The organism is Priestia koreensis, assembly GCF_001274935.1.
Lineage (GTDB): Bacteria > Bacillota > Bacilli > Bacillales > Bacillaceae_H > Bacillus_AG > Bacillus_AG koreensis.
The window spans coordinates 1-86709 of record NZ_LILC01000032.1; the positions used below are offsets into that span (position 1 = coordinate 1).

Here is an 86709-nt window from a genome sequence, read left to right on the forward strand (position 1 = left end):
TCTCTGTTCCAAGTAGCGATAGACAAGCAAGTTTTAGTTTTTTTAAAAGGAAAACTCCTCTACTAGTTCGGATCTCCATTTCAGATTACTTCGGTCCTCTTGTTGTTGGAGTAGGGACTACTTGCTGCCCTTCTTTTCTAGATACGTAATTCTCATGAGCTTTGTTCCTTTCACATGAAACACTTTCGACTAGTTCGGATCTCCGTTTCAGATTACTTCGCTTTCCGCGGGGCGAGCGCTGAGCTTCCTCGTCGTTTCTCTCCTGCGGGATCTCAACTGACTCGCTATCCCCGCAGGAGTCTTCGCATCTTTCACTCCGATCCTAGTGCGTTGAAAGAGTGAATTGTAAATGATCACCCTTGATGAGTATTTTGTTTCAAAAAGGACTTTTGCTTTTGACGAGAGCGTGCATTCGTTTCAGGCTGCTTCACTTTTCTACTGGGAGTTCTATACTTCCTTGTTCACATAGCTAAAAAGCACCCCTTTTGAAAAGAGGTGCTTTTGATTAGGCAGCTTGTTTCGCATCGCCGCGAATTTCTGCGACGGTTTTAATGTTGTAGTTTTTGAATACGATCGATCCTATGTATCCGACAAGTGCACTGACGATCGCACAGAGAGCAGCGCAAATGGTCACACGGATGGGATCGTTGAAGCCGTACATGACGGCTAATCCAGCAATTGGTGTTGCGGTTCCGGCAGCGTTGTTGACTAATCCGAATAAAGATACAACGACTCCTGCTGCCGCTCCGCCTACAAAATTGGTCACATAGACTGGAATAGGGTTAGCTGAAATAATATCTGACTGAGTAAGTGGTTCAATTGCAACTGAAATGGTGGTACGTCGATCTCCGAATTTCATACGATCAAACAGCACGTAATTCATAAATGAAGATCCCATCACAGCCAAAGCCCCAATAGCCATTGGCAATCCTGTTAATCCTAACATAGCCGTCAAGGCCATTGAACTGAGCGGAGCAGTTGCAACAACGGTAATCACGCCACCCAAGATGATCCCCATGACAACTGGGCTACTCGTTGCCGTTTGCTTAATCACACCGCCAATATTTAAGAGCGTAGCGTTGACAACCGGATCTACTCCTACCGCGATTAAACGGGCAATTGGTGCAATGATAAGCACGTTTCCAAGTAAATCCAATCCTGCTGGGAATTTGTTTTCCACCCATTTGGATAAATAAGCGACTAAATAACCAGCGACAAACCCAGGTAATAACCCTAGTCCACTACATGCGACTCCAATCATGAGCGAATAAACGGGTGAAACGCCGAGCGCGAGTGCCACAAGAGCGGCGGCTGCCACGCCTCCCATTCCTCCGGCTGCGGTCCCAACTTCACCGAGAAATTTAATTCCGAGCAAATCTCCGCCTACATAGTGCTGAAACGCTTCAACTAAAAAAGCGGCAACAGCTGCGTTTGCCAATGCTCCCATCGCTTTCATCCCATGTGGAGCTTTGTAGCTAAATAACGAAAATAGACATAGAACGACTAATAGTAATACAGTTCCTTTTAAAATGTCCACGTAGTCTCTCTCCTCTTCTGATGTTTTTACACTCTAGAAGTTTCTCCCACCGTTCAAAACTATCATTAAACGAACATTTTTGAAAGAATTTTCGGTTTATAATTCGGATTTTAGTCTAAAAATACTATATTTTTCGTTTTTTCAAATTAATTGTATGCCTTTTCACATTTAAACAACAAATGCATGACAAAAAAAGTCCCGACCATATTCGATCGGAACTTATCGTGCATTATTCAATCGCAAAAATATATGCGTATAGTGGCTGTTCGCCGCTATGAACTTCTACTTCAACATCTTCGAACGAGGACTCAATGAATTCAACAAGTGATGCTGTTTCTTCATCAGATGCGTCCTCTCCTTGTAGAATCGTCACAATCTCTGCATCTTCATCGATTAAATGATCAACTAGCTTTTTTGCTGCTTCTAATTGATTTTTGTCTTTGACAGAGATTTTCCCATCAGCGATTCCCATAAAATCACCTTTGTTTAGTTCTAGGCCATCAATGCTCGTGTCGCGTACAGCATACGTAATTTGCCCTGTCTTTACGTGACTGAGCGCTTCTGTCATAGCTGCTTCATTCGCTTCTACGTCCACCTCAGGGTTAAACGCTAGAATAGCAGACATTCCTTGAGGAACGGTTTTAGATGGGATAACTAGTACCGTTTGATCGACCACATCTGCTGCTTGGCGAGCTGCCATCACGATATTGCTGTTATTTGGCAGAATAATCACCGTTTCTGCATTTGCTTCTTCGATCGCTTTTACGATATCCTCCGTGCTCGGATTCATCGTTTGTCCGCCTTCAATCACAACGGATGCACCGATGCTTCTGAAGAGGTCTGCAATACCTGAACCCATTGTCACGGAAATAATGCCATATTTTGATTTTGCTTGTGCTTTTGCTGGAGCACTTGGCATACTTGGCGCATCGTGTGATACGATGCTGCTGTGCTGTTCACGCATGTTTTCAATTTTCATGTTGATTAAGCTACCAAATGTTTGAGCATACGTAAGCACTTCACCTGGATATTCAGCGTGAATATGTACTTTTACGATCTCTTCATCAGACACCACTAGCAATGAGTCACCTTTTTTGCTTAGCTCATTACGGAAGGCTTCCTCTGAGAAAGAAGTTTTTGTTGCGTTATCAGCTTCTAACTTCACCATAAATTCCGTGCAATAACCAAACTCAATATCTTCTGTGTTCATATGACTTTGGGCACTTTTATGGTGCTCTGCGTTAACAAGCTCGTCCAATGAAGGAGCAGCAATTGTAACACTAGGAAGCTTCTCACCTTTTAATTCAGCAAGAAATCCTTCGTAAATAATAACAAGACCTTGTCCACCGCTATCTACCACTCCTACTTCTTTTAGTACAGGAAGTAGATCCGGTGTACGGTTTAAGGAAGCCTTCGCTTCTTTTAGGGTTTCTTCTAAAAGAGCAATAATATCTCGTTCTTGCTTCGCAACCGTTGCAGCATGCTTGGCAGCGTCTTTAGCTACTGTTAAAATCGTTCCTTCTACAGGCTTCATAACTGCTTTGTAAGCTGTTTCAACGCCTGCTTCAAGACCTTCCGCAAAATCAGCAGCTGTAATCGTCGCTTTTGATTCAATCTTTTTTGCGAATCCTCTGAAAAGCTGAGACAGAATAACACCTGAGTTACCGCGCGCTCCCATTAACAAACCTTTTGCAAGCGACTGCGCAACTTTCCCAGCATGATCTGAAGGGTTATTTTTAACTTCTTTAGCACCAGAAGTAATTGATAAGTTCATATTTGTTCCCGTATCACCGTCTGGAACTGGAAATACGTTGAGAGCGTCTACCATTTGGGCATTATTCGTTAAGTGCTGCGCACCTTGAATAATCATTTCCCTCAAACGCTTTCCATCTAATACTGTAATTGACACAAATCTTCCTCCTTACTACAAGTTCGTGACGCGAACACCCTGCACGTATATATTGACTGAGTCTACAGTTAGTCCTACCGTTTGTTCTAATGTATACTTAACTTTCGTTTGAACGTTATGTGCAATCTCGGAAATTTTCGTACCGTAGCTAACGATGATGTACATATCAATGTGTACGTCATCTTCCTCTTGGCGAACGATAATCCCACGAGTAAAGTTTTCTTTTCGAAGAATTTCTGTAATACCGTCTTTAATTTGATTTTTGGATGCCATTCCTACTATGCCGTAGCAGTCAATTGCTGCTCCTCCTGCTATAGTAGCAACTACATCTGTTGCAATATCAATCTGACCGTATTGATTTTTCATTTCGATGGACATACACTTTCCCCTTTCCATATTCATAGGTTACTCACATTTTACTATAAGACCATACTTTTTGAAAGCACATTCAGATTGCTAACATGGGAGGTTCTCTTATTATACAACAATGGATTCATTTATATGTCAAGGGAAATTTCTTGAAAGCATTGCAAACTCCTATTGCATTAATACTCAGCGTGTGATAAATTAATATAGTATTTCTCGACAGTAGAAGTCATTTAGTTTCTTGTGAGTGAGGAGGGAATTAATAATGGCACGTAAATGTGTAATCACTGGTAAAAAAACTAGTTCAGGTAACGCACGTTCACACGCTATGAACGCTAACAAGCGTAAATGGGGTGCAAACGTTCAAAAAGTACGTATTTTAGTTGACGGTAAACCTAAACGTGTATACGTATCTGCTCGCGCTCTTAAGTCTGGTAAAGTTGAACGCGTATAAGCATATAAAAAAAGCACCATGTCCGCATGGTGCTTCTTTTTTAATCTTTTTTTAGCGTATTCAGCATTGCTCTTACGATCCCACCCAAGAACTTTGGAAGTTTAATTGTATAGAATTTCATACTTTCCCTCCTAATCATCTCTCCGCTTTCATCATTTATCAGCATATTCAATGTTTGTAAAATTAGTACCTCGAAGTAAACGTAGGTCGTGCTCAATCATTACTTCTTATCATCATTAATATGCCTTTAGTAAACGAAAAAGTACCCGTTTCATGAAGAAGTTCATTACTTACGCAAAGAGTTGATCCCCACTTGATGGTTTGATTTGTCAAAGGGTATTTAAAGTCCATAAGCGTGATATTTTCCACCGTATCGGAAAATGGCAAGAATGATACATATTGATAATCCTCGTTTCGTTGAATCGTGTAACGACCAGCTTCATGCATTGAAATAATGTTTGTTTGATCCACTATTTCACTCGAAATCCCCTTCAAAAGCGCTCGGTATAACAGCTGAATAGTCGCATAGCCATGGTCCATACGCCCCCCTGTCCCACCGAAAATCCGTATATTTGTTGGTTTTTGATCTATCGCCCATTCTAGGGCAAGCTCTAGATCTGTTTTATCCTTTTCAGCGGGATAAACTTCAAGTTCGCTCAGCTGCTGTTGAATGTAGTAAAGTTCCTCCTCTGATACAGAATCAAAATCGCCAAATGCCTTCACTGGTCTAATGCCCTCGTTCAATAAATGAAATACCCCTCGATCAATCCCAACCCACTTATCACATGTCCATTTAGTATCTGAAAGAGACGGTACCAGTTCCTTTGGTCCTCCTGCCAATAAGTTAATAATCATGATTTGTCCTTCTTTCTTTTAGCAATCTGCAAAAAAAGGATAACAAAAAGCGGGTGCGCTTCTTATTATCCTTCTCCCTCATTATTTGTTCTCTTATAGCGTTGAACGAATGGCTTTAATAGCAGCTCCTCGATCTTCTTTATCATAAATCGCTGAACCAGCAACAAGCACGTTTGCCCCCGCTTCTACGCATAATCGAGCTGTTTCTTCATTCACGCCTCCATCAACTTCTACATCGATTGAAAGATGACGAATTTGAATCAGTTGTGAAATTTGTTCAATCTTTGGCAGCACGCTCTTAATGAACTTTTGTCCGCCAAATCCAGGGTTCACCGTCATGAGAAGCACAAGGTCAATGTCTTCTAAAATATGCTTCACGTGATCGATAGGTGTAGCAGGATTTAGGGCAACACCCGCCTTCACACCATGCTCCTTAATGAGCTGAATTGTACGGTGAAGGTGAGGACAAGCTTCTGCATGAACCGTAATAATATCAGCACCAGCCTTTGCGAAGGTTGGAATGTATTGATCAGGGTTCTCCATCATCAGATGAACATCTAATGGTAAACTTGTGGTTGGACGAATCGCTTCAACAATTAATGGGCCAATCGTCAGATTCGGTACAAAATGACCATCCATTACGTCAACATGAATATAGTCAGCACCCCCTGCTTCAACATCTTTGATTTCAGCAGCTAGATTGGCAAAATTGGCAGATAATATGGAAGGTGCGATTTTTATCATAATTTAATACCTCGGCTTTCTTTGCTTTATTTCTTCAACAAATTGTAAATAGTGTTCATAACGATAAGAAGGAATTTCTCCGCTTTCAACGGCTTGTTTGACAGCACATTTCGGTTCTTTAAGGTGCATACATCCTCGGAATTTACATTCTTCACTTAAACGAGCCATTTCGGGGAAGCAAAATGGAAGGTTTTCGAGTTCGAGATCCATGAATTCAAGCGAGCTGAATCCTGGTGTATCAGCTACTAAACCTTCTTGAACAAAGATAAGTTCTACGTGTCTTGTCGTATGCTTCCCTCGTCCCAAAGCACTCGAAATATCATTCGTCTTCAGCTCTAACTCTGGCTTCATTGCATTTAAAAGCGATGACTTTCCGACCCCTGACTGCCCAGCAATAACCGTAACCTTATGATTTAAATAGTCATAAAGACTTTCTACGCCGTCTAATGTAGCCGCAGAAGTCAATAAAACGTCATATCCCATTTTCTCATAATCGGACGCAAATTGCTCAATTTCGGCTCTTTTTTCATCTGAAAGAAGATCGATTTTTGTAATGCAAATAACGGGCTCAATATCATTTGATTCAACGAGAACAAGAAAACGATCTAACAACGTTGTACTAAATTCAGGCTCAATGGCGGAAAACACAAGGAGCGCTTGATCAACGTTCGCGATCGGTGGTCGTACGAGTTCATTTTGTCGTTCTTTAATTTCAAGAATATAGCCCTCGCGCTCATTTTCTGCTTGAAACACCACATGATCTCCAACAAGAGGTGTGACCTTTTTTTTACGGAAAACGCCTCTTCCACGGCATTGTGTTATTTGATGATCATGAAGCACGTAGTAAAAACCACTAAGCGCTTTAATAATTGTGCCTTCTGGCATATACTCACTCCTTGTATAGCTTCTATTGCTCTGGATAATTCACTTGTTTCTCTTCGATAACTTGTTCATCACGTATAATTCTATACGTTGCAGTTTCACCTTGTGGAATAATCAGGTCTATTTTTTTCGTCATAGGAGCCGTAATCGGAAATTCTTGAACAGGCATATCCATATCATGATCTTTGTCGTCCACAAAAATTTTGACCTGCTGAGGCTCTCCCGGCGTCACCGTTTCGTAAGGAATAGTCACATCTACGGTGACTTTTTTCGGCGGCTTCGGCTTCTCACCTTCCGAAATCTTCACATGAATGGTTTGTCCTTTTTGAATATTCGTCCCTTTTGAAGGAGACTGCTTAATGACAAGACCTTTTTCTTCGTCCTTTGAATATTCTTTTTGAATATCTAAGTTTGCCCCAACATCATTTGCATAATCACGAACGCTCTTTTCCGTCCACCCCATCAAATCTTTTACAGGAATTTCTGGAGGCCCAGTACTTACCCAAAAGGTAATATCCGTTTCGTCTGGAATGACTTCTTCGTCTGGACGAGGGTCTTGATCAACGATCGTGCCAGGACTTTCTTCACCGGAAACTTCGAATGTTTTCATTGAACGAAACTCTGACAACAGCGGCTTAATTCCTTCAATGTCACGCCCCTTGTAGTCACCGATAGTGAATTTTTTCTTTCCTGTACTTTGATAAATGGTTACTTTACTGCCTTCTTTGGCAACTTCGCCGCTTTCGGGGTCCGTTCGCACGACCTTGCCTTCTTCCACCTTATCGTCCGTGACGAGCTTTGGATCTCCTACGGAAAATCCGAGCGAGCTCAGCTGATTGACCGCATCTTCATACTCGGTATCCGCTAAGTTCGGAACTTGTATGTCCTTTGGAAGTAGTAAGGACGGGACGAGCGTCACCGCTGCCACACCTGCTCCAATAAGTAAAACGAACAAAATGATTAGCGTTGGCAAAAGTCTGCTTTTTTTCTTTTTCTTTCGCTTCTTTTCTTTTACAGGCGGGGTCTTTGAAATACTTGCTGCTTTTTTACCCTTTTTAGGTGGCGTAACGATTGTTTCATCGCTTTCCTCCTGTATAACGGTATCTTTAATAACCGGAATGGCTTTTGTCGCATCCTCGTCAACCGGAATACGAAATTTTTGCTCATTCAAACGCTCTGGATATAGAGCCGATTTCAAATCTTCTAACATTTCAGCAGCCGTTTCATAACGATAAAACGGATCTTTTGCGGTTGCTTTTAAAACAATATTTTCAACGCTCTGTGGAATAGAAGGATTCCAGCGTTTTGGAGAAGGTGTTTCTGTTTGCAGATGCTTGAGTGCGATTGCGACCGCTGACTCTCCTGAGAATGGAACGCGCCCTGTAAGTAGTTCAAACAGCACAATACCTAATGAGTAAATATCAGAGCGCTTATTTGCCATTCCTCCGCGCGCCTGCTCAGGTGATAGATAGTGCACTGAACCAAGCACAGAGCTTGTTTGCGTAATCGTCGTTGAGCTCAGTGCAAGCGCAATACCAAAGTCCGCCACCTTTGCCGTGCCGTGGTCATCAATTAAGATATTTTGCGGTTTAATATCGCGGTGAACGATACTAAACTCATGTGCATGATTAATGGCTTCTGTAATCTGTGCCATAATATTTAAGGCTGTATCAATGGGGACCGGCGCTTCCCGCTGTATGTATTGCTTTAATGTTTGCCCTGGTACATATTCCATGACGATATAATAAATATCTTCTTGTTCCCCAACATCATAAATACTCACAATATTTGGGTGTGCAATACTGGTCGCTGATTGTGCTTCGCGATGAAACCGCTTAATAAAAGACTCATCGTTTGAAAAATCTAGACGCAGAACTTTTATGGCTACGTCTCGCTCCAAAATAATATCTCGAGCAAGGTAAACGTTCGCCATTCCTCCACCACCGATGACTTTTACAATCTTATAACGGTCATTCAATCGTCTGCCAATTAGCATTACACTCACCCACTTCCATTTGTGAAATCAACAATTACTAGTGTAATATTATCTTCCCCGCCTGAATCATTTGCCTGTTGAATTAAAGACGCTGCTTTTTCTTCTAGCGTTAAGGAAGAGGCAAGCGTTTCTTTTAACTGCTCTGTGGACACTTTATTTGACAATCCATCTGAGCAAAGAAGCAATTGATCTTCAGCTTCAATTTCAATTGTTTTAATATCCACATAAACTCTTTCTTCGGTTCCAAGAGCCCGCATTAAAATGTTTTTACGCGGATGGTGCTCCGCATCTTCTCGTGAAATTTGCCCGCTTTTTACGAGTTCATTAACGAGTGAATGATCTTCTGTTAGCTGTGAAAAGCCGTTCTCATTCAGAATATAACAGCGGCTGTCACCAATATTGCCTACTGTACAAAAGGAATCTGTACAAACAGCCATTACGACCGTTGTTCCCATCCCACGGCATTCTTCATGCTCTTGTGAATATTGAAACAAATGTTGATTGACTTGTGTAATTTTTTCCTTCATCCACCTAGATGCAACATCAGGAGAAGAAAGCTTTTCGCTTTCTTCCCAATATTGCTTTAATTCCTTTATGGCCAAGCTGCTTGCTACATCACCGGCACGGTGTCCTCCCATGCCGTCTGCCACTACAGCTAAAGACTGACCATAACGGTTAACAAATACCCCTCCAGAATCTTCGTTATGCTGACGAACCTTCCCACGGTCGGTCATAAAAACTACTCCCATTTGCTTCACCTCGTCTCTTCTTGACGCTCCTTCGCGCGTAGCTGACCACAAGCTGCATCAATGTCATGACCTTGTTCGCGACGAATCGTCACATTGACACCACGATCTTTCAATACGCGTTCAAACGCAAAGATTTGCTCGCGCGGCGTGCGTACGTAATCACGTTCTGGTACATAGTTTACTGGAATTAAGTTAATGTGGCATTTGATCCCTTTTACAAGCTTCGCTAATTCTTCCGCATGCTCTACTTGATCGTTGACGCCTCCGAACAACCCGTACTCAAAGCTAATGCGGCGGCCCGTTTTATCCACATAATAACGAACAGCTTCCATTAAGTCTGGCAGTTTGTATGCACGGTTAATTGGCATTAAACGTGAACGAGTTTCTGTATTCGCTGAATGTAGAGAAATAGCAAAGTTGATTTGCATGTTCTCATCCGCAAAATCGTAAATTTTAGGAATGATTCCACTCGTCGATACCGTAATATGACGAGCACCGATGTTTAAGCCCTCATCAGAGTTGATAATTTTAAGGAACCCTAACATGTGATCGTAGTTGTCGAATGGTTCACCTATCCCCATAATTACGACGTGGCTTACGCGTTCTCCTTGTTCATCTAGTGCCTTTTGTACTTTTACTACTTGAGCAACGATTTCTCCCGCTTCAAGGTTTCGTTTTAATCCGCCTAAAGTCGACGCACAGAACGTACAACCGATGCGGCAACCAACTTGTGTTGTTACACAAATAGAATTTCCGTATTCATGGCGCATTAGAACTGTTTCAATCGTATACCCATCATGAAGTTCAAATAAGAACTTCATTGTTCCGTCAGAAGACGTTTGTTGAACAGCTGTTTCAAGCGTTGTAAGCACGAAATGTGCTGCTAGCTTGTCGCGTAGCTCCTTCGATAAGTTGCTCATATCTTCAAATGACGTTACGCGTTTTGTGTATAACCAATCATAAATTTGCTTTCCACGGAACTTCTTTTCTCCATTTTCTACTAACCAATTCTCTAATTCGTGTAATTGGTAAGAATAGATGGAAGGGTTTCGATCAAGCTCTTTGCTTTTTTTCTTAGCTGATAATACTTTTTCCATTCCTACACCTTCTTTCTTAAACTAGCAATATAAAAACCATCGCTTTGAAAATCATCTGGGAGTAATTGAATTTGACTTTCCGTCACGTGTGGATGCAGCACAGACGGCATACGTTCCTTGAACGTTGTATCAAATTGAAAATCCTTTTGCTCTTGTAAAAATTGATACACAACCTCTTGGTTTTCATCTTGATCAATTGTACAAGTGCTATATACAAGTGTTCCACCTTTTTTCAAAAGTGGTGCCACAGCACGTAAAATATCCGCTTGGATGCGCGCTAATTGTTTCACATCCTGCTCCGTTTTCGTATACTTCACATCTGGCTTGCGTTTCATTACGCCAAATCCTGTACAAGGAGCATCTACTAATATTCTATCGAAGGTTTCGTCTTTAAACAATTCCTGAACCTTACGACTATCTGACACCTTTGTGTCAATGTTGTCTAATCCAAGACGTTTTGCTTGGTCTTCAATTAGCTTAACTTTATGAGCGTGAATGTCCAATGAAACGACTTGACCCGTATGTTGAAGACGTTCTGCAATATGTGTCGATTTTCCTCCAGGGGCCGCACAGCTATCTAAAATCGTCTCGTTCGGTTCCACGTCTAACGCATGTGCAACAAGCATAGAGCTTTCATCTTGAACGGTGAACATGCCCTGTTTAAATGCTTCTGTATACACTGCATTGCCTTTTTGTGTTTCAAGGGCTTCCTCAAGAAACAATCCATCTTTTACTTGAATTCCTTCTTCAGCAAGCTGTGCTTTTACTTCTTCCTTCGTAAATTTAGATGTATTTACGCGAAGGGATTGTTTTGGAGCCCGAAGATTAGCTTCACATATTCCCTGTGTTTTTTCAACCCCATATTGCTCCGCCCATCTCTCAACAAGCCATAGCGGGTGGCTTGTCTCAATGGAAATACGCTCTAACGGTTTTTTTATTTCATCTAAGCTTTTTAACCCATTACGCTGAATGGTACGAAGCACACCGTTGACCATTGACGAAATGCCTTTATGACCACGTTTTTTCGCAATTTCGACCGCTTCGTAAAAAACCGCTCGCTCAGGAATACGATCAAGGTACACCATTTGATAAAGCGACAGGCGAAGAAGCACGCGTACCCAATCCTGAAGTTTTTTCGGATTCTTAATAAATGGCTCCAAATAATAATCGAGCGTAAGCTTACGTTGAATCGTTCCGTAAACTATTTCCGTTAATAGTCCCGTATCTTTTCCTTGAATGCCATGCTTTTCAATGCTTTTGTTTAGCAACAGGTTACTAAACGCTTGATTCTTTTCAATGGAAAGCAAAATATCTAAAGCGACTTCACGAACGTTGTACTTACTCATTCGCTTCTCCTAGCTTTGTCCCTACTTGTAGTTGCCCACCGCGTAAAAATTGCGCCGCATCCATTCGTTTTTTACCTGCTGGCTGTAAATCGGTAATTTTAATCGACGTTTCATTTCCTGTTGAAACAACAAACCCGTCTTTTTCGATCGCCGTAACGGTACCAGCAGGCTCTGTAGAAGACGACGTCACTTTTTCTCCCCACCATACTTTCATAACTTGTCCTTCTAAAGTCGTGTAAGCAACTGGCCAAGGATGAAGTCCTCTAATATGATTATAAATTTCTTCGCCCGTTTTGCTCCAATTAATTTTTTCCTGCTCGCGTTTAATGTTGGAAGCAAAGGTAGCTTCTTCATCATTTTGCTTAATCGGCGTTAGCTTTCCTTCTAATAAAGCTGGAATCGTTTCAGAAAGAAGCTTTGCTCCTGCTTCACTTAACTTATCGTGAAGTGTACCGACATGATCACGCTCCTCAATCGGCACTTCTACTTTTGTTAAAATGTCACCCGCATCCAATTTTTCCACCATATACATAATGGTTACGCCTGTTTTAGGTTTTCCTTGTAAAATCGAGTAGTGAATTGGCGCACCTCCGCGAAGCTCAGGAAGCAATGAAGCATGAACGTTAATACAGCCTAAGCGCGGTGCATCTAAAATAGCCTTTGGTAGGATTTGCCCAAACGCAGCCGTGACAATAAGGTCTGGCTCATAGGCTAGCACCTCGCTGTACGCTTCCTCTAAGCGAATCTTTTCTGGTTGCAGAACCGGAATACCATGTTTTTCTGCCTCTACTTTAACGGGAGGCGGTGTTAGGACCTTTTTACGGCCCTTCGGACGATCTGGCTGTGTCACAACTGCCGATACGTTATAGCCATCTTGTAGTAATTGTTGTAAAACAGGAACCGAAAAATCCGGTGTTCCCATGAATACGATATTAATGCTCATCGTTTATTCCTCTCCTTCTAATTCGCCGTCTTCATAATAACGATCTACTTTTGTCGTAAATAATACGCCGTGAAGATGATCGATTTCATGAACGAGTGCTCGTGCTAAAAATCCTCTTGCTTCAATAATAAATGGTTTACCGCGGCGATTTTGCGCTCGAACTTTCACAAATTCTGGTCGCTTTACTTCACCAAAAAGGTCCGGAAAACTTAGACAGCCTTCAGGACCTACTTGTTCACCGCGTTCTTCTAGAATAACGGGATTAATAAGGTCGATGCGACCGTGCTTATCATCAACATCTACTACTGCCACTTGTTTTAATACACCCACTTGTGGTGCAGCTAGTCCAACCCCATCTGAATCCAGCATTAGTTCATACATTTGGTTTAATAATTTGGTTAGCTTACTATCAAAGACCGTGACAGGCTCACACTCTGCCTCAAGTCGCTCATCTGGATAATAAACTAATGATAGCTTTGACACTTTTTTTCCTCCTAAAACTTGCGCATATTGCAATTTATCACATCATTGAGTATGGATGTAAATCGATCGTAATGGTTAAATTTTGCTGTTGAATATCCCCCTGATACTGCTCCGTTACGAACTGTAAAAGCGGTATAAGGCTTGGTTCCAGCTTGTATTTTATCATGCATTGATAGCGATATCTATCTTTTATCTTAGCAATCGGAGATGCAACAGGCCCTAAAACCACTGCCTGAGACGATAATTTTTGCCTCATGAATTGACTGATCTTATCCGTTACGTCCACTACCTTCGCCAAATTCTCGTGCGAAACCGTAACTAGCGTTAAGTAAAAGAACGGCGGATATTTGTGCAGCTTTCGGATTTGCATTTCCTGCTCATAAAAAGCTCCGTAATCATGCTGACTAGCAAGCTCGATGCTGTAATGTTCTGGTGTGTATGTTTGAATAACCACTTCCCCTGGGAGCTTGTGACGTCCTGCACGCCCGCTAACTTGGGTGAGTAGCTGAAACGTTTTTTCAGACGCCCGGAAATCAGGAAGATGAAGCATCGTATCTGCTGATAGTACCCCAACGAGCGTAACGTTAGGAAAATCGAGCCCTTTTGCAATCATTTGTGTTCCCAACAAAATTTGTGCTTCTTGATTCGCAAATTTCGTAAGCAGCGTTTCATGAGCCCCTTTACGGCTCGTTGTATCCACGTCCATTCGTATGACTTTTGCTTGCGGAAGAACTTTTGTCAGCTCCTCTTCCACTTTCTGCGTTCCGGTTCCAAAAAAGCGGATATGATCGCTATTGCACTCCGGACAAAGCGTCGTCGTTGGCTGTTCATGACCACAGTAATGACATTTCAATACGTTCTGATAGCGATGATACGTTAGCGAAATTTCACAGTGCGGACACGAATGGACAAAGCCACAATCACGACACATCACAAACGATGAATGACCACGCTTGTTTAAAAATAATACCATTTGCTCGCCTTTAGCCAAGCGGTCTTCAATTTTTTCTAACAGCAGCCGCGAAAACATCGAGCGATTTCCCTCGCGAAGCTCTTCTCTCATGTCGATAATGTCAACAGGAGGCAGTGAGGCGTCATTCATTCGCTTCGTCAACGTTAACAGCTCATAGACCCCTTTTTGCGCTCGAGCAAATGATTCAAGCGTCGGTGTGGCACTTCCAAGAATGATTGGACAGTTATGCTGCTCTCCCCGGTAAATAGCAATATCTCGTGCATGATAACGAGGATTTTCCTCTTGTTTGTAGCTTGTTTCATGCTCTTCATCAATAATGATAATACCTAAATTCGTAAACGGTGCAAAAATCGCCGAGCGAGCGCCAACCACTACGGATACTTCCTGACGCTGAATTTTGCGCCACTCATCATACTTCTCGCCTGTTGATAATCCACTGTGCAAAACGGCAACCTTTGACCCAAATCGTTCTTTAAATCGGGTCACCATTTGCGGCGTAAGCGAAATTTCCGGCACAAGCACGATCGCCTCTTGACCTTTTTTTAGCACGCGGTCAATTGATTGAAGATACACTTCCGTTTTCCCGCTTCCTGTCACTCCGTACATAAGAAATACGCGATGCAACTCGTCTTCGATGTGAGCTAGGATCGGGGAAATCACCTTCGTTTGTTCATCTGTTAATGGAAACGGCTCGCTTGGTGTGAACGTTCGGTTCTCATATGGATCGCGGTAAATCTCCATGTTCACTTCTGCAAGCGCCCCCTTTTCCACAAGAGCCTTAACAGGTGCCTGCGTCGTTTGCAGAAAATCCGTCAGATCTTTCATGAAAATCTCTTCGGTGTTCTCTGTAAAATAACGGAGCACGTCTTTTTGCTTTTCCGCTTGCTTCGGAAGGGAATCAGCTAGGTCCATCAGCTCTTGAGGTGATAACAGCGGACGAACACCCTTTAACGTTTTTTTATTTCCGCGGTTTTTTACGACATACGTAACATCTAGCAAGCCTTTTTGAATATCGCGGTAAAAGGGCGATGTGAGACCGCCCTTTTCAACGTCTTTCCAGAGTACAGATGATTCCTTTTCAAAGAAGGGCTTTACAGCTTCATGGAGCTGTTTCGTCTCTACATGACGAGCCATCGTAATTTCCTTCTCATATTTCGCTTTCATTGCGGCTGGTAGCATCGCCTGAAAAGCCGAAATCGCGTAGCAAAGTGTATGTGTCGTCAGCCAATGCCCTAAGTTTAATAACTCTTCGGTTAACACAGGCGTAATATCAAGCAGCTCTTCAATTGGTTTTGTTCGCTTTACTTCGGTAGAATGTTTGACGTCAATAACAAAACCCTGAACTTTTCGCGGACCGAACGGAACGATCACCCTCATACCTGGGGCAATCATTTCTTCCCATTTGCTTGGAACGGAATAATCAAACGCTCGGTCTGTCTGTTTTGCTGCAACATCCACAATGACACTTGCAAATTTCATCGGCTACGCTCCTTTAACTCCTTAATCACTTCGTCGAGAATTTCCTTTGCTACCTCATGTTTTGATAAAACAGGTAGTGACTTTGGTTCTGCCTCACGTTGATAGATCGTCACAATGTTTGTGTCTGTTCCAAAACCCGCTCCTTCTGTTGATACGTTGTTGGCCACAACAAAATCAAGATTTTTCTCACGAAGCTTTTTCATCGCATATTCGTCTACATTGTTCGTTTCTGCTGCAAACCCTACTAGCAGCTGATGCTCCTTCTGCTCACCGAGTGTGCGAAGAATGTCAGTCGTTCTTTCAAGCTCTACAGACACAGCACCTGGCTGTTTCTTTACTTTTTGATCATAGGTGACTTTTGGTCGGTAATCCGCAACTGCCGCAGTTTTAATAACCACATCTGTCATTGGATACACGTTCATGACGGCTTCAAACATTTCTTGTGCGCTCTCCACATTAATACGGGTTACCCCAGGAGGCGTAGGAAGATTTGTCGGCCCTGATACGAGCGTCACAGCAGCGCCAAGTCGTGCTGCCTCTTCAGCTACAGCATAGCCCATTTTTCCTGTTGAATGATTGGACATGAAGCGAACCGGATCAATTTTTTCACGCGTTGGGCCTGCCGTAATTAAAACGTGCTTACCTTTTAGTGGTAGTGAACGCGCGTCGTTAAAATAATGTTGAAGATTTTCCACGATTTTCTCCGGCTCTTCTAAGCGTCCTTTTCCTACATATCCACAGGCTAAGTACCCCTCGCTTGGCTCAACGAATTGATAGCCGAACGAATGGAGAATATCAATATTACGAATGACAGCCGGATGATCATACATGTGCACATTCATCGCTGGTGCTACCCATACAGGAGCTGTTGTCGCAAGTAGCGTTGTTGAAATCATATCGTCCGCAATTCCATTTGCGAGCTTGCCGATCATGTTCGCTGTTGCTGGTGCAACGAGCACTAAATGGGGCCAATCGGCTAAATCAATGTGTGCGATGACCGCTGGATCTTTTTCATCGAACGTATCCGTATATACAGGATTTCTAGACAACGCCTGAAACGTTAATGGACTGACAAATTCGCGGGCAGACTCTGTCATCATTACTTTCACTTCCGCTCCTGCTTGTACTAATTTACTAGTTAAGGCTGCTGCTTTATAAACAGCAATACCACCGCTTACACATAATAAAATGCGTTTTCCCTTCACGATCTTCTTCCCCCATCTTGTAAATTGGTAAGATGAAAAAAATAACAACCTTCAACAGGTTGTTATTTTTTTCATCTTTGTTTATCAGCTCCACACGCTGCTACTTAGTCTTCTTGACGAGTTTCGTAGCGAAGTGCTTCTGCGTTAATTTCCTCTAGCGCTTTTCCTACAAATTTGTGGGAAACCGTGTTGTCAATTAACACACTTTCAGTTGTTTGTAATTGACGTGCACGTTTTGCAGCTACTGTTACAAGCGTGTATTTAGAGTCTAGTTTTGTCATTAAAGAATCGATAGATGGATATAACATGGATTATTCAACCTCCAACATTTTTTTATAGCGAGCAGAAATACGATCACGGCGACAGTGCTCTGCCGTAATAATAGAACGGATGCGGCTGCATGCATTCTCTACTTTGTCGTTTTCTACTACGTAATCGTAGGCGTCCATAAGTTCAATTTCTTCCTTCGCGACGCGCATACGGTTGTTAATAAGATCTTCCGTCTCTGTACCGCGATTTACAATGCGGCTTTTAAGCTCTGAAAGGCTTGGTGGTGCTAGGAAAATGAATAGTCCTTCTGAGAAGGCTTTTTTCACTTGTAGCGCTCCCTGCACTTCGATTTCAAGGAAAACGTCCTTACCTTCAGACAGACATTTTTCTACGTAGTCTACGGGCGTTCCGTAATAGTTCCCTACATATTCCGCCCATTCTAAAAGCTTGTTGTTTTCGATCATGTTCTCAAAATCTTCACGTTCCTTGAACAGGTAATCGATGCCGTCTACTTCACCTTCACGCGGCTTTCTCGTTGTCGCTGAGATGGAATAGTATAAATTGTTGTTCTCCTCTGAAAAAAGTGCTTTACGTACCGTTCCTTTTCCAACTCCTGAAGGACCTGATAGCACAATTAATAATCCTCTTTCGACATTCATTTTTCTATGAAAACCTACCCTTCATTATTCATGATGGCCTATCGTTCAACTAGATATAGCACTATTGTAGCCTGATCGTTGAAAGATTAACCTATCTTTATTCAATGTTTTGTACTTGCTCCTTCATTCGTTCAAGATGAGCTTTCATCTCAACGACGCACTGAGCAATGTCACCGTTATTGGCTTTCGCGCCAATCGTGTTAATTTCACGATTTAGTTCCTGAGTCAGAAAGTCAAGCTTTCTTCCCACCAGGGTTTCTGTTTCCACCGTTTGAATCACTTGCTGCAGATGACTTTGTATGCGTGTAAGCTCTTCATTAATATCCGCTTTATCAGCAAAAATCGCAATCTCTGTTAAGACACGCTGTTGTTCAAAAGCTTCTCCTGTATACTCAGAAAGTTTTTTTTGAATGCGCTCCTTATAGTGATCAACGACTTTCGGCGCCAGTTGAACAATCTTCTCTCGTACATCATGTAGCTGATTTACTTGCGCAACAATATCTGAAAGTAGCTGCGCACCTTCTTGTTTACGCATAAGAAGGAGTTGATTAACGGCCTGCTCGCAGGCTTCTAGTACTAACCCGTGCAAAACGGTACGGTCCTGCTGTTTTTCATTCAACAGAAATACGTCCTCCATTTTTAACACATCTGAAATGCGTACAGCGTCCGTTAACTGATACGTTTGTTGAATTTTTTTCAACTCGTCCATGTAATGACCTAACAGCTTCCAGTCTACTTCTACATCTTTTTGCGCAATGTTTTCTCCAGAGATGGTCACAAATATCTCTATTCTACCACGCTTTACTTGTTTTTGAACTAGCTTTTTGATTTTATCTTCTATTTCCATTAACTGCCTGGGCATTCTAATAATCGTTTCGCAAAAACGGTGATTGACAGATTTCATTTCCACCGTTACTGAATATTGTTCAGACTCGGCTTTTCCTCGTCCAAATCCTGTCATACTAGTAATCATTATTATCACATCCACTATGTACATATATTACAAAAATTAATGAGTAAATAAAAGGAATCTTGCTTTAAAAAGCTATCTCAATATGTAGGAAAGAATTTGTTTCCTCAAAAAGACATCGCCCTCTGTCTTTCTATCAAGGAATTCACCAGATAAAGAGACATTGGACGACGTCAACCTTTGTATGAAATTATAACACAGTTTAGGCTTTTTTTCTTGTTAAAAGTGAACCCGCTAGTAAAAAAGTTGGGATGCTCGCTAGTCCGACAATGACCATCCAGTCTCTTGGAACGATCGGAATCGTGTGGAATATCGGTTGAAGCGGCGGATAATAAATAACGACTAGCATGAGTAGAACAGATGAAATAACAGCTCCAACTAAATAAAGATTCTGGAACGGATTACGATCAAACACTGATTTTTCACTACGACAGTCGAACACGTGGATCAGCTGTGCAAGCACAAGCGTCGCAAACGCAACCGTCTGGGCATACGCTAAATTGTCAGGATTGTTTTTATAAATAACCATAAAGGCAATTAAGGTCATCGCCCCAATTAAGAAGCCACGGCTTACAACCTTCCATCCTAGTCCTCTAGCAAATACGCCTTCTTTCGGGTGACGCGGTTTCCGTCTCATTACATCATCTTCAGGCTGATCAAGCCCTAGAGCCATTGCCGGAAGTCCGTCTGTAACAAGGTTCACCCACAGTATTTGAATAGGGATCAGAGGAAGCGGAAGCCCTAAAATCATCGCAAACAGCATCACGAGTATTTCCCCTACGTTTGATGCTAGCAGGTAGCGAATAAATTTACGAATATTTTCATAGATGTTTCGCCCTTCTTTAATAGCAGACTTAATGGTCGCAAAGTTATCATCAAGCAACACAAGTGCAGACGCTTCCTTCGCAACATCCGTTCCCGTAATTCCCATGGAGATTCCAATATCCGCTGCTTTAATTGCAGGCGCATCGTTTACTCCGTCTCCCGTCATCGCTACGATATGGCCTTTTGCTTGGAGAGCTTTGACGATTTTCAACTTATGTTCTGGTGATACGCGAGCATATACGTACACATCATCAACAACGTTCTCAAGCTCTTCTTGACTCATTTTTGATAACGCTGCACCGTCTAGTACTTTACCGCCCATTTTTAAAATGCCAAGCTGGGTAGCGATCGCCTTTGCGGTAATAACGTGGTCACCGGTAATCATGACGGTTTTAATGCCGGCATCCCGACATTCTCTTACCGCTTGCTTCACTTCTGGACGAGGTGGATCAATCATTCCTTGAAGTCCAATAAACGTTAGCCCTTGCTCCATCTCCTGCTCGTTTCCAATCTGCTCATGTACCTCTAGCGGACGGTAAGCAATCGCAATATTTCGAAGCGCCTGACCTGCTAGGTGATCAATGGCCGCTTGAATTTCATTTTCAATGGATGATGATAGTGGCGCAATTTTTTGATCCCAAAGAGCTTTTGTGCTTTTCGTTAACAGCACATCTGGTGCTCCTTTTGTGATCACATAGCGCTTTCCTTCGTGATCCTCTACTACAACACTCATCATCTTTCGTGTGGAATCAAACGGATATTCTTCTACTATTTTATACTGCTTGTGCGCATTATCTCGTCCAAGCCCTGCTTTCATGGCAGCAACTAAAAGGGCAGCTTCTGTCGGATCACCGTCAATCACGTAGTCATCCTCATTCTTCATAACGCTCGTACCGTTGCATAATAGCCCAAATAAAAGGAGCTGATGTAATGCTTTATGCTTTGCCGGCTGCACTTCTTGTTCATTCAAGTAAAAGCTTCCTTCAGGGCGATACCCTGTTCCAGAAACGGTCCACGTCGTCTTATTTGACCAAATGTGTGTAACCGTCATTTTATTTTGCGTCATCGTTCCGGTTTTGTCAGAGCAGATTACGGACGCACAGCCTAACGTTTCGACCGCCGGTAGCTTACGAACGATGGAGCGTTGCTTGATCATTCGCTGAACGCCAAGCGATAGCGCAACCGTTACGATGGCAGGAAGACCTTCTGGAATCGCAGCAACAGCTAGTGAAACACCTGCTAGGAACATGTTGTAGAGATTATGACCTTGAAGAACGCCAATTCCTACTACAAGCATCGTTAAAATTAATGCCACAACGATTAAGATTTTACCTAGTTGTTCGAGGCGGCGCTGTAATGGTGTCACCATCACCTCTGCTGTTTGCAGTAGGTTCGCGATTTGTCCCATTGCGGTGTTCATCCCCGTGCCTACAACGATTCCAATGCCGCTCCCTCTTGTAATGAGCGTCCCCATAAAGCCCATATTTTCTTGATCACCAAGCGGCACTTCTTCACCCAAAATTGCATCTGTACGCTTTGTTACAGGAAGTGACTCACCTGTCAGGGCAGATTCTTCAATTTCGAGACCCTTTGCTTCTATAATTCGCACATCGGCACCAATGCGGTCACCGCTCGTGAATTTAATGACGTCGCCTAAGACGAGTTCACGTGACGGAACTTTTCGCCATTCCCCTTCACGCAGTACCATCACCTGAGGGGCAGAGAGTTCTTTGAGCGCACTCAGTGACTTTTCAGCGCGTCTTTCTTGAAAGAAACCGAGGAAACTGTTTATAATCACAATTGCAATAATGGCAATCGCATCAATATATTCTCCCAACAACCCAGAAATGAGCGTTGCTGCTAGAAGGACGATTACCATAAAATCTTTAAATTGCTCTAAAAATGCTAGGATTGCCGATTTCTTCTCGCCCTCTTGAAGCTCGTTAAAACCATGTTCTTTTTGCTTTTCTACGACTTGCTTTTCCGTTAAACCTTCTGCTTTATTTGCATGTGTCACTTGCAAAACAGCTTTTTCACTCAGCTCATACCACTTCATTCCATTCCTTCACACCCTTTTGTTATGAAATCGAACAGCTTGTTTTGTTCTTGTACTGTATGCTTATTCAGACTCGTCCTAAAACATGCTATACTTTTAACAATGCTCGTTCGAAAAACAAGAAAGAGCGTACTGAAGGTCTGAAGAAGTAAGGCTTGCTTTTCCTTTCGCTTCAAGCGCATACTGTGTTTATTGTTTAACGCACGATCACGTTATACATCACAAATGATCGTTCCGTTTCAATCATGTTTACTAAAATACATTCACGTTTATTAGATAGAAGGAAGTGAAGAAAATGTCATTCGACGGTATTTTTACATATGCCATTACAAAAGAATTACAAGATGAACTCGTAAGCGCACGAATCTCAAAAATTTATCAGCCATTTTCAAACGAGCTTGTGCTCCAAATCAGAGGACGAAATGGAAATAAGCGCCTGCTTTTATCCGCTCACCCAAGCTATGCGCGCATTCATTTCACAAATGAAGCGTATGAAAACCCATCAGAACCACCAATGTTTTGTATGCTGCTTCGCAAGCACCTAGAAGGTAGTATTATTGAAAACGTCTACCAGCCGGGCTTGGAGCGCATGATTGTTATTGAAGCAAAGAGCCGAAATGAAATTGGCGACATTACCCATAAGAAGCTAATCATTGAAATTATGGGCCGACATAGCAACATCATCCTTGTCGATAAGGACCGTGAGACGATTATTGACAGCATTAAGCACATTTCGATGGCCGTTAACCGTCATCGTACGATTTTACCTGGTCAGCTCTACGTTGAACCTCCTGCACAGGAAAAGATCAATCCATTTGATGCTACAGAAGAAACGATTCTTCAGCAGCTCGATTTTTATGGAGGAAAACTTCACGAACAAATCGTTCAACGTTTTGAAGGGATCTCGCCCCTCTTAGCTAAAGAGATTGTTCATCGCGCTGGGCTTGCTAATCGTTCAACGCTTCCGAAAACGTTTGTAGATGTTTTCAACGAAATTAAAGAAGATCGTTTTGTACCGAACTTAACGACAGTAGATGGGAAAGATTACTTCTACGTGCTCTCTCTCTCACACCTTGACGGAGAGGCAAAGACATACGAAGACATTAGCACGCTTCTAGACCGCTTTTATTATAGAAAAGCAGAACGTGACCGTGTAAAACAACAGGCGAATGATTTGCTTCAATTCATCCGAAGCGAACGAAATAAAAATGAAAAGAAAATTAAAAAGCTTGAGCGAACGCTAAAGAGCGCTGAAGAAGCGGATCAATTGCAGCTTCAAGGGGAGCTATTAACCGCTCACATGCATATGTTCAAACAAGGAGACAAATCGGTTGAGGTTGTAAATTACTATGATGAAAATGGGGCTACCATTACCATTGAGTTAGATCCACAAAAATCACCGTCTAGAAATGCTCAAAGCTACTTCTCGAAATATCAAAAGGCGAAAAATTCCGTAGAAGTAGTAAAAGAACAAATCGCTAAAGCGGAAACAGAAATCTCATATTTCGATTCCATTATGCAACAAATGGAGTCTGCTTCTCACAAGGATATTTCTGAAATTCGCGAAGAGCTGATGGAAGAAGGCTATTTAAAAAATCGACGCGGCAAGCAAAAACAGAAAAAACCGCAAAAACCAACGCTTGAACAGTACATCGCAAGCGATGGCACAGAAATACTTGTCGGAAAAAACAACAAGCAAAACGAATACCTAACAAATCGTGTGGCGGCTCGTGATGATGTCTGGTTCCATACAAAAGATATACCAGGATCACACGTTGTTATTAGGTCGACTTCACCATCTGATGACACGATTCTAGAAGCTGCAAAGCTTGCTGCGTATTTTAGTAAGGCAAAGCTTTCAAGTTCTGTACCGGTGGACTTCACAAAAATTCGCCATGTAAAAAAACCAAGCGGATCAAAGCCTGGCTTTGTGATTTATGACAATCAGCAAACCGTCTTTGTAACGCCTGATGAAGAATTAGTATTAAAGCTTCGAAAATAACCAAAAGGCTCTGGAATGCTCCAGAGCCTTTTACAATGGAACAGAAAACTAACCAATTCCTCAAGCTTTACTGTTAGCACCTAGGTCTATTAAAAGCCTCTATCTAAAGTTCATTCTTACTCGCATTCATTTTAAATAGCTGGTTTTATTTATTTGGAATAGAAAGCTTTTTCCCTTGAGAATACGCAACCATTTGAAAATTTCGTTCATTTTTTTGCCTTTCTAATTCTTTTTGAGTGTAACGAATGGAATATACAGTACCAAACCGAACACTATACAAATAGCCGTTTTCTCGTTTTTCTTCTAGCATTAATCTCGTAACTAGTTGTATAGGAACCTCTCGTCTTTTCATTTGGGGGTCGTCTTCAATCTCAAATTCAAACGACCTTACCTCTTTGGGTGAAAGTTTTTTATCAGTATATAATAAAATTTTATACTCAACGGCCCTCATTAGTTTATGATCCACGTGATCACGATAAGACACTATTTGACTATTGATAGATTTTACTATAAATGGTGACGTGCGATTGTTGCTTTCATTCTTTGTTTTCATTTCATTGCCCTCTAGACGGTCTTCATTTCTTTTCTTCTGACCTTCTTTTAGGTTTTCGCTAACAGATGAATTCGTATTCACACATCCCACTAAAGTAACAGTCACCAAGATTAACAAGGCTAACACTTTTCTCATTTTATACCCCCAAAATTAATAACTCTTTTTCATTAGTAATTACACAGAAAGAAATAATAACCTCCGAAAACTAACTAAAATATTACCAAAACGTACTCATTCAGATCAGAAATAAAAGAGGCGACCCACATGAGGATACGTCTTTTAACAAGATTAGTATGTCTATCTCACTGCTTCAAAATGCTGGTTCCAGGTGTATTTTTTAAGTCTAGTAAACCATTTAAATACTTCCTGTCCATATAAAAAAGGCTCTGGTATGCTCCAGAGCCTTTTCTTATGATAAAACAAGCCAGCTTTCAGATGACGGATCCTCACGCCATTTTAATAACTTTTCCAAGTCTGCTTCTTCAATGGTTCCTTTTTCAACCGCGACCTGAACAAGAGTCGAGTAATCTGTTAAGGAGTACGAGATTAGTCCTTCTTTTTTAAACAACTCCCGTGCTGCTTCCATTTCGTATGTAAAAATTGAGACGACGCCTAGTACGTCACAGCCTTGTTCTTTTAGGGCATTTACGGCCGTCATGACGCTACCGCCTGTGGAAATTAAATCTTCCACCACGACAACGCGCTGTCCTTTTTCCACTTTTCCTTCAATTTGATTCCCGCGACCGTGCCCTTTTGCTTTGCTGCGCACGTAGCACATTGGTAGCTCTAACCCTTCACTAATCCATGCGGCATGGGGAATGCCAGCTGTTGCAGTACCAGCAATCACTTCAACATTGTTAAAGTACGTTTTAATAAGATGCTGTAATCCTTTTGCGATTTCTTTTCGTACGTGTGGATACGACAAAGTCAGTCTGTTGTCACAATAAATCGGTGATTTGATTCCTGATGCCCATGTAAATGGGTTATTTGGCTCCAAGCATACGGCTTCAATAGTAATTAAATGCTGTGCAATTTCTTTTTTCATACGGTTACGCCCTCCCACTGTTGTTTCATCTTTTGATAGGCTAGTACTGGATTCTTCGCTTTTGTAATAGAGCGTCCAACAACGATCGCACTCGATCCGTTTTCTCTCGCCTGCTGCGGTGTTACGATACGAACTTGGTCATCAACGGAGTCCTCTGCCATTCGAATTCCTGGCGTCACCGTTAAAAAGCTTGGTCGAAGGTGCGCGCGTAGCAGCGGTACTTCAAGGCTTGAACAAACGACACCATCTAAGCCGCTCTCGTCTGCTTGCTTCGCATAATGAAGCACCACATCGTTTAACGATTCCTTAATGAGCAACTCTCGCTCCATCATGCCCTGTGATGTGCTCGTAAGCTGTGTTACGGCAATGCAAAGCGGCCGCTGCTTTCCTGCTTGTGTACCTGCAATTAACCCTTCAACGGCTGCTTCCATCATGCGCGTTCCACCTGCTGCGTGGACGTTCACCATATCAACGCCGTAGTTTGCTAAGGACTTCATTCCTTGCTTTACGGTGTTCGGAATGTCATGAAGCTTTAGATCCAAAAAGATGCGATGATTGTGCTCGTTTAAATAAGCCAAAATAGCAGGTCCCTCTTTGTAAAAGAGCTCCATTCCTACTTTAAGAAACAGAGATTCTCCTTCAAATGGCTGTAAAAACTGCTCCACTTCCTGCTTTGAGGAAAAATCAAGCGCGATAACCAGCGACTGATTCATGCTTCTTCCAGCTCCTTCCGATACATTCTGATACGTGATCATAGCCATATCTCTGCAGTACTTCAGGTAATTCCTCAATAATCGTTGGACATACAAACGGATCAACAAAGTTTGCCGTTCCAACCGCAACGGCGCTCGCTCCTGCATACAAAAACTCAAGCACATCCTCTGCGTTTGTGACACCGCCCATGCCGATAATCGGAATGTTCACCTGCTGACTAACCTCATAAATCATTCGAATAGCGACAGGCTTAATGGCTGGCCCTGACAACCCCCCCGTCTTATTCGCTAATACCGGTGTCCCTGTTTTTAGGTCCAGACGCATGCCCATAAGCGTATTGATCATCGTTAAGCCATCTGCTCCTGCTTGTTCAATTGCTTTTGCCATTTCTACAATGTTGGAGACGTTTGGTGAGAGCTTTACATAGACAGGTACTTCGGATACTTCTTTTACCTTTTTCGTAAGATCTGCTGCTACGACAGGATCTACTCCGAACGCAATACCGCCATGTTTTACGTTTGGACAGGAGATATTCAGCTCAAGCGCTCCGACATTTTTGACGGTTGATAGCTCTTTTGCAACTTGCACATAATCTTCTGCACCCCCCCCGGCTACATTCGCAATAATAGGTAATTTATATGTCTCTAAAAAAGGAAGCTCTTCTTCCATGACTTTTTTTAGCCCTGGGTTTTGGAGGCCGATCGCATTTAGCATGCCTGCTGATGTTTCCGCAACACGAGGTGTTGCGTTTCCAAATCGCGGCTCAGGAGTCGTTGCCTTCACCATAATGGAGCCAAGCACGCTTAAGTCATAAAAGGAGGCATACTCTCGTCCAAACCCAAAGCATCCTGATGCGGGCATGATTGGGTTTTTCATCTCTAACCCTGGCAATCTCGTTTCGAGCATGCTCATAGCAATACCTCCCCTGCTTTAAATACCGGACCATCACTGCACACTTTTTTGTAAGCCGTACTGCCTTCTTCAACCGGACAGACACATGCAAAGCATGCTCCTACTCCGCATCCCATACGCTGCTCAAGTGAAAGATATAGAGGTGCTCGGTCATGGTAATTTCCTTCTAATGCACGGAGCATCGGCACAGGGCCACACGCGTACATCTGATCGAACGATAGCTGCTTTTGCTCAATAATATCCGTCACAAATCCCTTTGTACCGTAAGTGCCATCAACTGTTGCGACGTACGTCTCCCCAAGCTTCATAAATTTTTCTTCATAAAATACATCCGGAGCACTTTGAAAGCCTAATACGTGAACAACTTTTACCCCTTTTGCCACAAGCTGCTGTGAAAGCTCATAAAGTGGGGGAACACCAATCCCACCTCCTACTAAAATAGCCGTTTCCCCTTCACTCGAGGCTTCTACGGGAAAACCATTTCCAAGCGGACCGAGGACGTCTACATGCTCCCCTACTGCCTTTTCAGATAACAGCTTCGTTCCGAGTCCTTCTGCACGATAAATCATCGTAAACTGCTCACGAATTTGATCAATATTCGCAATGCTAATCGGGCGACGCAAAACTGGATTATACTGGTCGTTTACACGAAGATGGACGAACTGGCCAGGTTCGTTCATCTCGGTAACAAGTGCACCTTCAAGGGTGAGCGCATAAATATGTCTTGCGATCGGCTCATGGCTGATCACCCTCATCATTTCTTTTTGTATCATGAATACGTCACCTCACGCGTTTTCACCGCTTGGCGCATCGGCTGTGTATTAAACCCTACTGTTTCTAGGACGCGTAAGATGGCATTAGCTGTATCAAGTGACGTTAAGCATGGAATGCCGTTTTCGACGGATTCTCGGCGAATTTTAAAGCCATCGCGCGCTGGCTGCTTTCCTTTTGTAAGGGTGTTAATGACAAGCTGTGCCTCGCCCGTACGAATCACATCCACAAGCGTATTTTCTTCACTGCCAATTTTGTTGACGATTTTCGCTTTAATGCCTGCCTGAGCAAAGAACGAAGCAGTGCCTTCTGTCGCTAAAATTTGATAGCCAATGTTATAAAAGCGCTTCGCAATTTCTAATGCCTCTTCTTTATCTTTATCCGCAACCGTCATGAGAACAGATCCGTATGTTTTAATCGACATTCCTGACGCGATTAACCCCTTGTAAAGAGCCTTTTCATACGTCGTATCTTGCCCCATGACTTCACCAGTTGATTTCATTTCTGGTCCAAGCGTAATGTCGACGCGACGTAATTTCGCAAACGAGAAGACCGGTACCTTTACGTACACCCCTTCTTCTTCTGGATGAATGCCTATTTCATAGCCTGCGTCTTTTAACGTTTGACCAAGCATCGCTTTTGTTGCGAGGTTTGCCATTGGGATACGCGTAATTTTACTTAAAAACGGTACCGTACGGCTTGAGCGCGGATTCACCTCTAGTACGTAAATCTCATTTTTTGATAGAACAAATTGAATGTTTAACAGTCCGACAATGTTTAAGCCTTTGGCAATTCGAATCGTGTAATCAACAATCTTTTGCTTGATTTCCTCTGATAATGTTTGTGCTGGGTACACCGCAATGGAATCGCCTGAGTGAACGCCTGCACGCTCAACGTGTTCCATAATTCCAGGAATATAAACCGTTTCTCCGTCTGCAATCGCATCGACTTCAATTTCTTTTCCCGTTAGATAGCGGTCAATGAGTACCGGATGATCTGCGTGCACCTTCACCGCATTTTTCATATAATGAAGCAGATCTTCTTTGTGATACACGATTTCCATCGCTCTTCCACCAAGTACGTAAGATGGACGAACGAGTACCGGATAGCCAATTTCCTCTGCAATTTCCACGGCCTCTTCAACAGATGTGGCCGTTTTTCCAAGTGGTTGTGGAATGTCTAAACGAGAAAGCACGCGTTCAAATTTCTTGCGATCCTCTGCAGCATCTAGGCTTTCAAGTGATGTTCCTAAAATGCGTACACCACGTTTTCCAAGCTCTTCTGCCAAATTAATCGCTGTTTGGCCACCGAACTGTACGACCACTCCGTACGGCTTTTCAAGATCAATAATATGCATCACATCTTCAATCGTTAGCGGCTCAAAATACAGCTTATCGGAAATACTAAAGTCTGTTGATACCGTTTCTGGGTTGCTGTTCACGATAATAGCTTCGTAGCCTGCTTGTTTAATAGCCCATACGCTATGAACCGTTGCATAATCAAACTCAATTCCTTGCCCAATGCGAATCGGCCCAGATCCTAATACGATCACACTTTTACGATCCGTTACGATTGATTCGTTTTCATCTTCGTACGTTCCGTAAAAATACGGTGTGGATGATTCAAATTCTGCTGCACACGTATCCACCGTTTTATACACAGGGACAATGTGATTCTCTTTACGCAGCTCATAAAGCTCCTGCTCCGACATGCCCCAAAGCTCGGCAATTTTCGGATCTGAGAATCCTGCTCTCTTCGCTTTTTGAAGTAGAGATAAGTCTCCCTTGCTCTCTTTTAGCGTCATTTCTAACTGAACTACCTTTTGCAATTTATACAGGAAGAAAAGATCAATCATACTCCACTCATGAATCGTCTCAATTGTCACTCCACGTCTGAGCGCTTCTGATACGTAGAAGATGCGCTCATCACCAGCATTACGAATTCTTTTTTCAAGCAGGACGTTGTCAATTTCGTCTGCATCCTTTAATTCTAGATGACAAAGTCCTGTTTCAAGTGAACGTACGGCTTTTAACAGTGATTCTTCAAACGTACGACCGATCGCCATTACTTCTCCTGTGGCTTTCATTTGTGTGCCAAGATTACGCTTCGCTGATTCGAACTTATCAAACGGGAAGCGTGGAATTTTGGATACGACATAATCAAGTGCTGGCTCAAAGCACGCATATGTTTTTCCTGTTACAGGATTAATCATCTCGTCTAGCGTTAACCCGACCGCAATTTTCGCCGCAAGCTTCGCAATTGGATATCCTGTTGCTTTAGATGCAAGCGCTGATGAGCGACTTACGCGTGGATTTACTTCAATAATAAAGTACTGAAAGCTATCTGGATCAAGCGCAAGCTGTACGTTACATCCACCTTCTATGTGGAGGGCACGAATGATTTTTAGCGATGCGTTTCGAAGCAGCTGGTACTCACGATCACTAAGCGTCTGACTCGGCGCTACGACAATGGAATCTCCTGTATGAATACCGACAGGATCGATGTTTTCCATGTTACAAACAACGATGGCATTATCGTTTGAATCGCGCATCACTTCATATTCAACCTCTTTGAATCCTGCAATGCTCTTTTCTAGTAAACATTGTGTAACCGGGCTATTTTTAAGACCGCTTGATACGATTTCAATGAGTTCTTTTTCATTGTGACAGATTCCTCCGCCCGTTCCTCCTAGCGTGTAAGCAGGTCTGACGATAACCGGATAATCCACTTGATCGACAAAGGAGTAGGCTTCCTCTAGCGTATGAATGATCTCACTCGCTGGAACAGGTTCGTTCAGTTCATTCATTAAACTACGAAACAGTTCACGATCCTCCGCTTGCTCAATGGCGCTTAGCTTTGTTCCGAGAATTTCCACGTTCATTTCATCTAGTACACCTGATTTTGATAGCTCAACTGCCATATTTAAACCCGTTTGTCCGCCTAGCGTTGGTAACAGCGCATCAGGTCGCTCTTTGCGAATAATGGATGTTAAGAACTCCAATGTTAATGGCTCAATGTATACCTTATCTGCGATTTCAGCATCCGTCATAATCGTCGCTGGATTTGAGTTCACGAGGATGACGCGATATCCTTCTTCTTTTAGTGCTAGACACGCTTGTGTGCCGGCATAATCAAACTCTGCTGCTTGCCCGATGATGATTGGTCCTGATCCGATTACTAAAATAGTTTCAATGTCTACGCGTTTAGGCATGCTTCATTCCCCGCTTTCTTATTTGTTTCCATTAAGTTTACGAACTGATCAAATAGTAGGTTGGCATCGTCTGGTCCTGGTGAAGCTTCTGGATGATACTGCACAGTAAAGGCAAGATGGAACTTATGTTTTAACCCTTCTACTGTTCCATCGTTTAGTGCTCGATGCGTAACGACAATATCCGTCCCTGTAAGTGAAGCCTCTTCTACCGTGTATCCGTGGTTTTGAGACGTGATCATCACTCGGTTATGTTCTAAATCTTTTACTGGATGATTGGAGCCACGATGACCGAATCTCATTTTTTCCGTGTTTGCTCCGCACGCTAAGGCAAAAAGCTGGTGTCCCAAACAAATTCCAAACAGCGGAATTTTCCCTAATACACCTTGAATCATTTGAATTGCTTCAGGTACATCCTTTGGATCCCCAGGTCCGTTACTTAGCATAATGCCATCAGGCTCTAGACGAAGAATTTCTTCCGCCGTTACGTTATGCGGTACGACGAGTACATCACATTGACGCTTCGTTAATTCACGTAAAATGCCGTGCTTCATTCCAAAATCAACGAGAACAACTTTATTTCCGCGACCTGGACTTGGATACGCACGCTTTGTTGATACTTGCTGTACTTGGTTTGTCGGTAGAACGGCTGTTTTTAAGCTATGAACCACCTCATCTACGTTCACATCCATACTGCACATTTTCCCTTTTAATGTTCCAAATTCACGAATTTTCTTTGTCAGCTTTCTCGTATCGATTTCCGCTAATCCTGGAATGCCCTTCGCTTTTAAAAAGGCATCGATGGAAAATTGACTGCGGAAGTTGGACGGAAAATCGCACATTTCCTTCACGATAATCCCGTGTACCGCTGGCTCAATTGATTCAAAATCGTCGCGGTTCACGCCGTAATTTCCGATAAGTGGATATGTAAACGTAACGATCTGACCACAGTAAGAAGGATCAGATAAAATTTCCTGGTAGCCTGTCATTCCTGTATTAAAGACTACTTCACCTGTTTTTTCTTGTTCACTTCCAAATGCTTCTCCTACAAATACTGTGCCATCTTCTAAAATTAGTTGACGTTTCATACTTCAACACTCCCTTTCTCCCATACACAAGTTCCCGCTACAAACGTCGCGACAGGCCATCCTTTACATGCCCATCCTGCAAACGGCGTATTTTTCCCTTTTGAGACGAATTTCGTTGGATCAATTGCTTCTTCTGCTGCTATATCGATAAGAGTAATATCAGCCGGTGCGCCTTCTACTAGTCTTCCATAAGGAAGCTTGAACGTTGAAGCAGGCTTTTCGGTTAACCATCCAATAAGCTGTGTGAGCGTTATTTTGTTCGTTAATACCAGGTTTGTATACAAAAGTGGAAAAGCTGTTTCTAATCCGACAATTCCAAACGGTGCAAGCTCCATTCCCTCTGCTTTTTCTTCTGCCATGTGCGGGGCATGATCAGTTGCGATAAAATCAATCGTCCCGTCTAGCAAGCCCTCTAAAAGTGCTTCTTGATCTGCTTTTGCACGCAGTGGAGGATTCATTTTATAATTCCCATCATTTCCTGGGATGTCCTCTTCACATAGAAGAAGATGATGAGGCGTTACTTCTGCTGTTACACGAATTCCAGCACGCTTCGCATCGCGAATCACTCGTACGGATTCTTTCGTACTGACGTGACAGACATGGTAGTGACAGCCTGCAGCTTCTGCAAGTAAGACGTCACGTGCGATTTGCAGCGATTCACAGATGGACGGAATTCCTTTTAAGCCATGATTCTTTGCAAATGCTCCGTCGTGAACACAACCACCGTAGATTAACTCATTGTCTTCACAGTGAGCGACAATCGTCATATCTAGTGATGCCGCTTTTTTCATCGCTTCTAGCATCATATGAGAGGATTGTACGCCGACGCCATCGTCTGTGAAGGCAAAAGCTCCTGCTTGTTTAAGCCCGTCAAAATCTGTGAGCTCTTTTCCTAGCTGTCGTGTTGTAATAGAAGCGTATGGAAGCACTCGAACGATCGCCGTTTCTTTAATCTTTTGCTGTAGCCATTCCATTTGCTCTTTCGTATCAGGGACCGGTCTTGTATTTGGCATCGCTGCAATCGTTGTAAAACCACCTCTTGCCGCAGCATGCGATCCGGTTGCAATTGTCTCTTTCTTTTCACCTCCTGGCTCACGTAAATGGACGTGAACATCCACAAACCCTGGAGTAAGTAATTTTTCGTGAGCATCTATAACCTCAGCAGCTTCCTCATGAAGATCTGCACCAACCTTTTCGATGACACCATTTTTAATAAAGACATCTACCTTTTCTGCTTCATTTTGTTCATTTAGCCATAAGCCATTCTTGATTAAAAGCGACATTATTCATTCCTCCTTTATGTAATTGCAAAGCTCGGGCTAAGACAGCCATGCGAACGTAAACGCCGTTTTGCATTTGCTTGAAGATTCGGGATCTTTCGCATTCTACTAATTCATCTGCAATTTCTACTCCCCTGTTAACAGGCGCAGGATGCATAATGATGCTCGATTTCTTCATAAGACGCTCGCGTTTTACCGTTAATCCGTAGCGTTCATGATAATGATCGACTGCGTGTTGCCCTCGATCGTGACGCTCTAATTGAATACGGAGAAGCATCACGACATCTGAATACTTCACTGCTTCGTCTAACTCAACATACTCCCCTGGAAGTGAATCATCTCTCCATTCTTTTGGTCCTGAGAAGTAGACCGTTGCTCCCAGTTTCGTCAGCATTTCTGCGTTCGATCTTGCTACGCGACTGTGACGGAGATCACCGACAATCGTTACTTTTAACCCTTCAAATCCTCCAAACTCTTGCTGAATGGTGAGGAGGTCGAGCAAGCACTGTGTTGGGTGCTGTCCGCATCCATCTCCGGCATTGATGAGTGGGATAGATACTTTATTCAGCAGTTCTTCGTAGTAACGATCCTGTGGATGGCGAATCACCACTGCGTTCACGCCCACTGCTGCAAGCGTCTCAATCGTATCGTAGAGCGTCTCTCCTTTTTGAACGCTTGATGCACTCACTTCAAATGGAATAACATCTAGTCCAAGCTTTCGCTCCGCTACCTCGAAGCTACATTTTGTTCTCGTACTTGCTTCAAAGAATAAGTTCGCAACAAACGTTTGAGTAGTCGGACGAATATGCTGATCACCGAATCGTAATTGCTCCGCTGCTTGTAACAGCTCTTTCACTTCATCAACCGTTAGATCTGAAACCGATACTAAATGCTCCATTTCATTTCCTCCTTCGTTTTCATAAAAAATACCCTCTCCGTTAGGCGGAAAGGGTATGACAAAACAGCGCTACAGCAAGCGGTGTTTCACCCTTCCAAGCCTCTCTGGACTTTTCTTAAAAGGTGCTTATGAAATTTTCACCTGTGATGGCTGCTCACCTTGTGTTTCGACATCTTCTTCAACTTTATCCTGTGGTAGTACCAGGTTGAGTAAAACGCCCACGATAGCTGATAACGCCATTCCATCTAGCTTTATTTCGTCCGTAATTTGCAGCATCGCGCCCCCGACTCCTAGTACTAAGATGACCGATGAGATAACGAGGTTACGCTTCGATGATAAATCCACTTTGGACTCAACCATCGTACGAAGACCTGATGAAGCGATAATTCCAAAGAGTAGGATTGACACACCGCCCATGACCGGAGATGGAATGCTTGAGATCAGCGCTGAAATTTTCCCAATGAAGCCAAACAGAATCGCAATGACCGCTGCGCCTCCGATGACAAACACGCTGAATACTTTCGTAATCGCCATAACGCCAATGTTTTCTCCGTAAGTTGTGCTTGGAGGTCCACCAATGATTGCTGCAATCATCGTCGCCACTCCGTCTCCCATAATGGAGCGATGCAGACCAGGCTCTTCTAAAAAGTTTTTGTTTACGACTTTATTAAGTACTAAAATATGACCAATGTGTTCGGCTAGTGTGACCACCGCAATCGGCACCATGATGGCAACGATTCCCCATGTCAGATGTGGTGTATATGATACAAACGGTACCGTAAAATCAGGTGCTGCAATCCAGTCTGCTTTTTTCACATCAGAGAAGTTGACAAGTCCTTGTGTCCACGCAAAGGCGTAGCCACCTACAATTCCGAATAAGATTGGTACGAGACCAAGAAAACCTTTGAAGAACACTGAAGCAATGATCGTAATGGCTAGTGTGACAAGTGCCACAACAAAGTATTTCGTATCGTACTCTCCGCCTTTTTTCATCGCCATATCAACGGCTGTTCCCGAAAGTCCTAAGCCAATGACGATAATCACTGGACCGACTACGATCGGTGGCAACATTTTCATTAGCCATTTTGTACCCGAACCTTTGATAATGAGGGCGACGACCGCGTATACGACTCCCGCAAGAAAACTTCCTACAAGAGCTGCTCCTGGCCCCCCTCCTGCTTTAACGACAATAATCGGCGAAATAAATGCGAACGATGATCCTAAGTATGACGGCAAGCGCCCTTTTGTAATTGCGATATATGTGAGTGTTCCGATCCCACTTGAGATTAATGCGATCCCTGGATTTAATCCGACTAGTACAGGAACTAAAATGGTTGCGCCAAACATGGCGAATAAGTGCTGTAAGCTCAGTAATAACATTTTATGCGGTTTTGGGATTTCACGAATTCCTAACCCTTGGTTTTCCATATTCATCACCTCATCAAATAAAAAAGCTCTTTATGCCAGGAGCGCATAAAGAGCTTTTTTAGTATAACAAAACAGACGAACTCCACCTGTTCTATTATCATAAGCCCCTTAGCAGTCTCACTGAACTACATTTAAAAGGGAAACATTTTTTTAATTTTCGTAAATGCTTACTTGGTCGGTTTGATCAATCTCTGTTAATCGTACCGCTATTTTTTCTTCTGCTGACGTTGGGATATTCTTTCCAACGTAGTCGGCTCGAATCGGAAGTTCACGATGTCCTCTATCTACGAGAACAGCAAGCTGGATTTGCGACGGTCGTCCAATATCGACTAACGCGTCTAATGCTGCTCGAACCGTGCGTCCTGTGTATAACACATCATCAACAAGGATGACCGTTTTATTGTTTAGATCAAACGTGATGTCTGATCCTTTCACAAGCGGTTCTTCGTTATCCGTTACTTTCGTTAAATCATCACGGTAGAGCGTAATATCTAGCTCACCTACTTCGATCGGCTTTCCTTCAATTTGCTCGATTCGCTCCGCTAAGCGTTTTGCTAAATAAATGCCTCTAGTTCGGATCCCGACAAGTACGCTATGTTCAATCCCTTTGTTTCGTTCAATAATTTCATGTGCGATTCGTGTTAAAGCACGACGAATGGCTTGTTGATCTAGTACAGTTGCTTTTACATTCATTACTTTCACCTCACAAAAAAATCCTCTCACCGATTGGCGAGAGGATTTTTAGACATACGTCTGCTAGTTAAAAAGGTATATACCTCTTCCTAGGGATCAAGCGTCCGTTTCCTTCTCAGCCTCACGGGACTGTTCTTAAAGGTTCATTATTTAACTATAGCAAGTATAGTACGAGACTCTTAAAAATGTCAACTTCTTTTTGCGACTAAATCCAACATCTCTTCAAATTCTTTCGGTAATGGTGCTTCAAACTCAACGTATTTACCTGTACGTGGATGTTCAAAGCCTAATACTCCCGCATGAAGAGCCTGTCCGTCAATCGGAAGCGTTTTTCTTGGTCCATACTTCGGATCTCCAGCTAGTGGATGACCGATATACTTCATGTGAACACGAATTTGGTGCGTACGTCCTGTTTCAAGCTGACACTCGACATACGTAAATTCACGGAATCTCTCAAGCACGTTAAAATGCGTAACAGCATCGCGGCTATTTTCTTCCGTTACCGTCATGCTTTGACGATCAATTTTGTCGCGTCCAATCGGGGCATCGATCGTTCCATGATCATGGGGAATAATTCCGTGTACAAGCGCTCGGTAGCGTCTTGTTACGGTTTTGGCTACAAGTTGATTTACTAATGATTCATGAGCCATATCATTTTTTGCGACCATTAAAAGACCTGACGTGTCCTTATCAATACGATGTACGATCCCAGGACGCATGACACCATTAATGCCTGATAAGTCCTTACAATGAGCCATAAGACCATTTACAAGCGTTCCGCTCGTATGACCAGGTGCAGGATGTACGACCATCCCACGCGGCTTATTCACGACAAGTACGTCTTCATCCTCATAATAAATATCCAAATCCATCTCTTCTGCTTCCACGTTTGATTCTTCAAGCTCAGGAATCGTCAGAACGATTTGGTCATTTACCTTTACTTTATAATTCACTTTTGACGGTTGATTATTAACTGTTACATCTCCATTTTTAATCCATTGCTGAACTTGTGTACGAGACCAATCTTGATTATGGGATGTAAGCACCTTATCAAGGCGTTCAAATTGATGTACATCCTCTACTTTTACTTCAATAACTTCCATTCAACTACTCCTTTTTTCGTTTTCCCTCAAAAATTGTGGCAATGAACATGATTGCAACACCGACAACTAGTGAGGAATCGGCTACGTTAAAAATCGGAAAATCATAACTAAAGATGTATGTATGAATAAAGTCTACTACTTCTTTACGAATGACACGATCAATAAAGTTCCCTATCGCTCCACCAAGCATAAGCGCTAATGCTACCTTAAGCCATACCTCGCGCTTTGGTAGACGGTTTAAAAAGACGATAATACCTATAATAACTAATACCGTAATCAAATAAAAGAACCACATCTTACCTTGTAGAATTCCCCACGCTGCACCTTGATTACGGTGAGAAGTAATATAGAGAACGTTGTCAATGATCGTAATGCTTTGTCCGTACTCCATTTCTTTTACAATGATCCATTTAGATACTTGATCTAACACGATAACAAATAAAGCAATCACATAATAGAACACAATCGTTCCCCCTAACTGAAATGACGCAACTACATTCTAATGAATTTTAGCACAGTTTGGCCATTTTTTTAAGTACATCCCTCTGTTTTAAAAAAATAGCAAATCATTTTCAGTTCGAGCGGTTGGCAAAATACGGAGTTTATCAATCGGAAGACGATCTCCCGTTTGCTCATCAATGCCAAAAATACCGTACTCAAGCTTTAATAAAGCTCGTTCTACATCCTGTAAATCTGCTTTCACGCTTTGAATAACGTACTGCTCTTGAGGCGTTACTAAATGAGGAAGATAGTCTAATCCTTCAGCATAATATTTTAACAATCGATCTTGTAATTCCATTCGTGTCATCTCAAGTTCTTCTTTGATTGAAAAATATGTCCCATCCATGCTTATTCCTCCTTATGTGATTGCGACTGTAATTGTAGTGTAACCGCAACAAAATAACAGTCTGCACCACAACTTTTTCCTTTCAATAAAAAGGGCACGGGAATGGGACTTGGTAATATCCAAACAAAAAGAGAAATCTTGGCTATGCAAGATTTCTCTTCTTGTTCTTAACCTTCGTAATTCTCTTTTACAACTTGTGCACAGCGAGCACATAGCGTAGGATGATCGCTATCTTGACCAACTGTTGGCGTTACGATCCAGCAGCGATCACATGTTTCACCTTCTGCTGCCGTTACAACTATTGCTGCACCGTCAAATGTTTGCGCAGATTTAGGAGCATCCGCAATGTCACCGTCAAGCTCAAAGCCTGATACGATGAACAGCTGTTTGAAGTCTTCAGAAATAGACTCTAACAATGCTTTTGTTTCTTCATTTGCATAAAGAGACACGTGAGCTGTTAGCGATTTTCCGATGACTTTTTCATTACGAGCTGTTTCTAATGCTTTTAGCACGTTGTCGCGAAGATCCATAAACGCATCCCATTTTGCAACAAGAGCATCAGCATTTTCATACGTCGTTGCTTCTGGCATATCCACTAACTGAACGCTTTCTTCCGTTACGTGTGGCATATGTGCCCATACTTCTTCTGCTGTGTGAGCAAGAATTGGCGCAACAAGCTTCGTTAATGATAATAACGTTTCATATAGAACTGTTTGAATCGCACGACGATCTGCTTGATCTGGTGCTTCAATGTACAGAATGTCTTTTGCAAAGTCTAAGTAGAATGAGCTTAAGTCAATTGTACAGAAGTTATGAACCGCGTGATAAATCGCCGCAAACTCGTATTGATCATACGATTTTGTTACTTTCTCAACGAGGCTATTTAATTTCACAAGCATGTACTGATCCACTTCACGAAGATTTTCGTAAGAGACCGTATGCGTTGCTGGATCAAAATCAGCTAGGTTTCCAAGCAAGAAGCGGAACGTATTACGGATTTTGCGATATACTTCAGCAACTTGTTTTAAAATGTTATCAGAAACACGTACGTCTGCCTGATAGTCAACAGAAGCAACCCATAGACGTAAAATGTCTCCGCCAAGTTGATTCATGACTTTCGAAGGAACAACGACGTTTCCAAGTGACTTACTCATTTTGCGGCCATCTCCGTCAAGCGCAAATCCGTGGCTTAATACGGCTTTATAAGGAGCTTTTCCTGTTACAGCTACGCCTGTGGAAAGAGATGAGTTGAACCAGCCGCGGTATTGGTCAGACCCTTCAAGATATAGATCTGCTGGACGCTGTAAATCATCGCGCTCTTCAAGAACTGCTTGGTGAGATGAACCTGAGTCAAACCATACGTCCATGATGTCTGTTTCTTTTGTGAATTGACCGTTCGGGCTACCTTCATGCGTGAAGCCTTCTGGTAATAGATCTGCCGTTTCACGTTCAAACCATACGTTTGATCCATGTTCTCTGAATAGATTTGATACGTGTGCAATTGTTTCATCTGTGATGATTGGCTCACCGTTTTCAGCATAAAATACTGGAATTGGAACACCCCATGCACGCTGACGAGAAATACACCAGTCACCACGGTCACGAACCATGTTAAATAAGCGTGTTTCTCCCCATGTTGGAACCCATTTTGTTTCTTTGATTGCATCTAATAGCTCACTGCGGAAGTCTTTGATCGACGCAAACCACTGTGCTGTTGCACGGAAGATTGTCGGTTTTTTCGTACGCCAGTCATGTGGATATGAATGCGTAATGAAGCTTAATTTTACTAATGCGCCAACTTCTTCAAGCTTTTGTGTAATTGGCTTGTTTGCCTCATCGTAGAATAATCCTGCGAATTCGCCTGCTTCTTCCGTCATATACCCTTTCTCATCAACTGGGCAAAGAACGTCTAAACCGTATTTTTGGCCGATGATAAAGTCATCTTCCCCGTGACCTGGAGCCGTATGAACACAGCCAGTACCTGCGTCCGTTGTAACGTGGTCACCAAGCATCACAAGAGAATCACGTCCGTATAAAGGATGTGTGGCAACAACGCGATCAAGTTCAGCACCTTTAACTGTGCGAACGACTTCGTAGTTTTCCCACTCAATTTCTTTTGCCACTGTTTCAAGAAGCTCGGATGCAACGATGTATTTTTCACCGTTTACAGCTACTACACTATAGTCTAAATCAGCGTTGACAGAAATCCCTAAGTTCGCTGGCATTGTCCAAGGAGTTGTCGTCCAGATGATGAATTTTTCATCGTTTTCTAATACGCCTTTTCCGTCTTTTACAGGGAACGCCACATAAATAGACGCTGAGCGCTTGTCGTAGTACTCAATTTCTGCTTCTGCTAGTGCGGATTCACTTGAAGGAGACCAGTACACTGGCTTTTTCCCTTTGTAGATATAGCCTTTTTTCGCCATTTCACCGAATACTTTAATTTGCTGTGCTTCGTATTCTGGTTGTAGCGTTACGTATGGGTTTTCCCAATCTCCGCGTACACCTAGACGTTTGAACTGCTCGCGCTGATTGTTAATTTGCTGCCACGCGTATTCTTCACAAAGCTTGCGGAATTCCGCTACGCTCATTTCTTTGCGCTTTACTTTTTTATTTTTTGTTAGCGCTGTTTCAATCGGAAGACCGTGCGTATCCCATCCTGGAACGTACGGCGCTTGAAAACCAGTCATGGATTTAAAGCGAACGATAAAGTCCTTTAAAACTTTATTCAGAGCATGTCCCATGTGAATATCACCGTTTGCATATGGAGGACCATCATGAAGAACGAAAAGCGGACGACCTTCTGTGCGCTCTTGTACTTTTTCATAGATGTTCATTTCTTCCCATTTCTGTTGAATTTCAGGCTCGCGGTTCGGCAGATTTCCACGCATCGGAAATTCTGTTTTCGGCATTAATAACGTATCTTTATAATTCATCGTCAAACCTCCACAAATAATAATCGATTGTTTATACAAATCCAAAATAAAAAAGACCTTCTCATCCCAAAAAGGGACGAGAAGGTCTCTCGCGGTACCACCCTTGTAGACTTTACAACTTTTATATAATAAAAGGAAAGGGTAAAGTCCTCTCAAGCATTCTTAACGCGAATGAGACGCCAATGCTTACTCGTTACTTTCAGCACGGAACTCCAGGGTGATGTTCATTTCTTCAACTGCCACCGAGCTTTCACTACCCCCGATTCGCTTTCTCACAGTTTCGACGAAGAAATTACTGTCCCTTTCCTTGTTTGATGTTGTATAAAAAGAACTCGTTACAAAATTATATGATATTTAGAAGAAAGAAGTCAAGAACCTTCGTTCTTATTCTGAACGAGCTGTTTTTTGAAGCTGCTCTTCAAAAGATGTTTGATATTCTAATAGATGATCCCAGTCATCACTTTCAAGCATTTCAAGCTGTGCTTCAACAAGCATTTTGAAGCGCGTACGGAATACCTTTGACTGCTTTTTCAATTCCTCGATGTCAAACGCAATACGACGTGATTTTGATAACGCTTCGTTAATAATACGATCTGCGTTTTTCTCTGATTCTTTAATGATCAGCTTTGCTTCTTTTTGAGCGTTACGCTTCACTTCTTCTGCCGCCTCTTGAGCAATTAAAATTGACTTATTCAGCGTTTCTTCAATGTTTGTAAAATGACCTAGTCGTTGTGTTAATTCTTCTGTTTTTGTTTCAAGCTCTTTCTTTTCACGAATCAGCATCTCATAATCTTTGATCACCTGATCCAAGAACTCGTTTACTTCGTCCTCATCATACCCGCGAAATCCTCTATTAAATTCTTTGTTATGAATATCTAAAGGGGTTAAAGGCATAGTCGCCACCTCCGTGTTGTCTCTTTGTCCATTTCCAATAATGATTGATTATTCGACAATTTGTTTATATATCCTTCTTTATGACTAAATTATTTTTGCTTTCCGACGCTTATACGCCATTTATCTTTCTTTGTTTTGCCATCGATCGTCAAAATTTTACTTCTTCCGTGACCACGAAGTGAAAGAACGTCTCCCTCTTGGCACTCAAAAGAGGGCTGTTCAATTACCTTCCAATTTACTTTTACATGACCGGAGGAAATGAATGGCTGCACTTTTTGACGAGATAGATTATGAATGGCTGCTAGTACCACATCGATACGCAATGATGATACCGTTGCAGACCGTTCAATGTATGCTTCTTCTACATGAATAAGATCAGCCGCTGTAATAGGTCGAAGGCTTACCTTAGCTCGTCCTATAGATTCTAGGTTCATTTCGATGTAAGAGGCGATTTCTTTCGCAACGACTAGCTGTACGTTCTCACCAACTGTTATGTCCCCAAACTTTGAACGTCTTAAGCCTAATGACATGAGCGAGCCTAATATTTGTGGGTGCTCAATTGTGACGAACTTCTGCGGATACTCAATCTCATAGCACGCTACTCCGTAATCCTCTTCAGTAGGCGTGTAATAATCAGGGTATAAAAGAGCACGCTTTCTCTCCGTCCAGTCCACTCCACCAAAGAAAGAAACAAGCACATCATTTCCTTTTCCAATAATGGCACTTACCATTTCCTGTTCTCTCGGGTCGAGAAAATCAGTCAGCTTGGGGCTGTATTGATTCTGAACCTCTTCTTTCCATTCCAGCACATGATCGATAAACTCATGCTCTTCTTTACGAAAATGTTGATAAATACTCATAAAATCTCTCCATCTATTGATACCAGCATGTAAAAAAAGGAATCTGATGGATTCCTTTTTTTGGTTTATGTTAAAAACAGCTTCACTTAAGCTAAAAAATGAATGTTACACGATTCCAAATAGGGTTCTGACACCTGCTTTAGCAAAATTCAACAAGAAAATTGCCACGATTGGAGAAATATCTAACATGCCTCCAATTGGTGGGATAATTCTTCGAAACGGCGCCAAATAAGGTTCACAAATGGCACCTAAAAAGCGACCAAATACTGATTCCTGAATGGATGGAACCCATGACATCAGAATATAAATGATCAGCGCCCAAGAATAAATCTCCAATAGCTGAAGAACAATTTGCTCAAATAGAATCATATACGGCTACCACCTCTTCACATTTTGCTCTTGCTCTGCCATAAGCGTCGAAATTGTTCCTGATACGTCTACATTATCAGGCGTGCAGAGAAAAATATTTTCACCCACTTTTTGAATATCTCCACCTAGGGCATACACCGTTCCACTTAAAAAGTCTACAATACGAACGGCTTGATCACGCGCGACACGATGTAGATTTACAACGACTACCTTTTTTGCTTTTAAGTGGTCCGTAATTTCCTGTGCCTCAGAATAGGCACGCGGCTCTGTTAAAATCATCTTTGTTGGATGCTTTTGAATACTTTGCAAGCTGATGACATTTTGTTGTTTGCTTTGGTTCTGCTGTGCAGGAAGCTGTTGCTGTGGCACAGGATGCTGCGCCTCACGCTGTGCTTCTCTTTGTGCGGGTTGTCTTTCTTGTTCTACTTCCTCATACTCTGTTTCGTCATCGAGCGCAAAAAAGCTTTGAAATCTTCTTTTAATACTCATAACATGCACCTCCTAAATTTCATTACCAACTAATGTGGTTCCTAAACGAATGTACGTCGCGCCTTCTTCAACGGCAATTTCGTAATCGTTTGACATCCCCATAGAAAGCTCAGTACATGGTGCGTACGCTAGCTGAAGAGCTTGTACATCCTTTTGAAGCTGTTTTAATGTATGAAAGCAATGACGCAGCAGTGCTTGATCATCAGTATGTGGAGCCATCGTCATTAAGCCTACTATCTGGATATGTGAAAAGTCGTGGAGCGATTCAATGAACGGAATGACCTCATCTAAGGACAGGCCATGCTTTGACTGCTCTTCTGCTACATTCACCTGAATAAAGCATTTGACGGTGTCGCTCGCCCGCTTTTGAACTTCCTCTGCAAGGGATAGGCGATCGAGTGAATGAAGATAGTCTATATCATGAATAACGCTTTTCACTTTTCGCGTTTGTAAGCTGCCAATAAAGTGCCAATTTACAGGATCTGTGATTACTTCCTGCTTCGCATGCAAGCCTTGATCACGGTTTTCACCGAGATGTTGAACGCCTGCATCAATCGCTTCTTTTGCACGTTCGACAGATACATATTTTGTAACGGCGATAATATTAACCTCATTTGGGTTTCTGCCTGCTCGCTTACACGCTTCGGCAATGTTTTGTTTAATTTGTTCTAAATTATGCAATACGGTCAATATGTACTTAAACCTCCTTGTATCCAATAAAGCTAAGCATGCGACCTGTTTTTCCACGATCACGGCGATGAGAAAAAAACAGCTCTTCTTCACATGATGTGCAACGGGACGTCGAGCGAATGTTTGCCGTTTTCACACCGGCTTGCTCAAGTAGAAAAGCATTCAAAGCCTGTAAGTTAAGAGCACACTGCCCCTTGCTTACCTCTTCATAAACGTCTACTTTATTATTCCCAATTGCCTCATCCACAAACTTAATGACATAATCATCTACATGATAGCAGCAAGCTCCGATAGAAGGTCCAATAACAGCTCGTATATTCTCAACCGAAACGCCTTCATTCTTCACCCAAGCATTCACCATTTCGCCCGCAATATTTTTCACGGTGCCTTTCCAGCCTGCGTGGGCTAATCCAATAAGTCCACGAGTTGGTTCATAGAAATAAAGAGGCACACAATCTGCAAAACAGAGTGCTAATAATAGATTCGATTGATCTGTGTAAATAGCGTCGGTTTGAGGCATACCTTTTTCGTAATCGCCCATTCCTTTGCCTGCATCGTGTGATGATACTTTCATTACCTTGTTGTGATGAACCTGCTCAGCAAACGTCCATTGTTCTAAAGGTACATCAACGGCTTCAGCTAGAATACGACGATTTTGAAGCACGTCTTCTTTTTTATCGTCTACATGTAGACCTAAGTTAAGGCTCTCAAACTCGTTTTGGCTCACGCCGCCATTCTTCGTTGAAAACCCCACAATTAGGTTTGAATCATGTTGATTCCATTGGGGTACATCAAGAAAAGAATCATGATGTGATGGTTGAAACGGTTCTTTATGCATACAAGATACACGTTCCTTTCTATAATCTACTATATCTCCCTCCATTGTACCATACAAGAAAAAACGATTGACAATAGAAAATTATTTGTTTTCATCTTCTTCGGTTTGTTTGTGACGAACTAAGATCACATCTTCCCCAATCTTTACAATATTTCGCCATGGAATGACAATATCCTCGTCCTTTCCAAAGAAACCTAACATTCGAGAGGAATGGTTGATAATGACCGACTCGATTTTTCCCGTCCCCAAATTAATATCGATATCTCCTACATTTCCTAATTTCTTTCCGTTTGCTACATTCACAACGTCCTTCATTTGAAAGTCCGAAATCTTAATCATACTAACGCTCCCCCTTTTTAAACGAACACTCGATGATTCAGAGACGTCTCCTCTTTTTGAAGCACTCGCCACTTTATGCGTTTATACTATGTATATTAAGACTGCTGCTTGTTCATGTATGTTTTGTCAAAGTTAAAGACCGAGCTTTCGCCCGGCCTTTAACTTTGAATATTTTTATTCATTTGTTTGATGGCTGCCTTCTCAAGCCTTGATACCTGAGCCTGTGAAATTCCAATTTCATCTGCTACTTCCATCTGCGTTTTGCCTTGGAAGAAGCGCTTTCTCAGGATCAGCTTTTCGCGTTCATTAAGTCTTCGCATACCTTCTTTTAGCGCAATTTCTTCAATCCAATGCGAGTCACGATTTCGCTCGTCGCTCAGCTGATCCATCACATAGATTGGATCTCCACCGTCATTGTAAATCGGCTCGAATAATGATACTGGATCTTGAATGGCATCAAGAGCAAAGACAATCTCTTCATGTGGTACATCTAGTACTTTTGAAATATCTTCTGCTGTTGGTTCTTTGGAGGTTTCACTCATGAGACGTTCTCTTACTTGTAGCGCTTTGTAAGCGATATCTCGAAGGGAACGCGACACACGAATTGGGTTGTTATCGCGCAGATAACGACGAATTTCTCCAATGATCATAGGAACAGCATAGGTTGAGAACTTCACGTTTTGACCGAGATCAAAATTATCGATTGATTTCATAAGTCCAATACAGCCTACCTGGAAGAGATCATCCACAAACTCTCCTCGGTTGTTAAATCGCTGAATCACACTTAAGACTAAACGTAAATTCCCGTTAACTAACTTTTCCCGTGCTGTAATGTCACCACTCTGCATTTGCTGAAACAGCTTACGCATTTCCTCATTTTTCAGTACAGGAAGTTTTGAAGTATCTACACCGCAGATTTCTACTTTGTTCCTTGACAACTTTTTCCCTCCTAACAGGAGATGAGATGATGTACAAAACTCATTATCTCCTTCGAAGGAAAAAATATGCATTTGATAATTCCGACTATTGTCACACCATTTTATTAAACTCTTTTCGCAGTCGTTTAATAATTCGTTTTTCCAGACGAGAGATGTAAGACTGTGAAATTCCCAACATATCCGCTACGTCTTTTTGCGTTTTTTCTTCGCCACCTTGCAACCCGAAGCGCAGCTCCATAATTTGTTTTTCACGGTCGTTGAGCTGATGCAGCGCCTTTAACAGCAATTTACGATCTACGTTTGCTTCTAAGTCTTTTGTAATAATATCTTCTTCTGTTCCTAATACGTCAGAAAGCAATAGTTCATTTCCATCCCAATCGATGTTGAGGGGCTCATCAAATGACACTTCAGAACGGATTTTGTTGTTCCGACGCAAATACATGAGAATTTCATTTTCAATACACCGCGAGGCATATGTAGCAAGCTTAATTTTCTTTTCCGGATTAAATGTATTAACGGCTTTGATGAGTCCAATGGTTCCAATGCTAATCAAATCTTCAATATTGATCCCCGTATTTTCAAATTTCCGTGCAATGTATACAACAAGCCGTAAATTCCGCTCAATTAACAAGGAGCGAGCTGCTTCATCTCCAGACGGGAGGCGATTTAATAGTACTTCTTCTTCTTCTTTGCTTAAAGGCGGCGGCAGCGCTTCACTTCCACCAATATAATATACTTCATCCGATTTAAACCCTAACTTCATTAATAATTTGTACCACCATAATTGCAGGCGAATTCTAAGAGCAGCCATGTTCGATCTCCCTTCTAATTTTGAAATGTCGTGCGTATGATAATAGTGGGTTTCATAAGAGCGCTCATCATTGGCGTTCGTGTCTAAGAAGCTGAGGAAATTTTTCCACTTACGAGCAGTTTAGGATGAACCACACATTGATACAAATTCTCCGGTGAAAGCTGAGTATGACTAATTCCAATTAAGCATTGCTTTGCTACGATGCGCTCCCCTTGCTGAATAATCGTCACGTAGTCTGGTTTAACTGCCATCAAAAACTGGCCTGATTGTCCAACACTTCGATACGGTACGAGACGAATACGGTTATACCATTCTGGTTCAATTGAAAAATTAAAGTCTTTTAAATTAGCACTGCTTTCGATGATGGAAGCAGGAAGTAAATCTGTTAGTTGATCTGCTTGGACAATCATGACAGGTGTTTTTGTGAGTGGATCGTATAGCTGGTTTCCGCTATCCAACAAACCATCTACTGTTAGCGCGGTGTCATTCATCATGATTTCTACCTGAACAAGCTGATCAAAGGTAATGGTTTTCATATTGACATCTTCGATACGCTTTTTCGAAAAGTAAAAAAGGAGCGGACTTCCTAATAGTACTAATAACCAGCTCACTGGGTCTCCGTAAGCATTTGATGAAGTAAAAACTTCTCCTCCTGATGAAATAAACATATCTGTAAATAAAAAATGCATTCCCATTAACCCACCGCCAACTACAAATGTTGCAAAATAAAATGTTAGTAAATTCTCTAGCAAATACCGCAAACGTTTATATCCAAAAGCGGTTAAAATCATCACAACAGATGTCGCAATTTTAGTGGCTGGGTGTAGCATAATTTGGGACAAGGGCGTAAACATAAAAATGACGATGAGCGAACCGAACAATCCTCCGATCATCATCCTCCACCATTTAAACCTTCGTTTTAAAATGATGGCACAAAGCACCAGAAGCATCGTATCAAGTCCAAAATTCAGTAACCAAATCACATCTAAATAGACAGACAACCGGCTTCGACTCCCCTATCATTTTTATTTTTTCTGTTAAAAAATAGTATATAGTACATCCTATTAGGAAGTCTGTCAGTTCATGCTGATAATTTTCAAGAAGTTTTGAAGAATAACCGCTTTTCTTGTCACTTTCTGTTTTCACTAAAAAAAGGACACAAAAAAAGCGATGGGCTTGGCCCATCGCTTTTCGCTTTTCCATCTTATCGTCTACGGTTACGGTTACGTAAGAACGTTGGAATGTCTAACGCTTCTTCTTGTTGTGCTGGACGATTGTAGTCCGTTTGTGGCTGTACAGGCTCTTCACGCTTCGTTTCACGCTTTGGTTGAGCAGAAGAAGGAGCTACAGGCTTAGAAGCGCCTAGTCCTGGACGTGCACCTGGTTTTACTTGAGCAAGATCTTGCTCTGTAAATCCTGTTGCAATCACTGTCACAACAATTTCGTCTTTTAGATTTTCGTTAATAACCGAACCGAAAATCATGTTTACTTCTTGATCAGAAGCAGATGCTACGATATCTGCTGCTTCTTGAACTTCATACAGGCTTAAGTTTGTTCCGCCCGTAATATTCATTAACACACCTTGAGCACCGTCGATAGATGTTTCAAGAAGTGGACTTGAAATAGCTTTTTTCGCTGCCTCTGCTGCACGATTTTCACCTGTCGCGATCCCGATTCCCATTAACGCAGAACCTTTGTTTGACATAATTGTTTTAACATCGGCAAAGTCAAGGTTAATTAACCCCGGTACAGCGATTAAGTCAGAGATACCTTGTACACCTTGACGGAGTACGTTATCTGCTTCACGGAACGCTTCAAGCATTGGTGTATTTTTATCCACGATCTCTAATAGACGATCATTTGGAATGACGATTAGCGTATCAACCGCTTCTTTCATTGCCGAAATTCCGCCTGCAGCTTGTGTTGCACGCTTACGACCTTCAAATGTGAATGGACGCGTTACAACCCCTACTGTTAATGCTCCTAATTCACGGGCAATTTGAGCGATTACAGGAGCTGCACCAGTACCAGTACCGCCTCCCATACCAGCTGTTACGAATACCATATCTGCACCTTTTAGTGCTTCTTGGATTTGCTCTTTGCTTTCTTCTGCCGCTTTTTTCCCAACTTCAGGGTTTGCTCCGGCACCTAAACCTCTTGTTAACTTCGCACCAATCTGCATTTTAATTTCTGCTTTTGATAGATTTAAAGCCTGTGCGTCTGTATTGACTGCAATAAATTCTACCCCTTGTACACCATGTTCAATCATTCGGTTTACGGCATTATTACCGCCGCCGCCGACTCCAATTACTTTAATCGTTGCTAACTGATCTACACTTGTATCAAACTCCAACATTGTAGCTCCTCCTAATTCCTTAAAGTTGCTCTGATCTAATCAAAAAAGTATCCGAAGATTTTTTTCATCTTCTTAGAGAAATTTTCATCATTTTTCGGCTTTTGTTTTTGAGTTGGTGCAGGCTGTGGCTCAAACGATTGTTGAGGCTGCTGATGCTGCACCGGTACTTTTTCTACTACTGTGTTTTCAACGGGAGCTCCGATGTTACGTCCTTGAATCTTCGCATTTTTGTATGCAAACTTAATCAAGCCAACTCCTGTTGTATAGTTTGGTTCACGCACACCAATGTAATCCGGGACTGCGATACGCACGTTGTTTTTGAAAACAACCTGTGATAATTCTAAAATCCCCGGCATGGATACCATTCCACCAGTTAGTACATAACCACCTGGAAGATCTGAATACCCTAAACGTTGGAGCTCGTGTGAAACCATCTCTAAAATCTCTTCTAATCTAGCTTCTATAATATCAGAGATTTCGAGTTGACTAAACTGCTGATGCTGATCGCTCCCAATAATAGGAACACTAAACACTTCTTCTTCTGACGCGTGGTCATAAAAAGCATGTCCGTGCTTAATTTTAATTTTTTCAGCATCTTCTGTTGTCGTACGAAGACCAATAGATAAATCCTTCGTAATGCTTTCTCCACCGATTGGTAAAACAGTCGTGCCAACTAAGTAGCCTTGGTCGTATACTGCAATGGTAGTTGAACCGCCCCCAACGTCAACAAGGGCTACACCAAGATTTTTTTCATCCGTTGACAGCGCAATTGATCCTGCAGCCAAAGGTTGCAAACAAATATCAGTGATTTCTAACCCAGCTCGTTCTACACAGCGCAATAAGTTATGTAATACGGTTTTAGATCCTGTAATGATGGTTCCTTCCATCTCAAGCCTAACCCCTAACATACCTCGTGGATCTGTAATGCCTTCTAACCCATCAACGATAAATTGTTGTGGAATGACATCAATAATTTCTCGGTCTGGAGGAATTGACATGACTTGAGCAGCATCAATTACTCGCTGTACATCTTCATTCGCTATTTCACGGTTGTCGCTTGAAACAGCTACTACCCCATGACAATGTTGAAGTTGCACATGATTGCCACCTACTCCAACAACGACGCGAGTAATCTGAATTCCTACCATTCTTTCTGCCTGCTCGACTGCTTTTTTTATCGATTGAACAGTTTCATCTATATCAACGATAGAGCCTTTTTTTAGCCCTTGTGACTTCACATTACCTACACCAATGATATTTAATGAATCATTAGTCATTTCACCAATGATTACTTTCACACTGGATGTACCGATGTCTAGACTAACAAAAATTTCATTGCTGTTCATTCTTTGGCACCTCCTTTAACGGCTTTCCTTGTCTATTTTAATTTGATAGAAGAACAACAATTATCTATAATTGTCTACTATTTCATGTATCATTGAAAATATTCAACAAATAACGTGTTATTCCCTTTTGGAATTTTACTTTTTTTCAATTTTTTGTCTGGAATCCGACCATTTGGTCAACAAAATGCGCCGAATGACGGCTATATTCTGAAACAGACGAACGCCGAATGCAAAAACGGCTACTAAATACAAGTCTACACCAATATGTACGCCGAGAAAAGCTAAACTTGCTGCCAGTATTATGTTAAAAAAGAAACCAGAGACAAATACTTTTTCGTCGTAAATATTTTGCAAATGCGCTCGAATCCCTCCAAACAATGTGTCAAGTGCAGCCAACACAGAAATTGACAAATAATTCATGTATTCTACCGGTATTCGTAGCTCTGAGAGTAGACCTAATACAATGCCCACCACCAAACCCATTAAAGGCAACCACATTGTTTTCTCTTCTCCTTCCTACTCTGCTTCGTCAACCGTAAGCCCCTTAAGAGGAATTTCCTGGTCGTACGCAGGAACTGTAAGCTGGCGGTGTGGATTTGAAATTTCCAAACTCAAATCTTCAATCGCAAACTCATCGGCAATATTCGAAGCTTTCAACCGGTTGTACATTTTTTCGGGATCTTTTGTTAAAACCGTCACTTGAAAAGGCGCATCACCAAGCCAATAATTGTTCACCTTCGTGCGCCCATTGATATCTCGAATCACAGTGGTTGCTACAATTCGCTGATCACCGATCGCAATTTCATCTGCATCATATGAATTCAAATCGTTCACTAAATGTTTCAACAGCTGCGGCGAAACATCTTTTATTTCTTTTCCGAGGAGCTCTTCACCGAAAAGAGGGGAAATTGTGAGTTTGAGACCTACACCCGTTACAGGAGTCGCACCCGCCTCTTTTTTAAGCTCCATCAGCGTTTTGTTTAGCGCTTCTTTTTTAGATAACGCTTTGTTCGTTCGATAATTTTCTAGCTGTCCGTCTAATGCACGAATTTCCCTTAAAATATCCGCTTGGGTTTTCTGCTCTTTCGTTAAATCCGCACGAAGCTCCCACATGTCACGCGTATCACGTACTTTCGGATGTTGCGTTGTTTGAAATTGCACGGCTACCATGAATCCAATGACGAGCGCGATAATCGTGAAGTGACTCTTCTGCTTCTGATTCAACCTTAAGCTCCTTTCCCTCCGCGGCATCAACGTAAACATCTTTTACAAAAAAATGTTTATTTAGAGAATGTTTGCTGTTCACGTGCATTGATGAGCGGTGTCATGACAATTTCGCTCTTCTTAGCCATTTTGACCACAATGTTGTCTTTTACTAATTGATCCTTCACACCACCGGCTAAATTTAGCGCCGTATCTAGCACATCGGGATCACCGGTTGCTGAAATAACAAAAGGCGCAGGAAATTGATTTCCGTCTACCGTAATAACAGGACCGTTACACATGATATACGAGTTTTTTGAAATCCGCTGTCCGTTGATCTCAATTGCGGAAGCACCTGACACAAGAAGCTCATTAATCACCTTAAAAACATGCCCTTCATGAACAATGTAATGATTGACGTTTTCTTCAGATGGAATGTAGGAGGCATCAGAGAGCGTTACTTCTATCCCCTTCCCCTTCACCCCTACTTTCCCTGTGTACATGCGATACTTTTTCACATCGTCTACAATCTTTGCTAAATCCTGCTCTTTTTTCGCTAGTCCCTCTTCAGTTTTACGTACCTTTTCTTGTTTTGCAAACAATTCACGCTGTAGCTTACGATTTCGTTCTTCTTGATCAATCAACATTTGGCGGTATCGGTACTCTTGTTTCCATTGCTGATCCGAACCACCGCCTTTCGTTTCATTTTTCGTAAATTGATAGGAATATGAAATCATAAACCCAAGTACGAGGAGGATAAGAGATAAAACGACATTTTTACCCTTGCGTTTCACTCTCTTCATCTCCCTCCTTTTCTTTCGGTTTCGTGTATGGCTCAAAATAAGGTGACACTTCTAAATGAATAATGCCTTTTGCATTTGGATAATCTTTCTCCATATAATTTAAAATCGTCGGATAATCCAACATCTTTTTTGAAAAATCACGAAGGCTCGCACTCACCTCATGTCCATCGTTCATATACAGCGTGATGTGAAGTGAATCTGAACGCTCAGGCGTATAATAAATCTCTGCAATAGCTTTCGTAATTGTATCTGGCAATTTGTTCAAGGATTGAACCATCTCCTGAATCACATCCGGCTTCTTCCAGTCCACTAGAAGCGGCGCATTCGAAAGGTTTGGCTTTCCTTTTACAGCTTTTAATACTTTGCCGTTCTCATTAATGGGCAGATATTTCCCTTTTGCAAGTACGTATGCAATTCGTTTGTATTCTGTCACGTTCAGTACAACCTTATTCGGAAGGCTCTTATGTATCGTTACACTTTTGATTTCCGGATTGGCCTTAATTCGATCCGCAACCTCACCCTTTGGGATTTTCCAGTAGCTTGTCTCTTTTGTAAGTTTGCTTAGCTTGAGAATGGTTTGATCTGATACATACTGATTTCCCTTCACTTCAACAGAAGCGACATTGCTTAGCGACGATTGCGTATACACGATAAACAAAATTAAAAGAAAGAAGATTGATAAATAAAAAATTAGTCGTCGGTTCGCCTTTTGTTTCCGCTGCTCTTTTAGCTTTGGTACTCGATCTTCGAGATGAACTACTTTTTCATTTTCCATATTATTTCACCTTTTATTTATAGAAGATGAAGGGCGCTCAGCAAACGTTGTGTTCTAATAAGAGCCGCCCCTTCTTCTGTATATTCATACTGCAAGTACCCACATTATAGCATAATATAGAACGGATTTTACTAGCCTACGCTAGAACTTACAGACGTTTTTTGGAAAATAAAGAAAGGAAGACGAAAAGCATATTCATTTACTGAATAATTTCAACCTCAGTATGCATCTCAACATCGAACTTTTCTTTAATTACTGCTTTAATATGTGCGATCAAATTCAGCACATCTTCTGCTTTCGCATCGCCCGTGTTCACGATAAAGTTTGCGTGTTGTTCGCTTACTTTCGCCCCACCAATTTCATGACCTTTCAGACCAGCTTGCTCAATTAAATTCCCTGCATATTGAGGAAGTGGATTACGGAAAATGCTTCCTGCACATGGACGATCCCACGGCTGCGTTTCGCGGCGGTAATCTTTGTTTTTTTGCATCACTGCTACGATCGCTTCTTTTTCACCTTTTGTCATGGAAAGAACGGTTTCCACACATACACCAGGACGTTCGGTTTGAAGAATCGAGTGGCGATATGAAAATTCCATCTCATCTTTTGTCAACCACTGCATTGTACCGTCTTCAAAAAGAATGTGCGCTTTTTCCACGATTGCTGCCATATCCGATCCGTGAGCACCAGCATTCATGTAAACAGCTCCTCCGATCGAACCCGGTATGCCACTTGCAAACTCTAGACCAGATAATCCTTGTTTACTCAGCATCATGGAAAGCTTAACAACGGAGCAACCTCCGCCCACTTTCACCATATTGTCTTCGATCTCAACATCGTCTAAACCATTTCCAAGCTTTACAACCACACCAGAAATACCTTGATCTGATACAAGTAAATTCGAACCGCGACCAATCGCACGCCATTTTACTCCGTGTTTTTTAATAATATTCATGGTCGTTTTTAAATGTTCAATATTGCTTGGCTCAACAAATAGCTCAGCAGGTCCCCCAATTTTCATTGTGGTATGTTTGGATAAAGGTTCTTGCTCGATCACCTTTCCTACGTTCGCTTCCATTAACTCTGCTACTACTTTTTTCATGACAACCTCCTAGACCTCTCTGCGTATCTCGTTGTTTTTCGTTTCTCTATTTTATGAACTTCATTGTTATTTAGGTACACACCCGCTAAACTAATTCTACGATGACAAAAGAACGTTAAAATAACATTCGAAGCAGTCCTAGCCTTTATGACCTAACTTTTACACTTTATCATATGGTTAGCCATTTGCAACGAGCTTTTTACATTTTTTTACTTGGTTCTTTTTTCTCTTTTATTAGAATGTATGAAAACTGTTCAAAGCATATCATAAAATCACTGAAAAGAGGATAATAAGAACGTTACAATTTGTCTACATTTATGAGAAAAACATTACTATTTTTCATCAAAAAGACACCGTCACGTTTTTTCGGTCCAGCAAGCTGCTGAATGTCGTAAAATGGACGATGTCAACGACCTAATACGGCCTCAACAATATTGTATTATACATTGATTCTTCTTTAATAGCGAGAATATCTACTAACATTCAAAATAACTCCAACACCTGCCAGCATAAGCGTTAGCGACGAGCCACCGTAGCTTAAAAATGGAAGGGTAATTCCCGTTACCGGCATAAGCCCGGTTACTACTCCAATGTTGATCATGACTTGAATCGCAATCATAGCTGTAATTCCAATTGCAATGAAGCTTCCGTACATATCAGGAGCCCCTAATGCAATTCTCACGCCTCTCCATAACAGCAGAGAAAACAAAAGCAAAATGAGCGTTCCACCTATAAACCCTAGCTCCTCTGACAAAATAGCAAAAATGAAATCGGTCTGTGGTTCAGGCAAGTAAAAGAACTTTTGTCGACTTTGACCGAGTCCCAGTCCTAATAGCCCCCCTGGCCCAATCGCGTAAAGAGATTGAATAATTTGAAAGCCACTTCCTAACGGATCTTCCCACGGATCTAAAAAGGATGTGATTCGTTTGATCCGATACGGAGCCGATAGGATAAGACCGATGAAACCCGCAAGTCCAAGAAATCCTAAACCAGCAAAATGGCTCACTCGTGCCCCTGATACAAAAATCATCGTGATACATGTACCGACTAGAACCGTTCCTGTTCCCAAATCAGGCTGAAGCATAATAATCCCAAACGCTAAAAATACGAGCGCTAGTGAAGGGATAAGCCCTTTTTTGAATGACGTAATGTTTTTTTGATTCTCTGACAAAAACTTGGCTAAGAACACAATCATGGCAAATTTCATAAACTCGGATGGCTGAATGGAGAACGCTCCAACGCCAATCCAACTCTGAGACCCATTTCGCACCATTCCCACTCCTGGTACAAGTACGAGCGCCAATAAAATAAAGCAGACAATAATGATGGTCTTTGCATGCTTGCGCCACACCCAGTAATCGATGTTCATGATGACGAACATCGAGCACACACCAAGACCTGCAAATAGCAACTGCCTTTTAGCAAAGAAAAAGGAGTCATGAAACTTGTATGTAGCCCAGATTGCACTAGCACTATAAACCATAATGAGTCCTATTGATAGAAGAGACAACGTGATGATCACAAGAAAAAAATCTGGTGTAGAACGTTTTGTAGACAAAGCAAACACCTCTAACATTTGAAATTAGGGCGTTTAAAAAAAGATAGATAAAGGACTAGCGCCTCCATCTATCTCGTGATGTATTCCTTAGACAAGCCCTTACTTCAGTCTATGCACCGAATCAATAAACATGTCTCCACGCTCTTCAAAAGTTTTGAATTGATCCCAGCTTGCACAGGCAGGCGAAAGCAAGATGACGTCACCCGCGTCTGAAAGTTGATAGGCTTCAGGAACCGCCTTTTCCACATTATCGACACGTTTGATTGTTTGTATTCCTGCTTCCTTTGCAACACGCTCTATTTTTTCAGCCGTTTGACCAAATGTAAGGATAGCTTTCACATTTTTTAAATAAGGCTTCAGCTCATCAAACTCATTCCCTCGGTCAAGTCCACCTGCTAAAAGAATCACCGGCTGTTCAAATGCCGTAACAGCTGCTTTTGTTGCTAAAATATTGGTTGCCTTTGAATCGTTATAAAATTTTCGGTCCTGAACCGTCGCCACGTACTGAACACGATGCTTCACGCCTGTGAAGGTTGTTAATACTTTTTTCACTGCTTCTGTAGAAGCGCCGTGAAGTTTCGCCGCTGCGACCGCTGCTAAAATATTTTCAAGGTTGTGCTTACCTGGAAGAACAATCTCCCTTACAGGCATAATCTCTTCTTGTTGAAAGAACATACTTCCATCTTTAATGTATGCGCCTGACTCGACTACCTTTGATGTAGAAAACGGTACGACCGTTGCACGTGCACTTTTAGCAAGTGACATCACCGTCTCATCATCTGCATTTACTACGGCATAGTCAGAAGACGTTTGGTTGGCGAAGATGTTTGCTTTTGCATGTGCATACTCTTCACGCGTACCATGGTAATCCAAATGAGCATCAAATAAATTTAAAAACACGGAAATGACCGGTTTAAATGTTTTTGTACCCATCAATTGAAAGGAAGACAACTCCATTACAATCACATTCTCGCTTGTTGCAAGCTCAGCAACTTCTGAAGCGACCGTACCGATGTTGCCGGCGATCAGGGGCTTCTTGTTGCTTTCTTCTAAGATTTTGTGAATTACCGTTGTTGTCGTTGTTTTCCCATTACTTCCTGTAATACCAATTAGCGGCGCTTCGCTAATTTGATAGGAAAGCTCTACTTCTGTGATAATAGAAATATTTCGTTTTAATGCTTCTGCAAGTAGGGGATTGCTGTAAGGAATGCCTGGGTTTTTCACAATGACCTCTACACCGTCTAAAAGTTCCAGAGGATGATCGCCACATACAACTTTTAACCCTGCTTCCTGTAGCTTCTGAGCCGCTTCATTTTCTTCAAAAGGCTTCTGATCGTTTACTGTAACGTTCGCTCCTAAAATGTTTAAAAGCTTTGCTGCAGCCATTCCACTTTTTGCCAATCCTAATACAAGTACATTTTTTTCTTTGTAATCAGTAATTGTTTTCACTTAAATCCACACCTCAATATAGATTCCTAACATTGCACACAGTAATCCGATTGCCCAAAATGTCATCACAACACGCCACTCTGTCCACCCTACTAATTCGTAGTGGTGATGCAGCGGGCTCATCTTAAAAATACGCTTTCCTGTTGTTTTAAATGACGCAACCTGCAAAATAACTGACAATGTCTCAATAACAAATATACCACCAATTACAATTAATAAAATCTCTAATTTCATTAAAATCGCAACCGTTGCGATCGCTCCACCTAATGCTAATGAGCCTGTGTCTCCCATAAATACTTTCGCAGGATAGGCATTAAAGACAAGAAATCCTAGTACTGCCCCAACAACTGCTACACAGAAAATGGCTACATCAAATTGACCTGTATTCCATGCTAAAACGGCAAAAGCACCAAAAGCAATGGCAGACGTTCCTGAAACAAGTCCGTCTAATCCGTCTGTTAGGTTCACCGCATTTGAGAAACCAACAAGCCAGAAAATAATGAATACGACGTAGAACCAGCCTAGGTCAACAGAAAAATCTGTTCCTGGAATGGATACAACCGTTGATAAATCAAATTGCTTGGCAACAAGATAGAAAATAATCGCAATTAACACTTGCCCGATAAACTTTTGTTTGGACGTTAATCCCAAATTTCGTTTCAGTACGACTTTGATAAAATCATCTAAAAATCCGAGTAGGCCATACCCAAATGTTACGAACAATAATAGATACGTATCAACTGTCGGCTCAAGGTACTTATTCGTCATAATGAGTGTGGTTACGACGATCGCAAGAATAATCATAATTCCACCCATCGTTGGCGTACCTGACTTTTTCTGATGGGATTTTGGTCCCTCTTCACGAATACTTTGACCAAACTTCAATCGACGTAGGAAGGGAATAAAGAACGGAGATAGAATCACTGTGATTAAAAATGCTACAGCGATCGTAAACAAAATCACGTGTTCTAGCATTGTACTCCCTCCTCTTTCGTCTCTGTTTTAACAACTGCTTGTTTCATATACCACTGTGAGTCCATTATTTTTGACGCTCCTTAATACTTTGACGGGCTACTTCTCGATCATCGAAATCAAGTACCTCATCACCAATTATTTGATATGTTTCATGACCTTTACCTGCGATCACGATCACATCGCCTTTTTCTGCTTTATTTACTGCATACTGAATGGCTTCTTTACGATCGGAAATGGTTACGTAGTTCGTTGATGTGATTCCAGCTGCCATTTCTTTTAAGATCTCATTCGGATCTTCGCTTCGTGGATTATCCGATGTAAGAATCGCCTCTGTGCTGTACGTTGCGGCAATGTTTGCCATAAGAGGTCGTTTCGTACGATCACGATCTCCCCCACATCCAACAATCATGTACACATTATTTTGGGCGAACTGCTGCACCGTCTTTCCAACATTCTCAAGGCTATCCGGTGTGTGAGCATAATCAACCACTACGCTAAAGTCTTGATTTTCATCCACTACTTCAAAACGCCCCGGGACGCCCTCCGTTTGCTCAATTACTGACACAATTGTTTGAAGAGCTACATTGGATACTAAGCAAGCTGCCGTTGCGGCAAGAACATTGTACACGCTGAACTTTCCAATCAGCTTCATTTGCACTGTTACAGTATCAAATGGTGTGATGAGTTCAAACGTTGTTCCGGCATTTGTCATTTGAATATTTTTTGCACGAACATCGCTTTCGTGATCAATTCCATATGTAACAACCGTCGCTGCAGTATTTCTCGTATATTCTTCAGAAGCTTTGTCATCTGCATTTAGAACGGCAAACTTTGGCTTCTTATGATTATAAGTATTGCCTAGTTGAGCAAACAGCAATCCTTTCGCACGGCGATAATCGTCCATTGTTTTATGATAATCCAAATGATCTTGTGTTAAGTTTGTAAACACCGCTACATCAAAATCACACCCGTGAACGCGGCCAAGATCTAATGCATGTGACGATACTTCCATCGCAGCCACTTCTACATTCTCTTGCACCATTTGATGGAACGTTTGCTGAAGGGTAACGGATTCAGGCGTCGTATTTTTCACTTCGTATGACTGATCGCCAATACGAATTTCAATCGTACCAATTAAGCCGGTTTTTTGTTCATTTGCTTGAAAAATCTTTTCCATTACATGCGTAGTGGACGTTTTCCCATTTGTCCCTGTAACACCAATGAGATGAAGCTTTTGTGTTGGCTGCTCGTAAAAGCCATCTGCTAGAACCGCCATCGCACGCTTTGAATTTTTAACGATGATGACTGGAACGGATACATCTACGGGTCTTTCCGCAATAATCGCTGCCGCTCCACTTTCTACTGCAAGCGTGGCAAAATCATGCCCATCGACCGTATATCCTTTCACACATACAAATAAGGATCCTTTTTTCACTTGGCGATGGTCCATCTCGATCGAGGTAATTTCAGCATTCTCTGTTGGTTTTATTGTAAAGTCGTGTAGGTAAGCTAAAAGTGATTGTAACTCCATCTTATCATTTCCTCTCTTCTGTTAGCGATTAGCCATCTTCCATTTTACAGAAAAAGAAGCCCAGGGGAAATACCCCCAAGGCTTATATCATTATAATTACTTTTCCCCCATATATATCCTGATTGTCGAACCTTCCTTAACTTTTGTCCCAGCGGCTGGTGCTTGACTTACGACTTTATCACCAGTTCCACTAACATCCAGCTTCAGGTTCACTAACTGCTCTTGCAGATCTTTTTTCGTCATTCCGACTAAATCGGGAGCTTCTAATACAGGGGTATCAAGCCATGTTAATTCTTTTTCTATTTGTTTGCTTCGCGGTTTTACACCGAGCGTACGCAGACTATCTTCCATCATTTTACCGACAATTGGAGCGGCAACGACGCCACCAAACTGAACGGTACCTTTTGGATTATCAACTGCTAAATAAATAATCAGCTCTGGATGGTCAGCAGGAGCAAAGCCGATAAAACTAACAATATAGTTATTTTCTAAATAACGACCGTTTTTCGCCTTTTGCGCCGTCCCTGTTTTCCCACCAACGCGGTAGCCATCGACAAACGCACCTTTACCGCTCCCTTTTGCCACTACGCTCTCTAATGCGTACCGAACTTGTTTGGAAGTTGCTTCGGAAATAACCTTTCGTTTGGCTACCGGCGATTGTCGCTTAATGACTTTATTCGTTTTAGGATCAATCCATTCTTTTGCAATATAAGGCTGATATAGCGTGCCTCCATTCACAGCTGCAGCAACTGCCGCCACTTGTTGAATGGGTGTCACTGCCACACCTTGACCGAAGGCTGTTGTAGCCTGTTCGATCGGACCGACTTTGTCTTTATTAAACAGAAGGCCTCTTCCTTCTCCTTGTAAATCAATGCCTGTTTTCTGACCGAAACCAAAGTCGTCAATATATTTAAACAGCTTCTCTTTTCCTAATCGTTCGCCAAGCTCCACAAAACCAGGGTTACATGAGTTTTGAACGACTTCTAAAAATGTCTGTGAGCCGTGGCCTCCACGTTTCCAACAATGTAAAATGGTTCCGGCTACTTCTGTTGCTCCATCATCATAAAAGTGATCTTTTAATAAATCAACCTTTTTTTCTTGAAGTGCTGCCGCCAGTGTAATAATTTTGAATGTCGAACCCGGCTCATATGCACTCCATACGGGAAGATTTCGATTATAGACTTCCGATGGTACATTTCGGTAATTATCGGGGTCAAACGTCGGTCGACTCGACATCGCCAAAATTTGTCCATTGTTCGGATTCATTGCAATAGCAATAACACCGTCGGGATTATAGGTTGCTTGTGCATTATCTAATTCGCGCTCCACAATCGTTTGAATACGCGAATCGATGGTCAGCTTCAAATCTAATCCATTAACAGGATTCGTATAATCATCTGCAATATCAGGCATTTTCTTCCCTTTTGCATCTGAGTAAAGCTGCACGTTTCCTCCCTCACCGCTAAGTTCATCTTCGTAGTAAGATTCAAGACCCATTAGACCTTGATTATCAATTCCAGTGAAACCTAGTACGTGAGATAAGTAGCTCCCAAAAGGATAATAGCGTTTTGAATCTTCTCCAATATACACCCCTTTTAAGCCTAATGCACGTACTTCTTCCGCTTTTTTCGGAGATATTTTTCTTCCCTCTGGACTTATACGCTGAATTGACGTTGCTTTTGTAACTTCTTGATACGCTTTTTCCTTTGACATATTTAAGACGGCTGCTAACTTTTCCGCTGTTTTAACGGGATCTTCTACTTGACGAGGCATAACAAAGATTGTTGGCGCACTTTTATTTGTTGCTAATGCAACCCCGTTCCGGTCTAATATTTTCCCACGCTCAGGCTCAAACGGAATATTCCGGCTCCACAGCCCCTTCGCTTTTTCCGTCAGCATATCTCCCAAAGCAAATTGAACATATCCAAGTCGAACATCAATAATCGTAAATACTAAAATACCAATAACTAAAACAGTTAATAACCTTTTTCGCACAGTGACTCCTGATACACGCATTGATCAAGAACCCTCCTTCTATTAGGCTCGTTCTCAATATATATGCTTGTACAGGAGTCACTAGAACTGCGTCATAAGTTATGATTCCATCTTCGACATACCGCCTAATTACTCTTGCGGCTCATCTTGTTTCTTTTTATCCTCTGTTTTCTCTTCTTTTGGCTTGTCTTCACCTGGACGACCAAGTTCTACAATCAAGTAATCATTCTTTTTCACTGGTGATCCCGCCTTGAGGTTTTGTGATGTCACATACCCATCTCCAACACGACTTGGCTTTAGCTCAAGCATATTTGAAAAGCGTAGTACGTCACGATAAGACCATCCGGTAAGGTTTGGCATTGTTAGATCACCGTTCGTTCGTAAAAATACTTTTTCCCCTTTTATCAGTCTCTCTCCTGAAAGATCTTGGTCTTCTACTTGATTTCCTTTACCAACAAGGATCGGTTTAAGGCCCTTGTCCTTCAGATCTTTGACTGCTTCTTCTGCAGGTTCTCCGACGTAGCTGTTTACATTTACGCCTATCTCAGCCGGTGGGTCGTTTTGTTCTTTTTTTGTTTCTTCTGGATCGATCTTCAAGTATTGAAGACTATTTTTCATCACTGACTTAAACAGTAGAGCAGAAGGAGCTGATCCAGCTTCTTGTGGTGTGAGCTTCGGCTTTTTCACCGCCACGTAGACAATCAATTTCGGATCGTCTTTTGGAGCAAATCCCATAAATGAGAAGATGTTTTTACCATGACCAAACTGATACCCTTTCCCATTGTCTTTTGGAATTTGTGCGGTTCCTGTTTTGCCAGCCACATCATAGCCTGGAATGGCAAAAGTTTGTCCTGTTCCATGCTCAGATGTTACTACTTTCTCAAGCTCATCTAGTACCTTTTTCGCCGTATCACCAGTGACAGGCTGTCCGACTTCTGTTGGCTTATGCTCTTCTACCACTTTATTTGTGGAAGGGTCCACTACTTTTTTAATTACATATGGCTTCATCATCTTTCCACCGTTCGCAATAGCTGTTGCTCCTTGAATTTGTTGAATCGGTGAAATGAGAGAGCCCTGACCGAATGCCGTCGTCAGCTGATCACGTTTGTACTTATACGAAATAATCCCTGACTTTTCCCCCGGTATATCAATGCCCGTCTTTTGATCAAGTCCGAATTTATGAAGGTAGCTTCGGTAACGATCCGCCCCGAGGCGATCAGCCAGCATAGCAAAAGCCACGTTTGAGGAACGCTGCACGCCTTCATCAAACGTAATCGGTCCCCAACCCGTTCGATTATGATCGCGAATAGGCGCAGAATTAGGGACATTGTAAACGCCAGATTGATACAATTCAGATCCGTGGAAGACCCCTTCTTGAATCGCCGCCGCTAACGTAAAGATTTTCATCGTCGATCCCGGCTCAAAAGGCATGAGTGCCTCGTTCGCGTAATTTTGAATGTCTCGTATGTTTGGATCAAAACTTGGACGATTTCCCATCCCTAGAATTTCACCTGTTTTCGGATTTGCGACGATGACAATCGCCTTCTCTGGTTCATACTCTTTCGCCACATTATTAAGCGCATCTTCTACGAACGTCTGAATTTGTTCATCAAGCGTTAAGTAAATATTGTCACCATTTTTAGGGGCTTTAATAGACTCTTTTGGATTCGGAAGCTTAAGTCCATTTTGAGCACTTTCGTATTTCACGTAGCCGTCTGACTCCGTCAGCTGCTTATCGAAAATTTCTTCAATACCCATTTTCCCAATAATCTTTCCTGCTTCATTCTTTTGGGCATACCCAATAATATGGGACGCGAATACGCCATTTGGATAAAAACGCTTAGAATCTTGAATAAAAGCAATACCGGGAAGCATGAGATTTTCAATCTTCGTTTTGACACTATGAGAAATATCTCGTCCTTTTGATCCTAACTCAACTTGGATACGACCCTTTTTCGATAAACGTTCTTCTAAATCATCTTGATCCATCTTTAAAATAGGGGCTAACTTCTCAGCCGTCTTTTCCGGATTTTTCACGTAATTAGATTGTTTTTTATCTAAGATCGCTACAACCGTGTAAGCCCCCGTATCTTCTGCAACAGGCTTTCCTTTTCGGTCGTAGATCGTTCCGCGATGTCCTTCAATGGTAGCTTGACGCGTATATTTTTTTTGGGCAATAGGCGCAAGCGTTTCTCCCTCAGCTTTCCCTGTTGCTTGTATGTAGAAAAAACGCACGGCTAATATAAAAAAGAGCAAGGCAAATATTAAAATTAATATCGCTGCTCCCGTATTAATATTTTTATTCTTTGGAAACATACCGCTTACTCCTGAACCACTTTCACGTTATTTTCGTTCAAGTCTAGTCCAAGCTCTTTTGCTTTTGCCCAAATACGCTCATACGTGCTTAATTCTGTTACTTCTTGCTTTAACTCTTTGTTGACGCGAGTTTGACTGTCAACATTTTTTTCTAACCCCTGAATTTCAGCATTGACGCTATAAAGCGATGCCTGATTCGAAACGATTTCTACTGAGCCCCAAACAGTTGCGGCAGCAAGTCCAAGCCAAAGGACCCTCTCACCCAACGTAATGCGACGCTTCTTTTTCGTAAGTGTTTTTGGTGCCTTTTGCGGCTGCTGTGGTTGATATTGTATGTGCTGTTCATTTACTTTATAAGCTACATTTGCCAACCGATTCTCCTCCTTTTAGTCTATTTTTGTTTTGTTTTCACCTTTTCTGCTATACGAAGCTTCGCTGAGCGAGCACGTTTGTTATGCTCAATTTCTTCATCAGAAGGCAAAATGGGCTTTCGCGTAACTAATTTTAGCGGTGGCTGAAATTCGTCTGGAATGATTGGTAGTCCTGGAGGAAGAGGCGGTAAGCTGCTTGCTTCCTTAAAGGTTACCTTGCAAATACGATCTTCTAGAGAATGGAACGTAATAACGCTAATACGTCCAGAAGGCTTGGTCATCTCAATCGCTTGTTCAATCGCATCTTTGAATACCCCAAGTTCGTCATTTACCGCAATACGAATAGCCTGGAAAATTCGCTTTGCTGGGTGACCTCCTGTTCTTCTTGCTGGAGCAGGGATTCCTTCTTTAATAATTTCTACTAGTTCCAAGGTTGTTTCAATTTTTTTCTTTTCACGATACGCTTCAATTTTTCGGGCAATCTGCTTGGAGAACTTTTCTTCCCCGTACTTAAAGAAAATTCCTACTAGCCTTTCATACGGCCATTCATTCACCACATCATACGCTGACAGCGATGCGTGTTGATCCATTCTCATATCGAGAGGTGCATCATGGTGGAAGCTAAAGCCTCTTTCTGGTGTATCGAGCTGCGGAGAAGAAACACCTAAATCGAATAACACTCCGTCAACTTCTGTAATACCTCTTTCTAATAACTGTTCTTTTAAAAAGCGGAAATTGCTTTTAATTAAAATAACACGGTCCATGTATGGCGCTAACTTTTGTCTAGCATTTTCAATGGCAACATCATCTTGATCAAATGCAATGAGCTTACCATGTTCTGATAACTGCTTGACAATATATTCACTATGACCTGCCCCGCCTAAGGTACAGTCTACATAGATTCCGTCTGGATTAATATTCAAACCTTCTGCCGCTTCTTTTAATAAAACTGTTGTATGATTGAACAACGTGACACCTACTTTAAACGTAATAAATTATGTGATCGTAAAGCCAATCTCATTATGTAAAGTTTCCAACTTCTCGCATAAATATGGCTTTTTATATTATATATCAAAATCCAACATAATTTCAGCTTTTTCTACATAGAAAACGTAGATTTTTGTCAGATTTTAATGCTATTAAATAAAATGACATATTTGACATCCATACATAACATTTTAGGGGAATGTTTACAGCAAAAATTCCAACCGTGTACTTTACCCACTTTAAAAAGTAAGAAACCTTTTTTGATTATTTTTTCTTCTGTATTTCCCCTAATTCTTCTAAACAAAATAAAATCCTGCTAAAGAGCAGGATTTTATTATAGACAAACGGCTTTTAATTTATGATTAAATTCGACGTGAACTTCTAGTAATTGCGATACAAAGTCCATTCCGTATTGATTCAAATAATAAGCTACATTCCATGTACGCTCCTGTGGACCGCCACTTGGAGTAAGAGCATTCTCAATTAACGTATATTTATTTAAAACCGTTTCATGTTTTTTCAGCTGTTCAGACTCGACAATTTTTTGAGCAGTATTTAGCTGATTTTGAATGATATTGCGATTTTTTTCTAAGAGTTTTTCGAGGCGCTGATCCTCTTTCAGCACATTCGTTCTTAACAATTGATGCGCAGACTCAATTTCTTGTTTTGCTTGTTCAAAGTAATTTGCGTACGGATAGGTTACTTCTTCACTGAGCCATTTTTCACGATATGCGCCTAGTCCGTTTTGAAGCACCTCTGTTAGATCAAGCTGGACATCTTCCAATGCTTTTCGCACAGAACGCTCAACGATCACGTACGAAAGACGAGGCATCACAGGAGGCATGCGGAAACCAAACAGTTCAAAAGCCTGCTTAAGCTCAGCCCAATAAGCTACTTCCCCAGGACCTGCAATAAAAGCTAGTGTCGGCAGTACAAACTCTTGCATCAGTGGTCTTGTCACCACGTTATTACTGAGAAGATGGGGCTCGGTATGCGCAATATACAACAACTCTTCTTTTGTTAGCTGCACTTCGCCATTTTTACCCGCAAATCCTTCTGCCGTGCGCTCTAGCAGAATGCGCTCATTCTGATGAGAATAAAAAAGATGAGCCGTTTCCGGTGCAACATCGATCGTTTTTTTATACCCTGCTTCAACTTTGGACTGCTGATCCCCTACCTTCTCTGACAGCTTCATATTTTCCTCAATAAGCTGAACGAAAAAAGGTGATTCAAGCTTTCGAAGTTCTGGGGAAGCTGCGTCCATTAGAATTAACCCTGTATGAGCAAACAATTGGGCAATCATACGCGCAAAAAATTCTGTATACGTACGAGACGATTGCAGGCACGATTGAATAAATGAACGCACTTCTTTTGTATGGTTCGTTTCACCCCATACTTTGAAGATGTCATCTATCCACGTTCTGACTAACTCTTGCGTCATCTCCGTATCAGAAACCATTTTCTTCTCTGCAAGCTTTTCTTTGACTGCTTTTTTCACCATACGGCCATTTTGCTCGACAAATACATGGTTAACCTCGGCAAAGTCATGATCTTCACCGGCAATCCAGAAAACAGGTAAAACGGGTGAACCAAGCGCCTGTTCCTGCTCTTTTGCGAGTTTTAAGATCGAGATAATTTTATGAATGGTATATAGGGGGCCCGTTAGTACACCTGCTTGCTGCCCACCTACTACTACTGTTGTCGACGAATCATTCAACTTTCGGATGTTGGCAAGCGTTTGTTCTGAAGAACCGACGGATGAATTGTATGGAAGCAGATAATCAATTAGCTCCTTACGAGGATAATGCTGCTCCTTGATATCTTGCTGTCGACATCGAAACAAGTCTGTTTGAGCAATGTCATAATGAAAAAAAGAAGAGACATCTTTTTCCCCATTTACGTAATCTGTTGTTAATTTATTCAGTGACGACAAAGCGACGTCAATAGTTTCCATGAAAGAACTTCCTTTCTTCTGTCAAATAACACTCATAGAGTTTTGATCTAAATTCATTATCCATATTGTGTTTCTATTCGTCTAGTGACACGCTTTCACTTTTTAAATACGTGCTACAACGCCATAGATAGCAAACGCTGCATACCCTACTGTGAACAACAAAAAGTTCACGCGCCAAAAACCCTTCCAAATTCGTCTTAGCTGAATGTCCTGCTTATATTTCCAATGCAAAAGAAATAACATGATAGCTGTTAATAAAAGCACTAAGCAAATAGCCCATAAGTATGATTTTCCCCAAATAACATATGTAGCATGATACACAGAACCAATCAGAAAAATCGTGGTCACGTCCACCGAAATTCGAAAGGACCTTAAATTATTTTTCGTTACTTTTCGAAAAACAATGTATGACAGTAAAAAAGCTAAAAATGGTACCGTTACAAAAGTAGCGATCACCCCAGCGAAGAAACTTCCCAATTGTATCATCTCACTTTTTCTGTTTTTTTTCTAATCCTTTGATTGAGTTATACAAAAACGTCGCAAGCGGTACATCGACGTGTCGTTTTTCACCTTCACTTATGATATAACCTAATATGCTATCAACCTCAGTTTGACGCTCTGATTCAATGTCTCTGAGCATAGATGAACGATTAAATGCCGTCTGTTCACAAACCATTAAGATGGACGCCCAATATTCCTTCCCCTCGTTAATTCCTAATGAGAGCACTACTTCTGCAAAAAGCTGCTCCATGTTTTGGCGGAACGGCGCAACAGATGGCAACATTCCATTCTCAACTCGGTACAAAGCCGTTAACGGATTGATGACCGCATTGACAATAAGCTTTTTAATCATTGTGTAATGCCAATCGTGCTCCTCAACAAACGGAAAAGAATCCGTAGAATTCGTTAAGAGCTCTTTATGTATGGGATGATATTCTTTATACATACAAAGACGTGTCGTGCCTATTCCTGTATGCGTTACATCCACGTCTCCTTTTTTCAGCGCTCCATGCTCGACTAACCCAAGAAATACATATGTATGAGGAAGGGAATCGATGATCTCCAAATGACTCATTCCATTTTGTAAAAAGAGCAGTGGAGTGGTCGGGGAAATTTTGCGTAAAAAGGGTAAAATCGAAGAAAGATGATATTGTTTAACCGCAATAACGACCAAATCACAAGGAGCAATACCATCAGAAATGACGGCAGCCTTTACACGAATAACCGTGATTTGTTCGTTTTCTTCAATCTGAATTCCTTTTTCATTAATCGCGATAGCCTGCTCTTTTGATTTTGTATATACGGTCACCTCGTGATATGAAGCCAGACGAGCTGCGTATAATAAACCAACGGAACCGCCGCCAATAATTGCTAATCTGTTCATAAAACCCTCCTAATGTTCGTCTATCGTCTACTCTTCACTTTATATTATTTTTACCATTTTTAATAGAGAAAATAAAAAAAGCACAGAAGGCCTGCTGCTTTCTCAGGACCTTCTGTACAGGAATACAATGGTTCTTTTTATCAAACAGGATAGACAGGATGCTTACGTACGCTAAACACCAATTCTTTTGAATCGTAGTGATCAAATCTAGAGATAAGGGCATCCCTTAAATCGTTCGCTTGCACAATATCATCCACAATCAGTTCAGAAGCAAGCTTGTAAATATCAATATGCTCTTTGTATTCCTTTTGCTTTTCCTGCACATATTTAATGCGCTCTTTCGGATCTTCAATGCTGTTAATTTTATTGGAATAGACCGCATTAACGGCGGCTTCTGGTCCCATAACGGCGATTTGTGCTGTTGGAAGAGCGATGCAGCAATCCGGCTCAAATGCAGGACCTGCCATTGCGTATAATCCAGCACCGTATGCTTTACGAACAATAACAGAAATTTTCGGTACCGTCGCTGAACTCATAGCCGCAATTAATTTCGCTCCGTGACGAATGATCCCATCTCGTTCTACTTTCGTTCCAATCATAAATCCTGGTACATCGGCTAGGAATAAAAGCGGAATATGGAACGCATCGCAAAGCTGAATGAATTTAGCTCCTTTATCAGCAGAGTCCACAAACAATACGCCGCCTTTTGCTTTTGGCTGATTGGCAATAATACCGATCGTTTTACCGTTCAGACGAGCAAGCCCCGTAATTAACTCCGGTGCAAACAGCTTTTTAATTTCAAAAAAGCTGCCCGCATCAATTAACGAATCGATCGCTTCGTACATATCAAACGGTACGTTTTGGTTTTCAGGGACGATATCCACAAGCGATCTCCCCTGCTTTGGTTCAATCGCATCAACAACTTCTGTACGATGCTGAAAGTTTTTCGGGAAGTAGCGGAGATAATCTCTCGCTTTTAAAATGGCTTCTTCTTCTTTTTCTACTAAAATATCGCCGCATCCACTTACCGTACAGTGCATACGTGCTCCGCCCATTTCTTCGAGCGTTACTTTTTCACCGATTACTTTTTCTGCCATACGCGGAGATCCTAGATACATCGACGCATTTCCATCGACCATGACCACAATATCACAGAAGGCGGGAATGTATGCGCCACCTGCAGCAGATGGACCAAACAGTAAGCAAATTTGTGGAATCATTCCTGATAATTTTACTTGATTGTAAAAGATCTTCCCTGCGCCGCGACGATTTGGAAACATGTCAATTTGGTCAGTAATACGTGCTCCAGCAGAATCCACTAAATATAAAATCGGTACTTTAAGCTTCTCTGCTGTTTCTTGAATACGAATGATCTTCTCTACCGTTCTTGCTCCCCAAGATCCTGCTTTGATGGTCGAATCATTCGCCATCACGCACACCGTTTGACCATGAATTTTTCCAATCGCAGTCACAACGCCATCAGCAGGTAAATCGCCCGCCATATTGTTCGCAAATTTTCCGTCCTCATCATATTGTCCGTTATCAAACAACAGATTTAAACGATCACGTACAAATAGTTTGTTTTGCTCCTTGAGCTTTTCGTGATATTTCGGCTGACCTCCTGCCTCAATTTCTCGTCGCTTTTGCTCATAGTTTTCCTGAAGATTGTTTGTATGTATCATTTTGATTCCCCCTTTTATTCTAAAATAAGTAGAGCATCGCCTTCGTTAACGAAATCACCTATCACAGCTTTAATTTCCTTCACCGTTCCAGATACGGCACTTTCAATTGGAATCTCCATTTTCATCGATTCAAGCATTACGACAACCTGCCCTACTTGTACTTCCTCATTGCTCTCTACTAATACGTTTAGTACCATCCCTGCCATTGTTGCCTCGATTGTTTTCATGTTTACTCCCCCTGTGTTAGTTTTTGATGGAACGTTTTGAAAGATAACTTGTTTCATATTCCCCATTCACAAATGCTTCGTCCTGAAGCACGTGTTGAAACAAGCTCAAATTCGTCTTAATCCCTTCGATTGACGCGCTATTAAAGAAACCTTTCGAGCGCTCGATCGATTCTTCTCGTGTCTTACCACTAATGATTACTTTTGCAATCATCGGATCATAAAATGGCGTTACTTTTTGGTTTGATAGATAGCCCAAATCAGCTCTTACCCCTTCTTGTTCTGGAAATTCCAATGACGTAATGAGGCCAGGTGACGGTAAAAAGGTTGTTGGATCTTCCGCATACACCCGATACTCAATCGCATGGCTTACCTGAGTAATTTCCTCTTGAACAAGCGGGAGCTTTTCTCCTCGTTCCACAAGAATTTGCCATTTGACTAGATCTAATCCTGTTAGCTCTTCTGTTACCGGGTGCTCAACTTGAAGCCTTGTATTCATTTCCAAAAAATAATAATTCTCTTGTTCATCTACGATAAATTCAATGGTCCCCGCATTGTAATAACCGACAGCTTTTGCTGCGTCTACCGCTGTTTGACACATGACAGCACGGCCTTTTTCCGATAAAAACGGAGACGGTGATTCTTCAATTACTTTTTGATTGCGTCGCTGTACCGAACAGTCCCGCTCAAACATATGCACGAGATTTCCATGTTTATCTCCGAAAACTTGTACTTCAATATGACGCGAATTAGTAATAAATTTTTCAATAAAGAGCTCATCATTGCCAAAATAAGCTTTGGCTCTTCCTTTTGTAGAGGCGTATATTTTTTTCAATTCGTCTTCGCCTTCACAGCGGTGCATCCCGATTCCGCCTCCGCCTCCGCTCGCCTTCAGCATAACCGGATAGCCAATTTCCCGCGCAATACGACATGCTTCTTCAAGGCTCTCAACGCTTCCTTCACTTCCAGGAACAACAGGAACTTGCGCTTGTTTCATCACGTCTCTTGCCGTTACTTTGTCCCCCATTAGCTGAATTACTTCTGGAGATGGCCCGATAAAACCAATTCCCTCGTCCATAACTGCTTTGGCAAAGGCTGTGTTCTCAGACAAAAATCCATAGCCAGGATGAATGGCATCTACCTGTTCTTCCTTCGCTACACGTATGATTTCATCCGCTCTCAAATACGATTTTTGAACAGGCGCCTCTCCAATACATACCGCTTTGGTTGCTTCTTTTACAAACGGTAAATCTTGATCCGCTTCAGAATAGACCGCAATGGTCTCAATTCCCATTCGCTTACACGTCTGAATAATCCTTAATGCAATCTCCCCACGATTTGCAATTAACACTCTTTTCACGGTATCATCCCCTTTGTTCACCTATTTTTTGTCTCCAACACCTATATTTCTACATTTTTCTTAAAATTCCTTTCGATATTTGTAAACGCTTACTAATAAGTGTGTTTATTTGCGGAATTTTTCGTATTTTTATTATATAATAAAAATAGCTTCACACTGCTACAAGAAAAGGGGTAGGGGGATTATGTACAAACCAGAAGTAAAACGATTACAAATTAACTTTAAAACGCTCGAAGAATTTAAAAAATTCAAAGAGTATGGCAATCAAGAATTATCTATGCTAGAAGACTTACAGGAAAACCTGACGGAAAATGAAATTCATTCTCCATTTTACGGAATATATTTCGGCGACAGCCTTGTTGCTAGAATGAGCTTATATAAACGCGACCAAAAGTTTGATCAATACTTCACACCTCCACAAGATTTTTTAGAACTTTGGAAACTTGAAGTACTACCAAGCTATCAGCGTAAAGGATACGGTGAAGCACTGGTGAATTTCGCAAAAAGCTTCGAACTTCCGATCAAAACCAATCCGCGTGTAAAATCCAGTGACTTCTGGGCTAAAATGGGGTTTCAGTCTATCAAGTATGACATGGACCGAGATTTAGGTCAGAACCCATTGCTTTGGCACCCAAACGGATTTGACGGTGAATAAAGAAACAGCTGATGAAATTCATCAGCTGTTTTTATTTATTTCTCTATCTTTTTTAATTTGCTCGTTTGATCTACTTGAAATTTTACTTTCTCGCTTTTTTCGTCCTCTTTGAGCACAACCATTTTACGAGCTCGCTCCATAATTTCAATGAGCGCTTTGTAGTCATCTTCAACGACGACAAGATTGTTTTGAAGGAGATGCTTTTCCTTTTCTAACCGCTGTATATGACGTTCTAATCCCTCTACTCTTTTCTTTAAATCTACGTTTAACTTCACCACGTCATTGGCATTTTCCGCTGTGATCTCTAGATTCTCTAAAAAATGAATAACATCACGAAGAGTTAAATCAGACGATGAGGATTGCACTTCCCTCCGAGGGGCTTCTGCTCTCGCTCGTTCTGTTGTGGAATGTTGTGCTTTTAATTGTTTGCGCTGCTTTTTAGCAAGGTCAATGCCTGCTTTATACTGCTTTCTTACATAGGAATTCCAGCGAAAGCCACATGCTGCAGCTGTCCGAGACAACCTTCTTCCTACTTCCTCAAATGCATTTAATTGTGTGCCCCCATCTCTTATATATCGCAATACTAAATCAGCAAGAAGCAAGTCTTCGTCTTGCGTCCAAGCATCTTGGCGAGAAGACGTCATCTATCTATCCCTCCTAAAACCGTTTAGTAAATAAATATGCACTTACTAGAAAAGATAGACTACTTACGCTGTAAAAATGATTCCACCGCCTGATGATGCTCTTCACCTGCCCATAAGACCGCACAGCCTTGGATTTCTTCCTGCATTCGAGCGAATAGCCCATTTGCTTCCCAACGCTTTGTATAAAGCGTTTTATACTGTCTCAAGACGGACGCGCTTTTTTGCAACAGAGGCTCCAGAAGCTGCTTCATACTCTCTTCCAATGCGGAAGCGGAAACTACTCTTTGAATAAACCCGTACTCTTTTCCCTCTTCTGCTGAAAAGGTAGAAGCCGAATAAAGCATATGTAAAGCGGATTGAGGGGACAGTTTTTCTTGCAAGATCGTTGTTCCGCCCCATCCTGTTGTAATGCCTAGCCTGCCTTGAATAAAACCAATTTTGGCCGAGTCGACTGCTATACGAATGTCACAAGCTGACGCAAGCTCACATCCTCCTCCAAGAGCAATCCCGTTGATAACAGCAATTGTTGGCTTCGGAAGGGTCATAAGTTCATATAAAATTCCCCCCATTGGATAAAGCATGCTATATGCTTCTTCTTCCGTCTTTAGCGCATGAAACAATTGAACGTCGCCACCGCTACAAAAAGCGTCTTGTCCTGCCCCTGTAATGAGAAGTACTTTTACATCATCGTTTTCTTTACAAGCAGTAATCGCATCCTTCAACCCTTTCATCACTTCATAATTAATCGCATTCTTTTTATGGGCACGGTTAATTACAAAAACGGCTCTCCCGTCTTCTTTTACAGTAAATTGATACTCCATTTGTAGATCCCCCTTTTGCATACTCCACCACATGGTTTCTGTATACAAAGGGGGAATTCCTGCTTTGAGTGTCGTAGGAAGTCACAGAATCTCCTTGCATATCACCATGATCAACAAATGATCAAACGAAAAAAGACATTCTCAATTGAGAATGTCTTTTAACTGTGAATATTAGTTACTTTTTACTTCTTTTCCTTTATAAGTCCCACAAGCTTTACATACGCGGTGAGCTAATTTCATTTCACCACAGTTTGAGCATGCTACCATACCAGGAACTTGTAATTTGAAGTGCGTACGACGCAATCTTTTTCTAGTTTTGGATGTTCTTCTAAAAGGTACAGCCATTATTCCCACCTCCTTAAAAGAGTTTAAAATCATATGAAGGCCGGATAACGCCGGATCTTCTCATAATTATTACTTCTTGTCTTTGAAGAAATCTTGCAACGCTGCGAAGCGAGGATCGATACGATCTTTCCGATTTTCTTCACTAATAACTTCCCAATCCTTACCAGACTGAGGAGCTGCTCCCGATACGTCGGTGTTCTCACTGAACACTTGCATCGGAACTTCGAGAAGAATCAGCTCTTTTATAACAGGATATAGATCTACTATATCGCCTTCTAAAAAATGCACTTCTTCATCTTCATAATCAGTTGGTTTTAAAATAAAAGTTTCATTTGCATGAATGCTGAAAGGATATTGAACATCGACTAATGTGCGAGCACATGGTAATGTTAGTTCTCCTTCAACAGTAAAGCTAAAAGTTACTCTTGCAGAACTAATGTCTGCTCGTCCTTTTATATGAACGTCTGAAACTCTGCGAATTTCGTCACCCATATCTGTAAATTCTTTACCGTCAATCGTTTCATCAAAATTTAGACCTTTATTTTGCAATTGGTACAATTGATGTACTGTCCATTTCATATCTATCACCTCAAGGCAACAAAGATGATTATAGCTTTCACAGAAGTATTTGTCAATATTTTTTCTTTACACTATAATGATCTTAATTAAAAAATTTATAAAGCCATTTTAACACCATATGACTACTATAATCAAATAAACTTGTGAAGAAGGAATGTAAATGAAAGCTACGGGCATTATCGTGGAATATAATCCCTTCCACAACGGACACGATTTTCATGTTCATGAGTCCAAAAAACAAACAGAGGCTGACTGTATGATTGGCGTGATGAGCGGACATTTTCTACAACGCGGTGAACCTGCCCTTTTGTCAAAGTGGTATCGAACCGAAATGGCACTGCGCTCAGGAGTTGACTTGATTGTAGAGCTTCCGTACGTATACGCTACACAACAGGCAGACACATTTGCCGCTGGAGCCGTTGCTATTTTAAATCAGCTACAGGTGGCGTCCATTTGCTTTGGAAGCGAGGACGGCCGAATTGAGCCGTTTCAACGTGCTGTGCAACTCACTGACTCCTCACAGCCATCTGAGCATGTAAAATCGCTGTTAAAAGAAGGCTACAGCTACCCTAAAGCTATGTCGCTAGCGCTTCAAACGACTGAAGATAGCATTGATTTATCACAACCAAACAATATTTTAGGATATGCCTATGTGAAAGCGATCATCGATCAGCATACAGGCATTACTCCGCATACGATTAAACGTACGCAAGCACATTACCACGACATAGAACTTCCTACCACACCTATTGCGAGCGCGACTAGTATTCGAAAAAGCTTACATACTCAATCATCCATCGAAGAAATTTCTCCCTATGTACCAGCCTCTACAACTCGCTTGCTGGAGGATTATGTCACAACGTACGGAAGATTTCACGACTGGGAACAGTATTTTACGCTGTTAAAATACAAGCTTCTAACGATGACACCTCGTCAGCTTGCTGATATTTACGAAATGGAAGAAGGAATTGAGTATCGCCTGCTTGACGCTAGTAAACGCGCTAGTACGTTTGCGGAATTTATGTCGCTTGTGAAAACAAAGCGCTACACGTGGACACGTATTCAGCGTATGTGTGTCCATATTTTAACGCACACGATGAAAGAAGAAATGAAGCCCTTTTTACACGTTGACGCTCCTCCTTACGTTCGGGTGCTCGGGATGACAAAAAAAGGACAAGAATATTTACGGCTAATAAAGAAAAAAATTGAGGTTCCACTTGTGACGAAAATTTCAAAAAAACAAGCAGACACGATTCTTCGATTAGATTTAAAAGCCACCTCTGTTTATGGAATGAGTTTACCGGAGCCGTTACGATCTCAGTTTAGCATGCAAGACTTCACTACTCCGCCCATTATTCTTTCCTAATGAAAAAGCTCCTTCTCTTGTGAGAAAAGGAGCTTTTTTTATCTTTATTTTTTATCTTTTAATTTGTTTAAGTATGCAATGGCATCATCAAACGTGTTCACAGGAATAATTTTCATCTTTGTATCAATTTTCTTCGCTGTTTTTACTGCTTCATTGTAGTTGGAGTCTTTTCTACCGCCTTCAGCAGGGGCAAAGAAAATTTCTGCGCCTGAGTCACTAGCGGCCACAATTTTTTGTGAAATCCCACCGATCGGCCCTACAATCCCCTCATCGTTAATCGTCCCTGTACCTGCGATCTGATAGCCGTGGGTTGTATCTTCCTCCACTAGCTGATTGTAAATTTCCAAGGAAAACATGAGGCCAGCTGAGGGCCCGCCAATTTGCTCGGTGTTAATTTTTACTTTTGGTGTCTCGGTAATATCTCGATCCGTAATGAGCGTAATACCTAGTCCTACTTTGTTTTTCAATCCTGGGAACGGTTGAATCTTAACCGATTTGGTGTACATTTTGCCATTACGATCGTATGTAATGCTCACAGCGTCCCCTTTTTTCTTCTGAGATACGAATGAAATGAATTCATCTGCTGTTTGAATGGCTTTTCCGTCCACCTTATGTACGCGATCTCCTGCTTTTAACACTTTTTCAGCAGGCATCTTTGGCACTACGCTCATAATGTATACGCCTTTGTTGTGGAACTCAATTTGTTTATCTGCTTTTTGGTACGCGACGACAATCGCAGACTGCTTTGAAGTTTCCATAAGATGAAGCTGTCTGTAATTATAGTCTTTGTCGCTTTCCCCTTCTTGACGAATATCTTTTTCAGGAAATACTTCCTGGAAATCCTGAATATGAGCGAGCGTGTATGAAAGCGGGGTTGCTTTCCCCATTCGAACCGTTGTCAGCATAAAATCGCCTTTTTCCTCTGTTCCACCCTGCACATCAATGATAGGGTCTAGCTTTTGTGCCATTCCTGGCTTTGTAATGTAGTAGGGAAGCGGAAAAAATACAATCACAAACGCCAGAATAATTCCCAGCACGAGTGACAACGTAAATAGTTTATTCTTTTTCATGGTGCTGCTCCTTCCAATTTTCAATCGTTGCTTGAATTTTAGGCAGATGCTTTCTACCTTCTTCTTCACCTATTGCAATAATTTCAGCAATGTTCTTAAATGCACGCGAGCTAAATGCTTCAACGTGGGGCCTAATCATAATATCCGACGCAATTTCACGATGCTTCACGAGCTCTTCTTGTAGAATGTCTAAACTTTGTAAAATAACATCAAAAATCGAGCCGATTTCTGCGTTTGTTTTGACTCTCGAAACATCTACCGCTATGACAATATCTGCTCCTAAATCACGCGCCACAGAAACGGGGATACGATCCACGACTCCACCATCGACTAACAGTCGCCCATTAAACGACTCAGGAACAAAAATACCGGGAATGGAGATGCTTGCTCGGACGGCTTCTGCCACAGGTCCTTCCCGAAAAACCACTTTTTCTCCCGTTCTTAAATCGGTGGTCACAATCGCAATCGGAATCATTAAGTCTTCAATATTCTTTCCATGAGTAAAGACTCTTACTAATTCTTTAATTCGCTCTCCAACAACGAACCCCATTTTGGGGACTGTAACGTCTAAATGGTACTTTCGTTTGAAAGCGTTGGCGATTTTATATAAGCGTTCCATGTCCATTCCCGTCGCATAAAAAGCGGCTACAAGAGCCCCCATGCTGCTTCCCGCGATACAATGAACAGGAATATTAGCCTCATGCAGCACTTTTAACACCCCAAGATGCGCAAAACCCCTGGCTCCACCAGATCCAAGAGCTAAACCAACCGTTGGATCTTTCAAGACACATCCCCTCCTTTATCTATTGTTCATTCTTATGGTCTAAATTCCAGGGCTAGACTCGTATATTGATATATAGGTTGTACAATATTGGAGTAATTTTACCATTTTTCCCTTTGAAATGCATATTTTAAGCCATTACTCTAGGAGGAGAACAAGTTTGACAAAATCCGTCTTTAAAACACTCTTACTTTCTGCGAGCGCACTTCTGCTAGCAGGCGCATTAATTATTTTCCCCCAAGAAGCGGTAAAGGCTTCTGTGCGGGGATTAGATATGTGGTGGAAGGTCGTTTTCCCTTCGCTTCTTCCCTTTTTTATTGCTTCTGAGATGCTGATCGGCTTTGGCGTTGTAAAGTTTGTCGGTATCCTTCTTGAACCGTTTATGCGACCTATTTTTCGTGTACCAGGAGCCGGGGGTTTTGTTCTTGCGATGGGGATGGCTTCAGGGTTTCCAGCAGGGGCCAAGCTTACGGCTCGCCTTCGCCAAGAAAAGCAGCTGACATCTCTTGAAGCTACCCGCCTTGTCTCCTTCACAAATTCGTCTAATCCGTTGTTTATTTGCGGAGCGGTAGCGGTCGGTTTTTTCCATAATCCCCACCTTGGCATTTTACTTGCACTCGCCCATTACCTCGGTAATCTATCCGTAGGCATAATCATGAGATTCTATGGTGGCTCTTCTGTCATAGATTCGCCATCTAAAAAAGGTCTTCCTTCTTTTAAAGAAGCGCTAAGAGAAATGCATCGTTACCGCCTTTCCGATAATCGTCCGATTGGAAAACTGTTGGGGGATGCGGTTAGCTCTGCTATTCAAAGCCTCTTAATGATTGGTGGATTTATTATTTTATTTTCGGTTTTAAACAAGCTTCTGTTATTAATGAACGTGACTTCTCTGTTCAGTCATTTGCTTTCACTTGTTTTTCCACTGTTCCATCTTTCAACCGATCTTTCGCTGCCGTTTGTCTCAGGCCTATTTGAAATTACGCTCGGAAGCCGTTTAACGAGTGATGTTACGTCTTCTCACCTTTTGCACCAGACCATTATCACAAGCTTCATACTGGGCTTTAGCGGCTTTTCTGTTCAGGCTCAAGTTGCCAGTATCTTAGCTGAAACTGATATTAAGTTTTTACCATTTTTTATTGCTCGTATTCTTCATGGATGCTTCGCGATGATGATTACCATCTTACTGTGGCGCCCTCTCCATTCGTATATCACATCATACAATCCGTCCGTTCCGACCTCCACAAACGAAACCTTTGGATGGATGAGTGAATATTGGCATGTGTGCATCACCTACGGGCCTCTTCTAACTATTGGATTTTTACTTTTGTATGTTTGGCTACTCTTTAAGAATTTGCGTCGTGCTTTATAAAAAAAGCTGGAGAAACATCTCCAGCTTTTTCTTTTTCTAATGAGAAAAAGGCGTTTTTTCTAGCTCCGTTAAAAACATGCATTCATATGTTAACTATTGAACATGATTTTTTTAATGGAGTGTGATGCTTCATGAAAAAGTTTTTGCTAATGATTGGGGTTACTCTACTTTTTCTCTTTCCTTTTTCCAATGATTTTTCCTTCGTTGGTGTTCCAACCGTACGAGCTCATTCTTTATTAGACGGACAAAACCACGATCTGATTGTGAGTTTCACCCCATCTTTTCATAATCACAAAGCACTAACCAATTGGAAAAAAAAGCAAAGGTATGATGTAATTTCGTTCAACGGAGCTTTTGCTGTCAGCGGGGCATTTGAACAAAAAGATATTGCATCGTTTTTGGAAAATCAAAACGTTGTTTCAATCGAACGAGATAAAAAAGTTCATTTGTTAGAACAGGTGATGGACTGGGGAGTACAAGCGGTTCATGCATCATATGCTTGGAAGTCCACTTATACAGGAAAAGGGGTCAAGGTGGCTGTTCTTGATACAGGAATAGGACCACATGAGGAAGTAAACGTCGTCAAAGGTGTTTCAATGGTGTCGTACACCACATCTTTTCGAGACGACCATGGCCACGGCACACATGTCGCAGGTATTATTGCAGCCAAAAATAATACCCGTGGGACTGTCGGAGTAGCACCTAATGCAGAACTCTACGCCGTAAAAGTACTGGATTCAAATGGAAATGGCTATCTGTCAGATATCATTAAAGGCATCATGTGGGCCGTTAATGAACAAGTCGATATTATTAATATGAGCTTTGGGACAAGCACCCCCTCTCAAGCCTTAGAACAAGCCATTAACATCGCCACACAAAACGGTATTCAAGTCGTTGTAGCAGCTGGCAATTCGGGTAGTTCTAAAACGCCTGGTCTTTTATATCCAGCAAAGTATGAGCCCGTCATTGCCGTTGGATCCGTAGACAAAGACATGAATCGCTCTTCCTTCTCTTCCTACGGACCTGAGTTAGACGTTGTCGCACCAGGTTCTTCCATCCAAAGCACCTATCTCTTTAATAGCTATGCTCGCTTAAGCGGAACATCAATGGCCGCTCCTCATGTGGCAGGTGACTTGGCTTTATTAAAAGAAGCCTTTCCAAATGCATCCGCACAAGAGCTGTCGCAAAAATTATTTACGACAGCTAAAGATGTAGGACCACTAGGAAAGGATGACATGTACGGATACGGATTGATTCAAGCACCGTTTAATGAAGGGATGACGCAGCTAACTGTGAACCTTTCACAGCCATCTCTACTGCCAAATGAACCCGTAGCTATTAAAACCAATGTAAATTTCCTAACGCTTAAACCTGCCCCACACGTCAGCCTTCGCTACACGGTGACAATGCCATCTGGAAAAAAGATCTCATCTACAGCAGAAAGCGATGACTACGGGGAAGCTACCTTTACGTTTTCATCTACACAAGCCGTTGGAACGTATAAAGTAGACGTCTCTTCATTAGGAAACGGAGAAAAGACAAGCGTTTCCTTTATGGTCCCAAAGCCCAGCTCCTCCCATCTTCACTTCTTTTTATCAAGCCCTACGCTTGTAAAAAAAGGGCGCGGTACTACCATCACAGCAAGCGTATTGGATGCAAAAAATCGTCCGCTCAGCTCCAAAAAAATCTCATTTACAGCTACTACTCCTTCTAATCAGATCCTTCATTTTTCAACAATTAGTGATAAACACGGAAAAGCCTTTATCACCCTCGAAAAAGATGTTCCACTAGATATGTCAGGAGTCTACTCCATCACTGGCAGCACCGAAAATTTTCAACATACGCTTTCTTTACTTGTAACAGACAAATAAATGGCGAGAAAAAAAGAAGGTGCAGCGCTGCACCTTCTTTTTTTATGTATGAAATTTTTGTATTAACGCTTCTGAAACAGCAGGTGGGACTAACTCTGATACATTTCCACCATATTTGGCTACTTCTTTCACAATGCTAGAGCTTAAAAATGAATATTGATTGTTTGTCATCATGAAAAATGTCTCAATGGATTCATCAAGCACGCGATTAACAGACGTAATTTGCATTTCGTATTCGAAATCTGATACAGCGCGAAGTCCGCGCAAAATACAGTTGGCGTTCTTTTTCTTCGCATATTCCATTAACAGACCTTGCGATGCTTCAATCGTAATATTAGGCATATCCTTCGTTACTTCTTGAAGTAGCGCGATTCGTTCTTCTACGGAAAAAAGTGGATTTTTAGAAGAATTATTTAAAACAGTTATGTACAGCGTGTCAAAAATCTTTGCTCCACGCTTAATGATATCTAGATGTCCATTTGTAACGGGATCAAAGCTCCCTGGACAGATGGCTACACTCCCCATTTCCTTCCTCCTTATTCTTCCTCTACCTGTTCAGTTTGCGCAGGCTCATAGATTGTAATTGCGGTAATACCGTAAATTTCAGCCTTTGTTCGTTCATAAGTACCAATTGTTTCGGGCAATGAAACACCTTTGTCATGCTCACAAACAATTTTCCCTGTCGAAGTTAGCAGTGATGCTTCGCTAATCGATTCGATAAGCGCTTTCAATTTTTGTGCTTTATACGGTGGATCTAACAGGATCAAATCAAACTGGAGCTCCCGTTTAATAATCGCTTTAAGCGCACGGTCTGAGTCGTTTCGGTACACTTCTGCTTGATCTTCGAACCCACACGTAGCTAAATTCGTTTTAATCGTTTGAATGGCTTTACCATCTCGGTCAACAAAAATAAATTTATCTAACCCACGGCTTAACGCCTCGATGCCTAATCCACCACTTCCACCAAATAAATCTAAACCAAGTCCACCTTCAAAATAGGGACCAATAATATTGTAAATAGATTCTTTTACCTTATCTGTCGTTGGACGCGTCGTCGTTCCAGGAACGGCTTTTAATGCTAGTCCTTTTTTTGTGCCAGATACAACTCTCATTTTTCTCACAACCTTACTTCGTTTACTGCATATTCTTCATTATCCTACCACAAATTATTTTATAAAAACTAGGGAAATTCATTATTTCTCCCCTCAGGACGGAAATATTTTTTCCAACTTTCGTATAACATGAGCATGTTTGGAAATAATAAAGGTAACAACATCTCCTGATAAAGGTGTTGTTGCCAACCGCGGAGAAGACTTACGTTTCCCCATAAGTTCTTCCTCCGGTTTCTCCTCTCCCTTTGCCTTCTTGACTTGATTTGCGTGCTCGTGTCATTCAAATCAATATAAGAGGGGCCCTATAACCTGATGGTTATAGGTTTTTTTAATGTTTACGGTCCTCTTGTTCAATGGTACAGTTAGCATATAACAATCTTTTTATACCGGAGGACAAACATGATTCAACGTTTTATTGAGCTTGGTGAAGGCTATTCTGATATTTACGAGCTGTTTGAATTGGCTCGCTCTAACAAGCATCGCCTTGCACATCTATTATTACTTGAAACAACGATTGATGGACAGAGAAAAGGCTCCTTTGTGGTTGTGCTCTCTCCTGCGTCTGAAGGGAAATTTCAGCCTCTTTATATCTCAAGAGAAGGGATTGCCTTAACCGAGTCAAGCAAACGCATAGAGCTGTTTCAAGAGCTCGCTGCATCCCTTGAAAAAAAGGTCATCTCAATTGATGTTCGATCATCTAAAAGCTTTGCTGAAACGGACCTTTACTATCAATACCTCATCGGTATTTTGCGAATGAATCGCTATATTTTACCGATGCAATAATCAAAAAAAAGGTATGTGATCATCACATACCCTTTTTTCAGTGGTTAAATTCCAATTTTATAATCATATTCCTTTGCTTTATCCGGCTTTGAATTTTCAAATTCAGTTTTCAAAAACGGCTTATACGAAGGCATCACTTTTTTAACAAAAGGAAGAGAATTTAGCTTTTCTACTAATTTTTCATGATCTTCCATATTAGAATATAACACCACGTATTTTAAATCTTTTGAAACGTATTGAACATGTCCATATCTTCTTAACGATTTAGCCTGTTTCACAGACTGAACATATACAATGACTCCTTGACGCTCCACAAACATACTTCTTCCCCTTTAAGTGTAATCAGTATTTATAAAACCATTGCGATTATGTACGAGTAATTATGAATAATCATATCATGATTTGGGTGATAGAGATATGAATTTAGATGAAATATGGAAAATCTTTTTCCAGCACCTTCATACAAGTTCCCATATTTTACAGTATGAGCAAAAAAACTTCGCTGGTATACCTTTCCTGTACATTGATGCAGATATGAATACTACAAAAAAAGAAATAGATGAGGCCATTTTAGCCTCATCTATCCGGGCTGCCTCTCACCAAAAAGTTACGTGGAGAACTTCATTCGTCCGAAACGATGGAAGCCGCTATGTGTATCAGCATCGCTTCATCGTTCCGCTTCAGAAAATGTTTTGCTGTGGAAATAATTGCACAGACTGCGTTCGCTACGAACGAACTTAGTGAACGCTACATCCACAGCTTCCACCTGAACCACATCCGCCACCACAAGAAGAACCGGTATCAAAGAACGGATTTCCGGTCGGCACTTTGATTTGCTCAGAAATGGAGTACCCTAAAATGACGCTCACTTCATCTAAAAGCTTTTGAACGGCGTTTTCCGCTTTTTTAAACTCTATGACCGTCTCATGAAGATCTACTGAGCGCTTCAGCTCACGCGTCTGTTTTGTGACGGTTTTATAGTCAGGATGATATCTCCCAAAGCGCTGTACCTCTTCGTAACGCTCTTTCATCTTCACAAATTCCGCGACGAGCGCCTGAGCTTCCTGATCTTGCCTAAATGTATATAAACACTGACGATAATGTTCAACGACATCGGATTGTAAAATCATCTTTCCAATGTGCTCAGCACCATCTAAAAGCTGAACAGTCTCTGATGTTACAAGCATGGTTTTACACACCTCCACCTCTATCTTATCACGGATAAAGCCGAGAAGAAAATGATTAAACACGCCTTTTTCTAAAAAATGGTGATCTTCCCCAAGTGTTCTAGAAAGGGATTGTTTACGTTTATTAATATTTAAAGTAGCTTCTAAGCTAAAAACGTCTTATTGCATATGCCAATTAACAGAAGTCTTTTGGTCACATATGATTCCCTCACAATTCATCAACTGAACGATATCCTCAATGTGCTCATCTTTTGCAATCAGCAAAGTTGTAAAGGAGTCATACAAACTCATAAAAGCATAATCGCTGTTTTCATCTGCCACGATTAACTCATGACCCGATAAGTCACATAGATCTAACGAAGACGTATCATTGATGGTCAATAAACCATTATCCCCCGATATCGGATTTGAGAAATATAGTTTCTTCGCTCTTTTTGAGCCCATTAGCTTCAATAAACGATCCATTAAAAACACCGATGTTCGATCCTCTGTTGGATAAAAAAAGACTGGGCGAAGATGTAAATTTAAGCGATCAGCTAAATCCTCTCGTCTATATTTTTCTGTGAAAGCACCAATAGAAGTGATTAAAGCTAATGCTACTTCCTTAGGGGAATTAAAACCACCATTCAACATGACCTTCTGCCAAGGAACAGGTTTACCCATTGTAAGAATCTCTTCATCACTCGGATAAATATGTTGATATGAATTCTCCCTTATGTTTTCCTCCCATCCAGAAGGCATTTGAGCGAAAGGGTGAAGCAATAGCGCTGCGGACTTAAACGTTCTGGGAAGCTGTTTTAAGATCGTTTTCCGTTCATTTAACCAAATATACTTTAACAAATAATACCCTCCCTTCAGACGCTGCACGCTGAGTTTAGACAAGTGTAGGTTATTATACGTATCTCTTATTTCAAATACAAGTGATTACATCAAAAACTCTTTCACATCGTATTCAGTGCTCTCACCTCTACAACCGTTCCCTAAAGAGGAACCACACTCCGCAAAAGTCCTATTATAAGAGGTAATAAGAAATCAATGAAAATAGAGCCCTAGTGAAAGACGCAAAGACTCCTCTACAATTAGCTCACCACTCGCCCTGCGGAAAGCGTAGCGAGCTGGAACGAAGAGACATACCCTTATGATTCACTACTTCAACCGACTAGGACCGAAGTGAAAGATGCGAAGACTCCTGCAGGATGAGCGAGTCAGGTGAGATCCCGCAGGAAGCAACGCGACGAGGAAGCTCACCGC

General features: G+C 41.7%; 84 protein-coding genes and 1 other annotated feature. Of the genes, 8 read left to right on the forward strand and 76 right to left on the reverse strand.

Annotated elements, in window-relative coordinates; genetic code table 11:
* Positions 1–505: 505 nt before the first annotated feature.
* The 3 genes from AMD01_RS20465 to AMD01_RS20475 all read right to left on the reverse strand — a co-directional run bounded on the left by AMD01_RS20465 (position 506) and on the right by AMD01_RS20475 (position 3824).
* Positions 506–1537 (reverse strand): PTS sugar transporter subunit IIC, encoded by a 1032-nt coding sequence (locus tag AMD01_RS20465; RefSeq protein WP_053403320.1) that lies wholly within the window; start codon positions 1535–1537, stop codon positions 506–508.
* Between the two features lie 229 nt (positions 1538–1766).
* Complete coding sequence (locus AMD01_RS20470; protein ID WP_053403321.1) at positions 1767–3446, reverse strand: DAK2 domain-containing protein; 1680 nt, start codon at positions 3444–3446, stop codon at positions 1767–1769.
* A 15-nt stretch (positions 3447–3461) separates the two neighbouring features.
* Complete coding sequence (locus AMD01_RS20475; protein WP_053403322.1) at positions 3462–3824, reverse strand: Asp23/Gls24 family envelope stress response protein; 363 nt, start codon at positions 3822–3824, stop codon at positions 3462–3464.
* 253 nt (positions 3825–4077) lie between these two features.
* On the opposite strand from AMD01_RS20475, the gene rpmB reads away from it, so the two are divergent.
* On the forward strand, positions 4078–4266 hold the full coding sequence (gene rpmB / locus AMD01_RS20480) for a 50S ribosomal protein L28 (RefSeq protein ID WP_053403323.1): 189 nt from the start codon (positions 4078–4080) through the stop codon (positions 4264–4266).
* Positions 4267–4306: 40 nt separating this feature from the next.
* Here the strand turns inward: rpmB and spoVM are convergent, their stop codons facing one another.
* From spoVM to AMD01_RS20560, 16 genes are all read right to left on the reverse strand, one after another.
* Positions 4307–4387 (reverse strand): stage V sporulation protein SpoVM, encoded by an 81-nt coding sequence (spoVM, locus tag AMD01_RS20485; RefSeq protein WP_053403324.1) that lies wholly within the window; start codon positions 4385–4387, stop codon positions 4307–4309.
* Positions 4388–4479: 92 nt separating this feature from the next.
* On the reverse strand, positions 4480–5121 hold the full coding sequence (locus tag AMD01_RS20490; RefSeq protein WP_053403325.1) for a thiamine diphosphokinase: 642 nt from the start codon (positions 5119–5121) through the stop codon (positions 4480–4482).
* 93 nt (positions 5122–5214) lie between these two features.
* A complete protein-coding gene (rpe, locus tag AMD01_RS20495; RefSeq protein WP_053403326.1) occupies positions 5215–5865 on the reverse strand; it encodes a ribulose-phosphate 3-epimerase in 651 nt (216 codons plus the stop codon).
* 3 nt (positions 5866–5868) lie between these two features.
* On the reverse strand, positions 5869–6750 hold the full coding sequence (gene rsgA, locus AMD01_RS20500; RefSeq protein WP_053403327.1) for a ribosome small subunit-dependent GTPase A: 882 nt from the start codon (positions 6748–6750) through the stop codon (positions 5869–5871).
* A gap of 22 nt (positions 6751–6772) precedes the next feature.
* Entirely contained in the window at positions 6773–8743 is a 1971-nt protein-coding gene (gene pknB / locus AMD01_RS20505) for a Stk1 family PASTA domain-containing Ser/Thr kinase (RefSeq protein ID WP_053403328.1), read from the reverse strand.
* Positions 8744–8748: 5 nt separating this feature from the next.
* A complete protein-coding gene (locus tag AMD01_RS20510; protein ID WP_053403329.1) occupies positions 8749–9492 on the reverse strand; it encodes a Stp1/IreP family PP2C-type Ser/Thr phosphatase in 744 nt (247 codons plus the stop codon).
* A gap of 5 nt (positions 9493–9497) precedes the next feature.
* Positions 9498–10589, reverse strand: a complete 1092-nt coding sequence (rlmN, locus tag AMD01_RS20515; RefSeq protein ID WP_053403330.1) for a dual-specificity RNA methyltransferase RlmN — start codon at positions 10587–10589, stop codon at positions 9498–9500.
* 2 nt (positions 10590–10591) lie between these two features.
* A complete protein-coding gene (gene rsmB, locus AMD01_RS20520) occupies positions 10592–11935 on the reverse strand; it encodes a 16S rRNA (cytosine(967)-C(5))-methyltransferase RsmB (protein WP_053403331.1) in 1344 nt (447 codons plus the stop codon).
* Positions 11928–12878 carry a methionyl-tRNA formyltransferase gene (gene fmt / locus AMD01_RS20525; protein ID WP_053403332.1) on the reverse strand — a complete coding sequence of 317 codons (951 nt, stop codon included), beginning with the start codon at positions 12876–12878 and terminating at the stop codon, positions 11928–11930. Before fmt ends, rsmB begins: the two co-directional genes overlap by 8 nt.
* Before the next feature lie 3 nt (positions 12879–12881).
* Positions 12882–13361: a peptide deformylase gene (def, locus tag AMD01_RS20530; RefSeq protein ID WP_053403333.1), complete on the reverse strand. Its 480-nt coding sequence runs from the start codon at positions 13359–13361 to the stop codon at positions 12882–12884.
* Positions 13362–13398: 37 nt separating this feature from the next.
* The gene (gene priA, locus AMD01_RS20535) at positions 13399–15813 is read right to left on the reverse strand and encodes a primosomal protein N' (RefSeq protein WP_053403334.1); all 2415 of its coding nucleotides are present in this window, start codon (positions 15811–15813) and stop codon (positions 13399–13401) included.
* The gene (gene coaBC / locus AMD01_RS20540; RefSeq protein ID WP_053403402.1) at positions 15810–17021 is read right to left on the reverse strand and encodes a bifunctional phosphopantothenoylcysteine decarboxylase/phosphopantothenate--cysteine ligase CoaBC; all 1212 of its coding nucleotides are present in this window, start codon (positions 17019–17021) and stop codon (positions 15810–15812) included. The genes priA and coaBC overlap by 4 nt, the downstream gene beginning before the upstream one ends.
* A 101-nt stretch (positions 17022–17122) precedes the next feature.
* A complete protein-coding gene (gene rpoZ / locus AMD01_RS20545) occupies positions 17123–17326 on the reverse strand; it encodes a DNA-directed RNA polymerase subunit omega (RefSeq protein WP_053403335.1) in 204 nt (67 codons plus the stop codon).
* Between the two features lie 3 nt (positions 17327–17329).
* Positions 17330–17947: a guanylate kinase gene (gene gmk / locus AMD01_RS20550; protein WP_053403336.1), complete on the reverse strand. Its 618-nt coding sequence runs from the start codon at positions 17945–17947 to the stop codon at positions 17330–17332.
* A 97-nt stretch (positions 17948–18044) separates the two neighbouring features.
* Positions 18045–18920, reverse strand: coding sequence for a YicC/YloC family endoribonuclease (locus AMD01_RS20555; protein ID WP_053403337.1), 876 nt, complete (start codon positions 18918–18920; stop codon positions 18045–18047).
* A 199-nt stretch (positions 18921–19119) separates the two neighbouring features.
* A complete protein-coding gene (locus AMD01_RS20560) occupies positions 19120–21798 on the reverse strand; it encodes a calcium-translocating P-type ATPase, SERCA-type (protein WP_053403338.1) in 2679 nt (892 codons plus the stop codon).
* 295 nt (positions 21799–22093) lie between these two features.
* On the opposite strand from AMD01_RS20560, the gene AMD01_RS20565 reads away from it, so the two are divergent.
* Positions 22094–23800 (forward strand): Rqc2 family fibronectin-binding protein, encoded by a 1707-nt coding sequence (locus tag AMD01_RS20565; protein ID WP_053403339.1) that lies wholly within the window; start codon positions 22094–22096, stop codon positions 23798–23800.
* Between the two features lie 145 nt (positions 23801–23945).
* Here AMD01_RS20565 and AMD01_RS20570 read toward each other — a convergent pair whose 3' ends face one another.
* The 46 genes from AMD01_RS20570 to AMD01_RS20795 all read right to left on the reverse strand — a co-directional run bounded on the left by AMD01_RS20570 (position 23946) and on the right by AMD01_RS20795 (position 72875).
* The gene (locus tag AMD01_RS20570) at positions 23946–24488 is read right to left on the reverse strand and encodes a hypothetical protein (RefSeq protein WP_053403340.1); all 543 of its coding nucleotides are present in this window, start codon (positions 24486–24488) and stop codon (positions 23946–23948) included.
* Between the two features lie 274 nt (positions 24489–24762).
* Positions 24763–25398 (reverse strand): orotate phosphoribosyltransferase, encoded by a 636-nt coding sequence (pyrE, locus tag AMD01_RS20575; RefSeq protein WP_053403341.1) that lies wholly within the window; start codon positions 25396–25398, stop codon positions 24763–24765.
* On the reverse strand, positions 25395–26111 hold the full coding sequence (pyrF, locus tag AMD01_RS20580) for an orotidine-5'-phosphate decarboxylase (protein WP_053403342.1): 717 nt from the start codon (positions 26109–26111) through the stop codon (positions 25395–25397). Before pyrF ends, pyrE begins: the two co-directional genes overlap by 4 nt.
* The gene (locus tag AMD01_RS20585; protein ID WP_425415154.1) at positions 26083–27018 is read right to left on the reverse strand and encodes a dihydroorotate dehydrogenase; all 936 of its coding nucleotides are present in this window, start codon (positions 27016–27018) and stop codon (positions 26083–26085) included. The genes pyrF and AMD01_RS20585 overlap by 29 nt, the downstream gene beginning before the upstream one ends.
* A 2-nt stretch (positions 27019–27020) precedes the next feature.
* Positions 27021–27797, reverse strand: coding sequence for a dihydroorotate dehydrogenase electron transfer subunit (locus AMD01_RS20590; RefSeq protein ID WP_053403344.1), 777 nt, complete (start codon positions 27795–27797; stop codon positions 27021–27023).
* Positions 27794–31006: a carbamoyl-phosphate synthase large subunit gene (gene carB / locus AMD01_RS20595; protein ID WP_053403345.1), complete on the reverse strand. Its 3213-nt coding sequence runs from the start codon at positions 31004–31006 to the stop codon at positions 27794–27796. The genes AMD01_RS20590 and carB overlap by 4 nt, the downstream gene beginning before the upstream one ends.
* On the reverse strand, positions 30991–32091 hold the full coding sequence (locus AMD01_RS20600) for a carbamoyl phosphate synthase small subunit (protein WP_053403346.1): 1101 nt from the start codon (positions 32089–32091) through the stop codon (positions 30991–30993). Before AMD01_RS20600 ends, carB begins: the two co-directional genes overlap by 16 nt.
* Positions 32088–33374 carry a dihydroorotase gene (locus AMD01_RS20605; RefSeq protein WP_053403347.1) on the reverse strand — a complete coding sequence of 429 codons (1287 nt, stop codon included), beginning with the start codon at positions 33372–33374 and terminating at the stop codon, positions 32088–32090. Before AMD01_RS20605 ends, AMD01_RS20600 begins: the two co-directional genes overlap by 4 nt.
* Positions 33337–34269 (reverse strand): aspartate carbamoyltransferase catalytic subunit, encoded by a 933-nt coding sequence (locus tag AMD01_RS20610; protein WP_053403348.1) that lies wholly within the window; start codon positions 34267–34269, stop codon positions 33337–33339. The genes AMD01_RS20605 and AMD01_RS20610 overlap by 38 nt, the downstream gene beginning before the upstream one ends.
* A 126-nt stretch (positions 34270–34395) precedes the next feature.
* Positions 34396–35703, reverse strand: coding sequence for a solute carrier family 23 protein (locus tag AMD01_RS20615; protein ID WP_053403349.1), 1308 nt, complete (start codon positions 35701–35703; stop codon positions 34396–34398).
* A gap of 144 nt (positions 35704–35847) precedes the next feature.
* Positions 35848–36390, reverse strand: coding sequence for a bifunctional pyr operon transcriptional regulator/uracil phosphoribosyltransferase PyrR (pyrR, locus tag AMD01_RS20620; RefSeq protein ID WP_053403350.1), 543 nt, complete (start codon positions 36388–36390; stop codon positions 35848–35850).
* A 188-nt stretch (positions 36391–36578) separates the two neighbouring features.
* Positions 36579–37493, reverse strand: coding sequence for an RluA family pseudouridine synthase (locus tag AMD01_RS20625; protein ID WP_053403351.1), 915 nt, complete (start codon positions 37491–37493; stop codon positions 36579–36581).
* A gap of 4 nt (positions 37494–37497) precedes the next feature.
* A complete protein-coding gene (gene lspA / locus AMD01_RS20630) occupies positions 37498–37956 on the reverse strand; it encodes a signal peptidase II (protein WP_053403352.1) in 459 nt (152 codons plus the stop codon).
* Positions 37957–38043: 87 nt separating this feature from the next.
* On the reverse strand, positions 38044–38340 hold the full coding sequence (locus tag AMD01_RS20635) for a hypothetical protein (protein WP_053403353.1): 297 nt from the start codon (positions 38338–38340) through the stop codon (positions 38044–38046).
* 167 nt (positions 38341–38507) lie between these two features.
* Positions 38508–41276, reverse strand: a complete 2769-nt coding sequence (ileS, locus tag AMD01_RS20640) for an isoleucine--tRNA ligase (protein ID WP_053403354.1) — start codon at positions 41274–41276, stop codon at positions 38508–38510.
* Between the two features lie 69 nt (positions 41277–41345).
* Positions 41346–41593 (reverse strand) — a binding site (T-box leader).
* Positions 41594–41660: 67 nt separating this feature from the next.
* On the reverse strand, positions 41661–42170 hold the full coding sequence (locus AMD01_RS20645) for a DivIVA domain-containing protein (protein ID WP_053403355.1): 510 nt from the start codon (positions 42168–42170) through the stop codon (positions 41661–41663).
* A gap of 89 nt (positions 42171–42259) precedes the next feature.
* Positions 42260–43030 (reverse strand): YlmH family RNA-binding protein, encoded by a 771-nt coding sequence (locus AMD01_RS20650; protein ID WP_053403356.1) that lies wholly within the window; start codon positions 43028–43030, stop codon positions 42260–42262.
* A 105-nt stretch (positions 43031–43135) separates the two neighbouring features.
* The gene (locus tag AMD01_RS20655; protein ID WP_053403357.1) at positions 43136–43399 is read right to left on the reverse strand and encodes a YggT family protein; all 264 of its coding nucleotides are present in this window, start codon (positions 43397–43399) and stop codon (positions 43136–43138) included.
* Positions 43400–43405: 6 nt separating this feature from the next.
* Positions 43406–43888 (reverse strand): cell division protein SepF, encoded by a 483-nt coding sequence (locus tag AMD01_RS20660; RefSeq protein WP_053403358.1) that lies wholly within the window; start codon positions 43886–43888, stop codon positions 43406–43408.
* A 12-nt stretch (positions 43889–43900) separates the two neighbouring features.
* Positions 43901–44578 carry a YggS family pyridoxal phosphate-dependent enzyme gene (locus AMD01_RS20665; protein ID WP_053403359.1) on the reverse strand — a complete coding sequence of 226 codons (678 nt, stop codon included), beginning with the start codon at positions 44576–44578 and terminating at the stop codon, positions 43901–43903.
* Between the two features lie 7 nt (positions 44579–44585).
* Positions 44586–45416 carry a peptidoglycan editing factor PgeF gene (pgeF, locus tag AMD01_RS20670; RefSeq protein ID WP_053403360.1) on the reverse strand — a complete coding sequence of 277 codons (831 nt, stop codon included), beginning with the start codon at positions 45414–45416 and terminating at the stop codon, positions 44586–44588.
* An 81-nt stretch (positions 45417–45497) separates the two neighbouring features.
* A complete protein-coding gene (locus tag AMD01_RS20675) occupies positions 45498–45755 on the reverse strand; it encodes a YlmC/YmxH family sporulation protein (protein WP_053403361.1) in 258 nt (85 codons plus the stop codon).
* A 158-nt stretch (positions 45756–45913) separates the two neighbouring features.
* The gene (gene sigG / locus AMD01_RS20680) at positions 45914–46693 is read right to left on the reverse strand and encodes an RNA polymerase sporulation sigma factor SigG (RefSeq protein WP_053403362.1); all 780 of its coding nucleotides are present in this window, start codon (positions 46691–46693) and stop codon (positions 45914–45916) included.
* A gap of 91 nt (positions 46694–46784) precedes the next feature.
* Positions 46785–47504, reverse strand: coding sequence for an RNA polymerase sporulation sigma factor SigE (gene sigE, locus AMD01_RS20685; protein ID WP_053403363.1), 720 nt, complete (start codon positions 47502–47504; stop codon positions 46785–46787).
* Positions 47505–47587: 83 nt separating this feature from the next.
* Positions 47588–48505: a sigma-E processing peptidase SpoIIGA gene (gene spoIIGA / locus AMD01_RS20690; RefSeq protein ID WP_053403364.1), complete on the reverse strand. Its 918-nt coding sequence runs from the start codon at positions 48503–48505 to the stop codon at positions 47588–47590.
* Between the two features lie 203 nt (positions 48506–48708).
* Positions 48709–49860: a cell division protein FtsZ gene (ftsZ, locus tag AMD01_RS20695; protein ID WP_053403365.1), complete on the reverse strand. Its 1152-nt coding sequence runs from the start codon at positions 49858–49860 to the stop codon at positions 48709–48711.
* Between the two features lie 35 nt (positions 49861–49895).
* Positions 49896–51206 (reverse strand): cell division protein FtsA, encoded by a 1311-nt coding sequence (gene ftsA, locus AMD01_RS20700; protein ID WP_053403366.1) that lies wholly within the window; start codon positions 51204–51206, stop codon positions 49896–49898.
* 135 nt (positions 51207–51341) lie between these two features.
* A complete protein-coding gene (locus tag AMD01_RS20705) occupies positions 51342–51704 on the reverse strand; it encodes a small basic family protein (protein ID WP_053403367.1) in 363 nt (120 codons plus the stop codon).
* Between the two features lie 18 nt (positions 51705–51722).
* Entirely contained in the window at positions 51723–52430 is a 708-nt protein-coding gene (locus AMD01_RS20710) for a DUF881 domain-containing protein (protein WP_053403368.1), read from the reverse strand.
* 56 nt (positions 52431–52486) lie between these two features.
* The gene (locus AMD01_RS20715; RefSeq protein ID WP_053403369.1) at positions 52487–53212 is read right to left on the reverse strand and encodes a DUF881 domain-containing protein; all 726 of its coding nucleotides are present in this window, start codon (positions 53210–53212) and stop codon (positions 52487–52489) included.
* On the reverse strand, positions 53187–53987 hold the full coding sequence (locus AMD01_RS20720) for a cell division protein FtsQ/DivIB (protein WP_053403370.1): 801 nt from the start codon (positions 53985–53987) through the stop codon (positions 53187–53189). The genes AMD01_RS20715 and AMD01_RS20720 overlap by 26 nt, the downstream gene beginning before the upstream one ends.
* Positions 53988–54186: 199 nt before the next feature.
* Positions 54187–55089 carry a UDP-N-acetylmuramate dehydrogenase gene (gene murB, locus AMD01_RS20725; RefSeq protein ID WP_053403371.1) on the reverse strand — a complete coding sequence of 301 codons (903 nt, stop codon included), beginning with the start codon at positions 55087–55089 and terminating at the stop codon, positions 54187–54189.
* Positions 55090–55546: 457 nt separating this feature from the next.
* Entirely contained in the window at positions 55547–56665 is a 1119-nt protein-coding gene (spoVE, locus tag AMD01_RS20730; protein ID WP_053403372.1) for a stage V sporulation protein E, read from the reverse strand.
* 81 nt (positions 56666–56746) lie between these two features.
* Positions 56747–58096: a UDP-N-acetylmuramoyl-L-alanine--D-glutamate ligase gene (gene murD, locus AMD01_RS20735; protein WP_053403373.1), complete on the reverse strand. Its 1350-nt coding sequence runs from the start codon at positions 58094–58096 to the stop codon at positions 56747–56749.
* Positions 58097–59071 carry a phospho-N-acetylmuramoyl-pentapeptide-transferase gene (gene mraY, locus AMD01_RS20740; RefSeq protein ID WP_053403374.1) on the reverse strand — a complete coding sequence of 325 codons (975 nt, stop codon included), beginning with the start codon at positions 59069–59071 and terminating at the stop codon, positions 58097–58099.
* Between the two features lie 64 nt (positions 59072–59135).
* Positions 59136–60602 carry a UDP-N-acetylmuramoyl-L-alanyl-D-glutamate--2,6-diaminopimelate ligase gene (locus tag AMD01_RS20745; RefSeq protein WP_053403375.1) on the reverse strand — a complete coding sequence of 489 codons (1467 nt, stop codon included), beginning with the start codon at positions 60600–60602 and terminating at the stop codon, positions 59136–59138.
* Between the two features lie 96 nt (positions 60603–60698).
* Positions 60699–62618 carry a stage V sporulation protein D gene (locus AMD01_RS20750; protein ID WP_053403376.1) on the reverse strand — a complete coding sequence of 640 codons (1920 nt, stop codon included), beginning with the start codon at positions 62616–62618 and terminating at the stop codon, positions 60699–60701.
* Positions 62619–62726: 108 nt separating this feature from the next.
* Positions 62727–64913, reverse strand: a complete 2187-nt coding sequence (locus AMD01_RS20755) for a penicillin-binding protein (protein ID WP_053403377.1) — start codon at positions 64911–64913, stop codon at positions 62727–62729.
* Between the two features lie 5 nt (positions 64914–64918).
* Positions 64919–65284: a cell division protein FtsL gene (ftsL, locus tag AMD01_RS20760; RefSeq protein WP_053403378.1), complete on the reverse strand. Its 366-nt coding sequence runs from the start codon at positions 65282–65284 to the stop codon at positions 64919–64921.
* Between the two features lie 20 nt (positions 65285–65304).
* The gene (rsmH, locus tag AMD01_RS20765; protein ID WP_053403379.1) at positions 65305–66252 is read right to left on the reverse strand and encodes a 16S rRNA (cytosine(1402)-N(4))-methyltransferase RsmH; all 948 of its coding nucleotides are present in this window, start codon (positions 66250–66252) and stop codon (positions 65305–65307) included.
* 353 nt (positions 66253–66605) lie between these two features.
* Entirely contained in the window at positions 66606–68225 is a 1620-nt protein-coding gene (gene bshC, locus AMD01_RS20770; protein WP_053403380.1) for a bacillithiol biosynthesis cysteine-adding enzyme BshC, read from the reverse strand.
* A gap of 102 nt (positions 68226–68327) precedes the next feature.
* The gene (locus tag AMD01_RS20775; protein ID WP_245638992.1) at positions 68328–68711 is read right to left on the reverse strand and encodes a DUF3397 domain-containing protein; all 384 of its coding nucleotides are present in this window, start codon (positions 68709–68711) and stop codon (positions 68328–68330) included.
* Between the two features lies 1 nt (position 68712).
* Positions 68713–69609 carry a 2-dehydropantoate 2-reductase gene (locus tag AMD01_RS20780; RefSeq protein ID WP_053403382.1) on the reverse strand — a complete coding sequence of 299 codons (897 nt, stop codon included), beginning with the start codon at positions 69607–69609 and terminating at the stop codon, positions 68713–68715.
* A gap of 140 nt (positions 69610–69749) precedes the next feature.
* Entirely contained in the window at positions 69750–71291 is a 1542-nt protein-coding gene (locus AMD01_RS20785; protein WP_053403383.1) for an acyl-CoA carboxylase subunit beta, read from the reverse strand.
* Positions 71292–71305: 14 nt separating this feature from the next.
* Positions 71306–71518 carry a biotin/lipoyl-containing protein gene (locus AMD01_RS20790; protein WP_053403384.1) on the reverse strand — a complete coding sequence of 71 codons (213 nt, stop codon included), beginning with the start codon at positions 71516–71518 and terminating at the stop codon, positions 71306–71308.
* Between the two features lie 16 nt (positions 71519–71534).
* Complete coding sequence (locus AMD01_RS20795; protein ID WP_053403403.1) at positions 71535–72875, reverse strand: acetyl-CoA carboxylase biotin carboxylase subunit; 1341 nt, start codon at positions 72873–72875, stop codon at positions 71535–71537.
* Positions 72876–73059: 184 nt separating this feature from the next.
* On the opposite strand from AMD01_RS20795, the gene AMD01_RS20800 reads away from it, so the two are divergent.
* Positions 73060–73530: an N-acetyltransferase gene (locus AMD01_RS20800; protein WP_053403385.1), complete on the forward strand. Its 471-nt coding sequence runs from the start codon at positions 73060–73062 to the stop codon at positions 73528–73530.
* A 35-nt stretch (positions 73531–73565) separates the two neighbouring features.
* Here AMD01_RS20800 and AMD01_RS20805 read toward each other — a convergent pair whose 3' ends face one another.
* From AMD01_RS20805 to AMD01_RS20820, 4 genes are all read right to left on the reverse strand, one after another.
* Positions 73566–74174: an RsfA family transcriptional regulator gene (locus AMD01_RS20805; RefSeq protein ID WP_053403386.1), complete on the reverse strand. Its 609-nt coding sequence runs from the start codon at positions 74172–74174 to the stop codon at positions 73566–73568.
* A 59-nt stretch (positions 74175–74233) separates the two neighbouring features.
* Positions 74234–74995: an enoyl-CoA hydratase/isomerase family protein gene (locus tag AMD01_RS20810; RefSeq protein WP_053403387.1), complete on the reverse strand. Its 762-nt coding sequence runs from the start codon at positions 74993–74995 to the stop codon at positions 74234–74236.
* 171 nt (positions 74996–75166) lie between these two features.
* Entirely contained in the window at positions 75167–75340 is a 174-nt protein-coding gene (gene rpmF / locus AMD01_RS20815) for a 50S ribosomal protein L32 (RefSeq protein WP_053403388.1), read from the reverse strand.
* 69 nt (positions 75341–75409) lie between these two features.
* Positions 75410–75919 (reverse strand): YceD family protein, encoded by a 510-nt coding sequence (locus AMD01_RS20820; RefSeq protein ID WP_053403389.1) that lies wholly within the window; start codon positions 75917–75919, stop codon positions 75410–75412.
* 160 nt (positions 75920–76079) lie between these two features.
* Between AMD01_RS20820 and AMD01_RS20825 the strand changes: the two genes are divergently transcribed.
* Positions 76080–77285 carry a nucleotidyltransferase gene (locus tag AMD01_RS20825; RefSeq protein ID WP_053403390.1) on the forward strand — a complete coding sequence of 402 codons (1206 nt, stop codon included), beginning with the start codon at positions 76080–76082 and terminating at the stop codon, positions 77283–77285.
* 44 nt (positions 77286–77329) lie between these two features.
* On the opposite strand, the gene AMD01_RS20830 is transcribed toward AMD01_RS20825, so the two are convergent.
* Positions 77330–78355, reverse strand: a complete 1026-nt coding sequence (locus AMD01_RS20830) for a SepM family pheromone-processing serine protease (RefSeq protein WP_053403391.1) — start codon at positions 78353–78355, stop codon at positions 77330–77332.
* Positions 78342–79139: a patatin-like phospholipase family protein gene (locus AMD01_RS20835; protein ID WP_053403392.1), complete on the reverse strand. Its 798-nt coding sequence runs from the start codon at positions 79137–79139 to the stop codon at positions 78342–78344. Before AMD01_RS20835 ends, AMD01_RS20830 begins: the two co-directional genes overlap by 14 nt.
* Positions 79140–79296: 157 nt before the next feature.
* Between AMD01_RS20835 and ylbJ the strand changes: the two genes are divergently transcribed.
* Entirely contained in the window at positions 79297–80505 is a 1209-nt protein-coding gene (ylbJ, locus tag AMD01_RS20840; protein ID WP_053403393.1) for a sporulation integral membrane protein YlbJ, read from the forward strand.
* 131 nt (positions 80506–80636) lie between these two features.
* Positions 80637–82376: a S8 family serine peptidase gene (locus AMD01_RS20845; protein ID WP_053403394.1), complete on the forward strand. Its 1740-nt coding sequence runs from the start codon at positions 80637–80639 to the stop codon at positions 82374–82376.
* A 42-nt stretch (positions 82377–82418) separates the two neighbouring features.
* Here the strand turns inward: AMD01_RS20845 and coaD are convergent, their stop codons facing one another.
* Positions 82419–82901, reverse strand: coding sequence for a pantetheine-phosphate adenylyltransferase (gene coaD, locus AMD01_RS20850; RefSeq protein WP_053403395.1), 483 nt, complete (start codon positions 82899–82901; stop codon positions 82419–82421).
* A gap of 11 nt (positions 82902–82912) precedes the next feature.
* On the reverse strand, positions 82913–83488 hold the full coding sequence (rsmD, locus tag AMD01_RS20855) for a 16S rRNA (guanine(966)-N(2))-methyltransferase RsmD (RefSeq protein WP_053403396.1): 576 nt from the start codon (positions 83486–83488) through the stop codon (positions 82913–82915).
* A gap of 399 nt (positions 83489–83887) precedes the next feature.
* Here rsmD and AMD01_RS20860 point away from each other — a divergent pair, with 399 nt between their 5' ends.
* Positions 83888–84271 (forward strand): DUF7147 family protein, encoded by a 384-nt coding sequence (locus AMD01_RS20860; protein ID WP_053403397.1) that lies wholly within the window; start codon positions 83888–83890, stop codon positions 84269–84271.
* A gap of 44 nt (positions 84272–84315) precedes the next feature.
* On the opposite strand, the gene AMD01_RS20865 is transcribed toward AMD01_RS20860, so the two are convergent.
* Positions 84316–84591, reverse strand: a complete 276-nt coding sequence (locus AMD01_RS20865; RefSeq protein ID WP_053403398.1) for a YlbG family protein — start codon at positions 84589–84591, stop codon at positions 84316–84318.
* Positions 84592–84688: 97 nt separating this feature from the next.
* On the opposite strand from AMD01_RS20865, the gene AMD01_RS20870 reads away from it, so the two are divergent.
* A complete protein-coding gene (locus tag AMD01_RS20870; RefSeq protein WP_053403399.1) occupies positions 84689–85012 on the forward strand; it encodes a hypothetical protein in 324 nt (107 codons plus the stop codon).
* Here the strand turns inward: AMD01_RS20870 and AMD01_RS20875 are convergent.
* The gene (locus AMD01_RS20875) at positions 85009–85458 is read right to left on the reverse strand and encodes a YlbF/YmcA family competence regulator (RefSeq protein WP_053403400.1); all 450 of its coding nucleotides are present in this window, start codon (positions 85456–85458) and stop codon (positions 85009–85011) included. The two genes, AMD01_RS20870 and AMD01_RS20875, sit on opposite strands and share 4 nt — an antisense overlap.
* 159 nt (positions 85459–85617) lie before the next feature.
* Entirely contained in the window at positions 85618–86298 is a 681-nt protein-coding gene (locus tag AMD01_RS20880; RefSeq protein ID WP_157052807.1) for a DUF2711 family protein, read from the reverse strand.
* Positions 86299–86709 lie beyond the last annotated feature (411 nt).

Coding starts and splice junctions, on each gene's coding strand:
- AMD01_RS20715 (WP_053403369.1), bottom strand. CDS start 53,212: ATGAAGAGAGTGAAACGCAAGGGTAAAAATGTCGTTTTATCTCTTATC.
- AMD01_RS20820 (WP_053403389.1), bottom strand. CDS start 75,919: ATGAAATGGACAGTACATCAATTGTACCAATTGCAAAATAAAGGTCTA.
- AMD01_RS20585 (WP_425415154.1), bottom strand. CDS start 27,018: ATGCTCGAAACGAGATTGCCAGGGTTAGAGATGAAAAACCCAATCATG.
- AMD01_RS20755 (WP_053403377.1), bottom strand. CDS start 64,913: ATGTTTCCAAAGAATAAAAATATTAATACGGGAGCAGCGATATTAATT.
- AMD01_RS20590 (WP_053403344.1), bottom strand. CDS start 27,797: ATGATACAAAAAGAAATGATGAGGGTGATCAGCCATGAGCCGATCGCA.
- gmk (WP_053403336.1), bottom strand. CDS start 17,947: ATGAATGTCGAAAGAGGATTATTAATTGTGCTATCAGGTCCTTCAGGA.
- pknB (WP_053403328.1), bottom strand. CDS start 8,743: ATGCTAATTGGCAGACGATTGAATGACCGTTATAAGATTGTAAAAGTC.
- AMD01_RS20875 (WP_053403400.1), bottom strand. CDS start 85,458: ATGCTTGTAACATCAGAGACTGTTCAGCTTTTAGATGGTGCTGAGCAC.
- carB (WP_053403345.1), bottom strand. CDS start 31,006: ATGCCTAAACGCGTAGACATTGAAACTATTTTAGTAATCGGATCAGGA.
- AMD01_RS20785 (WP_053403383.1), bottom strand. CDS start 71,291: ATGATACATACAAACAATCTTCAGGAAAACTATGAGCAAAAGCGACGA.
- rpmF (WP_053403388.1), bottom strand. CDS start 75,340: ATGGCTGTACCTTTTAGAAGAACATCCAAAACTAGAAAAAGATTGCGT.
- bshC (WP_053403380.1), bottom strand. CDS start 68,225: ATGGAAACTATTGACGTCGCTTTGTCGTCACTGAATAAATTAACAACA.
- AMD01_RS20845 (WP_053403394.1), top strand. CDS start 80,637: ATGAAAAAGTTTTTGCTAATGATTGGGGTTACTCTACTTTTTCTCTTT.
- AMD01_RS20825 (WP_053403390.1), top strand. CDS start 76,080: ATGAAAGCTACGGGCATTATCGTGGAATATAATCCCTTCCACAACGGA.
- AMD01_RS20475 (WP_053403322.1), bottom strand. CDS start 3,824: ATGTCCATCGAAATGAAAAATCAATACGGTCAGATTGATATTGCAACA.
- pyrF (WP_053403342.1), bottom strand. CDS start 26,111: ATGAATCAGTCGCTGGTTATCGCGCTTGATTTTTCCTCAAAGCAGGAA.
- AMD01_RS20490 (WP_053403325.1), bottom strand. CDS start 5,121: ATGATTATTAACTTATTGGCAGGAGGACCAAAGGAACTGGTACCGTCT.
- AMD01_RS20745 (WP_053403375.1), bottom strand. CDS start 60,602: ATGGAGTTACAATCACTTTTAGCTTACCTACACGACTTTACAATAAAA.
- fmt (WP_053403332.1), bottom strand. CDS start 12,878: ATGAGCATTAATATCGTATTCATGGGAACACCGGATTTTTCGGTTCCT.
- rlmN (WP_053403330.1), bottom strand. CDS start 10,589: ATGGAAAAAGTATTATCAGCTAAGAAAAAAAGCAAAGAGCTTGATCGA.
- rsmB (WP_053403331.1), bottom strand. CDS start 11,935: ATGAGTAAGTACAACGTTCGTGAAGTCGCTTTAGATATTTTGCTTTCC.
- AMD01_RS20775 (WP_245638992.1), bottom strand. CDS start 68,711: ATGATACAATTGGGAAGTTTCTTCGCTGGGGTGATCGCTACTTTTGTA.
- AMD01_RS20860 (WP_053403397.1), top strand. CDS start 83,888: ATGATTCAACGTTTTATTGAGCTTGGTGAAGGCTATTCTGATATTTAC.
- spoVE (WP_053403372.1), bottom strand. CDS start 56,665: ATGTTAGAGGTGTTTGCTTTGTCTACAAAACGTTCTACACCAGATTTT.
- ftsZ (WP_053403365.1), bottom strand. CDS start 49,860: ATGTTGGAGTTTGATACAAGTGTAGATCAGTTAGCAACGATTAAAGTA.
- AMD01_RS20605 (WP_053403347.1), bottom strand. CDS start 33,374: ATGTCGCTTTTAATCAAGAATGGCTTATGGCTAAATGAACAAAATGAA.
- AMD01_RS20610 (WP_053403348.1), bottom strand. CDS start 34,269: ATGGAGCATTTAGTATCGGTTTCAGATCTAACGGTTGATGAAGTGAAA.
- AMD01_RS20830 (WP_053403391.1), bottom strand. CDS start 78,355: ATGAAAAAGAATAAACTATTTACGTTGTCACTCGTGCTGGGAATTATT.
- AMD01_RS20645 (WP_053403355.1), bottom strand. CDS start 42,170: ATGCCTTTAACCCCTTTAGATATTCATAACAAAGAATTTAATAGAGGA.
- rsgA (WP_053403327.1), bottom strand. CDS start 6,750: ATGCCAGAAGGCACAATTATTAAAGCGCTTAGTGGTTTTTACTACGTG.
- AMD01_RS20870 (WP_053403399.1), top strand. CDS start 84,689: ATGAATTTAGATGAAATATGGAAAATCTTTTTCCAGCACCTTCATACA.
- pyrR (WP_053403350.1), bottom strand. CDS start 36,390: ATGAATGTAAAAGCAACTGTACTAGATCAACAAGCCATTCGTCGTGCT.
- mraY (WP_053403374.1), bottom strand. CDS start 59,071: ATGCTAGAACACGTGATTTTGTTTACGATCGCTGTAGCATTTTTAATC.
- AMD01_RS20675 (WP_053403361.1), bottom strand. CDS start 45,755: ATGATTAAGATTTCGGACTTTCAAATGAAGGACGTTGTGAATGTAGCA.
- AMD01_RS20600 (WP_053403346.1), bottom strand. CDS start 32,091: ATGAAACGTCAACTAATTTTAGAAGATGGCACAGTATTTGTAGGAGAA.
- AMD01_RS20705 (WP_053403367.1), bottom strand. CDS start 51,704: ATGTGGTTGCCTTTAATGGGTTTGGTGGTGGGCATTGTATTAGGTCTA.
- rsmD (WP_053403396.1), bottom strand. CDS start 83,488: ATGAGAGTTGTATCTGGCACAAAAAAAGGACTAGCATTAAAAGCCGTT.
- pyrE (WP_053403341.1), bottom strand. CDS start 25,398: ATGAAAAAAGAAATTGCACAGCATTTAATTACTATTGAAGCCGTATGC.
- murB (WP_053403371.1), bottom strand. CDS start 55,089: ATGAAAAAAGTAGTAGCAGAGTTAATGGAAGCGAACGTAGGAAAGGTG.
- AMD01_RS20720 (WP_053403370.1), bottom strand. CDS start 53,987: ATGGAAAATGAAAAAGTAGTTCATCTCGAAGATCGAGTACCAAAGCTA.
- coaD (WP_053403395.1), bottom strand. CDS start 82,901: ATGGGGAGTGTAGCCATCTGTCCAGGGAGCTTTGATCCCGTTACAAAT.
- spoVM (WP_053403324.1), bottom strand. CDS start 4,387: ATGAAATTCTATACAATTAAACTTCCAAAGTTCTTGGGTGGGATCGTA.
- ftsA (WP_053403366.1), bottom strand. CDS start 51,206: ATGAACAGCAATGAAATTTTTGTTAGTCTAGACATCGGTACATCCAGT.
- AMD01_RS20810 (WP_053403387.1), bottom strand. CDS start 74,995: ATGGAGTATCAATTTACTGTAAAAGAAGACGGGAGAGCCGTTTTTGTA.
- AMD01_RS20750 (WP_053403376.1), bottom strand. CDS start 62,618: ATGCGTGTATCAGGAGTCACTGTGCGAAAAAGGTTATTAACTGTTTTA.
- rpmB (WP_053403323.1), top strand. CDS start 4,078: ATGGCACGTAAATGTGTAATCACTGGTAAAAAAACTAGTTCAGGTAAC.
- AMD01_RS20660 (WP_053403358.1), bottom strand. CDS start 43,888: ATGAGTATTAAAAGAAGATTTCAAAGCTTTTTTGCGCTCGATGACGAA.
- AMD01_RS20805 (WP_053403386.1), bottom strand. CDS start 74,174: ATGACGTCTTCTCGCCAAGATGCTTGGACGCAAGACGAAGACTTGCTT.
- AMD01_RS20555 (WP_053403337.1), bottom strand. CDS start 18,920: ATGATTACTAGTATGACAGGATTTGGACGAGGAAAAGCCGAGTCTGAA.
- AMD01_RS20800 (WP_053403385.1), top strand. CDS start 73,060: ATGTACAAACCAGAAGTAAAACGATTACAAATTAACTTTAAAACGCTC.
- priA (WP_053403334.1), bottom strand. CDS start 15,813: ATGAAATTTGCAAGTGTCATTGTGGATGTTGCAGCAAAACAGACAGAC.
- AMD01_RS20565 (WP_053403339.1), top strand. CDS start 22,094: ATGTCATTCGACGGTATTTTTACATATGCCATTACAAAAGAATTACAA.
- AMD01_RS20615 (WP_053403349.1), bottom strand. CDS start 35,703: ATGAATATGGAAAACCAAGGGTTAGGAATTCGTGAAATCCCAAAACCG.
- AMD01_RS20625 (WP_053403351.1), bottom strand. CDS start 37,493: ATGGAAGTTATTGAAGTAAAAGTAGAGGATGTACATCAATTTGAACGC.
- AMD01_RS20655 (WP_053403357.1), bottom strand. CDS start 43,399: ATGATTCTATTTGAGCAAATTGTTCTTCAGCTATTGGAGATTTATTCT.
- AMD01_RS20635 (WP_053403353.1), bottom strand. CDS start 38,340: ATGGATGGGACATATTTTTCAATCAAAGAAGAACTTGAGATGACACGA.
- AMD01_RS20790 (WP_053403384.1), bottom strand. CDS start 71,518: ATGAAAACAATCGAGGCAACAATGGCAGGGATGGTACTAAACGTATTA.
- AMD01_RS20650 (WP_053403356.1), bottom strand. CDS start 43,030: ATGAGTATTTATCAACATTTTCGTAAAGAAGAGCATGAGTTTATCGAT.
- AMD01_RS20865 (WP_053403398.1), bottom strand. CDS start 84,591: ATGTTTGTGGAGCGTCAAGGAGTCATTGTATATGTTCAGTCTGTGAAA.
- AMD01_RS20510 (WP_053403329.1), bottom strand. CDS start 9,492: ATGGGAGTAGTTTTTATGACCGACCGTGGGAAGGTTCGTCAGCATAAC.
- AMD01_RS20560 (WP_053403338.1), bottom strand. CDS start 21,798: ATGAAGTGGTATGAGCTGAGTGAAAAAGCTGTTTTGCAAGTGACACAT.
- AMD01_RS20780 (WP_053403382.1), bottom strand. CDS start 69,609: ATGAACAGATTAGCAATTATTGGCGGCGGTTCCGTTGGTTTATTATAC.
- pgeF (WP_053403360.1), bottom strand. CDS start 45,416: ATGCATAAAGAACCGTTTCAACCATCACATCATGATTCTTTTCTTGAT.
- sigE (WP_053403363.1), bottom strand. CDS start 47,504: ATGGCTGCTCTTAGAATTCGCCTGCAATTATGGTGGTACAAATTATTA.
- rpe (WP_053403326.1), bottom strand. CDS start 5,865: ATGATAAAAATCGCACCTTCCATATTATCTGCCAATTTTGCCAATCTA.
- AMD01_RS20570 (WP_053403340.1), bottom strand. CDS start 24,488: ATGAGAAAAGTGTTAGCCTTGTTAATCTTGGTGACTGTTACTTTAGTG.
- rpoZ (WP_053403335.1), bottom strand. CDS start 17,326: ATGTTATATCCATCTATCGATTCTTTAATGACAAAACTAGACTCTAAA.
- ileS (WP_053403354.1), bottom strand. CDS start 41,276: ATGAATTATAAAGATACGTTATTAATGCCGAAAACAGAATTTCCGATG.